The organism is Mesorhizobium sp. M1312 (assembly GCF_040318115.1).
In the GTDB taxonomy this organism is placed as follows: Bacteria; Pseudomonadota; Alphaproteobacteria; order Rhizobiales; family Rhizobiaceae; genus Mesorhizobium.
Genome location: NZ_JAMYLQ010000002.1, coordinates 1 through 112,071, shown reverse-complemented (window position 1 = coordinate 112,071; position 112,071 = coordinate 1). Strand labels below are relative to the sequence as shown.

The following is a 112,071-nucleotide window of genomic DNA, read 5'->3' as shown; positions in this document are numbered from 1 at the left end:
CCGGCGGCCGCGGTCGATGTCAGAACAATTGGGTGCCGACGCCATCATCGAGATGATCAGATTGTCGCCGCCGAAGCGGACATTGTGCGCCGGATTACGGGCATGGATGGTGAATTCCGACGGGCAGTGGGAAACCAGCTCGAGGATCATGTCGCTGTCGAAGCGCACCCGCTCGCTGCCTTCGCGGACATCCGCGCCATGCGCCTTCATGATGCGCCGGGCCTCCTCGTGCAGCACGTCGACGCCGATTTCCCGCAGCACGCGCAGCGAGGCGAGGTGGATCGATTCCAGTTCGTCGTCGGAGACCAGCTTCGTCGGCGTCAGCGGGATTTTCAGCTGACGGAAAGGCGGCTGTTCGAACGCCGCCGATCCGCTGGCGCGCTTTCCAGCGCGGCCGCCGCGACGGGCGCGGTCGTTTGCCAATGCCGGCTCGGCGGGATGAAGGGCGGCGGTCATGATAGTCCTCGTACGCTGCGACAGTGCCGCGGCATAATGGACCGCCGGCCGGCCCGCCATTGCGGAGGCGGCGACCACTAGGACGAGGGAAGCGACATGGCAGCTCCCGGGCTGAAGGCAGCCGACTGGATCATCGGGCTTTTGATCTCCTCTGGCTGGCGCAAGCGGTTTTCGTCACCGGTGCTTCCCGGCACGCTACCGAAACGGTAATCGTGCAGGTTCCCTATTGGTGCGGATCATGGACCTGGCGGAACAGAACAGCGACGAGACAATGCAGTGGGCGGCGATCACCGGCGTGATCGCCACCGTTTCGGTGTTCGCCATCGCGCAAGGGCTGAGCTATCCGCTGTTGAGCTTCATCCTGCAGCGCCAGGGTGTCTCGCCGGCCATGATCGGCCTCTCGGCAGCAATGACGCCGGTCGGCTTTATCGTCTCGTCGCCGCTCATCCCGGCGCTGGCGCGCCGGTTCGGGGCAGGGCGCACGGCGCTCACCTGCGCAGCCCTTTCCGCGATCATGCTGGCGCTGATCGGCTGGACGCAAAATGTCTATCTATGGTTTCCGCTGCGCTTCCTGATTGGCGTGGTGACCAATCCGCTCTACGTGCTGAGCGAGATCTGGGTGATCGCGCTGGCGCCGCCGTTGCGCCGCGGCCGCGTGATGGGGGTCTATTCCACAGTCATTTCGGCAGGCTTCGCCGCCGGCCCGCTGTGCCTGCTTGCCGTCGGCACCGAAGGATGGCCGCCGTTTCTCGTCGGCATCGCCGCATTCGTCTTTTGCGGCGCCTGTCTGGCGCTGGTGCTGCGACGGCTGCCGAAGGTCGATGAGGCCGGGCACCAGGTTTCAGTGATGGGGTTCATGCCTCTGGCATGGCTGCTGTTGTCGGCGGTCGTCGTGGCCGCCGGTTTCGAACAGGCGGTGCTCGCACTGCTGCCGGTCTACGGAGCGCATTACAGCATCGAGGAAACCCGCATGTCGGCGCTGCTGTCGATGATGATCGCCGGCAATATCGCCATGCAGGTGCCGCTCGGCCTGCTGGCGGAACGGCTGACAGCGCGTCTGGTCCGATTTATCTGTGTATCGCTAACGCTGCTCGGATGCGTGCTGTTGCCGGTTCTCATCGAGACGCCGCTGATCTGGCCATGCGTCTTTATCTGGGGTGCGGTTTCCTACGGCATCTACACGATGTCGATCATCGAGCTCGGCGAGCGGTTCACCGGCTCGGCACTGGTCGCCGGCAACGCCGCCTTCTCGCTGATGTGGGGCGTCGGCGGCATCGCCGTGCCGCCGCTGGCGGGCGGCGCCATGGATATTCTCGGTGCGAACGGCCTGCCGATCACGCTCGGCGCCATTTGCCTGGCGCTGGCGATGGTAACAGTCATTCGAAGGCGGATGGTGTGAGATACGTACCGGAGTGCTGGGGTCCTCAATTGCCTTGCCGCCTGAAGACTGCCCAGAGATCACAGTCGGCGTGGGGTTCTTCCGGATGTGTCTTGTGCAGCAATTCCCGAATCTCAACAGCGCGATTAAAGTCGTCTATCAGCCCAACACAGGATAGCTCTTCATTGGCGAAGACGTCGGGGAAACCACCGCAATTGGTCAGTGCGCTGATGTCGACGTTCTTGTCGAGCAGATCATAGCCCATGAAGGTGAACTGGTCCCAACCGAATGAGCGCGGGTCCGCCGAAGGACTTCGGATTACGCCAAGGATGGTAAGGTTGCTCGTATCGGTCAATTGCGAAAGCAAAAACTCCAGATCCACGAAGAAACTCAGCATAAAGTCTTCATTCACGATATAGGGCCAGTAGCTATCCTTTATCTCCCCAAGCGCCGTCGGGCACAGCATGCCGTCGAGTGAGACGACCTCTGTCAATCGGGTGAGGCCCGACCACTCGATGTATTTGTCCCATCCCGTGCCGTGGGATGGATCAAACTTCTCAGTCGCAATGTACAGACGCTGCATGAGGTTCCTCGCAGTCCATGCAGAGAGCCTTATCATGGCAATCTCCGACCATTCGTATTTACGTGTTCCAGTTGAATGTCGGTAGCGCCATGCCGATGTTTGTGGCACCGAGCGTGACCAATTTTCGGAGACCACATGACCAAATCAGCCACAAGCAGGCAGCCAAGTTCGGCAGCCGAGGATCCCTTTCTCTGGCTGGAGGACAGGACAGGCAAGGAAGCGCTCGACTGGGTTCACCGTCAGAACGAGATCACGGTTGGTGAACTGCAGGGCGATCCGTCCTACCAGGCCTACTTCCGAACCGCACTCGACCTGATGACGGCCGAAGACAACATTGCGGTCGGGTCTGCACTAAACGGCCACGTCTATAATTTCTGGCAGGACAAGACCAATGTGCTCGGCCTCTGGCGGCGCACGAGGGTCGCTTCCTACAAAACCGAGAAGCCGGATTGGGAGACGATCCTCGACTTCGACAGTCTGTCCGCCAAAGAGGGCGTGAAATGGGTGTTCAGCGGCGCCAGCCGGCTTTACCCCGACTTCAGCCGCTGTCTGCTCAGCCTGTCGCCGGATGGCGGCGACGCCAGTGAGATGCGTGAATTCGACATCGACACCAAGTCCTTTGTCGAGGGCGGCTTTCGCGCGCCCGCCTCGAAGTCGGGCTTCAACTGGTTGGACAAGGACACGGTCGTCGTCTCGGCCGCGTTTGAAGAGCACGAAAAAACGCAGTCCGGTTATCCGCGCGTGGTCAAGCTATGGCAGCGCGGCACCAGGCTGGAGGATGCGACGCCGATCTTCGAGGCGCAGAAGCAGGATCTCGCCGCCGGCGGTTCCCTCGAATTCGACGGCGACAAGCGGCATCTGTTCCTGACCCGGACGCCCGACTTCTTTGCCTCGCACAGTTTTCTACGTCTGCCTTCCGGCGAAAACAGGCGCATCCCACTGCCGGACGACGTCACCGACACTATGCTGTTCAGGGATCAGCTCGTCTTCGGGGTGCGCAGCCCATGGACGGCGCCGGACGGCATGCGATGCCGACCCGATGGCCTCTATTCGCTGGACTTCGCGCGCTGGATCGAAACCAATGCGCTTGGACCTTTCGAAACCGTGCTCGAGCCGGCGGATCGTGTCTCGATCGCCGGTATCGCCCGCACGCAGGACCGGTTGTTCATCAATCTGATGGACAATGTGCGCGGCAAGGTCGTCGCCTGCGATCGCAGCAGCAGCGGCTGGTCACTGGAGCCCGTGGCGCTGCCCGAAAACGGCAGTGTCGGCATCAGCCATGCCGAGCGTTTCGGCTCCAGTGTCTCCTTCTCCTTCACCGATTTCCTGACGCCGAGCTCGATCATCTGGTCGGACGACAATGCTGGCACGCTAAAGACGGTGAAATCGCAGCCGGCGCGTTTCGATGCGTCGTCGCTGGTCTCGGAACAGTTCGAGGCACGGTCGAAAGACGGCACAGAGATCCCTTACTTCGTCGTCAGGCGGCGCGATCAGAGCGGGCCGGTGCCGACGCTGCTTTACGGTTATGGCGGCTTCGAAGTGCCGCTGCTGCCAGGCTATGCCGGCGTGCGCGGCAGGCTGTGGCTGGAAAAGGGCAATGCCTATGTGCAGGCCAATATTCGCGGCGGCGGCGAGTTCGGCCCGAACTGGCATCAGGCCGCGCTCAAGGCCAATCGCCAGAATGCCTTCGACGATTTCGCCGCGGTCGCGCAAGAGCTGGTGAAACGCGGCATCGCCACGCCGGCGACGCTCGGCATCCAGGGTGGCTCGAATGGCGGCCTGCTGACCGGCGTTTCGCTGACCCAGCATCCGGAGCTTTTCGGCGCGGTGATCATCGACGTGCCGCTGCTCGACATGCTGCGTTACACCGAGCTGCCGCCCGGCGCATCCTGGATGGCCGAATATGGCGATCCCGCGAAGCCGGAAGAGGCGGCCTGGCTCGCCGCTTACTCACCTTATCAGCATGTCGAGACCGATGCCGCCTATCCGCCGGTGTTGCTGACGACATCGACGGCCGACGACCGCGTCCATCCCGGCCATGCGCGCAAGATGGCCGGGCGGCTGCAGGCAGCCGGCCACACGAAGACGCTGTTCTTCGAAGAGACCGAGGGCGGCCATGGCGGGCGCGGTGATCGCCGGCCGCAAGCAGCACAGGCGGCGATGAAGTATATCTTCCTGCGACGTGCGCTGAACGGAACGGCTTGAACTGATCGCGTCAGACGGCCTAAGGTGCAGTCCATGGGCCGGATGAGGACATGCTGCGCATTTGGAGTGGCGGTGACGCCGTCGCCGCGCACGCTTCGCGCCGAGCTTTTGCGGCTTTGCGCCCGCATCGGCTATTCGCCGCCCGCCTTCCTCTGACGAATCCGCCCCGGCTGCAATTGCCGGATTGGTTCAAGAGGAAAGATCAGACATGACCTATCAGAATTATTCGCTGAAGCAGCTTCAGCAGATCGATGCTGCGCATCACCTTCATCCGTTCACCGACCACAAGGAGATGCGCGAGGCCGGTTCGCGCATCATCACCCACGCCAACGGACCGTTCATCTACGATTCCGAAGGGACGGAAATCCTCGACGGCATGGCCGGGCTGTGGTGCGTCAACATCGGTTACGGCCGCGATGAGCTGGCCGACGCGGCTTACGCCCAGATGAAGGAACTGCCTTACTACAACTCCTTCTTCAAATGCTCGGCCCCGACGCCGGTGCTGCTGGCCAAAAAGCTGGCGGAGCTGGCGCCGAAGCACGTCAACCAGGTGTTCTTCGGCTCGTCCGGTTCGGAGGCCAACGACACGGCGCTGCGCCTTGTCCGCCACTATTGGGCACTGGAAGGCAAGCCGGAGAAGAACCGCATCATCTCACGCAGGACAGCCTATCATGGCTCGACCATCGCCGGCGCGTCGCTGGGCGGCATGGAGCCGATGCACAAGCAGCTTAACGGCGCGGTTCCCAACATCGTCCATGTGATGATGCCTTACGCCTACGAGCTGGCTCTGCCCGGCGAAAGCGACCATGATTTCGGCCTGCGCGCGGCCAAGGCGGTCGAGGATGCCATCCTCGAGGCCGGCGCCGACAAGGTCGCCGCCTTCATCGGCGAGCCGGTGATGGGGGCAGGCGGCGTGAAGATACCGCCGATGAGCTACTGGCCGGAAGTGCAGCGCATCTGCCGCAAATACGATATCCTGCTGATGCTGGACGAGGTCATCACCGGCTATGGCCGCACCGGCGAGTGGTTCGCGGCTCAGACCTTCGGCATCGAGCCCGATACCATCACCACCGCCAAGGCGCTGACCTCCGGTTATCAGCCGCTGTCGGCATTGCTGGTTGGTGACCGCATCGCGGCGACGCTGGTCGAGAAGGGCGGCGAGTTCAATCACGGGTATACTTATGCCGGCCATCCCGTGGCCTGCGCCGTGGCGCTGAAGAACCTCGAGATCATCGAGCGGGAGGGTTTGGTTGATCGGGTCAAGAACGACACCGGACCCTATTTTGCCAAGGCGCTGCAGGAGCACATTGCCGGTCACGATCTGGTCGGTGAAGTGCGCTCGATCGGGCTGATGGGGGCGATCGAGATCGTTAGGGACAAGGCGACCAAGGAGCGCTTCCTGCCGGCTGGGAGCGCTGCCGTGCTTGTCCGCGACCACGCAATTTCCCAGGGCATGATGCTGCGTGCCACCGGCGACACGATGATCCTGTCGCCGCCGCTGATCTGGACGCGTGAGACGATCGACATGGCCTGCGAGCGCATCGCCAACGCGCTTGATCTGGCGCAGGCGGATTTGCGCAAGCGGTAAGCAAAGGATGATCGCCGGGCGTCCTGCAGTCGGACGCCCGGCGTTTGAATGCCGCATTCTGCCGAAGAGCTCGCTAGGCGCGGATCGGCCGTGAGGCGGCAACCAGTTCCTACACCCTGGAGGAGCCGCTCACCAAGAGCTGCTACGGGGCGATCGCTGCGTCAATCGCCGCAATGTACCTTGTCCGTCAGGTCCTGTGTTTACCTGCCCTGGTTGTCGATCGTTGTGTCGGTGCTGCCACGCTGGGCGTTGGCGCCGTCGCTCTGTTGCTCGGCCCAGCCACCAGGACCCGTCGGAAAGCTCGGCTCTCCTTCTGCCTCTAGGCTCTCGTGGAACTCAGTGGAAGGTCTTCCCGGGTATTCGCGGCCACTCGACAGGTGCCCTTGATGAGCGGGATGGAGCGATGCATCATCATTGCGGGCATGGGCCGGCGGTTCGGCACAGGCTGCCGTAGCAAACAACGATCCGGCACCGATGAAGAGTGCAAATGCGAGAACGTGCTTCATTGTGCTGTCCTCCAATATTTGGAATCAAGGTGCAGGTAGGGCCCATCCAGGCTGTGTGAAGGGCAGCTTGGAATGAAATCGATCAAGAAGGCAGCACTTGCACATCCCCGGCATGGCTTGCCCGATTTCGGCAATATCGACGATCCGAGCCTTGAGCCGATGATGCCTTCGGCGGACCGCATCGGCCGTCCGCGCAAGGCGACGGGCTGGCGTTTCGATTAGGCGTCGCTTTCCAACATCAGCCTCTCGCGCGCCGCCCGAGTACAGCGTCACGGGATGTGCGGCGTGCTTTTCATCCGCAGTACGGCTCCAAGAACAGTTGACGTTGGAACTGCCATTCATCTGGGGAATTGTAAAGTTGGCGAGGCTAAGCAGAAATTGCTTGGTAAACGAACTTGTCAGAGCAATCGAAGCGTCAACCGTAAGCTTTGCAAGATCACCGGCGCAATTTTCGGTTGCGCGCTGCATAACTACGACAAAAAACAACATAGGGAGGCTATCATGATCAGGATTCAGTCAGTTCTATTTTCTATTCTACTATTAGGAGTGGCAGGGTCACCGGCGACAGCGGAGGAGGTCTGGTCGCTTGACGGCTTCAAGGCCCCCGAGAGCGTGCTCTTCGATGCAAAGCGGAACGTCTTCTACGTCTCCAACATTGTTGGCGAACCCGCCGGCAAGGATGGGGTTGGGTACCTTTCGAAAGTTTCGCCTGACGGAAAATTGCAGGCAGCCGAATGGGTGACCGGCTTTAATGCGCCCAAGGGATTGGTGATGAAAGGCGATACGCTTTTCGTCACCGACATCGATCGGCTCATGGCTGTCGACGTCGAGACCGGTCAGATCACCGGAACGTGGCCCGCAGAAGGCGCTCAGTTCCTCAATGACCCCGCCGTCGACGAGGCGGGTCGCGTCTTTGCTTCCGACATGCTGGCGAACAGGATTTATGTTCTGGACAATGATGCTCTCACCGTCTGGCTGGAGAGCGAGGATCTCCTGCATCCGAACGGTCTGCGCGTCGAAGATGGTCGCCTCCTCGTCGCCGGCTGGGGTCGCGATATCCAGCCGGATTTTTCGTCCAAGACACCCGGCCATCTGATCGCGATCGACCTGAACACGAAGGCTATCTCTGACATCGGATCCGGCGAGCCTGTTGGAAATCTAGATGGTCTAGAACCGGACGGAGCAGGAAATTGGCTTGTGACGGATTGGGTCGCAGGGGCGCTCTTTCGCATTCATCCGGATGGAAAAGTCGAGCAACTGATGGACCTCAATCAAGGCAGCGCCGATCTGGAATTCCTGGAAGAAAAGAAGCTGGCAATCATCCCGATGATGGACGGCAAACTGGTCGCAACTCGATTGGGTGGAGCAACTTGAGAAGAGGCTCGCATAGTCCTCTCCCCAATTGGCCGTACAGGGTCATGACTTGCACTATCGAAGGGCCGGATCAGCAGCGCTTTTCACATCTGTGCCAGCTCTTGCGGTGCCGTTCCGAAACGCAAAAACCGCGCTCCTCCGGGAACGCGGCTTTGCCAGATACGCATGGCGCTTCGCTAACAGAACACTTGCGAAACTTACGGGCTCCGGTACGCGAGACCTGATCCGGAGCGCCGGGCGGATGCGATATGCCGCCTCGCACTCCGTTCTACAGGGACATTGTTACCGGGTGGTTATCGATAGTTTAAGCAAATCTAAATTTCCGATATTTCTCTTTGCCGGGAACGGAAAAGCCCGTCGAGTTCGAGGCTTAAGCGCGTCGCGTCTGAAGGGACGGTCAAGCCCCGAGCGCAAGCGTTTTGGGCGACATGCATTACGCCGGGGTACCGCGCAGGAAATTTATGATGCCGGAAAAATCGGCACCGGCATGCCCTTGGGCGTTGAACAGCGCATAAAGCTGGGCTGCCTCGGCACCAAGCGGCGTCACCGCACCGGCGCTTTGCGCGGCTTCCTGCGACAATTTCAGGTCCTTCAGCATCAGTGCAGCGGCAAAACCCGGCCTGTAGCCATTGTTGGCCGGCGATGTCGGCACCGGACCGGGCACCGGGCAGTAGCTGGTCAGCGACCAGCACTGGCCCGACGAGGTCGAGGCGACGTCGAACAGCGCCTGATGCGACAGGCCGAGCTTTTCCGCCAGAACGAAGGCTTCGGCGACGCCGATCATCGAAATGCCTAATATCATGTTGTTGCAGATCTTTGCCGCCTGTCCGGCGCCGTCATCGCCGCAATGAACGATACGGCCGGCCATCGGCTTCAGTATGGGTTCGGCATTGGCGAATGCGTCCTTCGAGCCACCGGCCATGAAGGTCAGCGTGCCGGCTGCGGCGCCGCCGGTGCCGCCGGAAACCGGCGCGTCGATCGACCGCAGCTTATGTTTGGCGGCAATGGCGTGGGCTTTTCGTGCCGATTCGACGTCGATGGTCGAGGAATCGATGAACAGCGCGCCTTTTTTCGCCTTGGGCGCGATGTCCTCATAGACCGACAGGACATGTTTGCCGGCCGGCAGCATGGTGATGACCACATCGGCCTCTTTCACTGCGGCAACGGCATTGGCCATGACGACGACGCCATGCTCCTTGGCGACGACGAGATTCTCCGGCATCAGGTCGAAGCCGTGCACGGCATATCCAGCCTTGACGAGATTGGCGGCCATCGGGTTGCCCATGTTGCCGAGGCCGATGAAGGCGATGGTGGTCATCGTTTTTCTCCCGGTTTTCGTCAGCGGCCGATCAGGGCGCGTGCGATGATGACGCGCATGATCTCGTTGGTGCCTTCGAGGATCTGGTGGACGCGCAGATCGCGGACCAGCTTCTCGATGCCGTAATCGTGCAGATAACCGTAGCCGCCATGCAGTTGCAGCGCGTCGTTGGCGACATTGAAGCCGATGTCGGTGACGAAGCGCTTGGCCATCGCCGACCATTTCGAGGCATCGGGAGCTTTGCGGTCGAGCTTCGAGGCGGCGGCGTAGAGGAAGATCCGTGCCGCCTGCAGCTCGGTCTCCATGTCGGCGAGCTTGAACTGCAGCGCCTGGAACTGGTTGATCTTGGAGCCGAAGGCCTTGCGTTCGGCCGTGTAGGACAGCGCCTTGTCGAGCGCCGATTGCGCCCCGCCCAGCGAACAGGCGGCGATGTTGATCCGGCCGCCGTCGAGCCCGGCCATAGCGATGCCGAAGCCGGCGCCTTCGGCCGAGAGCAGGTTTTGCGCCGGCACCTTGCAGTCCTCGAAGACGACCTGGCGGGTCGACTGCATGTGCCAGCCCATCTTGTGCTCGTTGGCGCCGAAGGACAGGCCGCGCGCATCCTTCGGCACGACGAAGGTGGAAATGCCCTTCGGCCCGTCGGCGCCGGTGCGCGCCATGACGATATAGAGGTCGCTGTCGCCGGCGCCTGAGATGAACTGCTTGACGCCGTTCAGCACATAGTCGCCGCCGCTTTTGACCGCGCGCGTCTTCAGCGCCGCCGCATCCGATCCCGAGCCTGGCTCGGTCAGGCAATAGCTGGCCAGCCATTCCATCGAAGTCAGCTTCGGCAGGAAGCGTTGGCGCTGCTCGTCACTGCCGAAGCGGTCGATCATCGACGCCACCATGTTGTGGATCGAGATGAACGAGGAAAAGGCCGGATCGGCGCGCGAAAGCGCCTCGAAGATCAGCACGGCGTCGAGCCGGCCGAGCCCCGAGCCGCCGACATCGTCGCTGATATAGATGCCGCCGAGGCCGAGCGGGCCTGTCTCGCGGATCACGTCGGCCGGAAAATGCTTGTTGCGGTCCCAGTCGAGCGCGTTCGGCGCCACACGATCGGCAGCGAAGGCCTCGGCCATCTCCTGGATGGCGCGCTGGTCCTCGTTGAGTTCGAACTGGCTGGTGCCCCCATCGACAGCGGCGTCCATGGCGTGCTCCCTGATGTTCTTCGGCTTGCTGGCCTGTCGTTTTTGGCTTTGCGCGCCGTTCAATCTAGACCAATGATGCCGCCGCGCAAGCCGACCATCTCGATCCAACCATCTGGGGAGCGGCGGTGCGCGAATGCGTGCGTGGAGCAAGGCGTGACGACAAATTTCGATGACCTGCTCGGACGTTTCCATGCCTATCTCGCGACGTTCGATGATGCGCTGGTGCGCGATGCGGTGGCCCGGATCGGCTGGGCTATGCCGGCGCGTCCGCTCGAGCCGCGTCCGCTCGCCTGCCTGCGCCAGCTCGACCGTATCGTCGAGCTCGCTCCGGCAAACGCTAAGCCACTGGTGCGGCTGCTTGCGGAGCGTCGCGGCGATCTGCGCTGGGGCCAGACCTATAGTGAGGCGGATTTCGGCAAGACGTTCATCGACAATTACGGCTGGCTGGAAGTCTTCGGCACGCGCGGCCATTTCGTCAACGACGAGGTCGCGGCCGGTCTGCTGATCCTTGGACCTGATATCGTCTATCCCGACCATCATCATGTCGCCGAGGAGATCTACATTCCGTTGACCGGCGGCACCGAATGGCGCACGGGCGAAGGCGGTTTTCGCAGGCGCGAGGCGGGTGAGGTGATCCACCACGCCTCTGATGTCAGCCACGCCATGCGCACCGGCAAGGAGCCGCTCTTGGCGCTCTACATCTGGCGCGGCGGGCCGCTGGCGGCGAAATCCACGATCACCGGCACCGTTTCACAGGGCAGGAATTAATGGCCAAGGCGATCATGCTGCAGGGCACCGGCTCCGATGTCGGCAAGACGGTGCTGGTCGCGGGCCTGTGCCGCGCGGCAAGGAACCGTGGGCTGAAGGTACGGCCGTTCAAGCCGCAGAACATGTCGAACAACGCAGCCGTCGCCGACATTCCGGGCGACAACTCCGGCGGCGAGATTGGCCGCGCCCAATGGCTGCAGGCGATCGCCTGTGGCGTTGCGCCCTCCGTCCACATGAACCCGGTGCTGCTCAAGCCGCAGACCGATGTCGGCGCGCAAGTTGTGGTGCAGGGCAAGGTGTTCGGCGAGGCGCGGGCACGCGACTACCAGGCGCTGAAAGGCCGGCTGATGGATGCCGTGCTGGACTCATGGGCAAAGGTCGGCGAGGGCGCCGATCTCGTCATCGTCGAGGGCGCCGGCTCGCCGGCCGAGATCAATCTCAGAAGCCGCGACATTGCCAATATGGGCTTCGCCACGCGCGCCAATGTGCCGGTCATCCTCGTCGGCGACATCGATCGCGGCGGCGTCATCGCCTCGGTCGCCGGCACCCATCTGATCTTACCGGAAGAGGACCGCCGCATGATCGTCGGCTATCTCATCAACAAGTTCCGCGGCGATGTCTCGCTGTTCGATGACGGCATCAAGGCGATCGAGGCATTCACCGGCTGGCGCTGCTTCGGCGTCGTGCCGTGGCTGAAGGCGGCGGCGCGGTTGCCCTCGGAAGATTCGGTGGTGCTCGAACGCCTGGTATCCGGCGAAAAGCGAGCGCTGAAGATCGCCGTGCCGATGCTTTCGCGCATCGCGAATTTCGACGATCTAGACCCGCTCAAGGCCGAGCCTCAGGTCGAGGTTGTCTTTGTGCCGCCCGGCCAGCACCTCCCCGAAGATGCCGGGCTGGTGATCATTCCCGGCTCAAAGTCGACGATCGGCGATCTCCTGGGATTCCGGGAGAATGGCTGGGATCGCGACCTTGTCGCCCACCGCAAGCGCGGCGGCCACGTCGTCGGCATTTGCGGCGGGTTCCAGATGCTCGGCCGCGTCGTGCGCGATCCCGACGGCATCGAGGGCAGTGTTACCGAGACTAAAGGGCTTGGCCTGCTCGACGTTGAGACGGTGATGGAGCCGGAAAAGACGGTGCGCAATGTCAGCGCGCACTCGGTGCAGTTCGACCTGCCGCTCGAAGGTTATGAGATCCATCTCGGCCGCACCACCGGTCCGGACACGCTGCGGCCGTCCGCCGTCATCAACGGCGTCGATGACGGCGCCATCTCCGCCGACGGCAAGGTGTCGGGCACCTATTTGCACGGGCTGTTTTCCGCCGACGCTTTTCGGGCGAAATTCCTGGAAAATCTCGGCGTCAAAGGCGGCGGCATTGATTATCGCGCCGAGGTCGAACGGGCACTCGACGAGGTCGCAGCCGAGCTGGAAACCCACCTCGACTGTGACGCCATCTTTGGTCTCGCGCGTTAGCTGGCGGGCTCGGCGGCCTTCGGCCAGTAGGTGCCGAACGACCAGACATTGCCTTCCGGATCGCGGCAGATGAATTCGCGGCTGCCATAATCGCGGTCGGTGAGCTCTTCCAGTATTTCGGCGCCGGCCTTTTTTGCTCTGGCATAAGCGGCATCGGCATCGTCGACGGCAACGTAGATCGATCTGCCGCCACCCGGGCCCGGTGCACCGATCATCTGGCCAAACTTGTCGTCGCGTGCAGTGCCCAGCATGATCATCGAGGAGCCGAAAGTAAGTTCGGCGTGATGGACAATGTCGCCTTCGCCGTAGCGGGCATGAACGGCAAAGCCAAAGGCTTCACCCAGCCAGGCGATCATCTTGGCGGCATTGCGGTAGCGCAAGGTCGGATAGAGCCTGGGCGGTTCGACTGACATGGTCATGGCGATCTCCTTCAATTGGATTGTCGATAACCCAGTCTGGGCGAAGGCTGTTCGCGCGGCTTGAAGAAATGTTACCACGCGCGCACCCATGGGCGTCGCAAGAGGCGTTTCAGATCCTATGCCTGAGCGGCAAGCGTCGTCGGCGTTTCGCCGGCAAGGTCGCGGAATTCGCGAACAAGATGCGCCTGGTCGGCATAGCCGCAATCGGCGGCGATATCGGCCCAATCGGATTTGTGCTGCCTTGAAAGACCGAGCGCCCGGTTGAAGCGGACGATGCGCGACAGCGTCTTGGGGCCGACCCCGATCGCGCTGGAGAATTTTCCTGCGAGGTGTTTGCGGCTCCAGCCCAGCCTGTCGGCGAGCGACGACACGCGAATGCGGCCGCCCGAGATGACGATCCGTTCATAGGCCCAAGCGATTTCAGCCTGCGTTTCCCGGGCTTCGGCCAGCCGTGTCGCGACGAACGTCTCGACGATGGCAAAGCGTGCGCGCCAGTCGCGCGCATTGCCAAGCCTTTCGCGCAGCATGATGCCTTCAAGTCCGAGCACATCGTCCAGGCCGACCATGCGGTCGGTCAGTTCGCTCATCGGAAGGCCGAAGAAACGTCGGGCGCCGAGCGGGGTGAAATTGACCTGGACGCAGCAGGCGCCGCCGAAGGATTCGATCACCACCGGACCGGCAAAAAGGCCGGCGGCGAAACTGGCGAAGCGGTCGTTGTCGCCCGGATCCTTGCCGAGTCCGATGGCGAAGGGTTCGGCAAAGCTGATGACCAGCGGCACGGTCAGCGATGCATATTCGACGTTGCGGAAACGGCCCGGTGCCGTTTCGCGATAGAAGCAGATGTCGGTGACCGCGCCCCGGAGGCAATGGCCAGGCGCACGCCGCACCATCTCGAACCGGTCGAGGCCGGGATTTTCATGTCGGCTGCCGTCTTCGCTCTCGGCGGGCATGAGCTTTCCTTCCGCCCAAGGAGTCTAACAGACCAGCCCTCAAAATCAAAAGCGCCCGGCGTGTGGCCGGGCGCTCCGAGTTGCCTGAGATTTGAATAGTTAAGCGCCGCGAACCAAGCAGCCGCCAGCAAGCACAATATAAGCGATGAGGACGATCCACACCGCGGCCAAGGGAATGAACGCAAAAACGCCGAGAGCGGCGAGAAGGCCGATGATGGCGATAACAAGGGATATGATGAAAACAAGCTGCGTAGGCGCACTGAGATTCATGTGTGGCTCCTCCGACATGATTCGTACAACCGCATAGTATCAGTCGCGCCGTTCACATACCAATCAGCGTGCGCAGCGGGTTCGCCGGATCGGCCAGCAGCTTGATGGCCAGCGCCAGGCAGACGATCACCAGCAGCGGCTTGATCAGTTTTGCGCCATTGCGGATGGCGAGGCTGGCGCCGACACGGGCGCCGAGAAACTGGGCGACACCCATCATCGGGCCGATCTTCCAGTAGACGACCCCGGCAGCAGCGAAGACGATGAAGCCGCCGATGTTGGAGGCGAAGTTGAGCAGCTCGGTATGCGCCGTCCCCTTGAGCACGCCGTAGCCGGCAAGGGTGACCAAGGCGAGCATGTAGAAGGAACCGGCCCCCGGCCCGAACAGGCCGTCATAGAAGCCGACAATCGGCACCAGGATCAGCCCGAACAGGAAAGGCGACAGGCGCCGGGCGCGGTCGACGTCGCCCATGTTTGGCTTGAGGGCGAAGAAAAGGGCGATGGCGATCAGCAGGACCGGCAGAAGAGCCCGCAACAGGTCGCCCGGCACGAATGTCGCCAGCAAGGCGCCGAGAGCACTGCCGGCGAGCGCCAACAGGGCCGAAGGCAATTGCCGGCGCAAATCGACATGGCCCTTCGCGGCGTAGTGGATGGTCGCCGAGCCGGAGCCGAACATGCCCTGCAGCTTGTTGGTTCCCAGCGCCTCGACCGGCGAGAAGCCCGCCAGCAACAGTGCTGGAATGGTGATCAAGCCGCCGCCGCCGGCGTTCGAATCGACGAGGCCGGCAGCGAAGGCGGCGGCGCCGAGGATCACGACGGTCTGGGGGCGAGATCGACCATCGGATGGTTGCGGGAGGGGGTTCCAGCCAGCGCGAAAATATGGCGCGTTCGAACCACAGCCGACCCGTTTGCGCAAGACCGATTCCGCGCTACCTATGCCAAGCGCGCCGCGACGCGCTTGGCTCTTTTGTTTATGCATGTCGTTATCTCAAAACCGCTGCGCACTTTTGAGCGACATGCATTTGACGAATCGGAAAGGAACGCTGATGGCATTCGCATTGCTTGACCAGATACGCTCGATCTTCGACGGCGACCCCGGCGTGCGCAAGGTTGCGGACGATCCTGTGCTGTCGGCGGAACTGCTCATGCTGTTTCGCATGATCCTCGCCGACGGCACGGTCAGCGAGAGCGAAATGGCCGCCTTCAGGCGCATCTGCCGGGAAGCCTTCGGCATTCCGGAAGCCAGCATCGACAGCGTCATCGAATATCTCAACGACTTCGGCTACGAGACCAACAGCTCGCAAGCCATCGCGCAGTTCCGTGACCTTGACGTCGAGAGGCGCAGCCGGCTTGCCCGCCATATGGCCGAGATCGCCAAGGCCGATTCGCAACTTGCCGGGACCGAGATGCAGCTCTTGCGCCGCACGCTCGACTTGCTCGACATCAGCCCGGCTGATGTGGTGAAGGCCGAAGAGTAAGCCTCTCTGAACGGTCGGCTGTTCACCCCTGTTCCTGTAACCGCCGAGCAATCGCGCGGTGCAGGTCTGGGGCGGCAGCGACCAGCGCCTTCGCGGCTTCGGACTGCGGATGGTCGAGAACCTCGCTCGTCCTGCCGCGCTCGACGATCCTGCCGTCATGCATGATCATCACCTGGTCGGTGATGGCGCGGGCAACGGTCAGATCGTGGGTGATGAACAGATAGGCAACACCAAGCTTCTGATTGAGCTCGGCGAACAGGTCGAGAATCTGGGCGCGGATCGAGACGTCGAGCGCCGAGACCGGCTCGTCGGCGACGACCAGTTTGGGGCGGGTGATGATGGCGCGGGCGATCGACAGGCGCTGGCGCTGGCCGCCCGAAAATTCGTGCGGATATTTATCCATGTCGCGTGGGCTGAGACCGACCTCGTGCAAGGCCTTTGCCACCATCTCGCGCCGCTCCGCATTCGTCGGCTTCTTCTCCAGCACATGCAGCGGCTCGGCGACCAGTTTTTCGACCTTCTGGCGCGGATCAAAGGAGCCGTAAGGGTCCTGGAACACCACCTGCATGTCGCGGCGCGCCGGCTTGAGCTCGGCCTCGCTCTTGCCGGTGATGACCTGGCCGCGAAACCGGATCGTTCCCGATGTCGGCCCGTCCAGCGCCAACACCATGCGGGCAAGCGTGGACTTGCCGCAGCCGGAACGCCCGACCAGCGCCACAGACTGCCCGGCATCAATCGAGAACGAGACATCGTCGACGGCGCGGATCGACGCCGCGTGCCTCAACAGCGATGTGCGACGTCCCGGATAGTCCCGCGTCACGCTCTCTACCCGAAGAAGAGGCTTGGCCACCTGAAGAAGAGGTTTGGCAGCCTGGAGCTGGGGGTTGTCTTGGCCGACCTCGTGCGTCCTGGCAAGCGCCGGCACATGCATCGAGGCCTGCGCCAGTTGTCGGGTGTAGGGATGAAGCTGTTCTGACAAAGTGCGCGCCGTGTCGCCGGTCTCCATCACCTCACCGTGGCGCAGGATGGTGATGCGGTCCGCCATCTCGGTCACCACGGCGAGGTCGTGCGAGATCAAGAGCAGGCCCATGCGATTTTCTGCGACCAGATCGCGCAACAGGTCGAGGGTCTGCGCCTGCAGCACGACGTCGAGCGCCGTCGTCGGTTCGTCGGCGATCAGCAGCTTGGGCTTCAGTGCGCAGGCAATGGCGATGACGACGCGCTGGCGCTGGCCGCCGGAAAGCTCGTGCGGATAGCGCGACAGCGGGAATTTGGCTGAGGGCAGGCCGACCCGGTCGAGCATTTTTCGCGCGCGGTCCTCGGCGTCGGCGCGGCTTGCCCTGGTGTGCCAGCGTATGCCTTCGGCGACCTGCTCGCCAATGGTCTTGACCGGGTTGAGCGCCGTCATCGGCTCCTGGAAAACCATGCCGATATCATCGCCGCGCAGCGCGCACATCTGGTCTTCGCTGGCCGCCAGGATGTCGATGCCGTCGAAGACGACGCGCCCGGTGGCGCGCGCCGCCCAGGGCAGAAGCCGCATCACGGTCAGCGCCGTTATCGACTTGCCCGAGCCGGATTCGCCGACCAGCCCCATCACCTCGCCGGGGGCGACGGAGAGGTCGACATCCCTCAGGATCGGCGTGTCGCCGATGCTCAGCGAAAGGTTCTCGATTTCGAGCAGGCTCATCGCTGCCGCCGCGACCGGGGATCGAGGATGTCGGCAATGCCGTCGCCGAGCAGGTTCAGGCCAAGCACGGTGATTGCGATCGCCATGCCTGGAAAGATCGCCATCCACGGCGCCGCCACCATGCGGGTCTGCGCATCGAACAGCATCCGGCCCCAGCTCGGCATTGGCGGCTGTGTGCCGAGCCCGACATAGGAAAGCCCGGCTTCGGCCAGGATGCCGAGCGCGAACTGGATGGTGCCTTGCACCAGGAGCAAAGTAACGATGTTGGGCAGCACATGCTCCAGCGTGATCAGCGTCTTGCCTTTGCCGGCGGCGCGCGCGGCGAGGATGAATTCGCGCGGCCATATCGCCAGTGCGCCGGCCCGGGCGACGCGGGCGAAGACCGGGATGTTGAAGATGCCGATGGCGATGATGGCGTTGAGCGCGCCCGGCCCGAAGATGGCGGTGATCATGATCGCCGAGAGCAGGGCAGGGAAGGCGAAGACGAGATCGTTCAGCCGCATCACCGCTTCGTCGAAGATGCCGCCACGCGCGGCGGCGAAGGCGCCGAGCGGCACGCCGACACCCATGCCGATGCCGACAGCGACCAGCGCCACGGCGATCGAGTTGCGGGCGCCGATCATGATCATCGACAGTATGTCGCGGCCGAAATGGTCGGTGCCGAACCAGTGCGCCGGCGAGGGTGCTTGGGTCTTGTCGGCGATGATCAGCCTGGTGACGTCAAAAGGCGTCCAGAAGAACGAGACGATGGCGACCGCCGCCACCAATGCGGTGATGACGAAGCCGGTGAGAAACGAGCGGTTGGTGAACGCCTTGACGAGAATGTCGGCAAAATTTTCCTCGGGGATGTCGAAGCGCAGCGTCATTGGCGGCTTCTCAGGCGTGGATCGACGACCGCATAGGAGAGATCGACGAGCAGGTTGACCGCGATGACGGCGGCAACCAGCAGCATGACGACGCTTTCGACGACGATCAGGTCGCGCTGGGTGATCGCCTGGAATACCAGCCGGCCGAGGCCGGGCAGGTAAAAGACGTTCTCGATGATGATGGTGCCGGCGAGCAGGAAGGCGAACTGCAGGCCGAGAATGGTGAGCACCGGGATCATGGCGTTGCGCAGCGCGTGCCGCCACAGAACCGCGCGATAAGGCAGGCCCTTGGCGCGGGCGGTGCGGATATAGTCCTCGTTCAGCACTTCGATCAGCGCCGAGCGGGTGACGCGGGCGAGGATCGCCGCTTGCGGCAGAGCGAGCGCGATCGCCGGCAGGAACAGCGATTTCAGCGCCGGCCAGACGCCGGCGCTCCAACCGGGAAAACCGCCTGATGGCACCAGCCGCAGCCAAACCGCAAACAGGTAGATCAGCATCAGTGCGAACCAGAAGTTCGGTACGGCGACGCCAAGCTGGGCGGCGCCCATCGCGATCGTGTCGCCGGCCCGCCCGTGCCGGCCGGCGGAAAACAGCCCGACCGGAATGGCAATGATGGTGGACAGCGCCAGCGCAATCAGCGCCAGCGGCAGCGAGACGACGACGCGCTCGCCGACCAGGTCGATGACCGGCACCGAATAGGTGTAGGAACGGCCGAAATCGAGGCTCAGCAAGCCGCCGGCCCAGTGCAGATAGCGCAGAGCAAGAGGCGCGTTGAGGCCCATCTGGTTGCGCAGCAGCTCGACCTGGTCGGCGCTTGCGTTCAGGCCAAGCATCAACCGCGCCGGGTCGCCGGGAATGATCTCCAGCACGGCAAAGACGACCATGGAGGCCAGAACCAGGGTGACGAGGGCGATGGCGAGACGCTTGAGGAGATAGACGGTCATGGGGGGAGGACCGCAGGTCCGCTCAGCGCGACAACTGGATGAAGGTCGCGTTCCCGCCAACCCCCCTCTGTCCTGCCCACTTTGCCGCCACTTGGCATCTCCCCCGCAAGGGGGGAGATTGCGCGCTCAGCCGCTTTCGCCAATTTTGAACGTGGTAGGAGAGGCGTGCCGCCGAAACTGCCGATCTCCCCCCTTGCGGGGGAGATGGCCGGCAGGCCAGAGGGGGGTGGGCGGGAATGCAAGCTTCGCCCCTTACTCCGTCCACTTCACCTTGGTCAAATCATTGGCCTGGATCGGCGCATTTTCCCAAAAGCCCTCGAGCTTGGCGTCCCAGACGCCGGCCTTCGGCAGTTCGTAGAGGAAGCCGACCACGGCATCGTCGGCCAGTATCTTCTGCGCCTCGCCGAGCAGCGTCACGCGCTTGGCCTCATCGGAGGTGAGGTTCAGATCGGCGATGATCTTGTCGAAGGTCGGATTGTCGTAGTTGAAGTAATAATCCTTGCGCGAATAGATATCGATGTCGTTGGGCTCGGTGTGGGAGACTATGGTCAGGTCGTAGTCCTTCTTGGTGAAGACCTGGTCCAGCCACTGCGCCCATTCCACGGGCACGATTTCCAGCTGGATGCCGACGTCGCGAAGCTGCGACGCGATGATCTCGCCGCCAAGCCGCGCATAGGAAGGCGGCGGCAGTTTCAGCGTCGCCTTGAAGCCGTTCTCCAGGCCGGCTTCCTGCAAGAGTTCCCTGGCCTTCTCGACATTGTGCGGATAGAGGCCGGTGAGGTCGACATAGGCCTTGTTGGCGGGTGACATGTGCGAGCCGATCGGCACGCCCAAACCGGCCGAGGCGCCGTCGATGATCGCCTTGCGGTCGAGCGCAAACGAGATCGCCCGCCTGACCTGCAGCTTGTCGAAAGGCGGCTTCTTGTTGTTGATCGCAAGGATGGTTTCGCCCTCGGTGGAGCCGATCGCCACCTTGAAGCGCGGATCGCCCTGGACCTGGGCGACACTGTCGGGGTCAAAGAAAGGGAAGGCCTGAACATCGCCGGAAAGCAGCGCCGGCACCGCGGCTGCGGCATCGGGAACGATGCGGAATTCCGCCTTGTCGAGGGAGACCGGGGCACCCCAGTAAGTGTCGGACTTGATTAGCGTAATCGACGAGCCCTTGGCCCAGTTCTGGAACCTGAACGGCCCGGTGCCGACCGGCTTTTCCTTGTTGGTGTCGGCTGTCTCCGGCGCGACGATGACCGCGTCGCCCCAGCTCATATTGTAGAGGAACGAACTTTGCGGGTTCTTCAGCGTGATCCTGACCGTCGCCGGATCGGCCACCTCAACCGTATCGATGGCGGCGAACAGGCCCTTTTGTGCGTTGACGGAGTTGTCGGCACGGGCGCGGTCGAGCGAGAATTTCACGTCGTCGGCATTGAAGTCGGTGCCGTCATGGAATTTGACGCCGGTATGCAGCTTGAAGGTGTAGACCTTGCCGTCGTCGGAAATCGTCCAGCTTTCGGCGAGATCCGGCATCACCTCGCCGTTCGGACCGATGCGGGTCAGCCCCTCGAACACATTGGCGTAAAGCACTTCATCAATTGCTGCCGCAGCACCCGCGGTCGGATCGAGATGCGGAGGTTCGAGCGTGATGCCGATGACCAGATCGGTCCGTGCGGCAAACGCCGAGGCGCCAGTGGCCAGCACCAGGCCCGCAGCGGTGAGAATGGTTTTCCACAATTTCATCGTGCAGCTCCCGCTATGCTCAAAAAAAATCCTCAAAACCGGATGGATAGAAGCGTGATTTCGCCGAGGAGTAAATTGTGTTTCGTGCTATCCGGCAGCGCCGGCAGGAATGTTTTTCCGCCCATCACCGACTACTGAGCGCCCGCGCCCCTAAGCAGCACGTTGAGCCCGATGGCCATCACCTTGGCCGATTCGACCATGTCGGATATCCCAACCCATTCGTCGGGCCTGTGGGCGAGGTCGAGAATGCCTGGGCCATAGGCGATGCAGTCGTAGATGTGGCCGATGCGGGCAATGTGCTTCTGGTCGTAGGTGCCGGGTGAAATCACGTAGTCGGGCTCGCGGTCGAATATCGCCATGATGCCTTGCGCCACCGCCTTGACCACCGGCGCATCGCGCTCGGTCATCAGCGGCAGCACCTCCATGAGATCGCGGATCTCGTAGTCGAATTTCCTGCGCTCGCGCTTCAGCTGGTCGAGGATATCAGTCACCTCGCTTTTGACCGTGCCGAGGTCCTCTTCGAGCAGGAAGCGCCGGTCGATGGTCAGCCGGCAGGAATCCGGCACGTTGGGCGAGGGCAGGCCGGGCCGGAAATCCTCGGTCTGACCGCCATGGATCGAGTTGATGTTCATGGTCGAGCGCTTTGCCCCCTCGGGCACGACCGGCATGCGCGTCACCTTGCGGTCGAGCGCCGGGAACAGCTCGTCCTCGAAAGCGCTTAGCACGGCGCCCATATGGCGCACCGCGTTGTCGCCGAGGAATGGCATCGAGCCGTGCGCGATCTCGCCCTTGGTCTCGATCTCCGCCCACCACACGCCGCGATGGCCAAGGCAGATGCGGTCCTTGTTCAACGGCTCGGGTATGATGACGTGGTCGACCTTCGGCTTGGAGAAGTAGCCGAGCTTGGCCAGATGGGCGACGCCGCCAAAGCCGCCGGACTCCTCGTCGACCGTGCCCGATATTTCGATGGCGCCCGGAAAATCGGGGAAGACCTCCATGAAGGCTTCGACGGCGACGATCGACGAGGCCAAGCCGCCCTTCATGTCGCAGGCGCCGCGGCCATATACCTTGCCATCCCTGACAATGCCGGCGAAGGGATCGAGGCTCCAGCCGTCGCCGGGTTCGACCACGTCGATATGCGAGTTGAAATGCACGCAGGCGCCGGGCGAGCGACCATCGAAGCGGGCGACGACATTGACGCGCGGGTAGCGATCGGTATCGCCGGGCGTGCCTTCGGCGCGGATGAATTCGACTTTGAAACCGCGCTTCTTCAGCCGCGCCCCGACGTATTCGGCGCATGGCCGGTAAGCTTCGCCGGGCGGATTGATGGTCGGGAAGCGGATCAGGTCGGCGGTCAGCGCGACCAGGTCGTCGACCCGATTATCGACCGCTTTCAGGAGCCGTTCACTCATTTCGTTCATTCGGCGAATTGAGCAGCCAACGATGCGTTTTGGCAAGCCTGTTGGCGGGTCGCGCCCTATTTACGTGGTTACGTGTCGTTACGGCAACTATCGCGGGAAGTCGTTCAAATTCGCTGCTTTGGATTGGTGAATTCGTCAGAGGTGTGGAGGTACCTCATTCACTTGCGATTAAAAGGATGAAGAATTGCGTGAAGGCAGGCAAGGGCAGTCAAAGGGGATTGATCGCATGAAAAAAACCGTTCTCATGGCAGCGGCACTGGCAACGATGCTGCTCGGTTCTTCGGTCGAGGGCTGGACAGCCAAGCTGGTTGCAAGGATCGACGTGTCATCGCAGACAATGACTGTAAGATACGGTCAGGCGGTTTACCGATGGCGCGTATCCACGGCGCGCAAAGGTTATGTCACGCCGCGCGGCAGCTACCGGCCGCAACGAACGGCACGGATGTGGTATTCGCGCAAATACGACATGTCGCCGATGCCGCATTCGGTGTTCTACCGCGGCGGCTACGCCATCCATGGCACGGGCGCGGTGAAATCTCTCGGGCGCCCGGCGTCGCATGGCTGCGTGCGGCTGCATCCCGCCAATGCCGCCGCCTTTTATTCGATGGTGCGGCAAGCCGGCTTCCGCAACACGCGGATCGTCGTGACCAACTAACTGTGGCTCGCTGCAAGCTCGCGGCCCTACAAGAAGTCAGAACGGGCCCCATGTGAATTGACGCCGACTTTCCGCTCTGAACCAATTCGTCGGTGAAAGTGGGAGCGCTATTTACGTGGGCAAGCTTTGGGCAGAATATACGGGGTGGGAGGAAGCATTCGGAATCCCTGAATAATGCGCCTGAACGGCTTCCGACCGTTGGTTGCAAGGGAGGAAAATCATGAAACGTATTTTCTCGCTCGCGGCGTGTACCGCGGCGTTATCGCTCGGCGTATCGAACGCCTACGCACAATCGGGCGGCGTCGATAAGGCGGTCGGCGGCTACAGCTTCGAAGAAGCCGCAAAGGAGGCCCCCGGTACCAAGGACTTCCATTCGGCCGATGGTCACCTCACTTTCGCTATCGTGACACACACTGCCGGCAATGGTTTCTTCGATCCGGTCTACGTCGGCGCGACCGTCGCCGGCAACCTGATCGGCGCCAAGGTCCTGCTGCTCGGCTCGGAATCGCCGACCGACGACCCTGCCCGCGAGATCGAAATCCTGAACCAGATCGTGCAGGATCCGACGATCGACGGGCTGATCATGACAACGCCCCAGGTCGGCGCCTATAACGACATCGTCAAGGCCGCCGAGGCGAAGGGCATACCGGTCGCTACGACCAATTCCTTTGACGGCACGCTCCTCAACCGCAGCGGCATCGGCCACACCGGCCAGGACGCCTCCGCAGCCGCAATCGCCGGCGAGGCGCTCGTCAAGTGCCTCGCGGACAAGGGTATCGAGAAGGGTTCGATCGTCCTGCCGTCGTCGACCGCAATGGGCAACATCGAGGTGAACAACCGCGTCACTTCGGCTTTCAACGCCATCGTCAAAGGCTTGAAGGATGCCGGCAAGCTTGATGCCTTCAAGGTCGACGCGGGTCCGGAGAACACCGGTATCGACACCAATCCGAATGACCCGGTGAACGGCATCGTGACGCTTTTCGAATCGCGCGGCGACGTCGTTGGCGCGTTCGCCGGCAATAACGTGTTCACGCCGGCGCTTGCCAAGGCCGTCGCTCAGACCGGACTGACCGGCAAGATCTGCGCCTACGGTTTCGACCTCGGCCCGGCCCAGCAGGATGCGATGAAGAGCGGCGATCTGACCGGCGCGCTCGGGCAACAGCCCTTCTTGCAGGGCTTCTGGCCGGTCATGCAGCTCTATCTGGAGATCGATCGCGGTATTGCGGCGTCCAACCTCGACACACGCGCCCAACTGGTGACGAAGGAGACCGTCGAGAACGTCGGCAAGCGCTTCGAGAACTGAGTCCGCTCAGAACGTCTGAATCATTGCGGGAGGGCGCAGGCTCTCCCGCAATGCGGCAGCAGGGAAATCGACCAGAAGAGACCATGGCGCTTACCGCGACCACACCGCTCGGCCGTGCGCCGTCCCAGATTGTCGGCGGCTGGGAGGTGGGGCTCGTTGCCTTGCTTTTGCTGCTCTATCTCGGCGGCGCTCTCGTCAATCCCGCGTTCTTCGGCTCAACAGGGGCGTTTCACTCGCTGCTCCGTGACACCTCGCGGGTTGCCATCATCGCGGTCGGAGTGACCTTCGTCATCGTCAACAAGGACCTCGATCTTTCGGTCGGTTCCACTTACGGCCTAGTCGCCGTCGTCTTCGCCAGGCTGTTCGCGCCGAGTTTTCTTGACCTCGGCATCGTCCCCTCGGTAGTCCTCTGCCTGCTGCTCGGCACGGTGATCGGGCTGATCAACGGCGTGCTCGTCACCATCCTGAAGGTGCCGGCGTTCATCGCCACGCTCACCATCCTCTTCATCGGCCGCGGCTTCGTGCTGGCGCTCACTCACGGCCAGGCGATCTACTATCCTGCCAAGGCGACCGGCTATCCGCTTTTTTTTCACCTCGGCGAGACCAACCTCCTCGGCTTCAACAACCAGATCGTGATCTTCGTCGTTGTCGCCGTGATCGGCGCCTATGTGCTCGCCAAGACGCGCTGGGGCTACGAGACCTTCGCCACCGGCGGCAACGAGCAGGCGGCGTCCTATGCCGGCATCCCGACCAACTGGGTGCGCATCCGAGCCTACCTGATCTCCTCGCTCTGCGCGGCGCTAGCCGGCCTGATGTCAGCTGCCCAGGACAAGGGCGTGACGCCCCTCTACGGCGTCAGCGGTGAGCTGACCGTCATTGCCGCCGTGATCATCGGCGGTGCCTCGATCCTCGGCGGCCGCGGCCGGGTCGCCGGATCCTGCCTTGGCGCCCTGCTGGTGGTGCTGCTCGACAAGGTGTTGCGCGAGGGCTGGCCGATCACGCGCACCATCAAGATCGGCGACGAGGAGATCACGGTCAACGCCGTTTTCTCGCTGCCGGTCGGCGCGGTGCCGGTGTTCCTTGGGCTGCTGCTCGTCGTCGCGGTGCTCATCGAGCCCTATCTCATCCGCCGTCAGATGGCAGGGCGCCTTTGGGCCTGGCTCCGCGGCCGGCCGCCGCCACCGGCCTACGAGATCGGCGGCGTTGCGATCGAGGGAGTGCAGACCAAGGGGGCAATGGCGACCGACATGGCGCTGTCGGCCACCGGGTTCGGCAAGTTCCTCGCCCGGCGCGACGCGCTCGCCATCATCCTGACCGTGCTCCTGTGGCTGACCGGCCTCGCGCTCCGGCCGGACTACTGGTGGAACCTGTCCAATAGCTTCGCGATCCTGCTCAACTACACCGAGCTTGCGCTGATCACCATCGGGCTCACCTACGTCATCGCCGCCGGCGATATCGACCTCTCCGTCGGGGCGGTGCTCGCCCTCGCCGGCAGCACCGCCGCCTATTTTCTCAAGGTCCTTGGCGCCGACCCCGTGACCGCCGTGGCGATGGGCCTGCTCGCGGGCATGTGCGCCGGCCTCGTCAACGCGATCTTCACCGTCGGCTTCAAGCTGCCGGCCTTCATCGCCACGCTCGGCATGTTCTACATCGCCCGCGGCCTCGCCGCCTGGTTCGTCGCCGGGCAGCAGCTTACCGGCTGGCCCGAGGGCTACAACCTGCTTGGCCGCAAGGTGAACGACATCCTGCTGCACTACCGCATCTCGCTGCCGGACGGGCTGCTGCGCTCGATCGCCGAGGTGGTGAGCGTCCAGACGATCTGGATGCTATTCGTCGCCCTCGTTGCCGGCGTCGTGCTCGCCTACATGCCGTTCGGGCAGAAGGTCTATGCGACTGGCGGCAACATTCGCGCCGCCGCTTATGCCGGAATCAACACCAACCGGGTGCGTTTTCTCGCGCTTATGCTGGCGGCGCTCTGCGCGACAATGGCCGGGATCATCAACGTCGCCTACTTCCGCAGCTTCAACCCGGTGGCCGGCCAGTTCCGCGAGCTCGACGCCATCGCTTCGGTGATCATCGGCGGCGGTTCGATCTTCGGCGGCTACGGCACCGTGATCGGGGCGCTCGCCGGGGCGGCGGTGATCACCCTGATCCGGGCGCTGCTGCAGCTCAACGTCCAGGGCTTCACCATGCCGCAGCACTGGATCAACGTCTTCATCGGCGGCATCCTGATTGTGGCGGTGCTGATCGACATCTGGGTGCGCCAGGCCAACATCTTCGGCCGCCTGCGGGCGCGCCTCGCGCGGCGCACAAGAACGGCGGAGACCACCCATGCGTGACCCGACCACGCCTGCACCGATCGTAGAAATGCGGGGCATCGAAAAAGCCTTCGGTGCGGTGCAGGCGCTCCGCAACGTCGACCTCGTGCTCTATCCCGGCGAGATCCTGGGCCTCGTCGGCGACAACTCGGCCGGCAAATCGACGCTGATGAAGATCCTGACCGGCGCCTACCAGCGCGACGCCGGCGAGGTTTTCGTCGCCGGGCAGCCGGTGCACTTCAAGAGCCCGCACGAAAGCCGCGACGCCGGCATCGAGATGATCTACCAGGATTTCGCTCTTTGCGGGAATATGGACGTCGGTCAAAACATTTTTCTTGGCCGTTGGCCGCGCAGCGGCCTTTTCGTCAATCGGCGAAAAATGTACGCGGAAGCCGACAGCGTGCTGAAGCGGCTCAAGGTCGACGTGAACTCCGTCTATCAAAAGGTCGAGAGCCTGTCGGGCGGCCGCCAGCAATCTGTGGCGATTGCCCGCGCAATCTCCTTCCAGCCCCGCGTGGTGATCCTCGACGAGCCGACCGCCAATCTCTCGGTGATGGCGACCGAGCGGCTGCTCGAGACCATGCTGGAACTGAAAAAGCAGGGCGTTGCCCAGATCATCATCTCCCACCGCCTCGTTGACATCTTCGCTGTGGGCGACCGCGTGATGGTGCTGAAACGCGGCGAGAACGTCGGCGATCGTTACATCAAAAACACCGACGAGCATGAGGTCCTGGAGATCATCGTCTCCGGCACGCGAGAGCACGCACTTACGGCCGATGAGGCGAGACTTTGACCGGTCAGGTTCACTTTTCTCCTGGCGTGGCTGTCAAACACCCTTTCATTTCGGACGTGCCAACTTGCCGCGCCGTAAGACCGAAACTTGAAACAAGGTGTCAGGCCACCATCGAGCGATCCGGCCGAAACAAAAAACCGCCTCAGCGGGCGGGTCGTTGGCGCAGATCAACATTATGCATAAATTCCTAGCATAACTGCCGTCACCTGTCAAGTCGAAACTACCCACGGTTGCAGGGCAATCGCTTCACGCCTGCGCTGCCTCTCATTGTCCTGCCGCTCAGGCGGCTTCGCCGCGCTGTCTCGCCCGTTGACGCTTTCTGCGCGGGCCGCTGATCTCCCACCTTTTGTGAAACCACATCCACTGCCCGGGATCCTCGCGCACCCAGCGCTCGACCACGTCGTTGAGCAGCTGGGTGGTGCCGTGGACGTCGACACTGCCGCCGGCGGTGCGCGGCAAGTTCAGCTTGTCCTCGATCTCGAGCCGGAAGCGGTTGCCCGGCAAGCGCACGCAGCGCGCCGGATAGACATCGCAGTCATAGTGCCGCGCCAGAGTGCCCAAAACCCGGTTGCTCTCGCATGGGCGGCCGAAGAATGTCGTTTCGAGCCCGCTCGAGAATTTCTGGTCGACGAGCACGCCGATATTGCCGCCTTTCTCCAGAATGGCCGCCAGCGCGAATGAAGCACCGGTCGAGGAGGGCAGAAGCGAGCCCATGGTCGAGCGGCGCGTCGAGAGGATGTAGTCGGCAAGGTAAGGGTTGTTGGGCGGACGAAACAGCGCCGTGATGTTCATGCCGAAAGTGGCTGCCGCCACCGGAAGCAGTTCGAAATTGCCGAGATGCCCGGTGAAGATGATATGCGGCTTCCGTTCCTCGGCGATATGCACGAAGTGCTCGACCCCCTTGACCTCGACGCGGCCTGGTTTCGTCGCGGCGGGATCGTAATCGAACAGGGCGTCGAGAAAAATGTATTCCGCGGCGAGGCGGGCCATGTTGCCCCACATGTCGGACGCGATGGCCTGGATCTCGCTGTCGCTCTTCTGGGGATAGGCGTTGCGCAGATTGGCGATGGCGACGTTGTGGCGTCCCACCCACGGACCAATGCGGCGGGCGGCGCGGTCGGCGAAATTGAGCGCGCTGTCGACTGGCAGCAGACGCAGCACCCAGATCATTGTCATCGCAAGGCGCGCAAGCAGCCAGTAGTTGAACTGGCGCAGCCGCCGGCCGTGGCGGAACGCCAAGTCCCGGCGGAGCTTCTTGAAGGCGTTGCCGACCATTCCTAGCCCATGATGTTTTTAGACAGCAACATCACGGTCAGCCGACGCGCAGGATGATCTTGCCGAACACGTCACGGCCTTCCATGCGCTTCAGCGCGGCCTCGATGTCGCCGAAGCCGACTTCGGTGTCGATAACCGGAGAAACCAGCCCTGCCGCCATTTTCTGCATGGCGTCTGCCATGTTTTCCATGCGGCAACCGAAGGAGCCGAGCAGCTTCAGCTGCTGCTGGAACAATTGCATCAGATTGATCTGTGTCGACACGCCCGAAGTCGAGCCGCAGGTCACCAGGCGGCCGCCGCGTTTCAGGCACAGCATAGAGGCGGCAAAGGTGTCGGCGCCGACATGCTCGAAGACGACGTCGACGCCCTTCTTCTTCGTCAGCTTGCGCACGACGCCTTCGAAACGGTCTTCGCGATAGTTGATGACATGGTCGGCGCCAAGCGCCTTCGCCTTGTCGATCTTGTCGTTCGAGCCAACCGTGGTGATCACGGTGCAGCCCATTTTCCTGGCGAGCTGGATCGCGGCGGAGCCGATGCCCGAGCCGCCGGCATGGATGAGGATGATTTCGCCGGGCTGCAGCTTGGCATTGTCGAACAGCATGTGTTCGACCGTGCCGAAGGTGACGGGCGCGACGGCCGCGCCAATGTCCGTCACGCCGGGAGGGGCAGGGACCAGCAAGCGCGCCGGCAGGTTTATCTTCTCTTGCGCAAAGCCATCGAGATGAAAGCCGTGAACGCCCGAGACATGTTCGCAGAGATTGTCGCGGCCTTCGCGGCAGGCACGGCAAAGCCCGCAGGTGCGCGCACCGTAGATCGAGACCAGCTGCCCGGGTACAAGGCTGGAAACGCCGGGGCCGACCGCCTCGACCTCACCGGAGGCTTCGGCGCCGACGACCAGCGGCAGCTTGCGCTTGGCGAAGGCCATGCCGCGCCAGCCCCAGACGTCGATATGATTGAGCGCCACGGCCTTGATGCGCAGCGTCACTTCGCCCAGTGCAGGCTGCGGCGGAGGCGGCAGGTCCACCGTTTCAAGGCGGCGATCCTCGATAAGTTGCAATGCGCGCATTGAGCCTGTCGGTTCTGTTGAGCGGGAAAAGGCTCGCTTAGACTGGTTCCCGCGCCATGACAAGGCAGGTATTCTGGCCGCCGAAGCCGAAGGAGTTCGACAGCACCGTGCCGACCTCGGCGTTGCGCTTCTGGTTAGGCACCACGTCGAGCACGATCGCCGGATCGGGATTGTCGTAATTGATGGTCGGCGGGATGACGCTTTCGCGCATGGTCATCAGCGAAAACGCGGCCTCGACGGCGCCGGCCGCCGACAGCGTATGGCCGATCATCGACTTGTTCGACGAGATCGGCATCGAGCCGATCCGCTCGCCGAACACGGTCGACAGCGACAGGTGCTCCATCTTGTCGTTTTCCGGCGTCGATGTGCCATGGGCGTTGACATAATCGATCTCGTCTTCGCTGAGGCCTGCATCGGCGAGGGCGGCGCGAACGGCGGCGATCGCCGGCGAACCGTCCGGCTTCGAGCGGGTGCGGTGGAAATCGTCGGCCTTCTCGCCGCAGCCGCGCAGGATGCCGAGGACGGTCGCGCCGCGGGCCAATGCGGCCTCCAGCGATTCCAGCACAAGCGCGCCCGAGCCTTCGGCCAGCACGAAGCCGTCGCGGTCCTTGGAGAACGGCTTGGACGCCTTTTCGGGGATGTCGTTGTGCGTGGAGAGTGCGGAAAGCAGCGAGAAACGGATCAGCGCCTCGGCCGTTGCCGAGCCGTCGGCGCCGATCGACAGCGCCCTGTCGCATTCGCCGCGGCGGATCGCCTCGACGCCGAGCTGGATCGAGGTAGCGCCCGAGGCGCAGGCCGTCGACAGCGTGATCGGCAGGCCGCGCGTCCCAAAGCGGTCGGCGAGCCGGTCGGCGATCGAACCGAACTGGGTGGTCTCGAAGACGTCGAGTTCCTTCAAGCCGCGCGCCACCCGAAGCAGCCGTTCGGCGCCGATGTCGTGCTTGTCGGAATTGTAGAGCGAAAAGCGCTCGCTCCAGTCGAGTTCGACCGGCGGCGAGGCGAGGAAAAGCGGCCCGCCGAAATCGCCCGAATTAAGGCCGGCTTCGGCCACGGCTTCCTGCGCGGCGATCTCGGCGAGATCGTAGGTAAGAAGGCTGGCGCCCTTGGAGCTCGACGGCAGGAAATCGACCATGCCGGAGATGCGGGTGTTCAGATGGTCAACCGGAAAGCGGGTGATCGGATGGATGCCGGACTTGCCCGCGGTGAGCGCTGCCCAATTATCGGCCTTGCCGACGCCCAGCGACGTCACCACGCCGATACCGGTGACGGCGACGATCGGCCTGCCCATGTGGTCGTTCAGATTGGCCATATTTTTATCCCTGACACCCTCTAGGCGGCGTTGACCAACGCCAAGCCCTCGAATTGGTGATAGCCGATCGCCGTTGCAAGGACGGTCCTGGGAACGCTGTCGAACGGTTTCTCGGTGGCGGCATCGAAGGCCGGGTAGGCGGCCTTGCGTTCGACAGCCAGTGCCGCCAGCGCCACGGCGAAGGGAAACTGCGCTTCCTTCATGTGGCCGGTCAGGGTCGAAAAGCCGCGCGCGGCAATCGCCGGATTGGCGTCGAGCGCCGATTTCTCGGCAGCGGTAGCGGTATGGGCACCCGAAGCGCCCGAAATCGTCAGCAACTCGCCGTTCGGCAATGCCGCCTGCCTGAGCAGCGCGGCAATCTCGGCATCGAGTTCGCCCTGCCGGCGTTTTGCGCGTCCGGATATGACCGGGCCGAGTTCGGCATAGATCTTTCGCCCGCGGCTGATCGCATGTTCGCGCTGTTCCAGGACGAGAAACGCGCCGCCGGATCCAGTCACCACGCCGCCACCTTCCAAGCCCTGTCTCTGCCAGACCGGTCTCCAGGGGCCGCGATGCAGGTAGCCGGCCAGTTCATAGCCAAGCAGCATGTCGGAATGCTCGGTCTGGAAGGCGCCGCCGACCAGTATGTGCGTCGATTGCCCGGAGCGGATGCGCGCGGCGGCTGTCTCGACGGCGGCGACGCCGGCACCTTCCTCCCCCATGAAGGTGCGCGACGAGCCGGTCACCTTGTGGACGATCGAGATGTTGCCGGCGAGCAGGTTGGAAAGCTGCGCCAGAAACAGCGTCGGCCGCAATTCGGTGGTCAGCTTCTCGTTGAGCAGCACGTCGCGGTCGTTGCGGCTTTCGGACGCGGCGAGAATGTCGGCGTCGACCGCCTCGTCGCGCTCGCCGCCGCCGGCAGCCACCACCATGTCCATGGTCGTGCAGAGATCGTCATTGCCCTTGATGCCGGCATCGTCGAGCGCCATGCCGGCGGCGTAGGTGCCGAGCCGCTGCCAGGTTTCCATCTGCCGCTGGTCGCCACGCTTGGCGATCTGAAGGTTCCAGTCGATCTCCGGCAGCGGGTGGACGGTGTAGGGCGAGAAGCGCGCGGCTTCGAGCACCGGTTCCAGGCCGGGCTGGACGAGTTTGCGCCAATGCGCATCCGGACCTTCGCCCAGCGAAGAGACAAGGCCGATGCCTGATATGACGACGTGGTGGGGGCTCATGGGCGAGGGTTCATGGGGCGGCTGTTATGGGTCAGGCTTGAGGACGAACCATTTCAGGCGTTCTTGGCCGCGACCAGTGCATCGATCTTGGCGCACAGGTTCTTCATGACGAAGTAATCGTCGGTCGAGACCTTGCCGTCATTGACCTCTTGCGTCCACTTTTCCAGCGGCACCTTGATGCCGAATTCCTTGTCGATGGCAAAGACGATGTCGAGGAAGTCGAGGCTGTCGATGCCGAGATCGTCGATGGTGTGGCTTTCAGGGGTGATCGTGTCGATATCGATCTCACTGGTGTCGGCGATGATCTTGGCGACTTTGTCGAACGTGGTGGACAAGGGCTTTTCCTTCGGTTGCGGGCGGAATCTGTCCGCATGTGTTTGCGCGCTGTCTAATCGGTTTTTCCGGGCAGGAAAAGGCCTGATACGCCGGGCGCAGATGGGGTGGCTGTTCTGCCAGGGCAATAGGGGTCGCCGGAACCTCCCGGCGATATGCCGCAACCATCCCATCTCTGCTCATTGCGTGAAGGTGCTCAGGGCCTTGGCCGAACAACGCGACATGAGCCTGGGTGACGTCATCGAGGGCATCGTGTTTTCGAAGGCCAGACGCCGTTTTCCCGGCGACCCTGGAAACGATCGGCCAATTGAAGCTCATCTACGGGCTGGAGCTTGGCGCAGCGGACAGCCACGGTCTGGCGGAAACCGGCGGGGAGGGGGATGACGAACCATCTTGAGCGCAGCCACGGCATCGTGCTTTCGGGGGCCGGATGCTTTCCGGTGTAGCGAACGCGAACGGCCGTTCAGGGCAGCGAGCGGCGCGACCGAATTTGCCACAGCTACACACCTTGCCGATATCGATTCCGGCCGCGAGGCGCAGTAATCATTAACGTGGGAGAAGTAGAGAGACATTGACACGAGGTGCGAAAAAGCAACGCCAATAAAGCTGATTAGTTACGACATAGGTACTCTCGCAGATATGGTATTGGCCGTCCGGGGATTCCTGTACACGGTCCCGTGGGATGATGAAATTATGCGGCAAGTAAGTGTAACCACCGTCTATCCTGGACCGCACCGAAGACCGAGGTATGGCGCGGCAATCAGAACCACCGCAACACTTGAATTTCGTCTGTGGGTCAACCTTGTCTTCGTACCAATCGTGGGCGTTAGCGGCTGTCGCGGTGGTGATACACATTGCCGTGAAGATTAATCTTCGCATGGCATTCCTCAAGTATTTGGCAGCCGCTGCTCGTTCGGACGTCTATGTATATTAGCGTTCTATTAAAAATACCATTGGCCTCCGACTGACTAACGCAGATCCAGCAAGCGACGCTCGCAACTGAAAGACCGCAACGGGGCACGGCTTCCCCTTCAACTTTCTCCGAATAAATGGCAGAGAAGGGTCGGAACCGGTATTCCGCTTAGGATACCAGCGTTGGATTTTCACCACTAGCGAACGCTTCAACCGACTCCGGCGCAGATTAGAAGCTGACGCGGCCGAGAACACGCAGGCCGTCGCCTTGCAGCTCGACGATCACGGCTTCGCCTTCGCGCGGCGAGATGCCGGTGAGCGCCATGATGTTCTCCAGATGGGTGACCATGACCACATTGTCGGAACCGGAATAGCCGCGGATCTCGTTCATGATCGCCTCGAGCTGGGCGGCTTTCTCGCTCGCGTCTGTCTTCAGCAGGTCAAGCGGGGCGAACGGTTCGGGTTCCGCTCTGAAAGCGATGCGGGCCGTGTCGAGGCACGGCAATAGCGGCTGGACAGCATGCGCTCGATGGGCGCGGCGCGGGCGGCGAACAGCGCGCCGATCTTGCGCGCCTGCTGCTTGCCGCGCACCGAGAGATTGACCTGGGTCGCGCATTTCTCGATGTCGAAATTCGCCGGATCGGTGGTGCCGGTGACCATGGCATGGCGAAGCAGCACCACATGTCCGCCGTCGCGCAACAGCGCCCAGCCGGCTTCAGTCGCATGGGCCGACGCGGGAATGACGAGCAGCAATAGCGCCAGCACAAATCGAAGCATCAGACGTCCTTTTCCGGTCACCGGAGGTGGGTTCCGGTGACCGCATATAGGGACGGCAAAGCCGGCTGAAAAACAAGGCACGACCAATCCCGGCTGTTTGCGAGAATAGACCGCTTCGTAAGGCGGGGTGATTGCGCTGCAATCCTGGCTCGCCTATCAGGAGAAAAATGTCTCCACTCATCGGGGCCGCGCACCAGGCCGTAAGGGGCCGTAGGGGGCACTCGGCAAGAGGTAGACGTTGATTAATGCCCTGATTTTAAATTGTGTTTCCCTCTTGTTGTCTTTTGGTCCGTCTTGGCCTATGCCTTACTAAGATTAGGAAAGGAATTAGGAAGAGACAATGGCGCGCTACAAGCTAACAGCCGGAATGGTGAAGGCCGCAAAGGGCAGAATCGGCGATGGTGGCGGGCTGTGGTTGATGCCCCGCGGCGACAAGCAGTATTGGGTGTTCATCTACCAACGTCATGGCCGTCGACGGGAGATGGGTCTCGGCCCGCTGGACGCTGTGAGCCTGGCTGGTGCGCGCGAAAAGGCCGACGAAGTGCGCAAGCTTCTGCATTCCGGAAAGGATCCATTCAGGGAAGCATCCTTTAGGCAAGGCGACAAGCGCGTCCCTTTGTTCGGCGACTACGCGGACGAGTACATAAAGGACCACGCGCCGCAATGGCGAGGCGGTAAGACGGAGATCGGCTGGAAGTCATCGCTCGAGGTGCACGCTAAAGGATTGCGAAAGCTGCCCGTTAACGAGATTCGCAGGGCCGATGTTGTGCGCGTTCTGAAGCCGATATGGCACGCAAAGGCAGAGACAGCGAAAAAGACGCTCGATCGCATCGCCGCAGTGCTTGAGCTTGCTACCGATATGGAGCTTCGCACGGGGCCGAACCCGGCACGGTTGGACGCAAAGGCCCGCGAGAAGGCGCTAGGGGTGCAAGCTGCGGCAGGCAACCATGAATCCATGTCGTACGCTGATTTGCCGAAGTTCTTCGCCAGCATCCCTGATACAGCGGCCGGGCGTGCGCTGCGGTTCCTTATCCTGAATGCCAACCGAACCGCAGAGGTACGTTTCGCCGACTGGTCGGAGATCGACATGGATGCGAAGGTTTGGATTATCCCGGCTTCGCGGATGAAGGAGCCGCGCGAGCACCGCATACCGCTCACCGAGGCAGCCATCGCAACGCTTGGCGAGGCGGGCGACGGACTTGTATTCAAGGGCGCGCGGCGAGGTCGACCGATCGGCGAAGTTGCAATGGCAAAGTTGCTTGCGAAGGTGACTGGCAAATTCACGGTGCACGGATTCAGGACGTCATTCCGCACATGGGCGCAAGACCATGGATATCCAGACGAGTTGGCAGAGCCCGCCCTGGCGCACGAGAAACGCAGCAAGGTGCAGCGGGCGTATGCGCGCTCCGACGTGCTAGAGAGGCGTCGCGAGATGATGGAGGCTTGGGCGGATCATTGCGAGAGCTTGGCGCAAAATAGGCCATAGAGGGCCAAGCAACTTGACACGCAAGGCGAAAACGCCTATAAACCGAGACGCGCTTAAAGCGGCGCTCAGATTCTCCCACCACGCCCCCTTCTCTCACAAGCTGAAAACCCTGTCAAGAACTTTTTTCGGAGGATGCATGAACGACAACAACAGACTGATTGGAATCCGCGAGGTGATGAAGCGCACGTCGCTATCGCTCACATTCATAAAGCGCTTGCGGAAGGCGGGCGACTTCCCGCGGGCCGTTCCGCTTGGCGATAGGCGTATTGGGTTTCTCGAACGGGAACTCGACCAATGGATTGATTCCCGCATTGCGGCGAGGGTGGCCGCATGACCAAGCCCTTTCAGAGATGACCCTTGGCGCAGCGAGCATCGCCGCGGCGCGTCCTCTTAACATTGCCTAAGAAACTCTCTTCCCCACAAGGAATCGAGATGCAAATCGAAGATCTGCCTGAATCCACGATTCAGCGAATGATTGATTACACCGCGGCTTCAACAAACCTCCTACGCATCGGCAGACATGATTTCCGTATCCCCTTCATCGTCGCGGACGAATGGGCTCGTAAAGGTCACTGCATCCTCTCGACCAATCGCCTGGCGCGCGATTTCAAGTCCACCCGCCGGACGATGTGTGCATCTATCCGGCGCCTGCTCGATGCCGGCGTGATCCGTGAAATCGATCGTACCAAAGACGGGCGGCCAATATTCGAGCCGTGCTTGGAACTTGGTGATGAGTGGCGTGCCGCGAAGGAGGCACGCGCTAATGACACCCACTAAGGACGTCGGGTCTCTCGACCAGTTCCAGCTTGCCCTCTACGCATCAAAGGGCGCTGAGCCGCCCTTGAATGGCACGGACATCACCGTTCTGTTGGAATTGATAGACCGCTATAAGAAGAAGGATGGCGTCACGTTCCCGTCGAGCGCTGGCCACCTATCTCGCGAAACTGGCCGTCCTATACGCAGCGTACAGGAGTCACTTCGCCGCCTGCAGGATATTCGGCTCGCACAGATTGTCGACCAAGGCACAGGCACCCGCGGCAACACATATACCTTCAATTTCGAATGGGTACGTGAAGTAGCAGCCGAGATTAGATCTGAGATTGAATCCCGCGCAGCCGCACGTAAAAAGCGCAAAAAGAAAAATCCAGCTAGCAACGCTGATAATCGCGTAGCTAGCAATGAAAACCTACCTATGCGGAAATCCGCGCCACTACGAGACATTGTTACGCGGAAATTCGCGTACCTAACCGGTGTACCTACGCGGGAATCCGCACCCCAAACCTACGTGGAACCTACGGGTTCCTACGATAGGTGTGCTGGCACACCGCCGTTTGGCTACGCCACGTCGGGTGCCGCACCCCTTAGAAAGAAAGATGGTTCGATCGACTTCCGAGTCTTTCCGGATGTTGAGAAGTGGGTGACGATAACCGCGGCCGAGACGGAACCATTCGAGCCCGAAGACGGTGGCAGCGGCACTGTGTTGATCGCGAATTCATCACCGATTGCGGCATAGCGTCGGACGTCCTCATCGTGACGAACAGCGATGATGCTGAAGAGCAGGCGGACGGGCAGAAGGTTCTTGGCGCTCTACTCGAGGCTGTGGCCATAAATCAGGATTCACTCGAAAAGGCAGAGGAACTTGTAGGTCGTCGGGCAAAACTTCTGCTGCACTACCACGATGGCGGTTTCGTACGTGTGGTCAAGAACGCTGTGGAGGACGAAATGGGAGAGGCAGCATGAACACAGCCCGCACCATCACCATTGGCACCGACAACAGAGTGCCCATGGCCGATAACTCAACGGGACGCCCCCGTCCGACTATCGACCAAAGGCTCCGCCCCAGAAAAAGCTAGGCGACTTTGAGATCCTTCATCGCCTTCTCGAAGGCGGTCTTAATCGGCTTGGAGACGTCCTCGGCCGCCTTGGAGGCGACGGTCTGGAAATCCTTTGCCTGCTCGACAGCACTTTCAACCTGCTTGCGGACGAAGGCGGTCTGCAGTTCAATGAATTCGGAGGGGGACTTGGCGCCGATCAGGGCTTCGAAATGCGAAAAGCCGGCTTCGGTGTTGGCGCGCAGAACGGCAATTGTTTTCAGCGAAAGATCGCTGGAGGCGGCTTTGGCGGTTTCCATGCTCGTCTCGAAAGCCTTCTGGGTCGTCTCGGATCCAGCCTTGAATTTGGCGAGAACTTCTTTCGACTGCTCGACGCCCTTTTCTGTGAAAGCACTGACCTGCTCAATAGCCTTGGATGCATCAAAAGCGGGGTACGCGTTGTCGATAAATTCAGCGGTCTTTTCAGTGGTCTTGGACATCGTTTCCATCCTTCGTTTGGGGGGGCAGCTTTTAAAAAGCCTTCGCATTTGTATTAGCATTACCTAACGGAAGTTTGTGTGCAATGCAACACGTTTGTTGCGCTGCACCATGATTTTTGACCCACCGTCCCGCGCTTTTGCGGAAACGGACTGCCGGCCTGGCCGGTTCATCGACCCTTCTGGCGAAGGGTTTTCATGGGGAATCCAGATGTCCTTCAAGCAACTCGAGCGCCTCGCCCGTGAGGCCGGCATTCCTGCCAACGACAATCGTAGAAAGCCGGAAGGCGAGGAGATCGAATGGTCTCCTCGGAAGTTGGCAATCCCCAAGGGAAAGGCTGTTTATCGGCCAGGCGATGGCCCGTCACCAGAGCAGTTTATTGCGTCCGGGTTGGCCTGGTATGTGGGCGGTGATCTACGTGACTCAGCCAATGACAACTGGCCATTAGCAAAGGTGCTGCGCCGTGATGGCTTGGATCACTGCCTTTCGTTGGCGGAACGTTATCGCGACGTTTTTGACCGCGCCAATAGTCCTGTTGATCTGCTCGGGCATGAGCTTGGAGATGATATTTTTCTAATGCACCGTACCGACTTGAATGCAAGCACAGGCGATCTGAAGGACAAAGGCCCTAAGCAAGTAAGCGGAAAGCGCCACCCACAGCCGAACAGCATCCCGCGGCACGGCCTGCGTACGGATCCAGATCAGCCCATGCAAAGGGCGCGGAAGGTGCCGAAGGTCTGGAACGGCGACTGGCCAATTCTCGACCGGATGGATTCAGCCAACGAGCTTTGGGCTTTGCGGGCAGAACTCGGATGGTTAGCCGAGTCCTTTGAGGCGGCTGTCGTCGACGGCGACCGTCTAGAAGACATCGGCAAGCGGGAGGGCGCGGGACAAGGCGCTGGCGCCGCGGGCCGCGTGCTTGTGATGCGAGGAATGAAGGCCGTAGACCATTACTGGACAAGCCGACGGCAAGCCGCGTAGTTGCCTATACTCAAATCTGCGCCCCGAAGGGTAACTATGAGAGACAAGCCGCAGCGATCCCATGCGCAGCGGCTTCGCCGGTCAGCGTCGCCAGCGCGCCGGCAACCCGTCATTGTGGAAGTACCACAGGCGGGACCAATTGCAGCCTAAACCTGCAACAAGCCGCCGCCTTCGGGCGTGCGGCTTCTTATTTTGACCTCTAATAATCGGATTACAAAAAAATGAATACGCCAAAGGTTTTGGCGCGGGACGTCGTTGACGTCTTCGCCGAACATCTCGGCCTGCCAAAGCCATTTGTGCGGCAGGTAATTCAAAGTCTGAAAGTCGCAGAACGTGTTGCGTCGGCGCGGCCAGTCGCGCCGCCTGTCACGCCGCGAGCCATTGCACGCATCGTCCTGGCCCTCACAGCGCCCAGCATTCGCAAAGCCGTCGAGACTGAGAAGATCCTCGGCGCGCTCAACTATCGCGCTGGCGAAGGCCAGTTGACACCGGAAGACGAAATCACGGACCTCATAGAGTCGAGTGTCGGTTGGCGCTACCGGGACGATTTCGATATGCGCGACGGTACCATCCTAGTCGCGCACAACGAACAAGCCGCGTGGATCGGTGAGAGTCGCTATGCAGCGAGGGAAACCAAGACCGACGGCCTCAGCAAATTCACCAAAATCAAATTCTCGGCACTCGCCTCTATTGCGCGCGAACTGCTGCCCGACGAACGCGGAGTCGCATAATGGCTAATATCAATCCCGAAAAGCCGGTTCCGACACCGGAAGACACCTCGGCGAATTTGCGCGACCTCCTGGCCAGGCAGGTGAACCTGGTTGCTGAGCACGCCAAGCTCGATGAAGAGCAACGCCAGATTGCCCGCGAGACTGCAGCGGCGCGACGCGACGATGACCGCAAGACCCAAGTTGACGCGCTGATTTCCGGATCTGCATACGAACCTCCAGCGGATACACGCGACCGCATGGCTGCCGTCGCCAAACGCCGATCGCTGATCAATGATGCCCTCCATGAACTGGCGATTTTGATCCGTGAGGAACGGATCAAGGCGAGCCAGCTCGTCGTAGCCGAATTCCAGCCCGAACAGGCCGCTTTGGCGAAGGAGTTTTACCAACACATGGTCAAAGCAATCGCTGTGCATAGCCGTTTTGGCCATATGAAGCGGAGGCTGGAGTGCGCAGGCGTTGATACAGGCGGGCTGCAGGACTTCGGCCGCGACCTTCTCGGCCATCCCCACCACCGAACCGATCACGCTGCCTACGCGCTCCGCTATGCCTTGCGGTTTGGCCACATCAAAAAGGCCGATTTGCCGGAAGGATACATTGAGTGACCGCGATCGAAAACACCCACGCTCGCACCGACGAGCCTGACCAGTACGATGTGAAGGTGCCAAAAAAACTCGCGGACACCGCGACCGCCGAGAAGATCGTGAGTGCACTTCGCAGATGGAGCAAGCGCAATGACCGAGCGGCGTGACGTAAAATTCGCGCCATCTGACATCAATTCGCAGACCGGCGTTTTCAGCGGTTACGGCGCTGTCTTCGGCATTTTAGACAGCCACAAAGACATCATCATGCATGGAGCATTTAAGGCTTCGCTAGGCGAATGGCGCGCTCGCGGACGGTTGCCAAAGATGATGTTAATGCACGGCAGCAGTGGCAACCCTTTCACGGGCGATGACCTTCCAATTGGCATTTGGACCATGATGCGTGAGGACGCGAAAGGCCTTTACGTTGAAGGTAGGTTGCTCGCGCTTAATACCGACTACGGCAGGCGCATACTGTCCCTTATGGCGGGTGGCGCGTTAGACGGTCTGTCGATTGGCTTCCGCGTTAAGCGCTCGTCACCTGGCAGCGGCAACACCAAGCGCTGGCTCGAGGAGATCAATCTTCTGGAAGTCAGCCTGGTGGACGAGCCAAGCAACAACCTTGCCCGCGTATCGACCGTGAAGGAGTCTGTGGCTGCGGTGGCCTTGGACGGCGCCTACGCGAAGATGCAGGCAGCGCTTCGCTCGCTGTCGGCTGCTGAGGCTGTGCCTGCTGAAGACGTCGGCTTGGGCAGACTAGCTGCGCAGTTGCGGTCGTATGCACGTTTTCCTCGCGCGCTTGCGCGCACGCGAGGGGAAAATCTGTAATAGCGATGGCGCCGAGTTTGGCGACCGGTGTGGACCTGGAACACCCTAGAGACCGAAGGGGCGCACCCCCCCCCATCGAGTCTTGCCAGCTTTCAAAACCACGTACCGCGCGTGCCGCTTTGCGTACAGAATTCCTATTCCAAATATGGGGGTCTACCTCAATGCCACGACCGCGTATTCCGCTCGAAAAAGCTGTTCTGACAGGATACACAACGCGTCATCCGGAACGGTTTCGCAAGACGCATAACCAGCCAAAGCTTGGTGCACTTGGCCCGATCGGGGAACCGTACGATTGGCTGACCGACTATGCGAAAGAGGCATGGGATGAGGTGGCGGATACAATGCCCTGGCTCAATTCCAGCCACCGCGCAATCGTGGGGATCACCGCTTACTTGTGCGGCCGCTTTCGCGAGGATTTCTCGGCGTGTCTGGCATGAACCTCTTGCGGCTTTGCCTGCAGTCCCTTGGCGCCACGCCAGCAGACTTCTCAAAAGTCGGATGGTCGCCACCTGCGGATGACGATGACGATCCCGCTGCGAAGTATTTTCGGTAGTTTTACATGGAGCCATCTGCGATGTTCACACATTCCAGCGCTAAGCTGACTCGAACGGTGCTGCATAATGGACGCCGATAAAAGAACTGAAGTCGACTGGCGCAAAGCCAATCCTGAAAACATCGCGCTAGCAACGATGGAGTATGAAAAGCAGTTAGCCGCGAGCCGGGAACTTTATTCCGTGCTTGACGACAAAGCTCGTTGGATGCTGACTACTACGATTGCACTTGGATCTGCGCTGGCAGCTTATGTCTTTGCGCAGGTCGCGCCGAATGCGTGCTCCGGCATTTCTGCGATTATCCTGGCGGCACTCTTTTTCTTGTCGTCAATTTACGCCGCATTCGCGCTTCAAACCCGCAGATATCGGGTTGGAGCCGGGATCCCCGATGCAATTTCGCAGTGGAAACCACTGTTAGAAGGCGGCGGCGGTGAGGCTTTGCTGTTTGCGAAGATGCGATTCGAAACGATGGCCAAAGCCATCAAAATCAACGACGCATCAAACGATAAGAAAGCCGAACATCTGAAGCGGGCAATATGGTTAGGCTGTCTAGCCGCGCCTGTCGCGGCGCTCGTCTTTATCGCGTGTCACGTCTTTTTGCTCTTCGCGGTCCCGTCCGGTATTTGTCCAGCTATCGTCGGGTTTTTCTGACGACTTGTCAGAGTCCTTATCCTTGTCGCCGCCCATAATTGCTCCCTCCGGAATACCATTGGTCAAATAGAACACCCCTAGAGCGCATCGGCAATACCATCCTCCCTAGTTACCGGCGCTCTTGTCCTCAATCTGCTTCGGCGCATCTCGCTTTTCAATCGCCTGCCTGGCACCTTCAGGCAGGTCATCAAACATCGCATCGATATGCTTCGGCTGGCTAATCAGCGCGTCCGCGATCAAATTGACCAAGCCGAAGAGCTTCTCCGCGGTCGCGCGATCATCCTTCAGGTCAATTTGTCCCGGATGCACCGCATTGTTGCCTATCACTCGAACGACATCGAGTGCCTTCTGGATGCGTTTGTCGAGACCCTTTTGAACGAGCGCGGCAATGTCACCGTCGATGTTCTTTCCTTTTTCGCCGAGGTGCACGCAGAGCCGTTGTACCGCCTGCCTGAGAAGCGCTGCAGCGCTTCGTGGCGAGGTATTTAGGACTAGACCAGCCTCTTCGTAATCGGCGCGCACGTCGTCAGGCAGGTCTGGATTGGGCTCAGCTGCTTCGTTTGAATTGGGCCATGCCAGTTTGTCATGGATCCAAACTGCGATTTTGTCGCATTCGTAGCACATGGAGAAGTGGACATTGTAAGCGAGATTCTTGGAGTAGTCGGATGTATTCTCAAAGAATGGATATCCTACAGAGGCCTTCTTAATCCATTCAAGCAATATTCGCCTCTCTTCGACCTCCATGTAATCGAACGCTTTTTCGTCTGCTTCTGCTCTCCATATATTCGGCGTTTTGGATTCGGTGTCTATCGAACCCCCAAACGCTCGATACCAGTACTGAGTGGTAAGAACTCCGCAATGTGGGCAGTTGAATGCGGTCAATCGGGTTGTTGGTGAAATGTATTTTCCGCGCATTAATGTCTCCCGACTCGGACCTCCAAGCCTATCGCGAACTTCCTCAAAAGGAAAAACAATTGACCAAAACTAACCAACGCGCCTCCGCGCGACCGCACAGCCGCGTCCGCAAGCAGACCAAGCCGACCTCGGGATCCATTCAGGCTTCACTCGCCATCAATGCCCTGGCCCGCGGCTTGCTCGATGAAATAGAGGCGTCTGACATCGCCGCGGCGCTTGCCGTAGCTGCAGTGGTTTTCAGCGGCGGTGCGGTCAGCATCGAGCAGGGTGGCGCCAATGGCAGCGACCACTGAAGACCTCGCGCGGCTTGTCGTTCAGATTGAGTTGAGTCAAGCCAAAGTTGAGAAGCAGGCGGCGGCTATCGCAAAGAGCGCAGAGCGCGCAGCCAACAAGATTGACGGCGACTTTGCGCGCGCTAATGACAACGTAGCAAAGAGTTTTCAGCGCGCCAACAAGCTTTCAACGGCATCAACAAGGCAGACTAGCTCAGCCGTAACAAACCTGTCATTCCAGCTTAACGACATTGCCATGGGTCTGGCTAGCGGCACGTCTCCGTTCACCATCATGGTCCAGCAGGGCAGCCAAGTTACGCAAGCCCTTAGCATGGCAGGAGGCGGCGCTGGTGGCGCTGTGCGCGCCCTCGGTGGCGCCTTTGCGTCTATGGTCAATCCTGTGTCATTGGCGACGTTCGCTATCATCGGATTGGGCGGCGCAGCGGTTCAATACTTTGTGCAGATGCTGTCCGATAGCGAAGCATCAGAGAAGACGCTTAAGGAGCAGGCCGAACTTATCGGCAAGGTCGCAGACAAGTGGGGCGACGCGCTTCCCGCGCTGAAGGCTTACAACGACGAGCGTAAGAAGCTCGCAGACGAGCAGGACATCAAGGGCGCGATCGACGCTGCGGTGGCTGGCGAGTACGAGCCACTACGAGCCAAAATAAAAGACATCAACGTTGAACTGGTTGACCTGCTGGCTAAGCTACAGGCAAGCGGCCAGTTAGACGGGAACGTCCTGAAACTGCAGACGGCGTTTGCTGGCATGTCGGCAGACGTCGATAAAGGCGTTTCAGCGGTCGAACACATGAAGGCTGTGCAGGCTGCCCTCACTGCGCTGTACCAGACGACACATATCCAGACCGCCAAAGATATGGCGGATGCGATCGGCCACATGGCTGACGAATTCGAGCGGGCCGCGAAGGCCGGTCAACAGCTTCGGGCCGACGATGCACTTCGTGAGTTCTACAAGAATGCGCCCCTCGGCACCTTGTCGCCGCTAACTAGCGGTGGCGGAAACTTCCTTAACCCGCAGCAGCAACTGGACTTCGACGCTAGCCAAACCAAGTCGCAATTCGAAATTCAACTCGATAAGGCTGGCGGCGCGATTGAGAGTTTTGTTGATCGGGTAGTCAGCGCCGAGAGTGGTGGAAACAACAGCGCCAAAAACCCGAATTCGTCGGCAACCGGCGCTGGGCAGTTCATCGAGTCCACCTGGCTGGATTTGTTTAAGCGGTATTTCCCCGATCGCGCTGAGGGCATGACCCGCGGTGCTATCCTGGCACTCCGCAAGGATGGCAACGTCAGTCGCTCGCTTATTGAGGCTTACGCGCGCGAGAATGCTAGGGTTCTGCAGACGGCCGGCGTGCATGTCGATGAAGCCGCGCTGCAGTTGGCGCACTTCCTCGGCGCGGGAGACGCTGCCAAGGTGCTTTCGGCATCTAGCGGTACTCCGCTGGCTGGGCTGATCTCTGCGGCATCGATCAAGGCCAATCCGACCATTTTGGGCGGAGGCGCTACGGTCAACGACGCCATCTCATACGCGCAGAATCGCGCTAATGCGCCGACATCCGGGGGCCGCGGCAAGCCAAAGATGACGCCAGAAGGCGTCTTTGCCGGCGATATCAATCAGATTCAGGCGCGCATCGACCTGCTAAACGCAGAGTTCGAAGCTCAGTCTAGGCTGAATCCTGCGGTTAATGACTACGGCTTTGCTGTCGAAAAAGCGGCAATAAAGCAGAAACTGCTGAATGAAGCCAAGAAGGCTGGCGTAGTCGTCACGCCTGAGTTGGCCGCAAAGATCGACTCGCTTGCAGAGAACTATGCGAGGGCAGCGACGGCTGGTGACCAACTCAAAGCAAGCCAGGAGCAACTGTCACTAACCCTGCAAGAGTCCTCGGCGTTCGGCAAGGAAATCTTGGGCGGCTTCATTCAGGATATGAAGGACGGCAAGTCGGCCACAGAAGCACTGTCCAACGCGCTGAACAAGGTTGCCGACAAGCTCCTCGAAATAGGATTAAGCGCACTGTTCGATGGCATGGGCACGCCAGGCGGTGGCGGCGGTCTCCTCGGCGGCATTTTCAGTTTCCTGTTTGCCAAGGATGGTGGCGTCTACGCTGGCGGCAAAAAGCAGCCAATGAAGACGTTCGCTCGAGGTGGCGTATCGAAGTCGGCGGCCATCTTCGGCGAGGCTGGACCAGAGGCTGCGGTCCCGCTTCCTGACGGCCGTCGTATTCCTGTCGACCTTCGCGGACCGACGGTTGGCGGCAACGGCGGTGGCAATGGAAACATGCACATCACTGTCGGCGTTTCGGCTGACAGTGTTGGCAATCTGACCCCGTTTGTAGAGTCGGTTTCGCAAGACAGCATCCGGAAGGCGTCTCCAGGCATTGTTCAAGCTTCTGTCCAGCGCGCTGGTAAAGAAACAAAGAAAAACATGAGCGGCTATATCGCCTCGGCACAATCGCGGCAGATGTAAAAGGAACCCTATGCACGACCCAGACCCAGAACCAGAAGAAACCGACTACGCCGGCACGCCATTCGATGATGGCAGCACATTCGATGATGGCTCCGGATTCGACTGACTAACAGCACTACCGGCATGCCGGATTTTCTTAAAGGGCTCGCGTTTCGCGGGCCTTTTTTCCTTAAGGACCATAACGAATGGCGAATGAAGTAGCCGCAGCGTTCAACACCGCGTGGCGCGACTATGTTACCGACGGCGTTCCGTCTAGCGGCGCCCATAAACCGCTTAAGTCTGATGTGCGCCTAGCCGGCGCCGTGATCCAAGGCCAAGTAGACTTGGCTTCTGGCCGCCTCGACACACTGGAGGATAACGTCGGCGGCCTTCCTGCGGAAGTAGAAGCTTTAGACGAACGCGTTGACGAGGTGGAGGCGCTGGCCCTTAGCGGGGTTAAGCCGCCGAAGCAGTCGGTGCGTCTGCTTGTAACGACCAATGTCGTCATTGCGTCCGCTCTTGAGAATGGTGACACGCTTGACGCGCTGACGCTGGCTACCGGCGATCGAGTCGCGCTTACCGGCCAGACTGCTCCAGCGGAGAATGGTGTCTATATCGTTCCGGCTTCCGGCGCGGCTGCCCGCTCGACTGATATGGACGCGGCAGACGAAATAGTCGGCGCACGCTTTGACGTCGATGCCGGCACACATGCTGCTGAGACGTGGGCGGTGCAAACGGCGCTGCCAATCACCGTTGGCACGACTGCCCTCGTAATCGTCAGAACAACGTCGCCGAGCGCTGTAACCGGATTGGTGCAGGCGCTTGAAGACGAAGTCGAGGCTATCGCAGAAACGGCTACCGGTGGCGACAATGCCGGAGCTGATGCAGTCATTACTTATGCTGGCGTCGTCGTGGGCTTCGTTGACAAGGCCACAGGTCAAATCCGCTTCATGCTGCCTCTGCATGAAGACGACATGCCTAGCGCTTCATCGGGCGGCGCTTCGACCGCCTATGCTGACGGTTCCAATTATCTCGTCAGTCCCAATGAGATGTGGTCGCAGTGGGTTTGGCCGCGCACCATCGAGGATGACGATGGAAACCAAATGTGGGGATCGGTCGGAAAATCGGAAGGGCCACTTGTAGATAACGGTACTGGCCTAGTCGGGCGAGACGGACCGCTGTGGATCGGCTACCGCGAAGCGTATGCGGCAAGTGCCAAGAAGGTGCTCATAGGCTACTCCGAGGAAGGGTCAGGCGTCTGGGCGGCTCGCGGTGCGGTGGACGACCACAACAGGCCGGCCATCCTCTCGCACCCGAATCCTGCCGCGCCCGTGAAGCTGGTTGCCTTTCAAAGTGACCATAGCGGTCTGCAATGGTCGCGTTTCTGGCGGTCCACGACACTAAACCCCGCCGACCTCACCTTGGTTGGGCAGACGCCGACCGTTCCAGGCGACTTCCACAGCTATGGCCAGCTGTGGTGGAACGGAGCCAGTCCGAATGAGCTTCGCGGCTGCTACCGTATCGGCGGCTTCGACACGGGTATCTGGTCGTTCTTCTCGGCCGATCCAGCCGGGACCATGGCTTCGTGGACTCACTATAACGACAAGATCGGCGGCGACGGCGCCTACTTCCTTACGGTTCCGGCATTGGATGGGACCGGCACATGGCTCGCCTGCGTTCGGCACCCCACCGTGACCGGCGCCAAGAAGGTCACCCTGGCCAAACTGCTGTGGGACTGGTCGCTGGTTGCCGGCGATGGCACCGTGATCTCTGCCGACATCCGCGCCGAGGTGACGCCCATCGACATCCTCGATGATGCCGACGTGACCGTGATCGACACCGCCACGGGAGATCGCCGGCTTCGGCTGTTTGATGCCCGCGAGTACGATGACGGCTTGGTGCGCTTCCTTTATGCCGACTTCCCGACCGTCGGCCTGGCTTCTTTCGCTGGGGACTACAAGATCGCCACTTACAATCCGGTAGCCGATAGCACCACTATCGAAACCGTCTGTGGGTGTGGCGGCAAGATATAGGAGGAGGTCTCTCTCAACGGCGAATATGTGGCGGGTTCTGGGTCATCCAGCTACATTGCCGGCGCGTGCCTTACCGATCGTCCAACGGAAATCGTCGCAACTCGCTGGTGGGGAACCTACGGCGACGTCTTGCTCTGCACACGCCAAGGTGTCGATGATTGGGATGAGTTAGAGATCGACCGGTCGGACGGGAAGATCGCCCGCCCAGAGGGTCACGCAAGGCAGTATTGGGAAAGCTCCACAGTCAAGGAGGTTCTAACTCCGAGAGTATCCTACTGGCGCGGCAGCGGCGCCCGTGGCGGCTATGCGATGTTCTACAATTTCAACGCCGACAGGATTGATCTGACTAACTTCAGGGATACTTTCATATGAGCACTCGCCAGACCCATCTGAATAAAGATGCCATTGCGCCGACCGGACTGCCGACTCTTGCGAGGTTCCGGCTCGTGCCGCCTGGGGGCGTCAGGCTGAACGCCGACAGCGTCACGATTGAAGCCGGCGAAGTCAACGAATTCGTCAACATGATCGACGGTGGGCTGTATGGTGCGCCGTCGAACATGAATTACGCCATCGTCGAGGCGGTGAACGGCGTCAATGTTGCAAAGTTTGATCCAACTCTTGCCGCTACCCCGACCGGGTATTCGTTGAACAATCTGGGCTTCGGGGCACTCAACACGGGCCAGTACACCTTCGCTGGGCTGTGGAAGGTGACCGATGCCTTTGTCGGCGCGAAGCCCCGTGAAATTCTCGCGGCTGCCTTCAACGGTGCCAGCGGTCGGGCTGCACTCCGGGAAGATGCTTCCGGCGCTCCGCAGGCAAGAGCACAGCGCACAGCCTCCGATGCCGTGACCATTGTTTCGATCTTCAGCCCAGTTCGTATTGGGGGATGGGTGGCTGCGGCCGGCGTCTACGACTGGACGAACAACCTGGTGACGATCCACGATCTGCTCGGGACGGAATCGGTATCGGCTGCAATCACGGGAACACCAGGCGCGGCGCCAAGCGACATAAACGCCTATCGTCTAGGCTACTTCGCCAGCGCCACAGAACGCTTTGTCGGGCAGTTGGCGGATTATATCCACCTACCCTACATCCCGTCTGATCCCGAACTCATGGCGCTCAAGATCCACATGCAGGCTCGAGCCACTGATTTGGCAGCGTAATCGTGTAAGGGAAGGGGCTTGACCGCTTAAGGACTATATTCCTATCCTGTTCTCGTCAGAGGAGAGCAGGATGCCGCGGTATCGACGTCATGAAACGATTTGCGAATTCCACCTCGCGAGAATCGAACGCCAAGCCTGGTTGCTGACAAAAGAAATACGGGACGCGCAGTTGTCATTGACGCCATTCCGGTCGCACTACGATGCTCTCAACGAACTGCACCGGGATATAAAACGGACGCTCAACCTTTTGAACGGCAGGCCTGCCGATTGGGAGCGCCCGCACCAAGCGCCGATGTCGGGTGGGTAGCGTTCAGCGGTTCAGCCTTTCGACGGTCTCAATGATTGCCTTTGCTAGGGCTTCGCCCTCATGGATAGGCTCGGGGCCATAGAGCAGCAAAACCGCGTCCTCGCTCGGCAACACGCCAGCAGGGCAGGCGAGTTCGATCGTCATGCGCACGAGCTGCAGGCCGGTGCGCTCGCCGTAGATGTAATTTTCATCCATCCACGGATTCTGGCGCGAGTCCTCATGCCGTCAGTATGAACTAGTAAAGCGAAGCGATCATTTGCACGATCGCGATCAGCAGGATAAATCCAGCGGCCGACGCCAAAACACTCGCAAAATAAATGGTGCGGTCTTTTCGACGCATGGGTTCCCTCCGAGAAACATCCCTCCGGCCCTTAAATCACATGACTTTCGCTTTGGCTAATACGATCGGTCAACTTGAGCGCAGTTTGTGGACAAACCTCGGAGTCTTTAAAGGTGGCCGGCGCCGCTTGGGGGCGTTGGGGTAGATTGCCTGATGGGCGCCGGCCTGGCGGATTGGGGTCCGCCGTTGGAAAAGCTAACAAGAGGTTAGGGCTGGCGGAAGGTACGCGATTACGGAAGTCCTAAGCGTGGTTAATCCACCATGTCGCGCAGCGGCTTCTTGCGTTTCGGCGCCCGGTATTTCTCCACCAGCCTGATCTTGTCGACGTCGACCGTCACCAGTGGTCCCATGGCGATGGTCACCCTGCCGCCTTCCTCGTCTATGCGCGTGATCTCGCCGGTGAGCTCGATCTGCTGGCCTTGCGTCACCTTCGTATGATCGCGGATCGAATGCGGGAAGTTGTAGCTCGGAATGGACACGCTGACGCGGTCCTCAGTGACCCGCCTGCGAACGGTGGCCGTGATCGCCACCAGATCTCCAATCCCAATTCCCCGCGCCATTCCATGAGTCTGGAGCGGGCAGCATTTTAGTCAAGATGTCGCTAATATACCGGGACTGAGCGCATAGCAGGTAGGCGCGCACGCAGGAATCATGCACCATTATGACCATGGAATCAGCCATAGAGCATGAGACCGACCCCCGAGACGAAGGCGTGGACGCCTATTGTCTAGGCATGCCGCGCTCAGCGTGCCCATATCCACCATGGAAGCCGCAGCGCTATGCATGGCTGCTTCGATGGGATGAAGCCAAAGAGTTAGACGAGGACGAAGAAGAGTAATCCGACCACGCCCATTGGCTGGCGTTGGTGGGTCAGACCGTCGGTCATCCTTTGGTAGCCCGACCGAGCGCACCGAGTTGCCCGACAATGACTCCGAGCGCGAACGTGACCGTTCCGAAGCCGAAGGCTGCTGTGGCTAGAATTTCGTGGATGGCCGATTTAGACGCGCCGAAAAATGATAGTCCGGCCAATATCTCTAATACGCCCACGATCGTTATCAATTTTCCCATCGTCCCCTCCCGTTTCAGTCAACAGCATGCGCTGGGGACGGGAGGAAGTCGAGTTGCTGCCCACACAAAAACGATCTATTCTGCATCTGGCGCATCGGATCGGATGCGCTGGTAAGCGAGAACCGACGTTGACGCTTCGACGTCAGGGCGCGTTCTGGCGTGGTAACTGGAGCGCGCTTTTCTATGCCCGCAACTTCACGCCCGTGCCGTTGAAGAACTCCACGCCTGCCGCTTCTAGGGCGGCTCGGATGGCGGCTAGGTTGTTTCTGCCTGGCACCCGTCGCTCCTTTTCGAAATCGATGATGACCCCGCGTGAAACATCGGCTGCTGCGGCCAAAGTATTCTGATCCATGTCCAGAAGCGCTCTCGCTGCTCGGCACTGTCCGGGAGAAAACGACTTTATGTCCAACGTTGGATTCCTTGTTGACATTGATGCTTACGTTGGACATTATGTCTGACATTAGACTCAAACGCAACGAGGAGCAGAGCAATGAGCGCGCAGAAGGTTAACCCAGCCCGCGGCAGATATTTAGGATCGATGGTGGCTCGCTTGGATGAGCGGGATCGGCCGGTGGAATGGTGGCGAGCACCCAGCCGATGGGCCGCGGATGCGTTCGCCGATTGCATGGCGGCAGAGACGGCAGAAAAGTTCGCGGTCTACGATGGCTGCGCAGCCTGACCGTCCCGCCTCGCAACGACAAAGCCCCGCCTTGCGCGGGGTTTTTCGTGTCTCTTTGTAGCGATAAAAAGCCCGCTGCCCTTGGGGAGGAATAGGCAGCGGGTTGGGGGATGCGTGGTGAGCTTGGTGCCGGCGCATCCCAGAATGAAGTAGATGGCTCGCCGTCCTGAATGTCGCCGATGTCTCGACATTTAGAGGCTACCGGCAGCAATGCGATTCCGCAATTGCACAAGGGTATCGCCACCCTATACGAAGGGTTACCCCATTCGAGCGGGTTGTTGTTGTGTTTGATGGTCACAATTGTAATAGGTATAGCCATCTAGGTTTTAGGAAAACGCTTTGGAAAGCCTGCCGCATTCCTAACAATTATCGTTAGATTTCAAGCCGATATACAAACTTAATGTCTCCACTCATCGAAACCGTCCTTTTTGTCTTCGGCCTTGTCGCGCTCGGCTATCTGGCCGGGCTCACCGGCTATCTGAAGGCCGAGGCGGGCGAGGCCATCGCCGAATTCGCCGTCGGGGTGGCGATGCCGCTGCTTCTGTTCCGCACCATGGTCAATGCCGATTTCCATGGTGCCGCGCCCTGGTCGTTCTGGGGGGCCTATTTCGCGGCGGCGGCAGTCACGTGGGCCGCGGGTCATCTGGTCATCACGCGGGTGTTCGGGCGCGACGCGCGTGCCGGGGTCGTCGGCGGCGTGTCGTCGGCTTTTTCCAATCTCGTCCTGCTCGGCATCCCGTTCGTCCTCGGCACGTTCGGGCCAAGCGGATTCGAGGTTCTGTCGCTGCTGATTTCCGTGCATCTGCCGACGATGATCATGGCGTCGATCATCCTGTTTGAAATCTTTGGCCGCGGGGACGAGCATGTGCATCCGCTGCGCATCATCCGGCGCTTCCTTTACAAGATGCTTTCCAATCCGCTGATCATCGGCATCCTGGCTGGATGGGTATGGCGTATCACCGGCCTGCCATTACCGGCGCTGGCCGTGCGGCTGGTCGACGCGTTGGCCAACATCGCCGGACCGGTCGCGTTGTTTGCGATGGGGCTTGGCCTGTGCCGTTTCGGCATCTCCGGCAACGTGCGGCCGGCGCTGGCGCTGTCGGCGCTGAAGCTGTTGCTGATGCCGGCCGTTGCACTCGGCCTGGTCTGGCTGTTTGGCCTGCCGCCGCTGTCGGCGAAGGTGGCGGTCGTGGCGGCCGCGCTGCCATCCGGGGTCAATTCCTACCTGATTGCGACGCAGTTCAACACCGGCCAGGCACTGGCATCGAACCAGATGACCATTGCCACCGCCTGCGCGGTCGTCACCACGGCGTTCTGGCTGACGGTGGTGGTCCACGTGTTTGGATAGGGTATGTCGATATTCAGGTGATGCCGGCCTGCGAACGGCGGTTTCCTGCGCTTCCGGTACTCACGTACCAAAAGTACGCTCCGTTCCGGTTCTCGGAATCCACCATTCTCGGCTCGGCCTGACTGAATCTCAACACACCCTCAGCAATGTTGCCCAACAGAGGTGCAAATCGGCCTCGCCTTGAGCTGGCCCAAACCCTATATGCCATCTTGCGATTGATTGCGGGGCTTGCCCTAGGTAAAGAGCAGTGGCTCCAGGCGTGCCGGCATCGATGCCATTGCGCACGCCCACCAAAGAAATCCAGATAGCGGCCCGTCAGCGCGCCGAACGGAGGCTAGACCATGCTTCAGAAAACCAGCCATTTCATGCGCCAGGCCAATCTCATCAATGGCGAGTGGGTGCAGGCCGACAGCGGCCAGACGGTCGACGTCAACAACCCGGCCACCGGCCTCAAGATCGGCACCGTGCCGAAGTCGGGCAAGGTCGAGACGCGCCGCGCCATCGAAGCCGCCGACGCCGCTTTCAAGACATGGCGCAAGACCACTGCGCTCGAGCGTTCGAAGCTGTTGCGCAAGCTGCATGACGCGATGATGGACAATCAGGATGTGCTGGCCGAACTGCTGACCATCGAGCAGGGCAAGTCGCTGTTCGAATCGAAGGGCGAGATCGGTTCGGCCGCCTCCTACATTCTGTGGTTCGCCGAAGAAGGCCGCCGCACCTATGGCGATGTCGTGCCGTCGCCCTGGGCGGACCGCCGCATCCTGGTGACCAAGGAGCCGGTCGGCGTCATCGCCGCCATCACGCCGTGGAATTTCCCGTCCTCGATGCTGGCCCGCAAGCTCGGCCCAGCGCTTGCCGCCGGCTGTACCGCGGTGGTCAAACCGGCCTCGCAGACGCCTTATTCCGGCCTCGCCTGGGGGGCGCTCGCCGAGGAGGTCGGCTTCCCCAAAGGCGTCATCAACATCCTGACCGGCGCTGCCGGTGAGATCGGCGACGAGATCTGCGCCAACCCGCTGGTCAAGAAGATCACCTTCACCGGCTCGACCGAGGTCGGCAAGATCCTGATCCAGAAGTCGTCCGTCACCGTCAAAAAGGTCTCGATGGAGCTCGGCGGCAACGCGCCGTTCCTAGTCTTCGACGACGCCGACCTCGAGCGTGCCGTCACCGGCGCGATCACCGCCAAATACCGCAATTCCGGCCAGACCTGCGTCTGCACCAACCGCTTCCTGGTTCAGGCTGGCATCTACGACAAGTTCGTCGAAAAGCTCGCCGCCGCCAGCAACGAGCTGAAGGTCGGTTCCGGCCTCGATGACGGCGTGCAGCAGGGGCCGTTGATCGACGAGAAGGCGGTGGAAAAGGTCGAGGAGCTGATCGCCGACGCCACCGCCAAGGGCGGCAAGGTCGTCGCCGGCGGCAAGCGCCATGCGCTCGGCGGTTCGTTCTTCCAGCCGACGGTGATCGCCGATGCGACGCCGAAGATGCGCTTTATGAGGGAAGAGATCTTTGGCCCGGTCGCGCCGGTGTTCAAGTTCGAAACCGAAGAGGAAGCCGTGGCACTCGCAAACGACACCGAATTCGGCCTCGCCTGCTATTTCTACACCGGCGATCTCGGCCGCGCCTTCCGGGTCATGGAAGGGCTGAAATACGGCATGGTCGGCGTCAATGAAGGCCTCATCACCACGCCTGAGGCACCGTTCGGCGGCGTCAAGGAATCGGGCCTCGGCAAGGAAGGCGGACATCAGGGCATCGAGGATTATCTCGACACCAAATATGTCTGCATCGGCGGCCTCGGCCTCTGATTGGGCAGGGTCTGTTGACTGTCAATGGACCCAAGCCGGCCCGAGAGGCCAGGCGGGAATCGATTAACCAACTGGCGTTTCGGGCATGGCGATGAAGGATGGCGAGGTCTTCGGCACGACGCAAGCGGGCGACGCCGTCCGCCGCTTCACCATCCGCGGCGGCGGCCTCACCGCCAACATCATCGGGCTGGGCGCCATCATCCAGGATCTGCGCCTGGCCGACCACGAGGCGCCGCTGGTGCTCGGCTATAGCAATTTTGAGCCCTATGAAACGGATACCGCCTTCTTTGGCGCCGTCGTCGGACGCTACGCCAACCGCATCCGCGATGGCCGCTTCACCATCGCCGGCCAGCGTTACCAGACCGAGCGCAACTTCCTCGACAAGCACACGCTGCATGGCGGCTCGCAAGGTTTTTCCCACCGGCCGTGGGAGGTTTCGCTGCATGGCAAGGATTTTGTCACGCTGACGCTGCATGATCCCGACGGCTCGATGGGCTTTCCCGGCGCACTCGACGTGACCTGCACCTATAGGCTGAAAATCCCCGGCACGCTCAGTGTCGAGATGACCGCCACCTGCGAAGAGCCGACGCTGTGCAATCTCACCCAGCATTCCTATTTCAACCTGGATGACGGCGGCGCCGGCGACATCCTCGACCACCGGCTGATGCTGAACGCCGGCGCCTACCTTCCGGTCGATGGCGACCTGATTCCGACCGGCGTCGTGAAGCCGGTCGACGGCACGCCGTTCGATTTCCGCCAGGCGCGGCCGCTGCGCATGGAGAGCGAGGGCAAGCAGCTCCCCTACGACCAGAATTTCTGCCTTGCTGCGATGCGCGGACCGCTCAAGCTGGCGTCATGGGCGCAGGGCGCGAATTCCGGCGTCGAGATGGAGCTCTGGACCACGGAACCGGGCGTCCAGCTCTATACCGGCCAGTATTTGGCGCCGCCTTCGCCGGGGCTCGAGGGACGTCATTACAAGGCTTTTTCGGGCTTCTGCCTGGAGCCGCAGGTCTGGCCGGACGCGCCGAACCGGCCGTATTTCCCGCAAGCCACGCTATGGCCGGGCCAGATCTACCACCATGTGACGGAATACCGGTTCCGATTGCCTGGCGCCTGACGCACGGAGCTGCAACGGCATGCCGACGGCCTTCTTTATCACTCACCCGGAAGTTTCCGTTGATCCCGCCATGCCAGTTCCAGCCTGGCGGCTTTCGGACCGCGGCGTCACCCGAATGAGGGCTTTCGCGGGCTGTGCGGTGCTGTCCGGCCTGACGTCCATCTGGTCGAGCTCCGAGGCCAAGGCTATTGAAGCGGCTGGCCTGCTGGCGGCGGGATTTGGTTTGCCCGTCCAAGTGGATGCGCACCTTGGCGAGAACGACCGCTCCGCGACCGGTTTCCTTCCACCGGTCGATTTCGAACGAGTTGCTGACGCCTTCTTCGCCAATCCACATGAGAGCGTTTGCGGATGGGAGCGCGCGCTCGATGCCCAGGATCGCGTAGCGAGGGCCGTGTTTCGCGTTCTTGCGACCCATCACGACGGCGATATTGCTTTCATCTCGCATGGCGGCGTTGGCACGCTCTTGCTTTGCAAGCTGCTGAATGCGCCGGTTTCGCGCAGTCGGGATCAACCGTTCCAAGGGCATTTCTTCGCTTTCGACTTGCCAGGTTGCAAGATCATCCACGAATGGCAGCCGATCGCCGAGCGTTAACCTCAACCTTTCCCTGCAGAATTGGGACCTTTAATACAAAGAGCCAGGGAACGAATGGAAGCAGAAACAATGACGGAATTAACTGCGTGAATGGTGACGATAACGATCGGATGCTGTTTGCGACCGCGCTGGCGCGGCGCGGCGGCGAGCTCGGCCTGCAATATTTCCGACAACTGGAGACACTCACAATCGAGAGCAAGGGTCATCAGGACCTGGTCTCCGAGGCCGACCGGAATGTCGAGACGTTCATCCGCCGGGAGCTTGCGACACAGTATCCTGAAGACGGTGTTATCGGAGAGGAACACGCCGCACTCGCGGGCGGATCGGGTTACACATGGGTGATAGATCCAATCGACGGCACTGCCAACTTTCTGCGCGGCATCCCGGCCTGGACCGTCGTCATCGCCTGCGTCAAGGAGGGTGTGGCGGTCGTGGGCGTTATCCATGAACCCTCTACCGGCGAGACATTTTATGGACGCCGCGGCGGCGGAGCTTTCCTCAACGACCGGCCCATCAAGACAAGCCCGACGACGAGCCTGACGCAAGGCTCGGTCGGAACCGGCTTCTCCAATCGTCGTGAAGCGCGCACCGTCGCCAAACTGATCGATCTCCTGCTTCAGGAGGGCGGCGTGTTTTTCCGTAATGCATCGGGTGCGCTTATGCTTGCCTACGTCGCCTCGGGCAGGCTGCTCGCCTATGTCGAGGAGCATATGAACGCTTGGGACTGCCTCGCCGGCATGCTTCTGGTCGAAGAGGCCGGCGGATTGGTCGTCCCGCCCGACCCGAAAACGGTTCTCGAGGAAGGAACACTGGTCATCGCGGGCGGCAAGGGCGTGTTCGATAAGGTCCACGCGCTCTGCAAAGAGGCGTTCAGTCTGTGATCAGCACTGGTCCGCGTTTGGGAAAGCCGATGCTCACCGGCTGCCCCGCTCCAAACGCGGTATCGACATCCGGCGAGACCACGAAGACTTCGCCGAATTCCGTGGCAATTACGAACTCGAGGTGGCTGCCGACATAGGTCACTTTCTCAAGCGTGCCGGGCAAGGCGCCAGGCGCATTCGGCTCGCCAATCTCGAGGCGGCTCGGTCGCGCCGCCAGCTTGGCCGGCCCCGGTTTGCGGCCGCGAGCCGGCAGCTTCAGGACGGCAGGTCCCAGATGCACGGTGGCGCTGTCGCCCTCGACCGACACGACCTCGCATTGGAACATGTTGGCTTCGCCGATGAAGTCGGCCACGAAAGCATTCGCGGGCTGCTCATAGAGGTCGCGTGGCGTGCCGTCTTGGGCAATCACCGCATTGTTCATGACAATGATGCGATCGGACACGGCGAGCGCTTCCTCCTGGTCGTGGGTGACATAGACGACCGTCAGGCCGAGTTTCTGCTGAATCTCGCGGATTTCCTCGCGCACGCGCCGGCGGAGCTTGGCATCCAGGTTCGACAAAGGCTCGTCGAAGAGCAGCACCTGCGGCTCCAGAACCAGCGCCCGCGCCACCGCGACACGCTGTTGCTGCCCGCCCGAAAGCTGGCTCGGCAGGCGGTCGCCGAAATTGGAGAGGCCGACCAGTTCAAGCCCGGCTCTGGCCCTCTCGCCCGTCTCCTTCCTGCCAAAGCCGGAAAAGCCCAGGCCGTATTCGACGTTCTGGGTCACGGTCATGTGCGGGAAAAGCGCGTAGGATTGAAACACCATGGAGACATCACGATCAGTAGCCGGCAGCCGGGTGACGTCGGCGCCCCCGATCAGGATCTGGCCGCTCGTTACCATTTCCAGGCCGGCTATCATGCGCAAGGTGGTCGTCTTGCCGCAGCCCGACGGTCCAAGGAGGGTGACCAGCTTCCCGGCTTCGATGAACAGCGAGATGTCGTTGACGGCGGGCGCCTTGCTCTTGCCGTAGATCTTGGTGACATTCCTGAATTCGACTGAGGCGGCATTACCGCGAATTTCGGCCATTCATCCGCCTCCCGAGATCGCCGGCTGTGGACGCGCCACGACCGCCTGGCTGACATTGGTGCGCGACTGCGCCAGATCGCCGTCGAGACCGCGCCGGCCGATCATGCGGCTGCCAACGGCAAACTGCATCAGACCGATCACCGCCAGCATGACGCCGATCAGGACGGCGGAATAAGCGATGGCGACGCCATATTCGTTATTCTCGACGCGGCCGACGATGTAGCTGGTCGACATGTCATACTGGGCGCTGACTAGAAAGATAATGGCGCTGATGGCGGTCATGGCGCGAACGAAGGAATAGACCAGCGCGGCAAGGATGGCCGGCCGCAGCAGCGGCAGCACCACTTTGCGGAAGGTCTGCCAGGAGTTAGCCCCCAGAGTGAGGGACGACTCGTCGAGGCTGCGGTCGATCTGCGACATCGACGCGACGCCGGCGCGGACTCCGACCGGCATGTTTCGGAAGATGAAGGAGAGCACCAGGATGATGCCGGTGCCGGTGAGCTCGATCGGCGGCACATTGAACGCGATCACATAGGACACGCCGATCACCGTGCCGGGAATGGCGAAGGACAGCATCGTTGCAAATTCGAAGGTGTCCTTGCCGGCAAAGTCCTGGCGGACCAGCAAATAGGCGGTCAAGAGTCCGATGGCCGCGGTCAGCGGCGCGGAGATCATCGCTATTTCCATGGTCGTCCAGAAAGAACTCCAGGCCGAGCCGCGCCAGTGGATGCCGAACTCGTTCCAGCCGATGGAGAACGCTGTCACGTAGTGTTCAAAAGTCAGAGAGAAATCGACGCCCCACAGCTTGACGAAGCTGCCGTAGAAGATCGTCACGTAAATCAGCAAGGTAAAAAGCGTCCAGACGGCGGCCACCGCGAAGACGACGTTGCGCAACATTGCCGGCAGATGCGGGTGAACGCCGGCGTCGCCTTTGCCGGAGACGGTCGTGTAGGACTTCTTCCCAAGCCAGAATCGCTGGGCGTAGAACGCCCCGAGCGTGAAGAACAGGAGCACGAGCGCGAGGATCGCCGCCTGCGCCTGCTCGTATTGCGCGCCGACGATGGCGAAGAAGATCTCGGTGGACAGCACATCGAAATTGCCGCCCAGCACCAGCGGATTGCCGAAATCAGCCATGCTCTCGATAAAGCCGAGCAGAAAGGCATTGGCCAGACCCGGCCGCATCAACGGCAGGGAGACGGTGATGAATGTCTGCCAGCGATTGGCGCGCAGGGTCTGCGCGGCCTCCTCCATGGATGGGCTCACACCCTCGACCACACCGATCATCGCCAGAAAAGCGATCGGCGTGAAAGCGAGCACCTGGGCGATCAGCAGGCCAGGCAGGCCGTAGACCCATCGCGTCGGTTGGACGCCGATCAGCTCGGCGAAACCCAGATTGATGGCACCCGAGAGGCCGAACAGAAGGATGATGGCGAGGCCGATGACGAAGGGTGGTGTGATGATCGGCAGCACGGTCAGCGCGCGCAACAGCGCGCCGTAGCGAAAGCCGGTACGGGTCACCACCAGGGCAAAGACAAGGCCGAGCGCGGTGGTCGTCACGCCGACGAGCACGGCGAGAAGGAGCGAATTCCAGGCGACGCCGCAGCGCGGGCCACCGGTGAGGCAGCCGAGGCTCCAGAGCCGGTCGCTGGAGAGTTTCGCGAGGAAGACGGGAAGCGAATAGTCGCCCTCTTGCGTGAGCAGCGCGCTCCCCAGCATTTGACTGATCGGCATGAAGATGAAGATGGCGACAACAGCGACAACGAAGCCGATCGAGGCGGCGACGAATTCGTCGCCGGCGACCGCGCCGCGCGCCGCAAGCCCGAGGGTGAACAGGAACAAGAACGCGCAGCCTACCAGCAGTGCTCCCCAGCCCATGCCGAATTGGCGGTCGTCAAGCTCGCCAAAGAGCGAGGTCAGCCATTGCCACTGGAAGCCACGCAGGCCAATGCCGAAACCTTGAAGCAGGAAATAGGCGACGCCGGTCGCGCCGACGGCGATCAGCAAATAGCCAAAGAAAGGATCGGACTTGCGCCGCCCCCATAGCAGGAGCGGCGCGAGAAGCAGCGGGCCGATGGGCGCGAGCCAGAGTTTGTCGCCTTGCAGCACAAGAAAAAGCGCCGGCGCTACATCATCGTCAAGCGGATAGCCGTCCAGCAGCCAGGACAGAGTGAAGAGATTGCTGTCCAACCCGTACCAAGGTAGCAGCGCATAGCCTACCAAACCGACCGCCGTCCACAGGACGACGGTCGGGTGAAGCGCGCTCGTGGCAGTGCGGACGCGCATGATCACTGCGGCAGGGTCGAGACCTCCATATCCCACTTCTGCAGCAGGCGCTTGCGCTCGGCACTCGATCCATACTTCTTGAAATCGTAGTCGATGAGCTTGATGGTCGACAGGTCAGGCGACAATTCGGACGCTGTGGCGTTCTTGTTCGAAGGCAACTGGAACGACTTCACGTCCTTGGCCTTCGACTGCATCTCTGCGGTCAGCGCCCAGTCGTAGAACTGCTTTGCCGCTTCCGGGTTGCGGGCGCCCTTGATCAGCGACATCGAGCCGATCTCATAGCCGGTGCCTTCGCAGGGCGCGACCGTGACGATCGGGAAGCCGGCTGCCGTCTGCGTCACCGCATCATGCATGAAAACGATGCCGATGGTCGTTTCGCCGAGACCCGCGGCCTTAATCGGAGCGGAACCGGACTTGGTGTACTGGTTGATGTTGGCGTGGAGCGCCTTCAGGTACTCAAAACCCTTGTCCTCGCCCATCAGCTGAACCATCGTCGCGAGCATTGTATAGGCGGTGCCCGATGAGTTCGGGTTGGCCATCTGGATGTGGCCCTTGTATTCCGGCTTGGTCAGATCGGCCCAACATTTCGGCTCCGGCAGGTTGCTCTTGGCCAACAGATCCTTGTTATAGCCGAAGCCGAGCGCACCGGAGTAAACGCCGACCGTCTTGTTATCGGCGGCTTCCGCCTGCTTGATCGCCCAATCGTGCAGTTCGCCGCGCATCGGAGACATATATTCCTCGGTCAGTCCTTCCTCGGCGGCCTGGAGATGAGGATCGCCGGTGCCGCCCCACCAGACGTCGCCCTTGGGGTTTCCGGCCTCGGCGCGCACCTGGGCATATGTCTCGCCTGAGCTCTTGCGGGTCATATCGACAGTGATGCCAGTCTTTTCCTCGAAGCTAGTCTTGATTTGCTGGCACCAGGCCTCGTCGGCGGCGCAATAGAGGGTGAGGCTGTCGGCGTAAGCCGAGCTGGCGGCAGAGACGAGCATTACTGCCGTTGCCGCCAAACGGACACAGGTCTTTTTCATGTGCGAATTTCCTCCCATTGTTTCGCCGTATAACAAGTATCAAGCTTTGCTGCGGCGGCGACCAGATTGGGAGCTTTTGTGCCAATTTGCAAATCGAGTCGGCGGCGGCCGGAACAGCGGATCGTCGCGTGGCGAAGAAGGGAAACCGATCAGGCACGTTGCGGCAGTTCCGTTCCCCTCCAACACGACCAACCGCTTCATCGTGCCGAAAGGCTGTCCGATGAAGGCATGAGCGGAAAGATGGCAGCAGTCACCGAAGCACGGGAAGGGCGGGCGTTGTCGACGAGAGTCGCAATCGGCGCTCCATCGGAATAGCGCCACACTTGTTACTCCCACTTTTCGCTTTCCGGTGCCAAACTACCTCATGCCCAACAACGAGCGATGAGCAGCGAATGGAACCCCGCTTCAGCCATGAGGCGGGAATTCGCCCAGATCAGGAGGTATCAAAGCCATGACTTCATCGGCCGAACGCGGACGGAATAGCGGACAGCCTGCCATGCGCACACCGCCGGTGGTGCCGCCGCAGGAGTGGGAGGCGGCCCGCGAGCAGCTGCTCGTGAAGGAAAAGGCCCAGACCCGCGCCCGTGACGCGCTGGCCGCCGAGCGGCGGCGGATGCCGTGGATGGCGGTGGAGAAGACGTATGCTTTCGAAGGGCCTGACGGAAAGGTCAGCCTGCTCGACCTGTTCGACGGCCGGCGTCAGCTGATCGTCTACCGCGCCTTCTTCGAGCCGGGAGTGTTCGGCTGGCCCGACCACGCCTGCCGCGGCTGCTCCCTGGTGGCCGACCAGGTCGCCCACGTCGCCCACCTGAACGCCCGTGACACCACCCTTGTCTTCGTCTCGCGTGCGCCGCAGGCTGATATCGCGCGGCTGAAGGCGCGGATGGGCTGGGACATGCCGTGGTACACGCTCACCGACAGCTTCGACGCCGACTTCGGCGTGGACGAGTGGCACGGCCACAACGTGTTCATCCGCGACGGCGACCGCGTGTTCCGCACCTATTTCATCAACAACCGCGGCGACGAGCAAATGGGGAGCACCTGGAACTATCTCGACATCACCCCGCTGGGCCGGCAGGAGGTCTGGGAGGACTCGCCCGAGGGCTATCCCCAGACCCCGACCTACAAGTGGTGGAACTGGCACGACAGCTACGCCGCGGATCCAGCGGCCGACAAGAAGTGGGCCGAGGTGTCGGATGCCGGAGAGGCGGCGTTCCGGGAGGCGAGCACGAAGCAATGAGCCAGGCCTGGTCCGGTGGATCCGACGGGCGGCGGCGGTCGGTCTGAGGGTCGAAGCTCCGCTACGAGGAGCGTCGCGAATGTCCGGAACCGGCGCTCTGTGCTCGCCGGCCGACTCAAACGGCAAGGTTGTCGGTCGATTGACGCCGGGTAGCCGGGGCGACGCACGTTGGACCCAAGCCGACCTTTTTTATTTGCCGCAACCGATCGCCGCGCCCGCAGTTCACAGGCGACAATCCGGCAGGAGCGACCGGAGCTGTCGCCGCGGCAGATCAGACTTTGACGAGCATAGCGGTCACATACATGAACGAAACGCCTGCCGCCAACCCCGCCATCGTGGCTGGCGCGGTAAGCGCCGCCGGGCCTCTGCCGTCCGACCTCATCAGGTACGCAGTGACCTCGACGATGACCTGCAGAATGGCTCCCGCTCCGACGGCGAGAGCCAGCGCCGACCACTGCGGCGCATAGGCCAGGCTTCCGATCCAAAGTCCGATGACGGCGGGACCGCCCGCCAGAAGCGCCAAGCCGACGAAGGTCCACAGAGGCGGGCGCTTCTTCAGCATTGGCGCGGAAATGCCGATGCCTTCGGTGATGTTGTGCAGCATGAACCCCAACACCAGGAAAGTGCCCAATCCGGCGGCGCCTGCCGCGAACGCAGCGCCGATGGCCAGCCCCTCGCCAAGATTGTGCAGGCCGATGCCGAGCGCGATGAAGGTGGCGAGCGCAAGTCCGGTCGGCACTCCGTCCCGGCGGCCGACCGCCATCAGCAGGAGGAAACTCGCAGCGGCTGCGAGGACGACCATCGCCTGTCCCTGGAATATTGCGGCGGACTCGGCCGCCAGTTCGAAAGCTTCAGCCGTGGCGTCGACTAACAGAAACGCCAGCAGGCCGACAGTCAGGGCGAGCAGGAAATTCATGCCGTTGCGGCCGACCCCGCGCAGCACCGGATAAAACATCATTCCGATGGCGACCGGAACGAGGCCGACTAAGACACCGAGCAGCGCCTGGGAAGCAAGGTTCCCTGCGTCCCGTGTCGGGGTCGGCACAGCGACTGCGATCTCGTGTTCGAACGTCGCCCCGGTATTGGTGACAATGTTGATGGCATGCGCCTCCCCCAGCACCCAAGGGAAGGGCAGGTGGATCCATGCCGTAGCGCCGCGGCCGAGCGGTCCTGCGGGTTCCTGCGTGAACTGCCAGTATGCGTCGTCAACCTGGACCTGGGCGATTGTCATCCGCTCCGAGCCGCCGGCGCGGACGAGGACGCGGATGCCGTCGGAGGAAAGGATCGTCCGCTCGAAAGTCAGGCTCTCCACAGGCGGAGCGCCGTTCCCGAAGTTTCTGAGCGGGTCAGAGACCAGCAGCCAGGTGATCGCCAGGCCGAGGGCGGCCAGCGGCAGGATCAGCCACAGCAACGCGGCGCGCGATTTTCCGGAGCCGGCGGGAGCGGTCGGGTCGGCGGCGGCGATGTGCGAGACCTCGTTCATGCGATCGCCTCCACCACGTCGAACATGCCCGTCCAGCCGAGTTCGGTGAACTCCGACTGATGCGGGTGGAACATGTAGAGACCGGTCTCGTGATCCTTGTAGGTAAACTCGAGGATTCCGCGCTGCGCCTGCACCTGAGTGATCAAGTCGACCGTCCTCAAGGTCGGCGTGAGCGTCGTCCCCTGTTCGAAATAGTCGAAGAAGTTGGCGTGCAAGTGGAACGAGTTGATGGGATCGAACTCGACGACATTGGCCAGATAGATGCGGACTGGGCGGTTGCGGACGATCCTGATCGGCCGCTTCATGTACGCGTGTGCGACGGTATTCACCGCATAGACTTCGTTCCCGTTGTCGAAGTTGGTGTCGAAGCCGTTCATCACCATGGCGAATTCCTGCCATTCGGCGTTCTCGGGCGTGCCGAGCAAGCGGGAACGGGCGACATCGGCAAGCTCCGGATGGCGGGCCGGATCCGGGTCAATGACGAAAAGGCCGTACATGCCCTTGTGGATATGCCGCTTCAGGGGCAGCGCATGGCAGTGATAGAGATGGCAGCCGAAGGGCCTGGCATCGAACTCGTAGACGAATTCTTCTCCCGGATCGATCAAGCCTGCACCGGGTACGCCGTCCATCCTTGCGGCATGGATGCCGTGGAAGTGCATAGAGTGGGGATGCGAGCCGGAGTTGCGGAATACCATCCGCAGGTGCTCGCCTTCGGTAGCCCTGAGCGCAGGCCCGGGCACCCGCCCGTTGTAGGTCCAGGCCGGGAACATGATCCCCGGCGCGATTTCGATTTCCTTGTCAACCGCCTCGATCTCGAAAGTCCGAAGGATTCGTCCGTCGGGAAGCGTCGACACCGAGCCCGTTTCCCAGTCCGTCACCATCCGGGAAGGATCGAAACCGTTGCGCTCGTTGTCCACGTCTCCGACGGTGATCATCGATCCGTGTGCGGCCAAATGCCCTGGAGGCGGTGCAGCGCCCGCGGCCGACGCCGCCCCATGGCCGGAATGGGCCGATTGGCCGGCCGCCGTTCCCGCTATCGCCGAGCCTCCGGCCGCCGCGAGGCCGCCCCACAGCAGCCCACGCCTGCTGATCTTTTCGCGGAACCAAGCGCTGACTTCGGACATAATCGCCACCACAAATGCAAATGAGAATGATTTGCATTAGCATTAAACGGATTGTTTCGCAATCGACTCGCAACCGCATCTATTCGGGGGGGCCGTCGGCAAATTGATGTGGTGCGAATTTGCTCCTACAAGCAACCAACGGGACCAAACCACTTCGCATCGCGACTCACATTGATGCTCCTGTTGGCGAAGTCGACCGCTGGCCACGTTGAGCAAAGCACTAAGACGGACCTGGAACGACGGCTTCCCCACGAAACTGCCGACATTGAATGAGAGGGTCAGCAACGACCGCTAATGGCGCCTGTGCTCGTTCCCGCCGGCCGATTTCAAACGGCAAGATTCTAGGTCAGCCGCTGGACCATTGCTGAGGAAAGCGCGGCGGCGACGGCTTGCAGGAGCGCAGATCGCTCCGCCGCTATTCATGCGGACTTAACGACCGAAAATGGGCGTTTGTAGGTGATCGGTCTCGCCCGGAAACTGGCGGCGGGAGCGGGACGGCCGACGTGGAAGCCTTGGATTTTATCTATGTCAAATTCGCGTATAAGGGCCATCTGCTCGTCGGTTTCGACGCCTTCCAGCAAGATTTTGTGACCGCGATTTCGGACCAGGGCGATAATGTCCTGCAGCATCGCCTTGCCCCTCGGGGTGCCGCAGTCATGCAGAAACGAGCGGTCGATCTTCACCGTATCGAAATCGATCAGACGAAGCCATGACAGGCCGGCGAAGCCCGTCCCGAAGTCATCGAGCCATATCCTGATCCCTAGCAGTTTCAGGTCGCTGATGCAGCGGAGAACGTCGGAGTGCATCTCCATCTCCAGCCCTTCGGTGATTTCCAGGGCCAGCCTGCTGCCGGCTACGCCAGTCTCGCTCAAAATCGCCGCAACAGAGGTTGCGAAGCCGGGCGTCTTGAGCTGAATCGGAGAGACGTTGACGCTGACGACACGGACGTGATCGTCCGCCAGAAGCTCAGTGCACACTGTCCTTATCGCCCAGCGCCCGAGCGCCAGGACCGCGCCAGTTCGCTCCGCGACGGGAATGAACAGGCTCGGCGGCACCGATGTACCGTCCAGCATTTTGAGGCGCATCAGAGCCTCGACGGCTTCAACTCGGCCCGACGCGACATTCTGGATAGGCTGATAAACGAGTGAAACGAGATCCTGGCCGATCGCAATCTTCAGCAAAGCCGCGATATTCTCGCTCTCGTCGCTGCTCTGGGGATCGTTTGGATCGAACAGCCAGGTACAATTTCGACCGCCTGCTTTTGCCAGATAGAGCGCGCGATCGGCCTCGTGGATGATCTTTTCCAGCTTGGCGCCAGTCTGCGGCCTGGTGAATGCAGCGCCAACGCTCACCGTCACAACCGAGATGCCGTCTCTGCGCTGCTCGTGGGGAAGCGCGAGGTTCTCCACCGTGCTTCGAATGGCTTCGGCAATGTCTGTGACCTGTTCTCTTTTCTCCATGCGAGCCAGGACAATGAATTCCTCACCGCCGTAGCGGCCGATTGAGCCGTTGTACTGCTTAATCATATCGGCAAGGGCATTGGCGACAAGAATCAGGCAGCGGTCGCCTTCTTGATGTCCGTAATAGTCATTGAACCTTTTGAAGAAGTCCACGTCGATGAGGATGGCCACAAAACTGCTGCCAGACCTTTGCCAATCGCTCCAGTAGTCCCGCAGCTTCTCGTCAATCGCCCGCCGATTCTCCAGACCCGTAAGCGGATCGGTTCTCGACAGATTCAATAGCGCCTGTCCGCGCTCGGTGGCTTCCTTGTGCTGGATTTTGGCTTCAAGGGCATTCAGGAAGACGTTGTAGCGCTCCTCGTTCAGTTTCCAGTTAACGTAAGACGTAAATGTGAAGCATGAAATGTAAAAGGTTCCAAATACCAGTTTGTACATTAATGTTGAAGGCACAAAGTAGTTTACGGCATACAGTATTACTAAAATTATTGTAGATGTCACAATAGATAGACTGAACTTAAACGTGAAGAAGAGATTGGCGCTCATCATGAAGATGGTGCCGAAGACCATGTAGTAAGAGACGCTTTCCTTGTCTGCACCCATAACCGCTGGGCACAGCCAGCCAACATAGCCAAAGATGATGGCTCCGGCGCAAGTGACGTCAATCCATTCCGTTCCGACACCCCGGCGAAGTTGTGCCTCCAAGATCAAGAGTGCAGTCACTCCGACCGCGAAGCGTGCCATGATCGTATAGAGTGCCACATCCGGAATCAGCAGCAGATCCGTTGCCGAAAACAGCAGATAGATGGCAACGGCGATCCAAAGCCCTGGCCTGGCGTCCATCCTTCGCTTCGCTTGGCCTTCCTCTCGGTAGAGGTTGCGGAGCTCGTCGGACCGCGGCTCGTAGCGCAGTTCAAGCGGTTCCGTATGGGCTATATCGGCCAACGCGGATGACGCGAATTCGTTCGTCACCACAAACCCCATTTGAACGGGGCTTTGTATTCCGAACTCATTTCTAGCTTCTGCCCCCACGCCGGCCGACTCCTCAGGCGCGACAGCGATTGCGGCGCCTCGCAAACAATATGCAGTCGCGCAAATAGGTTTTCGTTAACTCGTATCCGGAATCCCACCCGCAAGGCGCCCAAAGAACCAGCATGGTTGGCGGGAAATTAACGACACCGCTAAAATGCCGGCGATGTGGCTTGGCAAAGGTAAAATTTTACGCAATATCTAACTAATATCTAGCTAATTGTAACTATGGGGTTATGTGGTGGCAACCATCCTTGATGGCAAAAGTCTGATTACTGCCGAGATGATCGCCGCCAGCCTCCCTCGAGGAAAGCTCGCGCCCCATAGCGAAGCCTTCGAAACTGCTCGCGTAGAGCTTGCGCTCATTCTCCACACGACACACCAGCAAATCGAGCAGCGAAAGGATCCCGCGGAGATCATTCGTCGTCTGATGTCGTATCTCGAGGCAACGCGTACCAAGGTTCATCCAGGCGTTTGGCAAGCATTGATACCGGTAGTGCAGAACCACCCGGTCCTGGAGTACTTTCTTGAGGATCCGCTCACGCGGTGGTCCCATGACAAGCCCAGAGGTTATTCTGGCGACGCACAGTTGCTCGACTATATCTATTGTGATCCGCACGTGGCCGAGAGCGTGGCAAACGCCTCGGAAATCGGCAAGGCCCTCTATAGCCATACCAAGGATGTACCGTCGTGTGTCGCGGCACGGGAACGACGCGATCTTTTAACCCGTTATGTCGATGAGATTGCGACCAGCAATGGACCCGAAGCCGAGGTCCTGGCGATTGCGGCCGGCCATTTAAGGGAGGCCAATCGCTCGACCGCCTTACAGGAGGGCCGTCTCAAGCGCTGGGTTGCGCTCGATCAGGATCCTCAGAGCGTTGGATTGATCACGCGCGACTTCCAGGGCACCGCGGTAGAGGCCATCGACGGTTCGGTACGAACCATGCTCACGCGGGGCCACAAGCTTGGCAAGTTCGACTTCATCTACGCCTCCGGCCTTTACGACTACCTTGCGCACAACGTCGCCGTGAAGCTCACGAAAACCTGCCTGCAGATGTTGAAGCCGAACGGGACATTCCTCTTCGCGAACTACGCAGAGGGCAACCCTGACGCCGGCTACCGGGAGACGTTCATGAACTGGGTGTTGCTGCTGCGGTCGGAGGTCGATATGTGGAACATCATCAATGCCAGTGTCGACCGAAACACCGTCGAGGCGCAAGTGTTCTTTGGCGAGAACCGCAACGTCCTGTACGCCGTCATCGAAAAGCGCGGATAGCGACCGCCTTGGGCTGCAAGCTTGTCGGCCGTTGGCGGCAGCCAGTTTGATCGCGTTTTGATCCTAAAGCGCGTCGTGTATAAATGGATTCATGCAACGCTTTAAGTTCTTGTTTTTATGCATGTCGTTATCGCAAAACCGCTGCGCACTTTTGCGCGACATGCATTAATCTTCGAACGCCGCCCTTAACGTCTCGAATGGCGCCAGCGCGCCGCGCACCTGCACGACGGCCGCGGCGACGCGATGCGCGCGCAGTACCGCCTCAGTCGGGACATGGCCGGCAAGCCGGGCGGCGAGATAGGCGCCATTGAAGGAATCGCCGGCGCCGGTCGTATCGACGGGGGCGGCGACGTGCACGGCCGGAACGGGTAGCCGGGTTCCGTTTGCGGCGATCAGCGCCGGCTCCTCGCCATTCTTGACGGCGACTTCGCCAACCAGCTTTCCCAGCCTTTCCGCGGTTGCTTGCGGCGCTGCGTCGCCGAACAGCATCTGCTCGTCGGGAAAGGTCGGCAGCGCGATATCGGTGACTGCCAGGGCATCGAGGATCGCGGCTTGTGCTTCCTCGCGCCGGTGCCACAGCCGTGGCCGGTAGTTAGGATCGAAGGCGACAAGTGAGCCGGCGGCGCGCGCCTTGGCCACCGCCGCCAGCAATGCCTTGCGCGCGGCGTCGTCCAGAATTGCCAAAGTGATTCCGGAAAAGTAAACAAGCGCCTGATTTTCAAGGCTTTTCGCCAAGGCAGCCGCGTCGGAGGCAAGCTGCCTTGCGGCCGCATCGCCGCGCCAGTAGGTGAAGGAGCGTTCGGCTCCGGTCAGCGTGATCGCATAGAGGCCCGGCCGGGCGCCTGATATGATCGGGCTGGCGCCGATGCCGATGCCGTTTTGCGCGAAGAAACCGATCTGGTCGCGCGAGAACGGGTCGTCGCCGAAGGCCGACACATAGGTCGCCGGCCGATCGCCGCTCAGCGCATGCAGCGCCCACAGTGTGTTGAACGTGTCGCCGGCAAAACCCATGCGCCAGTTCGGCCCCGCCTGGCCTGAAAGTTCGAGCATGCATTCACCGATCGAGGCGACGCCGTTTCCTGTCATGAATCTCTCTCCTGGTCCATGTCGCCCAAAACCTTGCGCAGCGGTTTTGGGATAACGACATGCACAAAACCAAGACCCGGTGCTGTAGCTTTTTGCGAGCGGCAGCGCCATGCTTGGCCATGGCGGATTTTTGCGCCGGCGGCGTTTTCTCACGCGAAAAGCGGGACGCAATCTGCCCAGCGAGACGTTATCTCCGGAAGAGGAAACGGTTTGGCATCGTTATGGCGTTATGTTCTGGCAGGTCTTGGTCTGGCTGCCTTGCTGGCCGGCATTCTCGCTGCCGTCTATCTGACCGCGCCGCAAGCGCCGCAACGTGCCGGCTTCGAGATTGCCCGCTCGAAGAAGACGACGAATGGGCTGTTTGTGGCCAGTTTCAAGCCGGAGCGGGGCGTTATCCGGCAAGGCGAGCTTCAATCCTGGCTGCTGACCATCAAGACAGGTGCGGGAACCCCGGTGGAAGGGGCAGCGATCGCGATTTCGGGCGGCATGCTGCAGCACAGACACGGTCTGCCGACCAGCCCGCAGGCGACTGACTATCTGGGCGACGGCTGCTATCGCATCGACGGGGTGAAATTCACGATGAGCGGATTGTGGCAATTGCATTTCGCCATTTCCGCGGCGGCCGGATCCGATACGGTAGTCTTCAATGTGTTGCTCTGAGCGCTGGAGCAAGATGAACCGCTTTTCGCGTCTTTTCGCGCTGCTGGCGATGGCCGTGCTTGCCGGCTGCGGCAAGCCGGAGTTTTCAGATGCCGAAAAGAAGACCATCGCCTCGCTGGCGCTGTCGGCGCTGCCGCCGCTGAAAGCCGACACCACCAATCGCTTCGCCGACGTGCCGGCCGCCGCCGCCCTCGGCGCGACGCTGTTTTTCGACGTCGGGATGAGCGGCGACGGCAAGGTTTCGTGCTCGACCTGTCACAAGATCGACCGGCAGTTCCAGGACGACCTGCCGCAAGCGGTCGGCGTCGGCCGCACCAACCGGCGCACCATGCCGCTGGCCGGCGTCGCGCATGATCCTTGGTTATTCTGGGACGGCAGGCGCGACAGCCTTTGGGCGCAGGCGCTGGCGCCGCTGGAGAATCCGCTGGAGCAGGCCGGCAATCGCGCCGCCTACGCGCATTATATCAAGGCGCGATTCGGCGAGCGCTATGAGCGCATCTTCGGGTCGCTGCCCGACCTTTCGACTGTGCCGGCCAATGCCAGTCCGCTCGGCAGCGATGCCGAGAAGGCGGCGTGGGGCACGATGACCGAAGCGCAGGCCGAGGGCGTCAACCGCGTCTTCGCCAATATCGGCAAGGCGATCGCCGCCTTCGAGCGGTCGATCGCGCCGCCGCAGACGCGCTTCGACCGGTTCGCCGCCGCCCTGGCTACCGGTATACAGCTGCCGCAAGGCGATGGTGCGTTGTCGCCTGAGGAGATCCTCGGGCTGAAGCTGTTCATCGGCAAGGCCAATTGCGTGGCGTGCCACACCGGGCCGCGTTTCACCGACGGCGGTTTTCACAACACCGGCGTGCCGCCGATGGCAAATCTGCCTCCGGATCGCGGCCGCATAGATGCGGTGGCGCAGGTCGAGGCCGATCCGTTCAACTGTTTCGGCGCGTTTCGCGATGGCGAAGCCAGCGCCTGCGGCGAACTGCGCTTCATGGTCAAGGCCGGACCGGAACTCGTCCGAGCCTACAAGACCCCGTCGCTGCGCGGTGCCGCCACCCGTGCGCCCTACATGCATGCAGGGCAGTTTTCCTCGCTCGACGAGGTGGTGGCGCATTATTCCAAGGCGCCAGCCAGTGTCGAGGGTGTATCCGAGGTCCACCCGCTGCAGCTTTCGGACCGCGAGCGCGCGGCGCTGGTGGCGTTTTTGAAGACGCTGGCGGAGTGAGGCCGGGTTGGTCTGCGACAAGAGCGGACCGCTGTCTTCGGCCGCCAAGCAACGATGTAGCCCCCTTTGTTGACACGATGCAGGGTCGCTGATCATGATAACCAAGGCGCTAAGTGCGATACCTCAGGCTGTGGGAGGATAAAAATGCAGCCACTTGTCGTCGACGCAAAGCCTCAACCTGTTTCAATAAACCCCGCCAAGACTGCAGTTCTCGTCGTGGACATGCAGAATGACTTCGGCTCGAAAGGCGGGATGTTCGACAGAGCCGGCATCGATATCTCCGGGATTCAACGGGCTGTCGGCCCTACTGCAAGCGTCATAGCGGCCGCTCGCAAATTGGGACTGCCCATCATCTATCTGAAGATGGGGTATCATTCCGATCTTTCGGATCTCGGGACATCGGATGCCCCCAATCGTCTCCGACATCTCCAGATCTTTGGGGTCGGTGAGAACGTGACGGCGCCGGATGGCACCGAGAGCCGGATTCTGATCCGCGACACCTGGGGAACAGATATCGTCAACGACCTAAAGCCGGAGGCGGCGGATGTAGTCCTCTACAAAACCCGGTTCAGTGGCTTCTACGAGACTGAACTCGATGCTGTTCTGAAGACCGCAGGCATCAAACAGCTCATCGTGACAGGATGCACGACCAGCGTGTGTGTGGAGTCGACAATTCGGGATGCCTTCTTCAGGGACTATCACTGCATCCTGCTGACGGATTGCACGAGCGAGCCCATCGCGTTGGACTCCCCAAGGAGCAACCATGACGCCTCGATTACGCTCGTGCAGATACTCTTTGGATGGACATCGACGTCCGACCATTTCCTGAGGGCAATCGAGGGGCAAATTCAGGAGCGTCTTGAACGAGCCGGATGAGCTGACGAGCTCAGTGAACGCCTAGCGATCCTTCACCGTCTCCATCGCCACGAAGGTCGAGGTCTGGGCGACGTGGGGCAGGGCGGAGATGCGCTCGCCGAGCACGCGGCGATAGGCGGCGATGTCGGTGGTGCGGACTTTCAGGAGATAATCGAAGCTCGACGCCATCATGTGGCATTGCTCGATTTCCGGCACCGCCTGCACGGCGCGGTTGAAGGCGTCGAGCGCGGCCGAGCGGGTGTCGGACAATTTCACCTGGACGAAGGCGACATGGCCTTCGCCCATGCGCTCACGGTCGATGATCGCCTGATAGCCACGGATGATGCCGTCCTTTTCCAGCCGCTTGACCCGCGCCTGCACCGGCGTCTTGGACAGGCCGACCTTGGCCGCGAGTTCCGACATGGAGAGCCTGCCATTGCTGCCCAGCGCCGACAGGATGTTCCTGTCGATGCGGTCCAATTGGTCTTCTGTCATCGAATTCGTGGTCAAGTTGGAGAGAAGCAGGCCCCACGATAGTTCAATCGACCTCTCCTGTCGATTTCTTTGGACCGATCGAAACCAAGCTTTGTGCTAGCTTGCGCCATTCGGTCCGGTGACCGCCGGCCCGCTCCCTGATGCTCGCTCTACAGGACCGTCATGCCAGCGCTCGATGCCATCCGCCAGCAGATCCGTGCCAATTATTTGCCTGACGAAGACGAGGCCGTGAAGCGGCTGGCCGAGGCGACAGGGCTTTCGACGAAAGAGCGGAAGGCGATCTCGGCCCGCGCCGCCGATCTGGTGCGGGCGGTGCGCGGCTCGTCCGATCCGCGGCTGATGGAGGTCTTTCTGTCCGCCTATGGCCTCTCCACCAAGGAGGGCGTCGCGTTGATGTGCCTGGCCGAAGCGCTGCTGCGGGTGCCCGACACCGAAACGATGGACGATCTCATCGCCGACAAGATCGCCCCGCATGACTGGTCGGCGCATTCGGGCGGCTCAAGCTCGATCTTCATCAATGCGTCGACCTGGGCGCTGATGCTGACCGGCCGGGTGCTCGACGAAGGCGAGGGCGGCATCGAAGGCACGCTGCGCGCCATGGTGCGCCGGCTGGGCGAGCCGGTCATCCGCAAGGCGGTCGCCGCTGCCATGCGCGAAATGGGTGAGCAGTTCGTGCTCGGCCGCACCATCGCCGAGGCCGTCAAGCGCGGCCGGCCAATGACCCAGAAGGGCTATCTCTATTCCTTCGACATGCTGGGCGAAGCGGCTCGCACCGAGGCCGACGCCTTGCGCTATCTCAAGGCCTATGCCGACGCCATCTCGTCGCTCGATGCCGGCGCCAATGGTCCCGACATCCGCCAGAACCACGGCATCTCGGTCAAGCTCTCGGCGCTGCACCCGCGCTATGAAGTGACGCAGAAGGAAAAGATGCTGCCTGTGATGGCCGAGCGGCTTTTGTCGCTGGCGCTGGCGGCGCGCCATTCGCGCATGGGCCTCAACGTCGACGCCGAGGAGGCCGACCGCCTCGACCTGTCGCTCGAAATCATCGAGCGGGTGCTGGCCGAGCCGGAACTCGCCGGCTGGGACGGTTTTGGCGTCGTCGTCCAGGCCTATGGTCCGCGCGCCGCCTTCGTCATCGATTGGCTGTATGCGCTGGCGCAGAAATACGACCGCACCATCATGGTGCGGCTGGTCAAGGGCGCCTATTGGGACACCGAGATCAAGCGGGCGCAGACGCTCGGGCTCGACGGTTATCCGGTCTTCACCCGCAAGGCCAACACCGATGTGTCCTACCTCGCCTGCGCGAAAAAGCTGCTGTCGATGACCGACCGCATCTATCCGCAATTCGCCACCCACAACGCCCACACCGTCGCTGCCATCCTGTCGATGGCTGGGAATCGTGACTCCTTCGAATTCCAGCGCCTGCACGGCATGGGCGAGGCGCTGCACGAGACGGTGCGGCGGGCCGAGGGTACGCGCTGCCGCATCTATGCGCCGGTCGGCGCGCATTCCGACCTGCTTGCCTATCTGGTCCGCCGGCTGCTCGAAAACGGCGCCAACTCCTCCTTCGTCCACCAACTCACCGACGAGGAGGTCGAGCCGGAGGATATTGCTCGCGATCCGCTTGAAACCGTCGAGAAACAGGGTCCGGCCGCCAATCCGGCGATCCCCCGCCCGTCGGCGATCTTCGGTGCTGCCCGCCGCAACTCGAAGGGGTTCGACATCACCGATCCGGTGACGCTGGCCGCGATCGACAAGGTGAGGGCCGAGTTTTCCGGTCCGGACCGCTGGCACGCCAAGCCGATCACCCGTGCCGCCGGCTACGGCAAGCAGCGTCCGGTGGTCAATCCGGCAAAACCCGACGAAATGGTCGGAACGGTCATCGAGGCCACCGCCAAGCAGGTCGCGACCGCCGTGCGCATCGCGGTGGAGGCCCAGCCGGCATGGGCAAAACGTGCCGTTGCCGAGCGCGCCGCCATCCTAAACCGCGCCGCCGACCTCTATGAGGCCAATGCCGTCGAATTCTTCGCCCTCGCCGCCCGCGAGGCCGGCAAATCGCTGGCCGACGGCGTCGCCGAAGTGCGCGAAGCGGTCGATTTCCTGCGTTATTACGCCGCCGAGGCGGTCAATGCCGAACCGGGAACGCAAGCGCGCGGCGCGATCGCCTGCATCTCGCCATGGAATTTTCCGCTCGCCATCTTCACCGGCCAGATCGCGGCAGCACTCGTCACCGGCAATTCGGTCATCGCCAAGCCGGCCGAGCAGACGCCGCTGATCGCCTTCCGCGCCGTAGAATTGCTGCGCGAAGCCGGTGTGCCGGAAGACGTCATCCAGCTTTTGCCGGGCGATGGCCCCTCGGTCGGTGGCCCGCTGACCGCCGATCCACGCATTGCCGGCGTCTGCTTCACCGGCTCGACCGAAGTCGCCAAGCTGATCGAAAAGCAACTGGCCGAGACCGCCGCGCCCGACGCCATGCTGATCGCCGAGACTGGCGGGTTGAACGCGATGATCGTCGATTCCACCGCGCTTCCCGAGCAGGCGGTGCGCGACATTCTTGCCTCGGCCTTCCAGAGCGCCGGCCAGCGCTGCTCGGCGCTGCGCGTGCTCTATGTGCAGAAGGATGTCGAGAAGAAGATGCTGGACATGCTGAAGGGCGCGATGGAAGCGCTCAACCTCGGCGATCCCTGGCAGATATCGACCGATGTCGGCCCGGTCATCGACGAGGAGGCACAAAAATCGATCCGCGACTATTGCACCGACATGGGCCGGCAGGGCCGGCTGATCGCCAAACTCGAAGCGCCGAAGGATGGCCGCTTCGTCGCGCCGCATGTCTTTCGGGTCAAGGGCATCGAGGACATGGAGCGCGAGGTGTTCGGGCCGGTGCTGCATGTCGCAACCTTCGACGCCGACGACATCGACGGGGTCATCGCCGCGATCAACCGCAAGGCTTATGGCCTGACCTTCGGCCTGCACACCCGCATCGAAGGCCGCGCCCAGCATTTCGTCGACGGCATCCATGCCGGCAACATCTATGTCAACCGCAACCAGATCGGCGCCGTGGTCGGCTCGCAGCCGTTCGGCGGCGAAGGACTTTCCGGCACCGGACCGAAGGCCGGCGGGCCGCACTATCTCAGGCGGTTTCGCAAGGGGCCGGAGGCCGGCACGCCTGTTCTTGACGGCCACAAGGTGACGGCGACCGAACTCGCCGACAATCTGCCAGACCCGGCGCTCGGGGGCTGGTCGACGCGGGCGGACCGCATTGCGGTGCTGAGGAAGCATTTGCGTGGCAAGGGTGCTGCGGCCATCGGTGCCGCCGCCGGCATCGATTTCGGCCAGGTCGACCTGCCCGGCCCGACCGGCGAGGCCAACACGCTGTCGCTGTCGCCGCGCGGCCGTGTGCTCTGCCTCGGACCGGATGCCGACACGCTGCTTGCCCAGGCGATCCAGGCGCTCGCGGCCGGCAATGCGGTGCTGGCGGTCGCGCCCGGTGCGCCGGCGGCGCTGTCGCCGCTGACCGGTAAGGGGCTGCCGCTGGCGGCCATCGACGGCCGGCCCGACCCGGTCGAGGCGCGCGCGCTGCGTGTCGACGTCGTCGCCTTTTCCGGCACGCCCGAGGCTGCGCGCATCGTGCGCAAGGTGATCGCCGACCGCGCCGGCCCGATCATGCCGCTGGTCAGCGAAGTGCTCAACCCGGCGGCCTACGCGCATGAGCGCGCCGTCTGCGTCGACACCACTGCTGCGGGCGGCAACGCCAGCCTGCTGGCCGCGGCGTAGGATTCCTCCAGGCTCGCTCATCGCGGGCAGGGGATCGCTTCAGGTTTGCGCTGCCCCTTGTCCGCCTGCGTTCCAGCGTTGGTATTTCGCTGCAACGCCTGACGAAGTAGGCGCCGTCGGTGAAGTCATGTCACGCACCCTCGACGACCGAAAAGCCCTCGAATTGCGGATGGCCGAGATAGTGAACCTTGCTGGAGCCGGCGTTGCGGTGCGCCGCGCGAAAGTTCTCGGATTTGGTCCAGGCGACAAAATCCTCATGGCTCGCCCAAACCGTGTGCGAGGCGAACAGCGTGTAGCCTTCGGCCTCGTTGACCGGACCGCGCAGCAGATGAAATTCTTTAAAGCCTTTCATCTCCGAAAGACTCGAAATCACGGTTCTTCCAGACGTCCTCGAAGGCGGCTTCCGAGCCGTTCTGGACCTTGAAGCGGTTCATGGCGATGTACATTGGCTGTCCTTTCGGGATTGCGGATTATGATGCTTGGTGGATTGCCTGAAACGATGAGGCGCAGGCTGTTAAAATGGACCGATCCGCGCTTTAAACACCCAACTTGACTTGCCAGTTTCGCTTGGAATGGGAGGGAACGGTGCTTGCTTGCGCACCAGTGTTAAAGCGAACTGATCAAGCTCCGCAGAACCTGAGCTTTCGGCAAGCTGTATGTCGCTGATGCTGCCGTCGGCCATGACAACGAAAACGACCCTGGCATTGTTGCGGGCGCTCGCTTGTATCGATTTCGAGACGCGACGGTTGGCGCGGGCAAGCTTCTTCTGAATTTCACCGCTGTAGCGGGATTCTATCGCATTGCCTGCCGCTGCCTGCTTCTTGCCCGTGCTGGACGTCACCGCGTCGCGTTCCTCGCCATCGGCCGCGCCGAGGGCCTCGTTCGTTTCGCCGGCTCCGCCAAGACCTGGTGTCGCGCTCGGCCTGGGCGTCGGGATCGGCGGCTGTCCGATATCGGCAGGAGGCACCTCGGTGCTCTCGGCCGGAGCAGCCGGCTCTGCCGGCGTTTCAATCTTCGGAGCCACGCTCTGCTCGTCGAGGCGCGGGGTGTCGGCCATCAGTGTGTCTGGCGCGGCGGTGGGTTGTTTGACAATCTGCGGCAAGGGCGCGGGGGGCTGCTCGGCCATTTCCCCGGTGGGCCGGTCGGCAGGCGGCTCGGGCTTGACCTCAGGCTTGGTCGGCTGCGGGTCGGGCACCAAGGTAACGTTCATCGCGCCCGGGGCCTGACCTTCCAAGTCGCTGCCGACCACGTTGGCGCCGGTTTGATTGGTGCCTTCCATCTCGATTGCGTCCTTGGAATCGAATGTGCCGGCAGGTGCGATGAGAAAAGCGGCCGCCACCGCGGCATGAAACAGGCAGGAGGCGACGATCGCCACCGTCCATTTGCCGCTCATGGCTGACGGTCGGGCCGGCGCAAGCGGTCCGGTCGGCGCAATCGCCAGTTCGCCATCGGCGTCGGGTAGGGAACTGATTTTCTGCATGGCTCGCGACGAGACCTGCCGCGACCGGCGTGGACTTGTCAAATCAAGATCACTTGCCCCAGCGGCAAGAGGCCGGCCAAAGGCCACGCCACTCTGTTCCGTCCGAGTGCGGGCTCCAGTCCCACTGTCTTCTCAGACCCCGAAGGCGATGCCGGTCTTGGTCTCGGTCTTCAGTCCCCGCATGCAAGCGTCCGGCTGGATGCCGGTGCCCGCGCATTCGGTCGCGCTGTTGATCAGCACGCGGCTGAGCTTGGCGCAGTCGGCGCCGGCAAGATCGAAACGCGTCACCTTGGTCTTGCCCGCCGGCAGGTCTTTGAAGTCGAGCACGGTCAGCCGGTCGACGACGCCGTCCTCGTTGAACAGCGCGATCTCGAACGCCGCTTTCGAGAGGTCGGCGCCGAGCGTGTTGTTGACCACGAAGGTCAGACGGCAGCCCTTGTCCGAGGGTTGTGCGCCATTGAGTTCAAGCGTGAGAGCAGGGGCCGGCGCGGACTGTTGCGCCCACGCCGGACCCAGCACAAGCGGCATCGCCAGCACCGAGGTCAGCAGGCGAAGCGATGCCGTCAAGCGTTTCATTGTCGTCAGCCTCCAAACCGCATTGTCGCCGCCAGCTTGAGCGTGACGCCGGGCTCGTAAATTACACTCGTGGCCGATGCATTCAACGGGTTGGTGTATTTCACGTCGAACAAATTGTCGGCGCGGAAATCGACCTTGAAATTGTCGGTCGCCTGGTAGCTGGCGAAAGCGTTGACCAGCGTGTAGTCCTTGGCCACTGGGTTGCCCTTCGGCTTGCCATTGTACTGCACCTCGCCGCCGACGGTCAGCTTGTCCTCCAGAAAGCGGAAGCCGAGTTGCCCGGTGACCTGGGAAGAGGGGACGGTAACAAGATCTGCCTGCTCGCCGTCATAGGAGATGGTGTGGCCATCGATGATCGAGGCCGAAAGCCCGGCGAAACCCCAGCCGGCGTCATAGATGCCTTCCATTTCGAAGCCGCGGATCTTGGCTTTTGCAAAATTCTGGTACTGAAAGCAGATCGGTATGCCGGGGCCGAACGGGCAGCCGCTGGTCGGATCGAAGGCCGACAGGGTGACGCCATCGATGTAGTCTTCGATATCGTTGTTGAAGTAGGCCGCCTTGAAACGAAACGCGTCGCCAGCTTCGAGGATGTCGTCCTGCTTGTAGTTGACACCGAATTCGACGGTCTTGCCGATTTCAGGCTTCAGATCGGGATTGGGGAGAAACGGAAAGCTGACGCCTGCCGGATGGTTGCCGCTGATGAGGGTTTCCGACAGCGACGGGGAGCGATATCCCTCCGCATAGGTGCCGTAGAATTGCAGTCCCGAAAGACTGGCGGTTTCGAACGGCGAGAGGCCGACGGTGATGCGCGGCGACAGCCGGTCGCCGGAGGTTTCGCCGACATCGCTTTCGAGCTTGTAGCTGTCGTAACGCAGCCCGGCGATAATCTCGAGCCAGTCCCATGTGAGCTTGTTCTGCATGTAAGCGCCGGAAACGTTTCGCTTGCCCGAAGGGGTATAGAAACTGGCGCCGCCTGCGGCGCCACCCGTCTCGACGTCGTCGCCAACCCAGTCGCCACCATAGGTCAGCTCGTGCTCAATGGCGGCGGTCTCGAACCGCGAGGTGTTCCAGATGTCGATGCCCGAAGTGCCGACATCGAAAGCCGACATCGAACCCGCCGGCAGGACGATGGGAAGACCGGTGACTGGATCAAACCGGTTTTGCGGAACGAGGCTTGTCATCTCCAAATTGGTCTTGTTGTAGGAGGCGTTGATGTGGAGATCGAGCCAGCTCTTATCTTCGTCGGTGATGTTGTAGCGGCCCGTGAAGGTATTCGCTTTCAGGTCGACATCATTCACCGGCGTGCCGCCGCTGACCTCGTTCCACCCGTCGCTCGTGCCGTTCCAACCCAGCTTCACCTCGCTGTTTTCAGTGGGGCGGATGGTCGTCTTGAGAAGGCCGCTCAAGACATCGAAACCGGTGCCGTTCACCGTACCGCCGCCGCCATCCTTGTAGTCGTCATAGTCGCGATAGACGATGTTGCCGAGGACATCCCAGTTTTCGTTGAAACGGTAGGCGCCTTCAGCACTGGTCGTCCAGCCTTCGCCATTGCTCTCATAGCGCCCGGTCGCTGACGCCGCCCATGTCTCGCCGTCGCGAAGATAGTCTTCCGCGTCCTTGGTCTCGAACAGGACGACGCCGCCGATGGCGCCCGAGCCGTAGGTGTTGACGACCGGGCCGCGGATGACGTCGACGGATTTGATGAGCTCCGGGTCGATATAGAAGGTGGACTGCGTGCCGTGGTCGGAGCGCTGGAAATTCTGCCGCGCACCGTCGACGATCACTGCGACGCGGCCGAAATCCTGCAAGCCACGGATATTGATGCTGGAACTGACGCGCCTTGCGTCTGCCTGGACCGCTACGCCCGGCACACCCAATAGCATCTCGTTAGGCGTCGTCGCCATACGGCGTTCCAATTGCTCCTGATCGACATGGCTGGCCGAAGCCAGGGAATCGATCGCCGTCTCGCCGGTGCGGCTGATGACCAGGATCTGGTCAAGCAGTGTTGCGCCTGCCGGGGCCGGCGCAGCCTCTTCAGGCGTCTGTGCTTCCCCGGCCGACTGAGCATTGGCCGACGGGGTGAGCAGCGCGATCGCCGCAGCACCCGCCAGCAATGCGGCCATTCCCGTTGCTGTAGACCGGCCCTTTCCCATCGATCGATGCGCCGGACTTGGGCTGCTATTCGCCAGACCCAGCCGTCCCCAATTCGCCAACCCCATGCCCCAACTCCAAAATTCCAGGTTCGATGCTGGCTGGCTTGGCGCTTGCTGGCATTTTTCGTCGTGTCCGGCGTCTTAAATCTTGACTCACTTAGTCCGGTATTGCACTGACTAATAAACATGATATTCAAGTCAAGAAATGAATCGGCATCTACGCAACGCCTAGCCAGACGCCCGGCCCAGGAAAGGGATCGAACCTGATGAACACGCACAATCCCAATGACTTTCGCTATCGCGTCCGCCGTTCCGACGACAATTCGGCTCGTTTCGACCGGGTCCCGTTGACCGTGAGAACCCTGTCCAGCAACACGCTGTTCCAAGGCGAGCACGAGATCGGCATCGAGCATCACGGAGCGCTCTATCGGCTGAAGATCACCCGCCAGGGCAAGCTCATCCTCAATAAATAGGTAATAAGATGGACCAGCGCGTAAAACCCGCTCCGCACGAGATCCGGCGGGCGCGGGCAGACAATCCGAAGACGCGCGAGCGCGACCTCGCCGCCGAGCTTGGCATTTCGGAGGCCGAGCTCGTCGCCGCGCATTGCGGCGACGGCGTCGTCCGCGTCGAGCCGCGCGTCAACGATCTTCTGACCGGCCTCGAAGCCGTCGGCGAGGTCATGGCGTTGACCCGCAACGAAAGCGCTGTGCACGAGAAGATCGGCGTCTACGACAAAATCGTCACCGGCAACCACAATGCCATGGTGCTTGGCGAGAACATCGACCTGCGCATCTTCCCGAAAGTCTGGGCGCACGGCTTTGCCCTCGAAAAGCGCGACGGCGGCGATATCAGGCGCAGCCTGCAGTTCTTCGATGCGGCAGGCGAGGCGGTGCACAAGGTGCACCTGCGGCCCGCGTCCAACCTCTATGCCTATCAGAAGCTGGTGGCCGAGCTTGAATCGCCGAACCAGGAGTCGACGATTGCGGTTTCGGAGGGGGGATTTGCCGACGAGGCCGAGGCTTCCGACGCTTCCGCTGATGTCGACGATCTGCGCGACCGCTGGAGCCGGCTGACCGACGTGCATCAGTTCTTCGGCATGCTGAAGACGCTGAAGCTCGACCGCCGCCAGGCGATGCGCATGGTCGGCCAGGATTACGCCTGGCTGCTCGACAACGATGCCGTCAGCGCCATGTTCCATCATGCCGCCGAGGGCGAGATGCCGATCATGTGCTTTGTCGGCAATCGCGGCTGCATCCAGATCCATTCGGGCCCGATCAAGTCGATCAAGCCGATGGGACCATGGATCAACGTGCTGGACGAGACTTTTCATCTGCATCTGCGGACCGACCACATCCATGAGGTCTGGGCCGTGCGCAAACCGACCAAGGATGGCCATGTCACGTCTCTCGAAGCCTATGACGCCGAAGGCAAGATGATCATCCAGTTCTTCGGCAAGCGCCATGAAGGTGAAAGCGAGCTCGAGGACTGGCGGTTTCTGGCAGAGAACCTGCCGCGCATTCCAAGTCCGACCGCAGCCTGAGGACAACGACAATGGCTCCTTTGCTTAAGCGGGCGCGTGTTTTCAAAATGGCGCTTCGGGCCACGATCGGCCTTGCCCTGGCCTTTGCCGCATTGCTGCCGGTCCGCGCCGCCGAAGGCACGGAGGTCTTTACGGACCCGTCGAAGATAGCGGCCATCGGCGGTTCGATCACCGAGATCGTCTTTGCGCTCGGCGAGCAGCATCGGCTGGTCGCCCGCGATTCGACCAGCCGCTATCCCGAGGCGGCGCTCAAGCTGCCTGACGTTGGTTACATGCGCCAACTTTCGCCGGAAGGCGTCCTGTCGGTCAATCCGTCGGGCATCTTGGCGCTGCACGGCAGCGGGCCGAAGCAAGCCGTCGACGTGCTGAAGAAAACGAGCATCCCGTTCGTCGAGGTGCCCGAGCGCTACGACCATGAAGGCATTCTCGAAAAGATCCACATCGTCGGCAAGGCGATTGGCGCCGACGCCAAGGCCGATGCGCTGGCAGCCGAGATCGATGCAAAGCTGAAGGCCGCGGAAAAACAGACCGCTTCGATCAAGGACCGCAAGCGCGTCCTGTTCGTGCTGTCGATGCAGGGCGGCAAGATCCTCGCTTCCGGCAGCGAGACTGCCGCCGACGGCATCATCAAGCTTTCGGGCGGTGTCAATGCGGTTGACGGTTTCTCCGGCTACAAGCAATTGTCCGACGAGGCTGTTATCACCGCCAGGCCCGATGTGATCCTGATGATGAACAATGCCGGTCCTGCCGCATCGGATGACGAATTGTTTGCGAACCCGCCCATTTTGTCGACACCGGCAGGTGCCGCGCGCAAGGTGATTCGCATGGATGGCGGCTATCTGCTCGGCTTCGGGCCGCGCACGGCCGACGTCATCCACGACCTTGCCGCCTCGCTTTATGGCGCAGGCCGCGGACTGAGCGGGCACCCAATGGTGGATCAATCGATCGCTGGTGCGGGCACTATGGCGACGGCATCCGACGGCGACCGTTCGGGGCGCGCGCGCGTCGTCATCCTGCTTTTGTGCCTGGGGCTCGCCGTTGCCGTCCTGTTGTCGCTGACCTCGGGCGCATCCGATGCCTCGGCCGTCAGCGTCGTCGGCGATTGGCTGTTGGGTGCACCACCCGGCAATGAGGCGCTGAGCGCGCGCGACCGCCTGATCGTCTACGACATCCGCCTGCCGCGCGTCATCCTCGGCGTGCTGATCGGCGCAGCACTTGCCGTCTCCGGCGCGGTCATGCAAGGGCTGTTCCGCAACCCGCTGGCGGATCCCGGTCTCATCGGCGTTTCGGCTGGATCGAGCCTCGGCGCGGTGGCCGTCATCGTGCTTGGCGCCACGGTGCTGGCGCCGGTAACTTCGGTGCTGGGCACGCTTGCTCTGCCGCTGGCGGCGTTCTGCGGCGGGCTGGCGACGACATTGGTGCTCTATCAGGTCGCCACCCGGCAAGGCCAAACCTCGGTCGCCACCATGCTGCTCGCCGGCATCGCGCTGGCGGCCCTTGCCATGGCGCTGACCGGCATCCTGATCTTCATGGCCGACGACCGGCAGTTGCGCGACCTGACCTTCTGGCAGCTCGGCTCGCTCGCCGGCGCCACCTGGCAGAAAATCGGTTCCGTCGGGCCTGTGATCGTGCTGGCGCTGGCGGCGATGCCGTTCCTGGCACGCGGCCTCAACGCGCTGGCGCTGGGCGAAGCCACTGCCGGCCATCTCGGTATCCCGGTGCAGCGGCTGAAATACACTGCAATTGTCGGCGTTTCGGCGGCGGTCGGGGCGTCTGTTGCTGTCAGCGGCGGCATTGGCTTTGTCGGCATCGTCGTGCCACATCTGCTGCGCCTGGCTATCGGCCCGGACAATCGTTATTTGCTGCCGGCCTCGGCCCTGCTTGGCGCTTGCCTGCTGCTGCTGGCCGATGCCGTCGCCCGCACCATCGTGGCGCCGGCCGAGCTGCCGATCGGCATCGTCACCGCGATCGCCGGCGCTCCGTTCTTCCTCTGGATTCTGCTGCGCAAGCGTGGGGTCATCGACCTGTGAGAGGGGTTTGCATGATCGAAGCACGGGATGTCTCGGTGGCGATCTGCGGCAAGCGCATCGTCGCCAATGTCGATTTCGACATGCGGCCCGGCGAGATTGCGGCCATCGTCGGCCCCAACGGTTCGGGCAAGACGACCGTCCTGAGGGCGTTGTCCGGCGATCTTGTCTGTTCCGGAGAGATCACCATCAACGGCCGCGACCTGTCGGTGATGAAGCCGGTCGAGGCAGCCATGCTGCGCGCCGTGCTGCCGCAGGCGACGACGTTGTCTTTTCCCTTCACGGTGCGCGAGATCGTCAGGCTCGGCCTGCTCGGCGGGCGCTCGGGCGCGCTGCCCGGCGAGGACGAGCGCCTGCCCGAACGGGCGCTGGCGCGGGTCGATCTCGACGGCTTTGCCGGCCGTTTTTACCAGGAGCTTTCGGGCGGCGAGCAGCAGCGCGTGCAGTTGGCCCGTGTGCTCTGCCAGGTCTGGGCGCCGGTCCTCGACGGCAAACCGCGCTACCTGTTTCTTGACGAGCCGGTTTCCAGCCTCGATATCAAGCACCAATTGATCATCATGAACATCGCCCGCGATTTCGCCAGAAGGGGCGGCGGCGTGGTTGCCATCCTGCACGACCTCAATTTGACGGCCATGTATGCCGACCGGATTTTTGTCATGCATCGCGGCAGGCTTGCCGCCACCGGCTCGCCGCAGGATGTGCTGAGCGACGAGCTGATCGAAAAGGTATTTGATTGCCGGCTGAAGGTCGGCGTGCTGCCGGCTGGAGACGTGCCGTTCGTCCTGCCGCAGTCCGCGGCTTAGGTCTGTTGATATTCAGGTGATGCCGGCCTGCGAACGGCGGTTTCCTGCGCTTTCGGTACTCACGTACCCAATGTACGCTCCGCTCGGTTCTCGGAACCCACCATTCTCGGCTCGGCCTGACCTGAATCTCTCAAACCGCGGTGCGACCCGAATCAGGCGGCCGGCGCCCTTTGCACCAGCATGTCGATGCCGAGCAGGTGGCGCACATTCGGGCGCGCCGCCACCATGTCGGCGACCGTATAGCGCTCGAGCACGGCGAAGAAGGCGTTGAGTGCTTCACGTAGCGCCGAATTCAGTGCGCAACTGTCGACCAGCGGACATTCGGCGGCATCGTTCTCGAAGCATTCGGCCATGGCGAAGTTCTCTTCGGTCACCCGCACGACGTCGAACAGGGTGATCGATTCGGCCGCGCGGCCGAGCCTGACGCCGCCGTTCCTGCCGCGCACCGTCTCGACCAGACCATGCTCGACCAAAGGCTGCAGGATCTTGAAGAGAAAAAGCTCGGACACCGAGTAGGCGGCCGCGATCTCTGGGATGCGGCTCAGCCGGTCGGTATTCGCGGCGCAATACATCAGGATGCGCATCGCGTAGTTGGTCTGGCGTGTCAGCCGCATTTTGTCCTCACGAAGCATTAGCTCAAGCCTAATATGGCCTATACCTTGGAATAATTCCAGACAAGCACCGCATAATAGATGAATATATCTATCAGGTTTGTGTGGGCGGTCGTGCGAACCATAATCCTAATATGGCGCGCATTCGGGTGGGCGGATTACTAAATTAAGTCCGCGAGATCGACCAGGAGCAGTTCATCCATGTCACAATCAGCACCGGCTTTGGCATCCGCCCGGTTCGATGCCGACGCGGACGCCAAGCTTTCGGCACTTCGGCGCACCAAGTTCGTCGCCACCGCAGCGCTCGCGCTCTGCGTCCTCGTCTTTGCGGTGGCCAAGTCGTTCGAGGGCCACTATCCGTGGCTGGGTTTCGTCGCCGCTTTCGCCGAGGCGGCGACCATCGGCGGGCTGGCCGACTGGTATGCGGTGGTGGCGCTGTTCAGACGGCCGCTCGGCCTGCCGATCCCGCACACCGCCATCATTCCGGATAACCAGAACCGCATCGCCGACAATCTCGGCCGCTTCATAGAGGTCAATTTCCTGGCGCCCGAGCCGGTGCGCGAAAAGCTTGCCGAGGTCGACTTTTCCGCGCTCGTCGCGGACTGGCTGGCCGACCCCAACCGCGCCGCCGACCTGTCGCATTTCGTCGGCCGGCTGGTGCCGCAGACACTGGCGGCCGTCGAGCAATCCGGCCTGCGCGGCTTCGTCACCAGCCGCATGCTGGAGCAGATCGAAAAGGTGCCGCTGGCGCCGCTCGCCGCCGAGTTGCTGTCGGCCCTGACCGATGATCGCCGCCACCAAAGACTGTTCGACGAATTCACCAAGGTCGTCGGCCGCTTCCTGAGCGACGAGCAGGCGCTGGCGACGATGCGCGAGAAGATCCGCGAGGAACTGCCGTCGCTGTTCAACCTGTTTCGCGCCGACGCCTATCTGCTGAAGAAGATCGTCGCCTCCGCCGGTTCGCTGCTCGACGAGGTAAGGGCCGATCCCGATCACCCGATGCGCGCCGAATTCGACCGTTTTGTCCTGACTTTCGTCGAGCGGCTGAGGACATCCAAGCAATATGCCAAGCGCGCCGAGAAACTGAAGCGCGATTTCCTCGCCCGACCGGAGCTGAAGGCGCTGGCCGGCGACATGTGGGAAAGCCTCAGTGTGTTCATCGAGCAGGACGCCAAGGCGCCGAATTCGATGATCCGCGCCCATCTCGCCAACATGTTCGTCGAGGTCGGCCGGCATCTTGCCGGCGACCCGCAGATCAGGGCCGACATGAACCAGGGGTTCGTCGTGGCGCTGTCTTCCTTCGTCGAGAGCCAGAAGAGCGGCGTCTCGAAATTCATCGCCGATCAGGTCAAGCGCTGGGACCTTGCCCAGCTCACCAGGCTGATCGAGATGAACATCGGCAGGGACCTGCAATATATCCGCTTCAACGGCATGGTCATCGGCGGCATTGCCGGCGTCGTGCTCCATACCGCGGAACTGCTGTTCCTCGTCGACTGAGCCGCGATGTGTTGCGCCTCCGAATGGACCGCGAAGCTCCAGTGCCCTATTGTTCTCTTCAGGTGCCGCATTCGCAGCAACAGGGGAAAAACCACCATGGCAAAGCGACCGGATTCCGACTCCTTCATGGACATGTTCGGCAGGTTCGGTCGTGACCTGAAGCTGCCGAACGTCGATGTCGAGGCGATCCTCAATCATCATCGCAAGAACCTCGAAGCCCTGGAAAAGTCGGCTAGGGCGAGTGCCGCCGGGGCGTCGTCGCTCCTCTCCAAACAGCGCGAGATGCTGCAGGACACGCTGCACGAGATCGCCGACATGGCGCAGAGCTACAGGGCGCCGGGCGATCCTCGAGAGCTGATGGCCAAGCAAGCCGCGTTCGCCAGGAAATCCTTCGAAACCGCATTGAAGAATGCCGGCGAGGTGGCCGAACTGACCAGGAAATCCGGCACCGAATCGGTCGAGATCCTGCGCGACCGCATCAAGGAGGCGATGGCGGAAATCCGCAGCGGCTACGATAAGAAGTAGGCTGTCCCCAAGCCAAAGCAGGTGGACTTTTCTCCCCTCATTTCCGGCGCGTGAAAGCCGTATTCTTGGTCCTTGGCCGGCGAGGCGCACAAAGTTCCTCTTGCCCGATAATCCTGTTTCCGGCGCTGGACACAGGCATTGACGCTATCCGGCCGAGGATATCGCAGCGGAACGTGCGGAGCGAATTGACAGAGGCGGCCGGTTCGTGGTCCGGAGGCAGGGCAAGCGATCGGGAAAGCAGGAATGACGCAAACACGGCTGAGGACGCCGCCGACCTACGAGCAGCTCAGGACGATGACAGGGCAGGAGCTTGGCGTGTCGGAGTGGACGACGGTCGACCAGAGCCGCATCGACCAGTTCGCCGAATGCACGGGCGACCGCCAATGGATCCATGTCGATCCAGAGCGGGCGAAGCGGCAAAGCCCGTTCCGCACCACCATCGCGCATGGCTATCTAACGCTGTCGATCATCGGTGCGCTGGCGCTCGACATGGGCATCGTGCCCGAAAACACGCAAGCCGTCTTCAACTATGGCTTCGACAAGGTGCGGTTCCTGGCGCCGGTCAGGGCCGGCACGCGCATCAGGCTGCGCATCACGCTTTTGTCCATGGAGGACAAAGGCCCCGGCCAGTATCTGATGAAGGCCGCCAACATCGTCGAGATCGAAGGTGAGCAGAAGCCGGCGCTGACCGCCGAAACGCTGGTTATGCTCTATGAGCGACGCCGCAGGCGGGCAGGGGCGTGAGGGGCTAAGCGCCAAGGCCTGCATTCCGTGACAGCGAAAATCAACGCGACATCGCCTCTTCGAGCGTCCTGAAAATTCCCTCGTCTGCCGACTGCGCGACGTTGAAGCGCAGGAAACGGCTGGCGGTTTGGGACAGGCTGAACGCATTGCCGGGTGCCAGCACGACATTGGCCGACAAGGCGCGGCGGGCTATTTCAGCTGCATCCACGCCTTCCGGCAGGCTGCACCACAAGAACATGCCGCTCGGCTGGTCGATCCACGGCGTGATGCTGATCGCCTTCAGGCGGGTGCTTGTCTCAGCCATGGCGCGTGAAAGCCGCGTGCGCAGCAAATCGACGTGCTTGCGGTAGCTGCCGTCCTTCAGCAGTGTCAGCACCAGTTCGGAGGCAAGCCTGCCGCTGCCGAAGGAGGTGGCGATCTTGAGGTCGATCAGGCCTTCCATCCAGTCGCGCGGAGCTGCGATGAAGCCACAGCGCACCGATGCCGAAAGCGTCTTGGAGAAGCTGCCGATATGGACGACGCGACCAAGACCGTCGAACGCCGCCAGCCTGGGCGCGGGCGTGTGTTCGAAGTCGGCAAAGATATCGTCTTCGATGATCGTCAGATCCGACTGGTCGGCGAGCTTGAGCAATCGATGGGCGACGACCGGCGACAGAATTGCACCCGTCGGATTGTGGAGCGCGGAATTCGTGATGTAGAGGCGCGGCCGGTGCTCGATCAACGCCTGCGCGAACAGCTCGATATCCGGTCCCGACGGCGTATAGGGAACGCCTACCACCTTGGCCCGGTGAGCGCGCAACAGGGCATGGAAGTTGAAATAGCAGGGATCATCCACCAGCACCGTGTCGCCCGGCTCGAGCAGGAACCGGCAGAGGAGATCGATGGCCTGGGTGCCCGATTCCGTCAGCATGATCTGGTCGGGAGATGCCTCGATGCCGTGCTCTGCCATGCGCCGTGCGAGCAGATGACGCAGCGGCGGCAGCCCGAGCGGGGTGCCGTAATCCGTCAGCGTGACATCGTCGCCGCGTGCCATCGTCCGCAGCGCCCGGCGCAATCCAGCCTCCGGCATCCACGCGGCAGGCAGCCAGCCGCAGCCGGGTTTGAGCACGCCGTCGCCGGCTTCCAGCGATTGGCGCGAAACCCAGAGCGGATCGACAGCTCGATCAAGCCTGGGGCCGATCTCGGCTAGGGACAAGGGAGCCAGCGGTCCGGCGGCATAAAAACCCGAACCTGGACGCGAGCGGATGATGCCTTCTGCGGCAAGACGTTCATAGGCCTCGACCACGGTGGATTTGGAGACCTGCATGGTCTTCGCGAAAGCCCGGATCGAAGGCAATCGTGTTCCCGGTGTCAGGCTGCGCGCGGCGATCCTGTGCCTCATCGTCGCCATGACGCTTTCGACGAGCGTCCCGCTGCCCTCACTTGCCGTCGCCTGCTCGTCCATCCGTACTGCTCAATCTACCATGACAGTTTTATCGAACTGTACCTCATTGTCTCTGGCGGCGCCATAGGTCCGGCCCGATACAGGGCGAGAACATCAGGAGCGTGCGATGGACAAGACGGCGGGCGGCTGGATCAACGGATTCGTAGGCGTGCTGATTTTCAGCGGATCGCTTCCGGCAACGCGCGTGGCGGTGTTGGATTTCGATCCCGCATTCCTAACCGTCGCCCGCGCCGCCACGGCAGGCATACTCGGCCTCGCGCTTCTGCTCGTTTTTCGCCAGAAGCGTCCGGAGCGGCAGGATCTGATATCGCTGGCCATCGTGGCGCTTGGCGTCGTGGTCGGCTTTCCGCTGCTGACCGCGTTGGCGCTCAAGCACATCACCTCGGCCCATTCCATCATTTTCGTCGGCCTGTTGCCGCTGGCGACCGCGATCTTCGGCGTCCTTCGCGGCGGCGATCGTCCCAAACCGGCCTTCTGGCTGTTTTCGTGCCTTGGCAGCGCCCTTGTTGCCGGTTTTGCGGTGACGCAAGGTGTGACGGCCTCGCCGGTTGGCGACATGCTGATGCTGGCCGCAATCGTCCTGTGCGGACTGGGCTATGCGGAAGGAGCTACGCTGTCCCGCAAACTCGGCGGCTGGCAGGTGATCTCATGGGCGCTGGTGTTGTCGCTGCCGGTCATGCTGGCCCTGACGCTCATCACCATCCCACCGTCGCTCGAAAACGTCGGCAAGGCCGCCTGGATCGGCCTGGCCTATGTCTCGCTGTTCAGCATGCTGATCGGTTTTGTGTTCTGGTATCGCGGACTGGCGCAAGGCGGCATCGCTGCGGTCGGGCAACTGCAGCTTCTCCAGCCTTTCTTCGGCCTTGGCCTAGCGGCAATGCTGCTGCACGAGCAGGTCAGTCCTGCCATGATCGCCGTCACAGCTGCCGTGGTGCTTTGCGTGGTCGGGGCGAAGAGATATGCGACATAGGCGCCGACGGTTGGCTAGAACTTAGTCACCACGCCAATGCCGATGCCTTCGAAGCCGCCCATCGCCATCAAGGCCGCGGGCGCCTCTTCGAGGCTGATCCGCTTACCGACCAGCAGTTCGGGCTTCAGCTTGCCGGTGCGGATCATCTCCATCATCGCCTGGTAGCGGTGGGCTTGCATGCCGTGGCTGCCGCGGATTTCAAGCTCGAAGGCGATCACCTTGTCCATCGGGATCTGCGGCCTGGCGTGATCGCCGAGCATCAGGCCGACCTGCACATGGCGGCCGCGCCGGCGCAGATTTGCGATCGAGTTGAACGAGGTACTGGAATGGCCGAGCGCGTCCATCGACATATGCGCACCGCCATTGGTGATCTGCTTGACCGCCTTGACCACGTTCGGCGTCTTTGCGGCGTTGATCGTCGCCACCGCGCCGATCTTGCTGGCGAAGTCCAGCTTCTCGTCGGTCAGGTCGATGGCAATCACGTTGGCGCCCATGGCGCTGGCGATCATGATCGCCGAGAGGCCGACGCCGCCGCAACCATGCACGGCCACCCATTCGCCGGGCGTCACCCGGCCCTGGTCGACAATGGCGCGGAATGAGGTGACGAAGCGGCAGCCGAGGCTGGCGGCGGTGGCGAATTCCATCTCGTCCGGCAAGCGGACCAGATTGGTGTCGGCATGGTCGATGGCGACAAATTCGGCAAACGAGCCCCAGGCAGTGAAGCCGGGCTGGGACTGGTGTTCGCAGACCTGATGGTTGCCGGAGCTGCATTCGAAGCAACGGCCGCAGCCGACGGCGAACGGCACGGTGACGCGCTCGCCGGCCTTCCAGCGGGTCACCTGCGTGCCAGCCGCCACCACGACGCCGGCAAGCTCGTGGCCAGGCACATGCGGCAGGCGGATGCCGTCGTCATGGCCCATCCAGCCGTGCCAGTCGCTGCGGCAGAGCCCGGTCGCCTCGACCTTGATGACGACGCCTTCCAGCGCCGGCTGCGGATCGGGAACGGTCTGAATGGTCGGCACCTCGCCGAACTTTTCGAAGACGACGGCTTTCATCGGCAATTCCTCATGCTCCAATCCAACTCGCTCTATTCGGCATCGATCTGGTTCTCCGGCGCCGCCTTTTGGAAGGCCGGCAGCGCCATGCAGGCGGCGTGGATGCGTGTGATCGTTGGGTAGGGCGTCAGGTCGACGCCGAAACGCGCATTGCTGGTGACCTGTGTGACCAGGCAGATGTCGGCCAGTCCCGGCGTTTCGCCATGGCAGAATGTCTTTGTTTCGGGGGAGGAAGTCATAATCCTTTCAAGCGGCTGGAAACTTTCGTTCACCCAGTGCCGGAACCAGTTGGCGACGTCCTCGTCGCCGGCGCCGAACAGGGTGCGCAGCGAGGTCAGCACGCGCAGATTGTTCACCGGATGGATGTCGCAGGCGATCATCTGCGCCAGCATCCTGACTCGGGCCCGGCCACGCGCGTCCTTCGGCAAAAGCGGCGGTTCGGGCCTTGTCTCGTCGAGATATTCGATGATCGCCAGCGATTGGGTCAGCAGCGTGCCGTCGCCGAGGATCAGTGCCGGCACCAGCCCTTGCGGATTGACCGAGAGATAGGCGGGCTCGAGATGCTCGCCGTGGCGCAGATGATGAGGCACGTATTGGTAGGTCAGGCCCTTCATCTCCAGCGCGATCCGCACCCGGTAGGAGGTGGAGGAGCGGTAGTAGTTATGAAGGACGATGTCGCTCATTCCTGCACATTCGGCCGATTTGGCCGACCGGGCAAGGCATGGCGGTCCGGAAATTGCCATCTCCACCCTTTGGCAAGGCATGGATGTACTATTTGCCAATAATCTGGCCATGGTTGCTGGGCTATTCTATCCTGCCGTGAAGTGAAACGAACGCCAATGACCGCAGTCAACGATAGCGCTAGGTTTCTGATCATCGACGACCACCCGCTGTTTCGCGAGGCGCTGCACAGCGCTGTGCAAATGGCCTATCCGGACGTCGACACCGTCGAGGCGCGTTCGATCACCGAGGCATTTGAACTTCTGGCAGATGCCAAGCCATTCGATCTCGCGCTGCTCGATCTCAGCATGCCTGATGTGCATGGCTTCGACGGGCTGCTGCAGCTTCGGACCCGCTATCCGCGCCTGCCGGTGGTCATCGTTTCGGGGCATGAGGAGCCAAAGATCATTTCCGAGGCGCTGTCCTATGGTGCTGCCGGCTTCATCCCGAAATCGGCGCGCAAGAGCGACCTGGCCGCCGCCATCCGCTCGGTGATGGAGGGCGCGATCTACGTGCCCGAAACCTATGAAGGCCAGCCGCCCGACGCCGACAGCACCGATCGCGCCGAGATGGTGCAGCGCCTAGCCAAATTGACGCCGCAGCAATTGCGGGTGCTGCAGATGCTGCGCCAGGGCTTGCTCAACAAGCAGATCGCCTACGAGCTGCAGGTCGGCGAAACCACCGTCAAGGCGCATGTCTCCGAGATCCTGCGCAAGCTCAACGTCTACAGCCGGACGCAAGCCGTCATCGAGGTTTCGAAGCTCGACAGTGCCGAGCTGTTTCGCGGCCAGGCGGGGTTTTAGGCGCCGGCTGCGGGCAGGCGTTCCGCTACACACGACGAAAGCCACGCGATCGATCATAGAGTTCTTGCGGTCGATGACGTCGAGCGCGCCTGCCGTGCCGGCGGCCGCAAACGTTGGGAATTTGGCCCAGCTTCATCATCCCTGGGCGAAGCTCCGTCGCGGAGACCCTGGGATCCATGCCGTAACCTCGGCTGAAGGGTGCCGCGGAGCAGAATTCTGCACTGCAGCGGTGCTCTCAAGTCGCGGCATGGATACTGGGGTCTGCGCCGCGTCGCTTCGCTCCTTGCTACGCCCCAGGATGACGAAGCGATAGGCGTTTTCAGCCAATCTCACGATTTTGGGATCTGCCTATGTAAGAATTACGGTGACGGCGCACCATTTTCTGGTCGCTCGCGGTCTTCTGCCCATGTCTTCTGGGGGCAAGGTCTCAAGCCAAGAGATGCGCGAGCAGCGCGCGTAGCTGCGCCGGTTTCAGCGGCTTGCGCATCAGCTCGATGCCGGCCGCGCGGGCGACTTTGGCAACGGTCTCCGAACCGTCGGCGGTGACGATCAGCGCCGGCACGGCGCGGCTGAGATAATCGCGGACCTCGGCGATGGTCGTGGTGCCGAGGTCGCCGCCGTCGAGATGCTGGTCGGCTATGACGATGTCCGGCACCCAGTCCGTATCGCCAAGCATGTCGAGTGCAGCATCGGTCGAGGTGGCGGGGCGCACCAGGCATTGCCAGCGCTCGAGCAGGGACGTCATCGCCTGCAGCACCTCGACGTCGTTCTCGACCAGCAGCACCTTTGTGCCGAACAGACCGTAGCCGCGCGGCCGCTCCATGTCGGCGGTGCTGGCAATGGCATCGACGCTGGCGCCGATTCCGACCGGAACGTCGATATGGAAAATCGTGCCGTGTCCGACCTTCGAGGAAAACGTCACGGGATGGCCGAGTGCGGCGGCGATGCGGCGCACGATGGCCAGGCCCAATCCCAGCCCGCCGCCGGCAAGCCCGGCATCGGTCGGGATCGTGCCGCGGTGGAATTCCTCGAACACGGCCTCGCGCTGGTCGTCGGGTATACCGCAGCCGGTATCGGCGACATCGATGCGGATCGTGTCGCCGCGAAGCCTGGTGCCGACCAGCACGCCGCCGGAGCGGGTGTAGCGCAGCGCGTTGGAAAGAATGTTCTGCAGGATCCGGCGCAGCAAGGTGCGGTCCGAACGCACGACGGCGTTGACCGGCCGGAATTTTAGCGTCAGGCCCTTCATTTCGGCGACCGGCAGGAAATCCGAACGCAGCGACGAAAACAGCATCTCGAGGCTGACGTCGCCGATATCGGGCTGCACGACGCCGGCGTCGAGCTTGGAAATGTCGAGCAGGGTGCGGAGCAGGTCCTCCATCGTCTCCAGCGAGCGCTCGACCTGCCGGACCAGTTTTTTGCCCTCGTCGCTGGTCTGCACTTCGGCCAGCGCCGAGACGGAGAGATGTGCGGCGTTCAAGGGTTGCAGCACGTCGTGGCTGGCGGCTGCCAGGAACCTGGTCTTGGACAGGTTCGCCAGCTCGGCGTTTTCCTTGGCGGCACTGAGATCGATGTTGGATTGTTCCAATCTACGCAGTGTCGAGTGCAGTTCCTCGGTGCGCGTACGCACTCGATTCTCGAGCGAAATCGCGGTCTGGAACAGCGAGAACGCATTGCCCTGCTGGTCCATCGAGCGCTCGACGCGGCTGACAAGGGCTGCGTTGATCTTCTTCAGCTTTTCCAGGTCGTTGATGTTCCTGAGCGGCATAAGAACCTCCTACTCCGCCGCCTGCCGCTCTCCGAAGGCGATGCCAGTGAACGTCTGGTTCAGATGCATCGACCGGTACTGCTCTCCATAGGTGCCGAAGCCGACGACGTTGTTGACCTTGTAGAGTTCCGAAATCTCCCGAAAGACCTGCCGGTTGCGCGCGTCGAGCCTGCGCAGCACGCAGTCGAAGCCGAGAATCATGTCGATGCCGCCAAGCCTTTCCTCGACATCCCTAAAGGCGGCACGTGTCGATTCCACCATGTTCTTGGGCTGGGCGATGGAAAGGACGACGCCATCGTCGATGGCGCAGAAGAACGACAGCGAGCCGTCCGCGTGCATCTTCTGGATCGAACGGCAGTAAAATTCGCCGCCCACTTTCACCACCACCGGATGCGAAGCAAAACTCAGCGGCGTCAGCATCTGCGGGATGACGCCAACCGAGGCGGCATATTCCTCGGCGGCATTGGTGGCGTTGAATTCGCGCACGGTGCGGTGATCGGGATCGGAGGCGGTCACCACCAGCTTCTCGTCGGTGGGGACGAAATTGTCGGTCTTGAACACGTGGAAAGGAATTTCCGTGGTGATCAGCACGATGATGGCGCTGTCGCAGGTAACTTTGCCGTTCGAGATCAGCCGCGTCGTCTCGAATTTCAAATCATCGCCGGCCGACCCGCCGATCAGCGGAATATCGTCGAGCCCCCAATGGATGGCGGAAGTCACCGCTTCCTCGGCATAGGACAGCCCGTCGATAAAGCAGAGCGCAAAGGTGGTGTCGGCTCGCTCGTGCCCGACGCGCCCGCGTAACGAACGCCTCAGCGCCTCGACTTCGCCGGTGATCCCGTCCATGCCCGATGAGGACAGATTTTCGACCATGGTGCTGGCTGCTGAAAACGATGCGGAGGGAAGCAGCATGGCCAGGACCTGGCCTTCCTCCAGGCCTTTGGGCGTAATCTCGCCGGCCGTCGAGCAGCCGGCATAGTGGAGCGCCGGCGCGTGCGCCTTCAGCGCTTCCGAAAGGGCGACTGCCTCAAGGAGACTCTGCGAGAAAAACAGCAGGGCGAACCCCGCGTCGGTGGCCGCGGCTTCCACGGCCACCGCCCGGGCGAACGCATCCGCGTCGGGTTCGTCGGTGGTGAGAACCGATAGGCCGCATGCATAGCGCGTCCGTGAACTGGCCAGCGGCTTCCTCCTCCATTCCTCCGACGCTCTTTTTGTGCGCGTCTAGCGCGCCGGCGTCGAAGTCATTGTTGTCTTCAAGTGCTGCTTTGGCAATGAGCCAACATGATGGATTTGAATTTTCTGCTATTTTTGACGGCATCAGCGCTAACAAAACTTCGAACCAAAACCACACTGGGAGGGAGCGTGATCCATGGAAGCGCAGGTCAGGAAGCTATTCGAAAGGTACGAGCAGCTTTTCCGGAAATCCCTCGCCGGCGATGCCGACATGGACGAAGTCACATCGGTCTATGCCTCCGCCTTCATTGCGGCGTCGCCTGCCGGCGTCACGGTCGGGAAGAATGACGAACAGCTCAAGCAGGTTATGGAACAAGGCTATGATCACTATCGAGCGATCGGCACGAAAGAGATGCGAATACGGGATGTTCGCATCTCGCCGATTGACGAGCATCATTGCGTTGCCCACGTCGCCTGGACGTCGTCCTACGCTCGCAAAGACCGACCGGACGTCACGATAGATTTCGACGTCCACTACCTCGTGCAGAAGCTGGGCGGAGAGCCCAAAATATTTGGGTGGGTGTCAGGCGACGAGCAGGAGGTTCTCAGAAAACACGGCATCGGCTGAAATCGGCTTGCCGCCGCAGCCGCTCATGGCCGGAAGGCGGCATCGCACGGCGACCGTGGTTCGCTTCGCTCCGCCGTTTCCCTGTCTTTGCGTGACCGAAAGTACAATATGCGGTTTCTGGGACGAACTGCATTCTCGCAATCTCGGCATTCCGCGGCACATTTTCCTGTGATTATGCGGTATAAGAACAGCGGACAGACGGAGGGCTCGGGCACCACCGACGCCAAAACGACCAAGGTAGCACCCAGGGAGGTTTCATGTCGGACATATCGTTGACGGTGAACGGAAAGCGGGTCAGCGGCACTGCCGAAGACCGTACGCTTCTGGTTCATTTCTTGAGGGAGAATCTCGGCCTGACCGGGACGCATGTCGGCTGCGACACCTCGCAATGCGGCGCCTGTGTGATCCATGTCGACGGCAAGGCGGTAAAATCCTGCACGATGCTTGCGGTGCAAGCCTCCGGGTCGAACGTCGTGACGATTGAAGGCTTGGCGGACGGTGCCGACCTGCATCCGGTGCAGGCGGCGTTCAAGGAGCACCACGGGCTACAGTGCGGTTTCTGCACGCCGGGCATGATCATGACGGCGACCGACATGATCAACCGTCACCCCGAAGGCCTCGACGAGGCCACGGTGCGGGCCGAGCTCGAAGGCAATATCTGCCGCTGCACCGGCTACCACAACATCGTGAAGGCGATCCTCGCCGCGTCGGACACGATGTCGAAGGGCAGGGCCAGGCAAGCGGCGTAGGGAAGAGGCGAATAGGGAGTGGCGAATAGCGAATAGGGCAGAAACCCGGCTCGCATTTGCAGAGGCACCGGCGAGTTTGCAATCTCCTCTTTTCCTATTCGGTAGTCACTATTCGCTATTCGCTTCAAAAATTCGGGAGGAATTTCTGCGATGGGCATTGAAGGTGTTGGCGCTCGTGTAGCGCGCAAAGAAGACAAGCGGTTCATTACCGGCGCCGGGCGCTATGTCGACGACATGGTGGTTCCCGGCATGAAGCATGCGGCCTTTGTGCGCAGCCCGCACGCGCATGCAGAGATCAAGAACATCGATGTCAAAAAAGCCCAGGCGATGCCGGGCGTCATCGGCGTGCTGACCGGCAAGGAGCTCAAGGCCGACGGCATCGGCAATCTCATCTGCGGATGGATGATTCATTCCAAGGATGGTTCGCCGATGAAGATGGGGGCGTGGTCGCCGCTGGCCTTCGACAGGGTCCGCTATGTCGGCGACGCGGTGGTCATCGTGGTTGCCGAAACCAAGAGCCAGGCGCGCGACGCGGCCGAAGCGGTCGAAATCACCTACAAGGAACTGAAGGCGGTCGTCGATGCTCCGAAGGCGCTCGAAAGGAGCGCACCACAGATCCATCCGGAAGCCGAAGGCAATCTGATTTTCGACTGGGAGCTCGGCGACAGCATGGCGACCAATGCGGCGATCAAGGCCGCTGCCCACGTCACCCGCATGAAGATCGTCAACAACCGGCTGGTGCCCAACGCCATGGAGCCGCGTGCGGCACTAGGCTACTACGATAAGTCCGAGGACCATTACACGTGCTGGACGACCTCGCAGAACCCGCATCTCGCGCGCCTGGTGATGAGCGCGTTCTACAATGTCGCGCCCGAAAACAAGCTGCGCGTCATCGCGCCGGACGTCGGCGGCGGCTTCGGCTCGAAGATCTACATCTATCCGGAAGAAATCATCTGCCTGTGGGCCTCGAAGAAAACCGGCGTGCCAGTCAAATGGGTCGCCGACCGCACTGAGAGCTTTCTCACCGACGCCCATGGCCGTGACCATGTCTCGACGGTCGAAATGGCCTTCGACAAGGACAACAGGATCATTGGGCTAAAGGTCGACACTATCGCCAATCTCGGCGCCTACATGTCGCTGTTCTCGTCCTGTGTGCCGACCTATCTCTACGCGACGCTGTTGTCGGGCCAATATGATATTCCGGCGATCCACGCCAATGTGCGCGCCGTCTACACCAACACCGCGCCGGTCGACGCCTATCGTGGGGCAGGGCGGCCGGAGGCCACCTATCTGCTCGAACGCACTATGGAGACCGCCGCACGCGAGTTGGGCGTGTCGCCGGCGGAGCTTCGCCGAAAGAACTTCATCACCTCGTTCCCGCACCAGACGCCGGTCATCATGAACTATGATGCCGGCGATTATGCCGCTTCGCTCGACGCGGCCATGACCGCTGCCGATTATGCCGGTTTTGCCCAGCGCAAGGCGACCGCCAAAGCCAAAGGCAAGCTGCGCGGCATCGGCATGAGCAGCTATATCGAGGCCTGCGGGCTGGCGCCGTCGGCGGCGGTCGGTTCGCTCGGCGCCGGCATCGGCCTGTGGGAATCGGCCGAGGTGCGCGTCAACGCCGCCGGAACCATCGAGGTGCTGACCGGCTCGCACAGCCACGGCCAGGGCCATGAGACGACTTTCGCGCAACTGGTCAACCAGCGCTTCGGCGTGCCGATCGACAGCGTCTCCATCGTCCACGGCGATACAGACAAGGTGCAGATGGGCATGGGCACCTACGGCTCGCGCTCGGGCGCCGTCGGCATGTCGGCCGTCGCCAAGGCGCTCGACAAGGTCGAGGCCAAGGCCAAGAAGATCGCCGCCCATCTGCTCGAGGCCGACGAGGGCGACATCGTCATCGAAAACGGTGCCTTGAAGGTCACCGGCACCGACAGACAAGTGCCGTGGTTCCAGATGGCGCTCGCCGCCTATACCGCCCACAACCTGCCTGATAGCATGGAGCCGGGGCTGAAGGAGACGTCGTTCTACGATCCGTCGAACTTCACCTTCCCGGCCGGCTGCTATGTCTGCGAGGTCGAGATCGATCCGGAGACCGGCGTGACCGAGATCGTCCAGTTCGTTGCCGCCGACGATTTCGGCAACATCATCAACCCGATGATCGTCGAAGGTCAGGTCCATGGCGGCGTCGCCCAAGGCATCGGCCAGGCCTTGCTGGAGGGCACTCGCTACGACGCCAGCGGGCAGCTTTTGACCGCGAGCTATATGGATTACACCATGCCGCGCGCCGACGACCTGCCGTCGTTCAAGGTCTCGACCTCGAACACGCCATGCCCGGGCAATCCGCTCGGCATCAAGGGCTGCGGCGAGGCCGGCGCCATCGGCTCACCGCCGGCGGTGATCAACGCCATCACCGACGCCATCGGCATCACCGATATCGCCATGCCGGCATCGCCGTCCACGGTCTGGGCAGCGATCCGGGCGACGAAACACTGATAAGCAAATAGCGAATAGGGAGTAGCGAATAGGGAACAAAGAGCGTGCGAAGGGATAGGCCCTATTCGCTACTCACTACTCCCTATTCGCTCCTTTCCCCCGAAGGGAGAAAGACAAATGTACTCAGTCAACTATCACCGCGCCGCCTCGGTCGCCGATGCCGTCAAGCTGCTCGAGACGGGCGATGCGAAGCTGCTGTCGGGCGGCATGACGCTGATCCCCGCAATGAAGACGCGGCTTGCCGCACCGTCCGATCTCGTCGACCTTGCGCATATCGAGGAATTGAAAGGCATTGAGGTGGCGGGCACCACCGTCACCATCCGCGCCGGCACCACGCATTACGACGTCGCTCGCGACGAGAGACTGAAGACGGCCTGTCCGGCTTTGGCCCACATGGCTTCTCTGATCGGCGATCCGGCGGTGCGCTACAAGGGCACGATCGGCGGCTCGATCGCCAACAACGATCCGGCGGCAGACTATCCGGCAGCACTTCTTGCGCTTGACGCCACTATCGTCACCAACAGGCGCGAGATTGCCGCCGACGCATTCTTCACTGGCCTGTTCGAGACGGCGCTGGAGGACGGCGAGATCGTCACCGCGGTGACCTTCACCGCGCCGGCCAAGGCGGCCTATGAAAAATTCCGTAATCCGGCATCGCGCTATGCGATCGTCGGTGTGTTCGTGGCCAAGGGCGCGGATGGAGTCCGCGTCGCCGTCACCGGGGCCGGCGACAATGGCGTTTTTCGTTCGAAGGAAATCGAGGCGGCACTTGCCACGAATTTCGACGCCGCTGCCCTCAACGGAGTGAAAGTACCGGCGGATGATTTGATGACTGACATCCATGCCTCGGCCGATTATCGCGCCAATCTGATCGTGGTGATGGCCAAGCGCGCGGTGGCTACCGCCAACGCCTGAAGCCGGGTTTGTCAGCTTTGGGGAAGGGGCCTTCGCGGCCCCTTTTTCGTCGCTCTCGGACATTATGGCCGTACAGGCCAGAGTGCGGCCATCTCGCACTTGCACAGCGCTCTATTGCACTGCAATATGCCTGGAGGAATGCGAGCCGGGGCTCGAGCGCACGGTCACGGCCTGCAGCCCTTTCGCATCGTTCAAATGCGAAAGGACCGGCATGACGGATATCTCCGCGACGCAGCTTGTCGTGTCCTGGACCGCCGCCGACACATCGTCAAGAACAAGGCTGGCCCATCTCGACGGATGGCGCGGCCTGTCGATCGTACTGGTGCTGATCGGCCACTTCTTTCCCGTTCCCGGAATAAACCTCGGTGTCATGGGCGTCGAGTTCTTCTTCGTGCTCAGCGGCCGGCTCATGGCCGAGATTCTCTTTGTCTAACGCTATCCGCTCAAGGCGTTCTTCAAGCGCCGGTTCTCCCGCATCTATCCGGCGCTGCTGGTTTTCGTCGTCGCTTCGATGGTTGCTTTGTCCGGCACGTTTATAGCCTTCAAATGGAAGGCGCCGCTGACGGCGCTGACATTCACCTATAACTATGCCGGGATTGTCGTTAGCCGCGCCGGCGCGCTCGACCATATCTGGTCGCTATGCGTCGAAGAACATGCCTATGTCATCCTGGCGCTGATCAGCTTTTTCGTTTCAGGGCGTGTCCGCGTCGTCATGCTGCTCAGCGCGCTGTCGGCGCTCGCCACGGCGAACGGCGCCATCTCGTACTGGGTCTTCGGCATGGACTACGAAACCACCTATTGGCGAACCGACGTGCACATCGCCTCGATCCTGCTGTCGGCGGTGATATGCCTGCTCAAGGCCGACGACAGGCTGCCTGCCTTGTTCAAGGGGGCGCATGTCGCGGTGGCGGCGTCCGTCCGGGCGGTTCTTCTGTTCATCGATGCGGTGCCGACCCGATCCATTGTCTGGTCGCGGTGCCCCTGTTGGCGCTCGCCGTCAATTCGCTCGACTTCAGCGCTCGCTACCTGACCGGATTCCTGTCCTGCTGGCCGATGGCGACGCTGGGGCTGTGGTCGTATTCGCTCTATCTGTGGCAGCAGCCGTTCTACAAATTCGTCTATTCGCAGGGCGGTGCGCCGCTGCTGATGCTGGCCGGCGCGTTCGCCTGCGCTTTGTGCAGCTATTACATCGTCGAAAAGCCGGCCCGCGCCTGGCTGAACCGCAACTGGTAGAGCTGTCGCCTCAGCCGGTGATCTGCCTGGTATAGTAGCGGACCGCCTTCTTGCCGCCGTGGATCACCGCGTCGCCGACCTCGACGAAGCCGAGCGTTGCGTGAAAGGCATCCGAAGCCGGATTGGGCGGCTCGGCATTCCCCTCGCAGGTGACGATGGTCTGGCCGGCACGCCGTGCATGGTCGAAGAAATTCTCATAGAGCCGTCGAGCATGGCCGCGGCCACGTGCTTCTCCCGCGACAACGACACGGTCGACATAGACGAAGCGCGGATAGCGCTCGCGGAACCACAGGAAGTTCGGGCTGTCGTAGCGGGCGTCCTGGTCGAAGGTCATGATGAAGGCTTCGAGCGCGCCGATGCGGCGCGCATAGAACGCTTCGCCGAGCAGGAAGGACAGGCGTTCTGGCTCAAGCCACGACAACTCGGCCGCGTGCTCGTTGTTGAGGGCGAGGACGGCGGGCTCGTCCTGCGGCGAGACCCGGTCGATCGGCGTAGGCGTGTCCATTATCATGCTCTCGCCGCCGCAATCGTCGCCGCCACCAGCGATGCGTCGGTCACCGTATTGCGGTACTCGCGGTCGAGGTCGGTGCCGCCCATGCCAACCTGGGGATTGCGGTAGCGCATGACACTCGGCACGTCCTTGAGTGCGGCGAAATGCATTTCCGTTAGTCCGGTTCTTTCCCGCACCTCGGCGATGTTCCTGGGGTCGAGCCCGCCGCAGCCGAGTATGATGATGCGCTTACCGGCCTGCCGGACGAGGTCCGCCAGCAGGGCCACGCCCTCCAATGCGGTGTCGCGCTGACCGCTGGTCAGCACGCGGCCGACCTTGCTGCGGATCAGCGCTTCCAGCGCTTCGGCCGGATCGCGCGTCATGTCGAAGGCGCGGTGGCAGGTGACGTTCAAGGGCCCCGCCGCCTGCACCAATTCGCTCATGCGCTTTTCGTCGATGCTACCGTCGGCATTCAGGCAGCCGACGACGACACCGGCCACGCCAAGCTCGCTCAGCGCGCGCACATCGGCGAGCATCGAACTGTACTCGGCTTCGCTGTAAAGAAAATCGCCGCCGCGCGGCCGCACGATGACGTGGAACGGGATCGTCGCCAGTTCGAGGGCTGCGCGCACTGTCCCAAAACTCGGTGTGATGCCGCCCTCGACGAGGCTGGCGCACAGCTCGACCCGGTCGGCGCCAGCGGCCTGGGCGGCGAGCAGGCCATCTATGCCTTCGACGCAGATTTCGATCAGCGGCGGGCGAGGGCGTTCGGTGTTGGTCACAGGGCGATCCGTTGCTGATTCAAGACGTGCAGCCCTAGCATCGGGCTCCTTGCCGCGAAAGCCGGAACTATTGGCTCAACGCGACGGGTCTTTTGCCTTTTGCATTGCCGCCAAGTTCCCGCTTGACACACTCATAACCTTCGAGTTATGAGTTCGTTTATCCATAACTAACGAGTTATTGGTTTTGGCAGAACAAAACCGGACGACTGGCATCCGGAATCGGCAAAACAAGGAACCACCATGCAAGCAAGAATGAAAAACCCTGTGCTTCTCATTCCCGGCGCCCTGCAGGCGATGCTCGCGCTGGACAAGTCGACGGAAACGGCTGACCTGCCCTATGTGACGCGCAAGCTCGTCCATTTGCGCGCGAGCCAGATCAACGGATGCAGCGTCTGTATCGACATGCATGCGCGAATTGAAGAAGGCCGGCGAAAAGGACGAGCGTGTCTTCACCTTGTCGGCCTGGCGGGAGACGCCTTACTTCACCGACGCCGAACGCGCGGCTCTTGCGCTTGCCGAGGCAACAACGCGGCTTTGCGACCGGCCGGACCCGGTGCCGGACGCGATGTGGGACGAGGCCGCCCGGCACTATGACGAAAAGGCGCTCGCCGCCCTGGTCATACAGATTGCCCTGATCAACGCTTTCAACCGTCTCAACGCCGCCACCAGGCAGATGGTCGGCGTCTGGGGGTGAGCCGGACCGGCTCGCCGACAGGCGCCGTGGCCGGTTTCGCGGCGGCGCATCAGATCCGCAAATTGTGCGCGTTCGCGCGCACGAAGTCGATGAAGGCCCGCAGCTTCGGCGGTACGAGGCGGCGGCTGGGGTAATAGAGGTGGAGCGGTTCGTAGGTGGGACAGAAAGGCTCCAGCACCTTGACCAGCGCGCCTGAGGCAAGAAGCGGCGCAGCGAGGCCTTCGACGGCAAAGGCGAGGCCAAGCCCTTGCTCGGCGGCGGTAATGCAGAGCGGAAGTGTGTTCACGATCAGACGTGCGTCGGGCGTGAACTCGACCTGGCGTCCATCCACAATGAACTCCCAGGGCGAGATAGTGCGTGTGCGGGTGAAGGCGAAGGCGATGCAGCGGTGGGCGGCGAGGTCGGCGGGCCGCTTCGGCGTGCCGTTACGCGCCAGATAGTCCGGGCTCCCCAACACGACCGTCTGCAGCGGCCCGCCTAGACGCGCGCCGATCATATCCTTCTCGAGAAGCTCGCCGATCCGCAGACCGGCATCGAAGCCCTGAGCGGCAATATCGACGAAATTGTCGTCGAAGATCAGGCTAAGCCGCACTTCCGGGTAAGCGTCCATGAACGGCCTCATCAGCGGCTCGATCAGTAGTGGGGCGGCGATCCATGGCAGGCTCAGGCGCAGCGTGCCGGCGGGGCGATCGCGGGTCTCGCGCAGCGCCGCGCCGGCCGCCCAGATCTCTTCAGCCGCCGGGCGCACGTGGTCGAGGTAGTGAGCGCCGGCTTCGGTCAAGCCAACGCTGCGGGTCGTGCGGTTGAGAAGTCGCACCCCCAGACGCTCCTCGAGGCCCTTCACCGCCTCGCTCAGTGAGGCCGGGGCGACGCCGAGTTCGCCCGCGGCGCGGGTGAAGCTCTTTGCCTCCGCAACTTTCACGAAGGCGACGATGCCGCTGAACTGGTCGAGGCGCATTGTGAGGATATTCCAAATAGCCTTGTCGAACTATACGGGTTTTTCCGGTGAACAAAAAGCGTCATCTTGGTCCGACGAACGGGCCTCGCCGTGGCGACGGCTCGAAAAGGCAAGGAGACAGGACCGATGACCAGGCTCGCTTTGCTCGCCGCCGGCGCTCTCCTGGCGGTGTCCGCCGCCCCCGCGAACGGGGGTCCGCAGGAAGACCGCAACATCCAGCTGATCAAGGACTATTACGCAGCTTATGCGACCGGGAACCCGGAGGCGGTCCGGCCCTTCCTCGCGCCTGACATCGTCTGGCGCATTCCCGGCCATCATCCGCTCGCCGGCGACAAGCGCGGGCCGGAGGAAGTGGTCGCCTTCTTCCGCGGCCTGGCCGACGGCAAATTCAAGGCTGAGCCGATCTTCTTCCAGGCGCAGGGCGATCTCGTCGTCGACATCCATCGCGGCTGGTCGAACGTCGGCTCAGGTCCCGAGATCGACCAGCTCTACGCCCTGATGTTTCGCATCAAGGACGGCAAGATCACCGAGGCGCAGAATTTTTTGACCGACATGTACCAGTCGGACACCTTCTACTGGGCGCACTACCCGCTGAAGCCACTGCCCGGCAGACTGGCGGATGAGCGCTGAGACGGCGGCCTTCCTAAATCCGTCGCGCCGCGTTTCCCGCTCCAAGCCAAAGGAGACTTGCGATGTTGAAAATCCTGACACTAGCCGCGGCAACCGCCGTCGCGTTCGGCTCCAGCGCCTTCGCCGCATCGCGCGTCGAGCGCGTCACTTTCGCCTCGCACGGTGAGCAGATCGTCGGCGACCTCTATCTGCCCGAGGATCTGGACCCGGCGAGGCCTCGGCCCGCGTTGGTCGTGACCGGCGCCTGGATGACGGTGAAGGAACAGATGCCGGCCCGCTACGCCCGCGAGATGGCCGACCGCGGGTTCGTCGCCTTGACCTTCGATTTTCGCGGTTGGGGCGAGAGCAGCGGCGCCCGGCGTCAATATGAGGACCCCAGCGCCAAGATCGCCGATATCGAGGCGGCGGTTGCGTATCTCGCGACCCGGCCCGAGATCAGCAGGGATCGCATCGGCGGGCTCGGCATTTGCGCCAGCTCCGGCTACATGGTCATTGCCGCCGCTAAAGATGCCGCGATCAAGTCGGTCGCCTTGGTCGCGCCTTGGCTGCACGATGCCGAGGTGGTCGAGCAGACCTATGGCGGTAAGGGCGGCGTCGTCAGGCTTGAAGCCGCGGGCGACGCGGCCGAGGCCGCGTATCGCCGCACCGGCAAGCAGGCATTCCTGCCCGCCGCCAGCCAGTCCGACGAGCGCGCGATCATGTTCAAGGTGCCTTACTACACCGAGGCCGATCGCGGGATGATTCCCGCCTGGCGCAACGAGGCCGATCCGGCGTTCTGGCGCGGCTGGCTGACATTCGATGCAATCCAGGCTGCTCGGCGCCTGCATCAGCCCTTTCTGATGGTGCATAGCGAGGCGGCTGCCATCCCACAGGGTGCACGCAAATTTTACGCGCGGCTGACCAGGCAGAAGCAGCAGCTGTGGCTCGACAGAGTCGCCCAGTTCGACTTCTACGACCGTGCTGTGCCGGTCAGCGCCGCGAGCGACGCCGTCGCCGCGCATTTCCGCGCCACGCTGGGCGGTGCGGGGGAGGCGGTGCAATGAGCCTCGTCACGCGCCGGCATGTCTTGGCCTCGGCGGTTTCCGCTGCGATGATTTCCGCTCTCTCAGCGCCCGCCTTGAGCGCTTCGGGAGGTGCGCTGACGGTCGAAGACAGGGTCGCCATCGCCGAGGCAGTGGCGGGGATCGGCCTCTATGCCGATTTGCGCGAATGGGACCGGGTCAAATCCTATTTCGCGGCCGCGTCACGACCGACTATACGAGCCTTTTCGGTGGCGAGGTCGCGACCAGCGACCGCGACGCGCTGATTGCCCAGTGGCAAGGCCTGCTGCCGGGGTTCGACGCTACACAGCACCTCATCACCAACATCGTTGTCGAAGGCGCGGGCAACGATGCGATTGCGCGCAGCCATGTCCGCGCGACCCACAGGATCGATAGCCGGTTCTGGACGGTCGGCGCCAGCTATCTCCACCGGCTGGTGCGGACACCCGAAGGCTGGCGCGTCAATGCCATCTCCATCCGCCGCCTGTACGAGGAGGGCGACCGCGCCGTGCTGGCCGCCGCCGCGGACCGGGTGAGCGCGGCGGCGAAGTGAGCAGCCGGCTGGTAACCGCCGATGTTGCCAGCCTACTGGCGCAACACCGTGTTCTGGGTGCCTTCTTCGACCTGGTCGATGACCAGCAGCTTGACCGGATCGACGCCGACATTGGTCGCCTGATGCCACTGCCCGATCATTTCTACGATGAAATCCCCTGACTTGTATGTGGTGCTCTTGCCGGTCTCGACATTGGTGACCTGAAGCGTTCCACCCTGGACATAGGCATAGCGTGGAAACGGGTGCTTGTGGACCGGCAAGGTCGCGCCCGGCGCAATCTCAAAGGACGAAACCAGGACCTGCACGTTTTTCTGCGGCAGCGTGATCGGCTGGCCGGACGCCGTCTCGGTGCGTGAGGCAAGCGGGGTCACGACAACCGGGGTGCCGCTGGCGTCCAGCGCGTGCGCGGCGGTTGCGGACAGGGCTGCCGTTAGCAGCAGCGCAGATGCCAAGATTTTTCGCATGATTCCTCCCGAGTTGCGTCAGCATTGCGCGGGGAGCATTCGCACGCAAGCTTGTCTGTTTAGGAGCGCCTAGCCTGCTCTCCTGAACATCCCAGGCGTCATGCCGCGCGTCGCCCGGAACGTGCGGGAAAGATGGCTCTGGTCGGCGAAACCTGCTGCGATGGCGGCATCGGCGAGGCCGAGCCCCTGTTCAATCAAGGTGCAGGCGCGACGCAATCTCCGGTCCCGGACATAGGCTGCGGGCGTCAGGCCAATCGCCTTCTTGAAATCCCGGATGACCTGGAACCGGGTGACGCGCGCGGCGTCGGCAAGCCGCTGCAGGTCGAGCTGCGAGCCAAGTTCGCTTTCGATAACGTCCTCGTAGAGCGAGAACCTCTGTCGCGATCCCGAGCTATCGATTTCTTCGGTTCGCCCGCTCCAATCGCCATGCCGAACGATGAGACGCCTCAGGGCGGCCAGCAGCGACGTCTCGGCCTGCGTCGTGTCCTGGGACGTCGAGCCTTCATGCGCCGCCGCCAACGCTGCGGCGAGATCGCTGTCCTCGATGATCGCGTGCGAGAAGATCGGCGCGCCATCTCCGCCCAACTCGCGGGCGAGCCCCGCCATCAGCGGCACCGATGGATAAAACGTCCGATAGGCCCAGCCTTCATCCGCACCTTGTTCGCCGTCATGCCACTCCTCGGGATTGACGACGGCAATGGTGCCTGCCGGAGCGAGAACGCTGTGGCGTCCGATGCGGATGCGTTCGCAGCCAGACGTAATCACCGCGATCACATAGGTTGGATGGGTGTGCAGTTCGTAACGGTGCTGCGTGAAGCGCGCCTTGAACAGGCCAAGGTCAGGGAAGCAGGGATGGCGCCAGTATTTGCTGGTCTCTGGCGCTTGCACGTTCTCGTCCCTGCTGCGGTCAATCTGGTTCAAGACGCCTCTTGCGCGACCTTCTATCGTGATCCCGGATCAAACCGCCCTTTGCCGGCGTGGAAGGAGCATCATGCTGCATACTGACCCTATCGCCCCCTTGACGCCAGAGGTGATAGCCTGGCGCCACCATATCCATTCCAATCCCGAACTCGGATTCGATGAGAACGAAACGGCACGTTTCGTTTCCGAGAAACTGCGCGCATTCGGCTTCGACGAGGTGCATGAGGGGATCGGCGGCACCGGGATTGTCGGCGTCCTGCGCGGCGGCACGGGCACGCGCGCCATCGGTCTCCGCGCCGAGCTGGACGGGCTTCCGGTCGTCGAGAGGACCGGCTTGCCCTATGCCTCCAGGAATGAGGGCGTGATGCACGCCTGCGGCCATGACGGCCACACAGCCATGCTGCTCGGCGCCGCCAGGCTGCTCAGCCAATCCCGCGCCTTCGACGGCATCGTCTACTTCATCTTCCAGCCAGCCGAAGAAAATGAAGGCGGCAGCTTGCGCATGATCGAAGATGGCCTGTTTAGGCGTTTCCCAGTCGAGGCGATGTATGCCGTCCACAACTGGCCGGGCGTCAGGCTGGGGACGATCGCCGCTCGCGTTGGAGCGCAGATGGCGGCTGTCGACAATTTCGAGCTGACCTTCGAGGGTCTTGGCGCGCATGCCGCCATGCCGCAGCGCGGCGACGACCCGATCCTGGCCGCGGGCGCCTTTGTCCAGGCCGTCCAGCGCATTGTCAGCCGCTCGGTCGATCCGCAAAGCGCGCTGGTCGTCAGCCTCACCCAGATCCATGGCGGCAATGTCGGCAACATCGTGCCTAGCAAGGTCTGGCTGCAAGGCACTTGCCGGTTTTTCGAGCCCGGTCATTCCGATCATTGCGAGAAGCTGATCGGCGAGATCGCCCGGGGCATTGGCGCGGCCCATTCGCTCAAGGCCACGCTCGACTACAAGAAGGGCTATCCGCCGCTGATCAACACCGGGATTGCTACGGGCCGCGCCGTCGAAGCGGCCGCCGCCACCGTCGGGAGGGAGAACGTCGCGACCGAGTTCAGCCCCAGCCTCGGCTGCGAGGATTTCGCCTTCATGGTCCGCGAGGCAGGCGGCTGCTACGCGTGGGTCGGCGTCGGCGATGTCGGCCCGGGTGAGGGGCTGCATGGCGATCGCTACGTCTTCAATGACGAAATCGTGCCGATCGTGCTGCGCTATTACGTCAATCTGGTCGAGCAGACGATTCCCGCCTCGTGAACGGCCGGAGGGAACACTGACGGCTCAGCGAAAAGTGCCGATCTGAATGCGCCTCGTGGCCTGCGCGACACCAACCCGACGTATCTCACCCGACCGTGGCCACGAGTTGCAGTACGTGAGCGGGATTTTCGAGCACTCCCTGCGCGGTATCGGCCTGGTTTTCATCGACATGCGCCACCACAAAAATGACGCCTTGTACAACGTCCGGCTCACTCGGCTTTTTGGCAAGATCGGCGGATGTCTGGAGAAGCCCACCAGCAAAGCCGCCGCAGGCCGCACCAACGAGGACCATGCCAGCCGCCGCTCCAACAGGATCAATGCCGGTAGCTCCAAAAGCACCCAGGCCGATTAACAGACCAGCTGCCGCGCCAAGCGCGGCACCGCCCGGACCGCGCAAGGCAGCGCTGATTTCGTCATCGTAAGGTCCGATGACGCTGATCTGTTCGTGAGAAACTCCTGCTGCCTGAAGCGCGGCTACCGCACGCGCTGCCTGGTCGCGGGAATCGAAAAGTCTGCTGATTGTTCGCATTTGGCACTGCCCATAGCATAGTCGCGCCCCCCGGCGTGGAAAGCGCGGGGGGCGGCGCGCCCCCCGGGGAAGGCATTTAATAAAATTTTAAAAATTGAGGTTGGCGTGATTAACGACAAACGTCGCAATGTGACCCGAACCCCCACGG

At 61.9% G+C, this 112,071-nt stretch carries 109 protein-coding genes and 4 pseudogenes (1 of these 113 only partly in view); 63 read left to right on the top strand and 50 right to left on the bottom strand.

Annotation, left to right across the window (positions count from 1 at the left end; translation table 11 throughout):
* Positions 1-456: the 5' portion of a trimethylamine methyltransferase family protein gene (locus tag NKH36_RS03270; protein WP_352960000.1), read on the bottom strand. Its footprint begins 1,122 nt before the window's first position; only the first 456 of its 1,578 coding nucleotides appear in the window; it begins with the start codon at positions 454-456; its stop codon lies off the left edge, out of view.
* Positions 457-694: 238 nt separating this feature from the next.
* Between NKH36_RS03270 and NKH36_RS03265 the strand changes: the two genes are divergently transcribed.
* Positions 695-1,855, top strand: a complete 1,161-nt coding sequence (locus tag NKH36_RS03265; RefSeq protein ID WP_352959998.1) for an MFS transporter — start codon at positions 695-697, stop codon at positions 1,853-1,855.
* Between the two features lie 25 nt (positions 1,856-1,880).
* Here NKH36_RS03265 and NKH36_RS03260 read toward each other — a convergent pair whose 3' ends face one another.
* Complete coding sequence (locus NKH36_RS03260; RefSeq protein ID WP_352959996.1) at positions 1,881-2,417, bottom strand: hypothetical protein; 537 nt, start codon at positions 2,415-2,417, stop codon at positions 1,881-1,883.
* 135 nt (positions 2,418-2,552) lie between these two features.
* On the opposite strand from NKH36_RS03260, the gene NKH36_RS03255 reads away from it, so the two are divergent.
* Complete coding sequence (locus NKH36_RS03255; RefSeq protein ID WP_352959994.1) at positions 2,553-4,622, top strand: prolyl oligopeptidase family serine peptidase; 2,070 nt, start codon at positions 2,553-2,555, stop codon at positions 4,620-4,622.
* A 208-nt stretch (positions 4,623-4,830) separates the two neighbouring features.
* A complete protein-coding gene (locus tag NKH36_RS03250) occupies positions 4,831-6,210 on the top strand; it encodes an aspartate aminotransferase family protein (protein ID WP_352959992.1) in 1,380 nt (459 codons plus the stop codon).
* Positions 6,211-6,410: 200 nt separating this feature from the next.
* Here the strand turns inward: NKH36_RS03250 and NKH36_RS03245 are convergent, their stop codons facing one another.
* Positions 6,411-6,716: a hypothetical protein gene (locus tag NKH36_RS03245; protein WP_352959990.1), complete on the bottom strand. Its 306-nt coding sequence runs from the start codon at positions 6,714-6,716 to the stop codon at positions 6,411-6,413.
* A gap of 72 nt (positions 6,717-6,788) precedes the next feature.
* Here NKH36_RS03245 and NKH36_RS03240 point away from each other — a divergent pair, with 72 nt between their 5' ends.
* Both NKH36_RS03240 and NKH36_RS03235 read left to right on the top strand, forming a co-directional pair.
* Positions 6,789-6,938: a hypothetical protein gene (locus tag NKH36_RS03240; RefSeq protein WP_352959988.1), complete on the top strand. Its 150-nt coding sequence runs from the start codon at positions 6,789-6,791 to the stop codon at positions 6,936-6,938.
* Positions 6,939-7,001: 63 nt separating this feature from the next.
* The gene (locus tag NKH36_RS03235; RefSeq protein ID WP_352959986.1) at positions 7,002-8,090 is read left to right on the top strand and encodes an SMP-30/gluconolactonase/LRE family protein; all 1,089 of its coding nucleotides are present in this window, start codon (positions 7,002-7,004) and stop codon (positions 8,088-8,090) included.
* 433 nt (positions 8,091-8,523) lie between these two features.
* Here the strand turns inward: NKH36_RS03235 and mmsB are convergent, their stop codons facing one another.
* Both mmsB and NKH36_RS03225 read right to left on the bottom strand, forming a co-directional pair.
* Entirely contained in the window at positions 8,524-9,408 is an 885-nt protein-coding gene (gene mmsB / locus NKH36_RS03230) for a 3-hydroxyisobutyrate dehydrogenase (protein WP_352959984.1), read from the bottom strand.
* 20 nt (positions 9,409-9,428) lie between these two features.
* On the bottom strand, positions 9,429-10,595 hold the full coding sequence (locus NKH36_RS03225) for an isobutyryl-CoA dehydrogenase (protein ID WP_352959982.1): 1,167 nt from the start codon (positions 10,593-10,595) through the stop codon (positions 9,429-9,431).
* A gap of 153 nt (positions 10,596-10,748) precedes the next feature.
* Between NKH36_RS03225 and NKH36_RS03220 the strand changes: the two genes are divergently transcribed.
* Positions 10,749-11,363 carry a dimethylsulfonioproprionate lyase family protein gene (locus tag NKH36_RS03220; protein ID WP_352959980.1) on the top strand — a complete coding sequence of 205 codons (615 nt, stop codon included), beginning with the start codon at positions 10,749-10,751 and terminating at the stop codon, positions 11,361-11,363.
* Positions 11,363-12,832, top strand: a complete 1,470-nt coding sequence (locus NKH36_RS03215) for a cobyric acid synthase (protein ID WP_352959978.1) — start codon at positions 11,363-11,365, stop codon at positions 12,830-12,832. Before NKH36_RS03220 ends, NKH36_RS03215 begins: the two co-directional genes overlap by 1 nt.
* Here the strand turns inward: NKH36_RS03215 and NKH36_RS03210 are convergent.
* From NKH36_RS03210 to NKH36_RS03195, 4 genes are all read right to left on the bottom strand, one after another.
* Positions 12,829-13,251: a VOC family protein gene (locus NKH36_RS03210; protein ID WP_352959976.1), complete on the bottom strand. Its 423-nt coding sequence runs from the start codon at positions 13,249-13,251 to the stop codon at positions 12,829-12,831. The genes NKH36_RS03215 and NKH36_RS03210 overlap by 4 nt on opposite strands.
* 116 nt (positions 13,252-13,367) lie before the next feature.
* Complete coding sequence (locus NKH36_RS03205) at positions 13,368-14,201, bottom strand: helix-turn-helix domain-containing protein (protein ID WP_352959974.1); 834 nt, start codon at positions 14,199-14,201, stop codon at positions 13,368-13,370.
* 99 nt (positions 14,202-14,300) lie between these two features.
* A complete protein-coding gene (locus NKH36_RS03200) occupies positions 14,301-14,471 on the bottom strand; it encodes a hypothetical protein (protein WP_084831397.1) in 171 nt (56 codons plus the stop codon).
* Positions 14,472-14,523: 52 nt separating this feature from the next.
* Positions 14,524-15,282, bottom strand: a complete 759-nt coding sequence (locus tag NKH36_RS03195; RefSeq protein ID WP_502911951.1) for a TSUP family transporter — start codon at positions 15,280-15,282, stop codon at positions 14,524-14,526.
* 232 nt (positions 15,283-15,514) lie between these two features.
* On the opposite strand from NKH36_RS03195, the gene NKH36_RS03190 reads away from it, so the two are divergent.
* Positions 15,515-15,946 carry a TerB family tellurite resistance protein gene (locus NKH36_RS03190; protein WP_352959971.1) on the top strand — a complete coding sequence of 144 codons (432 nt, stop codon included), beginning with the start codon at positions 15,515-15,517 and terminating at the stop codon, positions 15,944-15,946.
* Positions 15,947-15,968: 22 nt separating this feature from the next.
* On the opposite strand, the gene NKH36_RS03185 is transcribed toward NKH36_RS03190, so the two are convergent.
* From NKH36_RS03185 to NKH36_RS03165, 5 genes are all read right to left on the bottom strand, one after another.
* Positions 15,969-17,633 carry an ABC transporter ATP-binding protein gene (locus tag NKH36_RS03185; protein WP_352959969.1) on the bottom strand — a complete coding sequence of 555 codons (1,665 nt, stop codon included), beginning with the start codon at positions 17,631-17,633 and terminating at the stop codon, positions 15,969-15,971.
* Entirely contained in the window at positions 17,630-18,499 is an 870-nt protein-coding gene (locus NKH36_RS03180; RefSeq protein WP_352959967.1) for an ABC transporter permease, read from the bottom strand. Before NKH36_RS03180 ends, NKH36_RS03185 begins: the two co-directional genes overlap by 4 nt.
* On the bottom strand, positions 18,496-19,443 hold the full coding sequence (locus NKH36_RS03175) for an ABC transporter permease (RefSeq protein WP_352959965.1): 948 nt from the start codon (positions 19,441-19,443) through the stop codon (positions 18,496-18,498). Before NKH36_RS03175 ends, NKH36_RS03180 begins: the two co-directional genes overlap by 4 nt.
* Before the next feature lie 252 nt (positions 19,444-19,695).
* A complete protein-coding gene (locus tag NKH36_RS03170; RefSeq protein ID WP_352959963.1) occupies positions 19,696-21,174 on the bottom strand; it encodes an ABC transporter substrate-binding protein in 1,479 nt (492 codons plus the stop codon).
* Positions 21,175-21,305: 131 nt separating this feature from the next.
* A complete protein-coding gene (locus NKH36_RS03165) occupies positions 21,306-22,586 on the bottom strand; it encodes an acetylornithine deacetylase/succinyl-diaminopimelate desuccinylase family protein (RefSeq protein WP_352959961.1) in 1,281 nt (426 codons plus the stop codon).
* A gap of 235 nt (positions 22,587-22,821) precedes the next feature.
* Between NKH36_RS03165 and NKH36_RS03160 the strand changes: the two genes are divergently transcribed.
* From NKH36_RS03160 to NKH36_RS03145, 4 genes are all read left to right on the top strand, one after another.
* Positions 22,822-23,250, top strand: coding sequence for a L,D-transpeptidase (locus tag NKH36_RS03160; protein WP_352959959.1), 429 nt, complete (start codon positions 22,822-22,824; stop codon positions 23,248-23,250).
* Between the two features lie 220 nt (positions 23,251-23,470).
* Positions 23,471-24,553, top strand: coding sequence for a substrate-binding domain-containing protein (locus NKH36_RS03155; RefSeq protein ID WP_352959957.1), 1,083 nt, complete (start codon positions 23,471-23,473; stop codon positions 24,551-24,553).
* A gap of 83 nt (positions 24,554-24,636) precedes the next feature.
* The gene (locus tag NKH36_RS03150) at positions 24,637-26,892 is read left to right on the top strand and encodes an ABC transporter permease (protein ID WP_352959955.1); all 2,256 of its coding nucleotides are present in this window, start codon (positions 24,637-24,639) and stop codon (positions 26,890-26,892) included.
* On the top strand, positions 26,885-27,664 hold the full coding sequence (locus NKH36_RS03145; RefSeq protein WP_352959953.1) for an ATP-binding cassette domain-containing protein: 780 nt from the start codon (positions 26,885-26,887) through the stop codon (positions 27,662-27,664). The genes NKH36_RS03150 and NKH36_RS03145 overlap by 8 nt, the downstream gene beginning before the upstream one ends.
* A 279-nt stretch (positions 27,665-27,943) precedes the next feature.
* Here NKH36_RS03145 and NKH36_RS03140 read toward each other — a convergent pair whose 3' ends face one another.
* From NKH36_RS03140 to NKH36_RS03115, 6 genes and pseudogenes are all read right to left on the bottom strand, one after another.
* On the bottom strand, positions 27,944-28,939 hold the full coding sequence (locus tag NKH36_RS03140) for a lipid A biosynthesis lauroyl acyltransferase (protein ID WP_352959951.1): 996 nt from the start codon (positions 28,937-28,939) through the stop codon (positions 27,944-27,946).
* A gap of 37 nt (positions 28,940-28,976) precedes the next feature.
* The gene (locus tag NKH36_RS03135) at positions 28,977-30,005 is read right to left on the bottom strand and encodes a zinc-binding dehydrogenase (RefSeq protein ID WP_352959949.1); all 1,029 of its coding nucleotides are present in this window, start codon (positions 30,003-30,005) and stop codon (positions 28,977-28,979) included.
* Between the two features lie 37 nt (positions 30,006-30,042).
* Positions 30,043-31,314 (bottom strand): beta-ketoacyl-ACP synthase, encoded by a 1,272-nt coding sequence (locus tag NKH36_RS03130; protein WP_352959947.1) that lies wholly within the window; start codon positions 31,312-31,314, stop codon positions 30,043-30,045.
* A 20-nt stretch (positions 31,315-31,334) separates the two neighbouring features.
* Positions 31,335-32,522: a beta-ketoacyl-ACP synthase gene (locus tag NKH36_RS03125; RefSeq protein ID WP_352959945.1), complete on the bottom strand. Its 1,188-nt coding sequence runs from the start codon at positions 32,520-32,522 to the stop codon at positions 31,335-31,337.
* A 53-nt stretch (positions 32,523-32,575) separates the two neighbouring features.
* The gene (locus tag NKH36_RS03120; protein ID WP_352959943.1) at positions 32,576-32,857 is read right to left on the bottom strand and encodes an acyl carrier protein; all 282 of its coding nucleotides are present in this window, start codon (positions 32,855-32,857) and stop codon (positions 32,576-32,578) included.
* A 1,139-nt stretch (positions 32,858-33,996) separates the two neighbouring features.
* A pseudogene (locus NKH36_RS03115) lies at positions 33,997-34,544 on the bottom strand (histidine phosphatase family protein).
* A 340-nt stretch (positions 34,545-34,884) separates the two neighbouring features.
* On the opposite strand from NKH36_RS03115, the gene NKH36_RS03110 reads away from it, so the two are divergent.
* The 5 genes from NKH36_RS03110 to NKH36_RS03090 all read left to right on the top strand — a co-directional run bounded on the left by NKH36_RS03110 (position 34,885) and on the right by NKH36_RS03090 (position 37,770).
* On the top strand, positions 34,885-36,030 hold the full coding sequence (locus NKH36_RS03110; RefSeq protein WP_352959941.1) for a tyrosine-type recombinase/integrase: 1,146 nt from the start codon (positions 34,885-34,887) through the stop codon (positions 36,028-36,030).
* A gap of 136 nt (positions 36,031-36,166) precedes the next feature.
* On the top strand, positions 36,167-36,364 hold the full coding sequence (locus tag NKH36_RS03105; protein ID WP_352959939.1) for a helix-turn-helix transcriptional regulator: 198 nt from the start codon (positions 36,167-36,169) through the stop codon (positions 36,362-36,364).
* 98 nt (positions 36,365-36,462) lie between these two features.
* A complete protein-coding gene (locus tag NKH36_RS03100; protein ID WP_352959937.1) occupies positions 36,463-36,807 on the top strand; it encodes a hypothetical protein in 345 nt (114 codons plus the stop codon).
* Positions 36,794-37,543 (top strand): hypothetical protein, encoded by a 750-nt coding sequence (locus NKH36_RS03095; RefSeq protein ID WP_352959935.1) that lies wholly within the window; start codon positions 36,794-36,796, stop codon positions 37,541-37,543. The genes NKH36_RS03100 and NKH36_RS03095 overlap by 14 nt, the downstream gene beginning before the upstream one ends.
* 17 nt (positions 37,544-37,560) lie before the next feature.
* Positions 37,561-37,770, top strand: coding sequence for a hypothetical protein (locus NKH36_RS03090; protein WP_352959933.1), 210 nt, complete (start codon positions 37,561-37,563; stop codon positions 37,768-37,770).
* A gap of 109 nt (positions 37,771-37,879) precedes the next feature.
* On the opposite strand, the gene NKH36_RS03085 is transcribed toward NKH36_RS03090, so the two are convergent.
* Complete coding sequence (locus NKH36_RS03085) at positions 37,880-38,341, bottom strand: phasin (protein ID WP_352959931.1); 462 nt, start codon at positions 38,339-38,341, stop codon at positions 37,880-37,882.
* A 208-nt stretch (positions 38,342-38,549) separates the two neighbouring features.
* On the opposite strand from NKH36_RS03085, the gene NKH36_RS03080 reads away from it, so the two are divergent.
* The 6 genes from NKH36_RS03080 (at position 38,550) to NKH36_RS03055 (ending at position 42,659) form a co-directional block, all read left to right on the top strand.
* Positions 38,550-39,320: a hypothetical protein gene (locus NKH36_RS03080; RefSeq protein WP_352959929.1), complete on the top strand. Its 771-nt coding sequence runs from the start codon at positions 38,550-38,552 to the stop codon at positions 39,318-39,320.
* A gap of 221 nt (positions 39,321-39,541) precedes the next feature.
* Positions 39,542-40,051: a hypothetical protein gene (locus tag NKH36_RS03075; RefSeq protein WP_352959927.1), complete on the top strand. Its 510-nt coding sequence runs from the start codon at positions 39,542-39,544 to the stop codon at positions 40,049-40,051.
* The gene (locus NKH36_RS03070; RefSeq protein ID WP_352959925.1) at positions 40,051-40,653 is read left to right on the top strand and encodes a hypothetical protein; all 603 of its coding nucleotides are present in this window, start codon (positions 40,051-40,053) and stop codon (positions 40,651-40,653) included. The genes NKH36_RS03075 and NKH36_RS03070 overlap by 1 nt, the downstream gene beginning before the upstream one ends.
* A complete protein-coding gene (locus NKH36_RS03065; RefSeq protein WP_352959923.1) occupies positions 40,650-40,799 on the top strand; it encodes a hypothetical protein in 150 nt (49 codons plus the stop codon). Before NKH36_RS03070 ends, NKH36_RS03065 begins: the two co-directional genes overlap by 4 nt.
* The gene (locus tag NKH36_RS03060; protein ID WP_352959921.1) at positions 40,783-41,457 is read left to right on the top strand and encodes an HK97 family phage prohead protease; all 675 of its coding nucleotides are present in this window, start codon (positions 40,783-40,785) and stop codon (positions 41,455-41,457) included. The genes NKH36_RS03065 and NKH36_RS03060 overlap by 17 nt, the downstream gene beginning before the upstream one ends.
* Before the next feature lie 620 nt (positions 41,458-42,077).
* The gene (locus NKH36_RS03055) at positions 42,078-42,659 is read left to right on the top strand and encodes a hypothetical protein (protein ID WP_352959919.1); all 582 of its coding nucleotides are present in this window, start codon (positions 42,078-42,080) and stop codon (positions 42,657-42,659) included.
* A gap of 105 nt (positions 42,660-42,764) precedes the next feature.
* On the opposite strand, the gene NKH36_RS03050 is transcribed toward NKH36_RS03055, so the two are convergent.
* A complete protein-coding gene (locus NKH36_RS03050) occupies positions 42,765-43,574 on the bottom strand; it encodes a DUF4145 domain-containing protein (RefSeq protein ID WP_352959917.1) in 810 nt (269 codons plus the stop codon).
* A 59-nt stretch (positions 43,575-43,633) separates the two neighbouring features.
* Between NKH36_RS03050 and NKH36_RS03045 the strand changes: the two genes are divergently transcribed.
* The 4 genes from NKH36_RS03045 to NKH36_RS03030 all read left to right on the top strand — a co-directional run bounded on the left by NKH36_RS03045 (position 43,634) and on the right by NKH36_RS03030 (position 49,500).
* Complete coding sequence (locus NKH36_RS03045) at positions 43,634-43,867, top strand: hypothetical protein (protein WP_352959915.1); 234 nt, start codon at positions 43,634-43,636, stop codon at positions 43,865-43,867.
* Complete coding sequence (locus NKH36_RS03040; protein WP_352959913.1) at positions 43,851-46,325, top strand: phage tail length tape measure family protein; 2,475 nt, start codon at positions 43,851-43,853, stop codon at positions 46,323-46,325. Before NKH36_RS03045 ends, NKH36_RS03040 begins: the two co-directional genes overlap by 17 nt.
* A 185-nt stretch (positions 46,326-46,510) precedes the next feature.
* Positions 46,511-48,337, top strand: coding sequence for a hypothetical protein (locus NKH36_RS03035; protein ID WP_352959911.1), 1,827 nt, complete (start codon positions 46,511-46,513; stop codon positions 48,335-48,337).
* Positions 48,338-48,705: 368 nt separating this feature from the next.
* Entirely contained in the window at positions 48,706-49,500 is a 795-nt protein-coding gene (locus tag NKH36_RS03030; RefSeq protein WP_352959910.1) for a hypothetical protein, read from the top strand.
* Positions 49,501-49,810: 310 nt separating this feature from the next.
* On the opposite strand, the gene NKH36_RS03025 is transcribed toward NKH36_RS03030, so the two are convergent.
* From NKH36_RS03025 to NKH36_RS03010, 4 genes are all read right to left on the bottom strand, one after another.
* Positions 49,811-50,002 carry a hypothetical protein gene (locus NKH36_RS03025; protein ID WP_352959909.1) on the bottom strand — a complete coding sequence of 64 codons (192 nt, stop codon included), beginning with the start codon at positions 50,000-50,002 and terminating at the stop codon, positions 49,811-49,813.
* Positions 50,003-50,398: 396 nt separating this feature from the next.
* The gene (locus tag NKH36_RS03020; RefSeq protein ID WP_352959908.1) at positions 50,399-50,707 is read right to left on the bottom strand and encodes a hypothetical protein; all 309 of its coding nucleotides are present in this window, start codon (positions 50,705-50,707) and stop codon (positions 50,399-50,401) included.
* A 322-nt stretch (positions 50,708-51,029) separates the two neighbouring features.
* Complete coding sequence (locus NKH36_RS03015; protein WP_352959906.1) at positions 51,030-51,215, bottom strand: hypothetical protein; 186 nt, start codon at positions 51,213-51,215, stop codon at positions 51,030-51,032.
* Positions 51,216-51,396: 181 nt separating this feature from the next.
* The gene (locus NKH36_RS03010) at positions 51,397-51,645 is read right to left on the bottom strand and encodes a helix-turn-helix domain-containing protein (RefSeq protein ID WP_352959905.1); all 249 of its coding nucleotides are present in this window, start codon (positions 51,643-51,645) and stop codon (positions 51,397-51,399) included.
* Positions 51,646-51,705: 60 nt separating this feature from the next.
* On the opposite strand from NKH36_RS03010, the gene NKH36_RS03005 reads away from it, so the two are divergent.
* From NKH36_RS03005 to NKH36_RS02980, 6 genes are all read left to right on the top strand, one after another.
* Positions 51,706-51,894 carry a hypothetical protein gene (locus tag NKH36_RS03005; protein ID WP_352959903.1) on the top strand — a complete coding sequence of 63 codons (189 nt, stop codon included), beginning with the start codon at positions 51,706-51,708 and terminating at the stop codon, positions 51,892-51,894.
* Between the two features lie 400 nt (positions 51,895-52,294).
* The gene (locus tag NKH36_RS03000) at positions 52,295-53,242 is read left to right on the top strand and encodes an AEC family transporter (protein ID WP_352959902.1); all 948 of its coding nucleotides are present in this window, start codon (positions 52,295-52,297) and stop codon (positions 53,240-53,242) included.
* 341 nt (positions 53,243-53,583) lie between these two features.
* Positions 53,584-55,041, top strand: a complete 1,458-nt coding sequence (locus NKH36_RS02995) for an NAD-dependent succinate-semialdehyde dehydrogenase (RefSeq protein WP_352959901.1) — start codon at positions 53,584-53,586, stop codon at positions 55,039-55,041.
* Positions 55,042-55,126: 85 nt separating this feature from the next.
* Positions 55,127-56,158 carry an aldose epimerase family protein gene (locus tag NKH36_RS02990; RefSeq protein ID WP_352959900.1) on the top strand — a complete coding sequence of 344 codons (1,032 nt, stop codon included), beginning with the start codon at positions 55,127-55,129 and terminating at the stop codon, positions 56,156-56,158.
* A 19-nt stretch (positions 56,159-56,177) separates the two neighbouring features.
* On the top strand, positions 56,178-56,750 hold the full coding sequence (locus tag NKH36_RS02985) for a histidine phosphatase family protein (RefSeq protein WP_352959899.1): 573 nt from the start codon (positions 56,178-56,180) through the stop codon (positions 56,748-56,750).
* A 110-nt stretch (positions 56,751-56,860) separates the two neighbouring features.
* Positions 56,861-57,631, top strand: coding sequence for an inositol monophosphatase family protein (locus NKH36_RS02980; protein WP_352960627.1), 771 nt, complete (start codon positions 56,861-56,863; stop codon positions 57,629-57,631).
* Here the strand turns inward: NKH36_RS02980 and NKH36_RS02975 are convergent.
* Genes NKH36_RS02975 through NKH36_RS02965 form a run of 3 tightly spaced genes read right to left on the bottom strand, consistent with a single transcriptional unit; the run spans position 57,621 to position 62,008 of the window.
* Positions 57,621-58,697: an ABC transporter ATP-binding protein gene (locus NKH36_RS02975; protein ID WP_352959898.1), complete on the bottom strand. Its 1,077-nt coding sequence runs from the start codon at positions 58,695-58,697 to the stop codon at positions 57,621-57,623. The two genes, NKH36_RS02980 and NKH36_RS02975, sit on opposite strands and share 11 nt — an antisense overlap.
* On the bottom strand, positions 58,698-60,980 hold the full coding sequence (locus NKH36_RS02970) for an ABC transporter permease (protein ID WP_352959897.1): 2,283 nt from the start codon (positions 60,978-60,980) through the stop codon (positions 58,698-58,700).
* A 2-nt stretch (positions 60,981-60,982) separates the two neighbouring features.
* The gene (locus NKH36_RS02965; RefSeq protein ID WP_352959895.1) at positions 60,983-62,008 is read right to left on the bottom strand and encodes an ABC transporter substrate-binding protein; all 1,026 of its coding nucleotides are present in this window, start codon (positions 62,006-62,008) and stop codon (positions 60,983-60,985) included.
* 451 nt (positions 62,009-62,459) lie between these two features.
* Between NKH36_RS02965 and NKH36_RS02960 the strand changes: the two genes are divergently transcribed.
* Positions 62,460-63,248, top strand: a complete 789-nt coding sequence (locus tag NKH36_RS02960; RefSeq protein WP_352959894.1) for a DUF899 domain-containing protein — start codon at positions 62,460-62,462, stop codon at positions 63,246-63,248.
* Positions 63,249-63,519: 271 nt separating this feature from the next.
* On the opposite strand, the gene NKH36_RS02955 is transcribed toward NKH36_RS02960, so the two are convergent.
* The 3 genes from NKH36_RS02955 to NKH36_RS02945 form a co-directional block, all read right to left on the bottom strand.
* Entirely contained in the window at positions 63,520-64,731 is a 1,212-nt protein-coding gene (locus NKH36_RS02955) for a ZIP family metal transporter (protein WP_352959892.1), read from the bottom strand.
* Positions 64,728-65,855, bottom strand: a complete 1,128-nt coding sequence (locus NKH36_RS02950) for a multicopper oxidase domain-containing protein (RefSeq protein ID WP_352959891.1) — start codon at positions 65,853-65,855, stop codon at positions 64,728-64,730. Before NKH36_RS02950 ends, NKH36_RS02955 begins: the two co-directional genes overlap by 4 nt.
* Positions 65,856-66,274: 419 nt before the next feature.
* Complete coding sequence (locus tag NKH36_RS02945) at positions 66,275-68,296, bottom strand: putative bifunctional diguanylate cyclase/phosphodiesterase (protein WP_352960625.1); 2,022 nt, start codon at positions 68,294-68,296, stop codon at positions 66,275-66,277.
* Between the two features lie 286 nt (positions 68,297-68,582).
* On the opposite strand from NKH36_RS02945, the gene NKH36_RS02940 reads away from it, so the two are divergent.
* Positions 68,583-69,617, top strand: coding sequence for a class I SAM-dependent methyltransferase (locus tag NKH36_RS02940; protein ID WP_352959890.1), 1,035 nt, complete (start codon positions 68,583-68,585; stop codon positions 69,615-69,617).
* Positions 69,618-69,782: 165 nt separating this feature from the next.
* Here the strand turns inward: NKH36_RS02940 and NKH36_RS02935 are convergent, their stop codons facing one another.
* Positions 69,783-70,703 carry a sugar kinase gene (locus NKH36_RS02935; RefSeq protein ID WP_352959889.1) on the bottom strand — a complete coding sequence of 307 codons (921 nt, stop codon included), beginning with the start codon at positions 70,701-70,703 and terminating at the stop codon, positions 69,783-69,785.
* 210 nt (positions 70,704-70,913) lie between these two features.
* Between NKH36_RS02935 and NKH36_RS02930 the strand changes: the two genes are divergently transcribed.
* From NKH36_RS02930 to NKH36_RS02920, 3 genes are all read left to right on the top strand, one after another.
* Entirely contained in the window at positions 70,914-71,363 is a 450-nt protein-coding gene (locus tag NKH36_RS02930) for a FixH family protein (protein WP_352959888.1), read from the top strand.
* Between the two features lie 13 nt (positions 71,364-71,376).
* Positions 71,377-72,579, top strand: coding sequence for a cytochrome-c peroxidase (locus tag NKH36_RS02925; RefSeq protein WP_352959887.1), 1,203 nt, complete (start codon positions 71,377-71,379; stop codon positions 72,577-72,579).
* 144 nt (positions 72,580-72,723) lie between these two features.
* On the top strand, positions 72,724-73,455 hold the full coding sequence (locus NKH36_RS02920; RefSeq protein WP_352959886.1) for a cysteine hydrolase family protein: 732 nt from the start codon (positions 72,724-72,726) through the stop codon (positions 73,453-73,455).
* A 21-nt stretch (positions 73,456-73,476) separates the two neighbouring features.
* Here NKH36_RS02920 and NKH36_RS02915 read toward each other — a convergent pair whose 3' ends face one another.
* On the bottom strand, positions 73,477-73,929 hold the full coding sequence (locus NKH36_RS02915) for an Lrp/AsnC family transcriptional regulator (RefSeq protein WP_352952073.1): 453 nt from the start codon (positions 73,927-73,929) through the stop codon (positions 73,477-73,479).
* A 162-nt stretch (positions 73,930-74,091) separates the two neighbouring features.
* Between NKH36_RS02915 and putA the strand changes: the two genes are divergently transcribed.
* A complete protein-coding gene (gene putA, locus NKH36_RS02910; protein ID WP_352959884.1) occupies positions 74,092-77,703 on the top strand; it encodes a bifunctional proline dehydrogenase/L-glutamate gamma-semialdehyde dehydrogenase PutA in 3,612 nt (1,203 codons plus the stop codon).
* Between the two features lie 130 nt (positions 77,704-77,833).
* On the opposite strand, the pseudogene hmuQ reads toward putA, so the two are convergent.
* The 4 genes and pseudogenes from hmuQ to NKH36_RS02890 form a co-directional block, all read right to left on the bottom strand.
* Positions 77,834-78,149 (bottom strand): annotated as a pseudogene (gene hmuQ, locus NKH36_RS02905) (heme-degrading protein HmuQ).
* A gap of 68 nt (positions 78,150-78,217) precedes the next feature.
* Positions 78,218-79,096 carry an energy transducer TonB family protein gene (locus NKH36_RS02900; protein WP_352959883.1) on the bottom strand — a complete coding sequence of 293 codons (879 nt, stop codon included), beginning with the start codon at positions 79,094-79,096 and terminating at the stop codon, positions 78,218-78,220.
* 219 nt (positions 79,097-79,315) lie between these two features.
* Positions 79,316-79,759: a hypothetical protein gene (locus tag NKH36_RS02895; RefSeq protein WP_352959882.1), complete on the bottom strand. Its 444-nt coding sequence runs from the start codon at positions 79,757-79,759 to the stop codon at positions 79,316-79,318.
* Between the two features lie 5 nt (positions 79,760-79,764).
* Entirely contained in the window at positions 79,765-81,978 is a 2,214-nt protein-coding gene (locus NKH36_RS02890; RefSeq protein WP_502911948.1) for a TonB-dependent hemoglobin/transferrin/lactoferrin family receptor, read from the bottom strand.
* Between the two features lie 200 nt (positions 81,979-82,178).
* Between NKH36_RS02890 and hemP the strand changes: the two genes are divergently transcribed.
* The 5 genes and pseudogenes from hemP (at position 82,179) to NKH36_RS02865 (ending at position 86,285) form a co-directional block, all read left to right on the top strand.
* Positions 82,179-82,385, top strand: a complete 207-nt coding sequence (hemP, locus tag NKH36_RS02885; RefSeq protein ID WP_095494491.1) for a hemin uptake protein HemP — start codon at positions 82,179-82,181, stop codon at positions 82,383-82,385.
* An 8-nt stretch (positions 82,386-82,393) separates the two neighbouring features.
* Positions 82,394-83,455: a hemin-degrading factor gene (locus NKH36_RS02880; protein WP_352959880.1), complete on the top strand. Its 1,062-nt coding sequence runs from the start codon at positions 82,394-82,396 to the stop codon at positions 83,453-83,455.
* A gap of 47 nt (positions 83,456-83,502) precedes the next feature.
* A pseudogene (locus NKH36_RS02875) lies at positions 83,503-84,357 on the top strand (heme/hemin ABC transporter substrate-binding protein); the annotation flags it as partial.
* Between the two features lie 27 nt (positions 84,358-84,384).
* A complete protein-coding gene (locus NKH36_RS02870; RefSeq protein WP_352960623.1) occupies positions 84,385-85,485 on the top strand; it encodes a FecCD family ABC transporter permease in 1,101 nt (366 codons plus the stop codon).
* Between the two features lie 11 nt (positions 85,486-85,496).
* Positions 85,497-86,285, top strand: coding sequence for a heme ABC transporter ATP-binding protein (locus NKH36_RS02865; RefSeq protein ID WP_352959879.1), 789 nt, complete (start codon positions 85,497-85,499; stop codon positions 86,283-86,285).
* Positions 86,286-86,437: 152 nt separating this feature from the next.
* Here NKH36_RS02865 and rirA read toward each other — a convergent pair whose 3' ends face one another.
* Positions 86,438-86,899 (bottom strand): iron-responsive transcriptional regulator RirA, encoded by a 462-nt coding sequence (rirA, locus tag NKH36_RS02860; RefSeq protein ID WP_352959878.1) that lies wholly within the window; start codon positions 86,897-86,899, stop codon positions 86,438-86,440.
* 198 nt (positions 86,900-87,097) lie between these two features.
* Here rirA and NKH36_RS02855 point away from each other — a divergent pair, with 198 nt between their 5' ends.
* The 3 genes from NKH36_RS02855 (at position 87,098) to NKH36_RS02845 (ending at position 89,662) form a co-directional block, all read left to right on the top strand.
* Positions 87,098-88,393, top strand: a complete 1,296-nt coding sequence (locus NKH36_RS02855) for a DUF445 domain-containing protein (RefSeq protein WP_352959877.1) — start codon at positions 87,098-87,100, stop codon at positions 88,391-88,393.
* Between the two features lie 96 nt (positions 88,394-88,489).
* Complete coding sequence (locus NKH36_RS02850) at positions 88,490-88,918, top strand: phasin family protein (protein ID WP_352959876.1); 429 nt, start codon at positions 88,490-88,492, stop codon at positions 88,916-88,918.
* A 243-nt stretch (positions 88,919-89,161) separates the two neighbouring features.
* Positions 89,162-89,662 carry a MaoC family dehydratase gene (locus NKH36_RS02845; RefSeq protein WP_352959875.1) on the top strand — a complete coding sequence of 167 codons (501 nt, stop codon included), beginning with the start codon at positions 89,162-89,164 and terminating at the stop codon, positions 89,660-89,662.
* 40 nt (positions 89,663-89,702) lie between these two features.
* Here NKH36_RS02845 and NKH36_RS02840 read toward each other — a convergent pair whose 3' ends face one another.
* A complete protein-coding gene (locus NKH36_RS02840) occupies positions 89,703-91,106 on the bottom strand; it encodes an aminotransferase-like domain-containing protein (protein ID WP_352959874.1) in 1,404 nt (467 codons plus the stop codon).
* A gap of 106 nt (positions 91,107-91,212) precedes the next feature.
* On the opposite strand from NKH36_RS02840, the gene NKH36_RS02835 reads away from it, so the two are divergent.
* Positions 91,213-92,076 (top strand): DMT family transporter, encoded by an 864-nt coding sequence (locus NKH36_RS02835; RefSeq protein ID WP_352959872.1) that lies wholly within the window; start codon positions 91,213-91,215, stop codon positions 92,074-92,076.
* Between the two features lie 14 nt (positions 92,077-92,090).
* Here the strand turns inward: NKH36_RS02835 and NKH36_RS02830 are convergent, their stop codons facing one another.
* On the bottom strand, positions 92,091-93,131 hold the full coding sequence (locus NKH36_RS02830) for a zinc-dependent alcohol dehydrogenase family protein (protein ID WP_352959871.1): 1,041 nt from the start codon (positions 93,129-93,131) through the stop codon (positions 92,091-92,093).
* Between the two features lie 32 nt (positions 93,132-93,163).
* On the bottom strand, positions 93,164-93,814 hold the full coding sequence (gene maiA / locus NKH36_RS02825; protein WP_352959870.1) for a maleylacetoacetate isomerase: 651 nt from the start codon (positions 93,812-93,814) through the stop codon (positions 93,164-93,166).
* On the opposite strand from maiA, the gene NKH36_RS02820 reads away from it, so the two are divergent.
* Together NKH36_RS02820 and NKH36_RS02815 are read left to right on the top strand one after the other, a co-directional pair.
* Complete coding sequence (locus tag NKH36_RS02820; protein ID WP_352959868.1) at positions 93,804-93,959, top strand: hypothetical protein; 156 nt, start codon at positions 93,804-93,806, stop codon at positions 93,957-93,959. The two genes, maiA and NKH36_RS02820, sit on opposite strands and share 11 nt — an antisense overlap.
* 11 nt (positions 93,960-93,970) lie before the next feature.
* Positions 93,971-94,654 carry a response regulator gene (locus tag NKH36_RS02815; RefSeq protein ID WP_029353323.1) on the top strand — a complete coding sequence of 228 codons (684 nt, stop codon included), beginning with the start codon at positions 93,971-93,973 and terminating at the stop codon, positions 94,652-94,654.
* A 427-nt stretch (positions 94,655-95,081) separates the two neighbouring features.
* Here NKH36_RS02815 and NKH36_RS02810 read toward each other — a convergent pair whose 3' ends face one another.
* Together NKH36_RS02810 and NKH36_RS02805 are read right to left on the bottom strand one after the other, a co-directional pair.
* Positions 95,082-96,422, bottom strand: a complete 1,341-nt coding sequence (locus NKH36_RS02810; RefSeq protein WP_352959866.1) for an ATP-binding response regulator — start codon at positions 96,420-96,422, stop codon at positions 95,082-95,084.
* 9 nt (positions 96,423-96,431) lie between these two features.
* Complete coding sequence (locus tag NKH36_RS02805; RefSeq protein WP_502911965.1) at positions 96,432-97,601, bottom strand: FIST N-terminal domain-containing protein; 1,170 nt, start codon at positions 97,599-97,601, stop codon at positions 96,432-96,434.
* 190 nt (positions 97,602-97,791) lie between these two features.
* Between NKH36_RS02805 and NKH36_RS02800 the strand changes: the two genes are divergently transcribed.
* The 7 genes from NKH36_RS02800 (at position 97,792) to NKH36_RS02770 (ending at position 103,619) form a co-directional block, all read left to right on the top strand.
* A complete protein-coding gene (locus NKH36_RS02800; RefSeq protein WP_352959864.1) occupies positions 97,792-98,223 on the top strand; it encodes a DUF6841 family protein in 432 nt (143 codons plus the stop codon).
* Positions 98,224-98,480: 257 nt separating this feature from the next.
* Entirely contained in the window at positions 98,481-98,972 is a 492-nt protein-coding gene (locus NKH36_RS02795; RefSeq protein WP_352959863.1) for a (2Fe-2S)-binding protein, read from the top strand.
* A 150-nt stretch (positions 98,973-99,122) separates the two neighbouring features.
* Positions 99,123-101,471 carry a xanthine dehydrogenase family protein molybdopterin-binding subunit gene (locus NKH36_RS02790; protein ID WP_352959862.1) on the top strand — a complete coding sequence of 783 codons (2,349 nt, stop codon included), beginning with the start codon at positions 99,123-99,125 and terminating at the stop codon, positions 101,469-101,471.
* 117 nt (positions 101,472-101,588) lie between these two features.
* Positions 101,589-102,386 (top strand): FAD binding domain-containing protein, encoded by a 798-nt coding sequence (locus NKH36_RS02785; protein WP_352959861.1) that lies wholly within the window; start codon positions 101,589-101,591, stop codon positions 102,384-102,386.
* 211 nt (positions 102,387-102,597) lie between these two features.
* Complete coding sequence (locus NKH36_RS02780; RefSeq protein WP_352959860.1) at positions 102,598-102,819, top strand: hypothetical protein; 222 nt, start codon at positions 102,598-102,600, stop codon at positions 102,817-102,819.
* Positions 102,820-102,906: 87 nt separating this feature from the next.
* On the top strand, positions 102,907-103,416 hold the full coding sequence (locus tag NKH36_RS02775) for a hypothetical protein (protein WP_352959859.1): 510 nt from the start codon (positions 102,907-102,909) through the stop codon (positions 103,414-103,416).
* Positions 103,371-103,619 (top strand): hypothetical protein, encoded by a 249-nt coding sequence (locus tag NKH36_RS02770; protein WP_352959858.1) that lies wholly within the window; start codon positions 103,371-103,373, stop codon positions 103,617-103,619. Before NKH36_RS02775 ends, NKH36_RS02770 begins: the two co-directional genes overlap by 46 nt.
* A gap of 10 nt (positions 103,620-103,629) precedes the next feature.
* Here the strand turns inward: NKH36_RS02770 and NKH36_RS02765 are convergent, their stop codons facing one another.
* Both NKH36_RS02765 and NKH36_RS02760 read right to left on the bottom strand, forming a co-directional pair.
* Positions 103,630-104,130: a GNAT family N-acetyltransferase gene (locus tag NKH36_RS02765; RefSeq protein ID WP_352959857.1), complete on the bottom strand. Its 501-nt coding sequence runs from the start codon at positions 104,128-104,130 to the stop codon at positions 103,630-103,632.
* On the bottom strand, positions 104,127-104,891 hold the full coding sequence (locus NKH36_RS02760; protein WP_352959856.1) for a copper homeostasis protein CutC: 765 nt from the start codon (positions 104,889-104,891) through the stop codon (positions 104,127-104,129). Before NKH36_RS02760 ends, NKH36_RS02765 begins: the two co-directional genes overlap by 4 nt.
* Before the next feature lie 240 nt (positions 104,892-105,131).
* Between NKH36_RS02760 and NKH36_RS02755 the strand changes: the two are divergent.
* Positions 105,132-105,585: pseudogene (locus NKH36_RS02755) on the top strand (carboxymuconolactone decarboxylase family protein).
* A gap of 49 nt (positions 105,586-105,634) precedes the next feature.
* Here the strand turns inward: NKH36_RS02755 and NKH36_RS02750 are convergent.
* Positions 105,635-106,543, bottom strand: a complete 909-nt coding sequence (locus NKH36_RS02750) for a LysR family transcriptional regulator (RefSeq protein ID WP_352959855.1) — start codon at positions 106,541-106,543, stop codon at positions 105,635-105,637.
* 126 nt (positions 106,544-106,669) lie between these two features.
* Between NKH36_RS02750 and NKH36_RS02745 the strand changes: the two genes are divergently transcribed.
* The 3 genes from NKH36_RS02745 (at position 106,670) to NKH36_RS02735 (ending at position 108,766) form a co-directional block, all read left to right on the top strand.
* Entirely contained in the window at positions 106,670-107,173 is a 504-nt protein-coding gene (locus NKH36_RS02745; protein ID WP_352959854.1) for a nuclear transport factor 2 family protein, read from the top strand.
* A gap of 62 nt (positions 107,174-107,235) precedes the next feature.
* The gene (locus NKH36_RS02740) at positions 107,236-108,216 is read left to right on the top strand and encodes an alpha/beta hydrolase (protein WP_352959853.1); all 981 of its coding nucleotides are present in this window, start codon (positions 107,236-107,238) and stop codon (positions 108,214-108,216) included.
* Positions 108,217-108,382: 166 nt separating this feature from the next.
* The gene (locus tag NKH36_RS02735; RefSeq protein ID WP_352959852.1) at positions 108,383-108,766 is read left to right on the top strand and encodes a nuclear transport factor 2 family protein; all 384 of its coding nucleotides are present in this window, start codon (positions 108,383-108,385) and stop codon (positions 108,764-108,766) included.
* A gap of 32 nt (positions 108,767-108,798) precedes the next feature.
* Here the strand turns inward: NKH36_RS02735 and NKH36_RS02730 are convergent, their stop codons facing one another.
* Both NKH36_RS02730 and NKH36_RS02725 read right to left on the bottom strand, forming a co-directional pair.
* Positions 108,799-109,230, bottom strand: a complete 432-nt coding sequence (locus NKH36_RS02730) for a cupin domain-containing protein (RefSeq protein ID WP_352959851.1) — start codon at positions 109,228-109,230, stop codon at positions 108,799-108,801.
* Positions 109,231-109,299: 69 nt separating this feature from the next.
* A complete protein-coding gene (locus NKH36_RS02725) occupies positions 109,300-110,151 on the bottom strand; it encodes an AraC family transcriptional regulator (protein ID WP_352959850.1) in 852 nt (283 codons plus the stop codon).
* Between the two features lie 70 nt (positions 110,152-110,221).
* Here NKH36_RS02725 and NKH36_RS02720 point away from each other — a divergent pair, with 70 nt between their 5' ends.
* Positions 110,222-111,394, top strand: coding sequence for an amidohydrolase (locus NKH36_RS02720; RefSeq protein ID WP_352959849.1), 1,173 nt, complete (start codon positions 110,222-110,224; stop codon positions 111,392-111,394).
* Between the two features lie 115 nt (positions 111,395-111,509).
* Entirely contained in the window at positions 111,510-111,746 is a 237-nt protein-coding gene (locus NKH36_RS02715) for a hypothetical protein (protein ID WP_352959848.1), read from the top strand.
* A gap of 122 nt (positions 111,747-111,868) precedes the next feature.
* Here the strand turns inward: NKH36_RS02715 and NKH36_RS02710 are convergent.
* The coding region (locus NKH36_RS02710; RefSeq protein WP_352959847.1) for a hypothetical protein at positions 111,869-112,071 on the bottom strand (203 nt) is incomplete at its 5' end.

What these genes read in the sequence shown, in the direction of transcription:
- NKH36_RS03265 (WP_352959998.1), top strand. Translation starts at nt 695, where the DNA reads ATGGACCTGGCGGAACAGAACAGCGACGAGACAATGCAGTGGGCGGCG.
- NKH36_RS03260 (WP_352959996.1), bottom strand. Translation starts at nt 2,417, where the DNA reads ATGCAGCGTCTGTACATTGCGACTGAGAAGTTTGATCCATCCCACGGC.
- NKH36_RS03255 (WP_352959994.1), top strand. Translation starts at nt 2,553, where the DNA reads ATGACCAAATCAGCCACAAGCAGGCAGCCAAGTTCGGCAGCCGAGGAT.
- NKH36_RS03250 (WP_352959992.1), top strand. Translation starts at nt 4,831, where the DNA reads ATGACCTATCAGAATTATTCGCTGAAGCAGCTTCAGCAGATCGATGCT.
- NKH36_RS03245 (WP_352959990.1), bottom strand. Translation starts at nt 6,716, where the DNA reads ATGAAGCACGTTCTCGCATTTGCACTCTTCATCGGTGCCGGATCGTTG.
- NKH36_RS03240 (WP_352959988.1), top strand. Translation starts at nt 6,789, where the DNA reads ATGAAATCGATCAAGAAGGCAGCACTTGCACATCCCCGGCATGGCTTG.
- mmsB (WP_352959984.1), bottom strand. Translation starts at nt 9,408, where the DNA reads ATGACCACCATCGCCTTCATCGGCCTCGGCAACATGGGCAACCCGATG.
- NKH36_RS03225 (WP_352959982.1), bottom strand. Translation starts at nt 10,595, where the DNA reads ATGGACGCCGCTGTCGATGGGGGCACCAGCCAGTTCGAACTCAACGAG.
- NKH36_RS03215 (WP_352959978.1), top strand. Translation starts at nt 11,363, where the DNA reads ATGGCCAAGGCGATCATGCTGCAGGGCACCGGCTCCGATGTCGGCAAG.
- NKH36_RS03210 (WP_352959976.1), bottom strand. Translation starts at nt 13,251, where the DNA reads ATGACCATGTCAGTCGAACCGCCCAGGCTCTATCCGACCTTGCGCTAC.
- NKH36_RS03205 (WP_352959974.1), bottom strand. Translation starts at nt 14,201, where the DNA reads ATGCCCGCCGAGAGCGAAGACGGCAGCCGACATGAAAATCCCGGCCTC.
- NKH36_RS03200 (WP_084831397.1), bottom strand. Translation starts at nt 14,471, where the DNA reads ATGAATCTCAGTGCGCCTACGCAGCTTGTTTTCATCATATCCCTTGTT.
- NKH36_RS03190 (WP_352959971.1), top strand. Translation starts at nt 15,515, where the DNA reads ATGGCATTCGCATTGCTTGACCAGATACGCTCGATCTTCGACGGCGAC.
- NKH36_RS03185 (WP_352959969.1), bottom strand. Translation starts at nt 17,633, where the DNA reads ATGAGCCTGCTCGAAATCGAGAACCTTTCGCTGAGCATCGGCGACACG.
- NKH36_RS03180 (WP_352959967.1), bottom strand. Translation starts at nt 18,499, where the DNA reads ATGACGCTGCGCTTCGACATCCCCGAGGAAAATTTTGCCGACATTCTC.
- NKH36_RS03175 (WP_352959965.1), bottom strand. Translation starts at nt 19,443, where the DNA reads ATGACCGTCTATCTCCTCAAGCGTCTCGCCATCGCCCTCGTCACCCTG.
- NKH36_RS03170 (WP_352959963.1), bottom strand. Translation starts at nt 21,174, where the DNA reads ATGAAATTGTGGAAAACCATTCTCACCGCTGCGGGCCTGGTGCTGGCC.
- NKH36_RS03165 (WP_352959961.1), bottom strand. Translation starts at nt 22,586, where the DNA reads ATGAGTGAACGGCTCCTGAAAGCGGTCGATAATCGGGTCGACGACCTG.
- NKH36_RS03160 (WP_352959959.1), top strand. Translation starts at nt 22,822, where the DNA reads ATGAAAAAAACCGTTCTCATGGCAGCGGCACTGGCAACGATGCTGCTC.
- NKH36_RS03155 (WP_352959957.1), top strand. Translation starts at nt 23,471, where the DNA reads ATGAAACGTATTTTCTCGCTCGCGGCGTGTACCGCGGCGTTATCGCTC.
- NKH36_RS03150 (WP_352959955.1), top strand. Translation starts at nt 24,637, where the DNA reads ATGGCGCTTACCGCGACCACACCGCTCGGCCGTGCGCCGTCCCAGATT.
- NKH36_RS03145 (WP_352959953.1), top strand. Translation starts at nt 26,885, where the DNA reads ATGCGTGACCCGACCACGCCTGCACCGATCGTAGAAATGCGGGGCATC.
- NKH36_RS03140 (WP_352959951.1), bottom strand. Translation starts at nt 28,939, where the DNA reads ATGGTCGGCAACGCCTTCAAGAAGCTCCGCCGGGACTTGGCGTTCCGC.
- NKH36_RS03135 (WP_352959949.1), bottom strand. Translation starts at nt 30,005, where the DNA reads ATGCGCGCATTGCAACTTATCGAGGATCGCCGCCTTGAAACGGTGGAC.
- NKH36_RS03130 (WP_352959947.1), bottom strand. Translation starts at nt 31,314, where the DNA reads ATGGCCAATCTGAACGACCACATGGGCAGGCCGATCGTCGCCGTCACC.
- NKH36_RS03125 (WP_352959945.1), bottom strand. Translation starts at nt 32,522, where the DNA reads ATGAGCCCCCACCACGTCGTCATATCAGGCATCGGCCTTGTCTCTTCG.
- NKH36_RS03110 (WP_352959941.1), top strand. Translation starts at nt 34,885, where the DNA reads ATGGCGCGCTACAAGCTAACAGCCGGAATGGTGAAGGCCGCAAAGGGC.
- NKH36_RS03105 (WP_352959939.1), top strand. Translation starts at nt 36,167, where the DNA reads ATGAACGACAACAACAGACTGATTGGAATCCGCGAGGTGATGAAGCGC.
- NKH36_RS03100 (WP_352959937.1), top strand. Translation starts at nt 36,463, where the DNA reads ATGCAAATCGAAGATCTGCCTGAATCCACGATTCAGCGAATGATTGAT.
- NKH36_RS03095 (WP_352959935.1), top strand. Translation starts at nt 36,794, where the DNA reads ATGACACCCACTAAGGACGTCGGGTCTCTCGACCAGTTCCAGCTTGCC.
- NKH36_RS03085 (WP_352959931.1), bottom strand. Translation starts at nt 38,341, where the DNA reads ATGTCCAAGACCACTGAAAAGACCGCTGAATTTATCGACAACGCGTAC.
- NKH36_RS03080 (WP_352959929.1), top strand. Translation starts at nt 38,550, where the DNA reads ATGTCCTTCAAGCAACTCGAGCGCCTCGCCCGTGAGGCCGGCATTCCT.
- NKH36_RS03075 (WP_352959927.1), top strand. Translation starts at nt 39,542, where the DNA reads ATGAATACGCCAAAGGTTTTGGCGCGGGACGTCGTTGACGTCTTCGCC.
- NKH36_RS03070 (WP_352959925.1), top strand. Translation starts at nt 40,051, where the DNA reads ATGGCTAATATCAATCCCGAAAAGCCGGTTCCGACACCGGAAGACACC.
- NKH36_RS03060 (WP_352959921.1), top strand. Translation starts at nt 40,783, where the DNA reads ATGACCGAGCGGCGTGACGTAAAATTCGCGCCATCTGACATCAATTCG.
- NKH36_RS03055 (WP_352959919.1), top strand. Translation starts at nt 42,078, where the DNA reads ATGGACGCCGATAAAAGAACTGAAGTCGACTGGCGCAAAGCCAATCCT.
- NKH36_RS03050 (WP_352959917.1), bottom strand. Translation starts at nt 43,574, where the DNA reads ATGCGCGGAAAATACATTTCACCAACAACCCGATTGACCGCATTCAAC.
- NKH36_RS03040 (WP_352959913.1), top strand. Translation starts at nt 43,851, where the DNA reads ATGGCAGCGACCACTGAAGACCTCGCGCGGCTTGTCGTTCAGATTGAG.
- NKH36_RS03035 (WP_352959911.1), top strand. Translation starts at nt 46,511, where the DNA reads ATGGCGAATGAAGTAGCCGCAGCGTTCAACACCGCGTGGCGCGACTAT.
- NKH36_RS03030 (WP_352959910.1), top strand. Translation starts at nt 48,706, where the DNA reads ATGAGCACTCGCCAGACCCATCTGAATAAAGATGCCATTGCGCCGACC.
- NKH36_RS03025 (WP_352959909.1), bottom strand. Translation starts at nt 50,002, where the DNA reads ATGGATGAAAATTACATCTACGGCGAGCGCACCGGCCTGCAGCTCGTG.
- NKH36_RS03020 (WP_352959908.1), bottom strand. Translation starts at nt 50,707, where the DNA reads ATGGCGCGGGGAATTGGGATTGGAGATCTGGTGGCGATCACGGCCACC.
- NKH36_RS03015 (WP_352959906.1), bottom strand. Translation starts at nt 51,215, where the DNA reads ATGGGAAAATTGATAACGATCGTGGGCGTATTAGAGATATTGGCCGGA.
- NKH36_RS03010 (WP_352959905.1), bottom strand. Translation starts at nt 51,645, where the DNA reads ATGTCAACAAGGAATCCAACGTTGGACATAAAGTCGTTTTCTCCCGGA.
- NKH36_RS03005 (WP_352959903.1), top strand. Translation starts at nt 51,706, where the DNA reads ATGAGCGCGCAGAAGGTTAACCCAGCCCGCGGCAGATATTTAGGATCG.
- NKH36_RS03000 (WP_352959902.1), top strand. Translation starts at nt 52,295, where the DNA reads ATGTCTCCACTCATCGAAACCGTCCTTTTTGTCTTCGGCCTTGTCGCG.
- NKH36_RS02995 (WP_352959901.1), top strand. Translation starts at nt 53,584, where the DNA reads ATGCTTCAGAAAACCAGCCATTTCATGCGCCAGGCCAATCTCATCAAT.
- NKH36_RS02990 (WP_352959900.1), top strand. Translation starts at nt 55,127, where the DNA reads ATGGCGATGAAGGATGGCGAGGTCTTCGGCACGACGCAAGCGGGCGAC.
- NKH36_RS02985 (WP_352959899.1), top strand. Translation starts at nt 56,178, where the DNA reads ATGCCGACGGCCTTCTTTATCACTCACCCGGAAGTTTCCGTTGATCCC.
- NKH36_RS02980 (WP_352960627.1), top strand. Translation starts at nt 56,861, where the DNA reads ATGCTGTTTGCGACCGCGCTGGCGCGGCGCGGCGGCGAGCTCGGCCTG.
- NKH36_RS02975 (WP_352959898.1), bottom strand. Translation starts at nt 58,697, where the DNA reads ATGGCCGAAATTCGCGGTAATGCCGCCTCAGTCGAATTCAGGAATGTC.
- NKH36_RS02970 (WP_352959897.1), bottom strand. Translation starts at nt 60,980, where the DNA reads ATGCGCGTCCGCACTGCCACGAGCGCGCTTCACCCGACCGTCGTCCTG.
- NKH36_RS02965 (WP_352959895.1), bottom strand. Translation starts at nt 62,008, where the DNA reads ATGAAAAAGACCTGTGTCCGTTTGGCGGCAACGGCAGTAATGCTCGTC.
- NKH36_RS02960 (WP_352959894.1), top strand. Translation starts at nt 62,460, where the DNA reads ATGACTTCATCGGCCGAACGCGGACGGAATAGCGGACAGCCTGCCATG.
- NKH36_RS02955 (WP_352959892.1), bottom strand. Translation starts at nt 64,731, where the DNA reads ATGAACGAGGTCTCGCACATCGCCGCCGCCGACCCGACCGCTCCCGCC.
- NKH36_RS02950 (WP_352959891.1), bottom strand. Translation starts at nt 65,855, where the DNA reads ATGTCCGAAGTCAGCGCTTGGTTCCGCGAAAAGATCAGCAGGCGTGGG.
- NKH36_RS02945 (WP_352960625.1), bottom strand. Translation starts at nt 68,296, where the DNA reads ATGGGGTTTGTGGTGACGAACGAATTCGCGTCATCCGCGTTGGCCGAT.
- NKH36_RS02935 (WP_352959889.1), bottom strand. Translation starts at nt 70,703, where the DNA reads ATGACAGGAAACGGCGTCGCCTCGATCGGTGAATGCATGCTCGAACTT.
- NKH36_RS02925 (WP_352959887.1), top strand. Translation starts at nt 71,377, where the DNA reads ATGAACCGCTTTTCGCGTCTTTTCGCGCTGCTGGCGATGGCCGTGCTT.
- NKH36_RS02920 (WP_352959886.1), top strand. Translation starts at nt 72,724, where the DNA reads ATGCAGCCACTTGTCGTCGACGCAAAGCCTCAACCTGTTTCAATAAAC.
- NKH36_RS02915 (WP_352952073.1), bottom strand. Translation starts at nt 73,929, where the DNA reads ATGACAGAAGACCAATTGGACCGCATCGACAGGAACATCCTGTCGGCG.
- putA (WP_352959884.1), top strand. Translation starts at nt 74,092, where the DNA reads ATGCCAGCGCTCGATGCCATCCGCCAGCAGATCCGTGCCAATTATTTG.
- NKH36_RS02900 (WP_352959883.1), bottom strand. Translation starts at nt 79,096, where the DNA reads ATGAGCGGCAAATGGACGGTGGCGATCGTCGCCTCCTGCCTGTTTCAT.
- NKH36_RS02895 (WP_352959882.1), bottom strand. Translation starts at nt 79,759, where the DNA reads ATGAAACGCTTGACGGCATCGCTTCGCCTGCTGACCTCGGTGCTGGCG.
- NKH36_RS02890 (WP_502911948.1), bottom strand. Translation starts at nt 81,978, where the DNA reads ATGGGGTTGGCGAATTGGGGACGGCTGGGTCTGGCGAATAGCAGCCCA.
- hemP (WP_095494491.1), top strand. Translation starts at nt 82,179, where the DNA reads ATGAACACGCACAATCCCAATGACTTTCGCTATCGCGTCCGCCGTTCC.
- NKH36_RS02880 (WP_352959880.1), top strand. Translation starts at nt 82,394, where the DNA reads ATGGACCAGCGCGTAAAACCCGCTCCGCACGAGATCCGGCGGGCGCGG.
- NKH36_RS02870 (WP_352960623.1), top strand. Translation starts at nt 84,385, where the DNA reads ATGGTGGATCAATCGATCGCTGGTGCGGGCACTATGGCGACGGCATCC.
- NKH36_RS02865 (WP_352959879.1), top strand. Translation starts at nt 85,497, where the DNA reads ATGATCGAAGCACGGGATGTCTCGGTGGCGATCTGCGGCAAGCGCATC.
- rirA (WP_352959878.1), bottom strand. Translation starts at nt 86,899, where the DNA reads ATGCGGCTGACACGCCAGACCAACTACGCGATGCGCATCCTGATGTAT.
- NKH36_RS02855 (WP_352959877.1), top strand. Translation starts at nt 87,098, where the DNA reads ATGTCACAATCAGCACCGGCTTTGGCATCCGCCCGGTTCGATGCCGAC.
- NKH36_RS02850 (WP_352959876.1), top strand. Translation starts at nt 88,490, where the DNA reads ATGGCAAAGCGACCGGATTCCGACTCCTTCATGGACATGTTCGGCAGG.
- NKH36_RS02845 (WP_352959875.1), top strand. Translation starts at nt 89,162, where the DNA reads ATGACGCAAACACGGCTGAGGACGCCGCCGACCTACGAGCAGCTCAGG.
- NKH36_RS02840 (WP_352959874.1), bottom strand. Translation starts at nt 91,106, where the DNA reads ATGGACGAGCAGGCGACGGCAAGTGAGGGCAGCGGGACGCTCGTCGAA.
- NKH36_RS02835 (WP_352959872.1), top strand. Translation starts at nt 91,213, where the DNA reads ATGGACAAGACGGCGGGCGGCTGGATCAACGGATTCGTAGGCGTGCTG.
- NKH36_RS02830 (WP_352959871.1), bottom strand. Translation starts at nt 93,131, where the DNA reads ATGAAAGCCGTCGTCTTCGAAAAGTTCGGCGAGGTGCCGACCATTCAG.
- NKH36_RS02820 (WP_352959868.1), top strand. Translation starts at nt 93,804, where the DNA reads ATGTCGCTCATTCCTGCACATTCGGCCGATTTGGCCGACCGGGCAAGG.
- maiA (WP_352959870.1), bottom strand. Translation starts at nt 93,814, where the DNA reads ATGAGCGACATCGTCCTTCATAACTACTACCGCTCCTCCACCTCCTAC.
- NKH36_RS02815 (WP_029353323.1), top strand. Translation starts at nt 93,971, where the DNA reads ATGACCGCAGTCAACGATAGCGCTAGGTTTCTGATCATCGACGACCAC.
- NKH36_RS02810 (WP_352959866.1), bottom strand. Translation starts at nt 96,422, where the DNA reads ATGCCGCTCAGGAACATCAACGACCTGGAAAAGCTGAAGAAGATCAAC.
- NKH36_RS02800 (WP_352959864.1), top strand. Translation starts at nt 97,792, where the DNA reads ATGGAAGCGCAGGTCAGGAAGCTATTCGAAAGGTACGAGCAGCTTTTC.
- NKH36_RS02795 (WP_352959863.1), top strand. Translation starts at nt 98,481, where the DNA reads ATGTCGGACATATCGTTGACGGTGAACGGAAAGCGGGTCAGCGGCACT.
- NKH36_RS02790 (WP_352959862.1), top strand. Translation starts at nt 99,123, where the DNA reads ATGGGCATTGAAGGTGTTGGCGCTCGTGTAGCGCGCAAAGAAGACAAG.
- NKH36_RS02785 (WP_352959861.1), top strand. Translation starts at nt 101,589, where the DNA reads ATGTACTCAGTCAACTATCACCGCGCCGCCTCGGTCGCCGATGCCGTC.
- NKH36_RS02780 (WP_352959860.1), top strand. Translation starts at nt 102,598, where the DNA reads ATGACGGATATCTCCGCGACGCAGCTTGTCGTGTCCTGGACCGCCGCC.
- NKH36_RS02765 (WP_352959857.1), bottom strand. Translation starts at nt 104,130, where the DNA reads ATGATAATGGACACGCCTACGCCGATCGACCGGGTCTCGCCGCAGGAC.
- NKH36_RS02750 (WP_352959855.1), bottom strand. Translation starts at nt 106,543, where the DNA reads ATGCGCCTCGACCAGTTCAGCGGCATCGTCGCCTTCGTGAAAGTTGCG.
- NKH36_RS02745 (WP_352959854.1), top strand. Translation starts at nt 106,670, where the DNA reads ATGACCAGGCTCGCTTTGCTCGCCGCCGGCGCTCTCCTGGCGGTGTCC.
- NKH36_RS02740 (WP_352959853.1), top strand. Translation starts at nt 107,236, where the DNA reads ATGTTGAAAATCCTGACACTAGCCGCGGCAACCGCCGTCGCGTTCGGC.
- NKH36_RS02735 (WP_352959852.1), top strand. Translation starts at nt 108,383, where the DNA reads ATGGGACCGGGTCAAATCCTATTTCGCGGCCGCGTCACGACCGACTAT.
- NKH36_RS02730 (WP_352959851.1), bottom strand. Translation starts at nt 109,230, where the DNA reads ATGCGAAAAATCTTGGCATCTGCGCTGCTGCTAACGGCAGCCCTGTCC.
- NKH36_RS02720 (WP_352959849.1), top strand. Translation starts at nt 110,222, where the DNA reads ATGCTGCATACTGACCCTATCGCCCCCTTGACGCCAGAGGTGATAGCC.